We start from the raw sequence: 112,109 nt of genomic DNA on the forward strand, positions 1-112,109 counted from the left end.
AGGACGTGCTGCAGGAGGTGTGGCTGCGCTGGCAGAAGGCCGACCGCTCGGTGGTCGAGAACCCGGCCGCCTACCTCGCGACCACGACCACGCGCCAGGCGATCAACGCCACGCGCACCGCGTACGCGCGGCGCGAGACCTACATCGGGCCCTGGCTGCCCGAGCCCGTCGACACGACGGCCGACCCGCAGCTCGGCGCCGAGCGCGCCGCCGCGCTGGAGGTCGCCGTGCTGATGCTGCTGGAGAAGCTCACGCCGACCGAGCGCGCCGCGTACGTGCTGCGGGAGGCGTTCGACTACCCGTACTCGCAGATCGCCGAGATCATCCAGACCACCGAGGTCACGGCACGCCAGTACGTGAGCCGCGCCCGCAAGCACCTCGCGGCGGAGAAGCGCAAGCCCGTGAGCGAGGCGGAGCGGAAGAAGCTGCTCGCCGCGTTCCTGGCCGCCGCGCAGGCCGGGGACCTGCCGGCGCTGGAGCAGCTTTTCGCCTCCGACGTGGTGAGCTACTCCGACGGCGGCGGCGTCGCCCGGGCCGCGCGCTCGGCGATCTTCGGCCCGGCCACGCTCGCGAAGGTCATCCGCGCGTACCAGCCGTTCTTCTGGACGGACGCCGACATCGTCTTCACCCAGGTCAACGGCGAGCTCGCCGCGGTGCTCAGCCGCAACGGCGCCGTGTACGGCGTCATCAGCTTCACCTCCACGGAAGACGGCATCGACAAGATCCTCTGGATGCTCAACCCCGGCAAGCTGACCGCCGCGCTGCCCACGGACTGACGCGCTGCCGTGCGGCGGGTCGTCCTCCTCGGCCGTGGTGGCGCGGGCAAGTCGACGTTCGCCACGCGCCTCGGCGCCGCCCTCGACCTGCCCGTTGTGGAGCTCGACGCGCTGTTCTGGCCGCCGGACCTCGCGCCGATGCCGGCCGAGCGGTGGGCCGAGGTCCAGGAACAGCTGGCCGGCGAGTCGCGCTGGATCCTCGACGGTGACCTCGGTCCGTACGACGTGCTGAAACCCCGCCTCGAAAAGGCCGACACCGTCGTGGTGCTCGACTTCCCGCTCTGGCGCTGCGCCTGGCGAGCGCTGCGCCGCGGAAAGGAGGACCGGGCCTTCTGGCACTGGCTCGTCACCTACCGCCGCCGCGCGCTGCCTGTCGTCGATGCCGCCCTCGCCGAGCACGCCAAGCACGCCACCGTGCACCGGCTCAGGAACCCCCGCGCTGTCGAGGGGTTCCTGAGCCGCGTGGATCAGGCGCCGACGTAGTCCGCCAGGTGCTCGCCGGTCAGTGTCGCGCGCTTCGCGACGAGGTCGGCCGGCGTGCCCTCGAACACGACGCGCCCGCCGTCGTGGCCGGCGCCGGGGCCGAGGTCGATGATCCAGTCGGCGTGGGCCATCACGGCCTGGTGGTGCTCGATGACGATCACGGACTTGCCGGCCTCGACAAGCCGGTCCAGCAGGCCCAGCAGCTGTTCGACGTCGGCCAGATGCAGGCCGGCGGTCGGCTCGTCGAGCACGTAGACGCCGCCGTCGGCGCCCATGTTCGTGGCCAGCTTGATCCGCTGGCGCTCGCCGCCCGAGAGTGTGGTGAGCGGCTGGCCGAGCGTGAGGTAGCCGAGCCCGACGTCGGCCAGGCGCTGCAGGATCTTGTGCGCCGCAGGGAGTTTCGCCTCGCCGTCGCCGAAGAACTCCTCGGCCTCGGCCACCGACATCGTGAGCACCTCGCTGATGTCGCGCCCGCCCAGGTGGTACTCCAGCACCTCGGCCTGGAACCGCTTGCCCTCGCACACCTCGCACGGCGTGGCGACGCCGGCCATCATCGCGAGGTCGGTGTAGACGACGCCCGCGCCGTTGCAGTTCGGGCACGCGCCCTCGGAGTTGGCGCTGAACAGGGCCGGCTTCACGCCGTTGGCCTTCGCGAAAGCCTTGCGGATCGGCTCCAGCAGGCCGGTGTAGGTGGCCGGGTTGCTGCGCCGCGAGCCGCGGATCGCAGCCTGGTCCACGGTCACCACGTCGTCGCCGCCGGAGACCGAGCCGTGGATGAGTGAGCTCTTGCCCGAACCCGCCACGCCCGTGACGACCACGAGCACGCCGAGCGGGATGTCGACGTCCACGTCTTGCAGGTTGTGCGTGCTCGCGCCGCGCACCTCGAGCGCGCCCGACGGCGTGCGCACCGATGGCTTGACCTTCGCGCGGTCGTCGAGGTGACGCCCGGTGCGGGTGCCGGACTTGCGCAGGCCCTCGACGCTGCCCTCGTACACGACCTCGCCGCCGCCGCCGCCCGCGTCGGGGCCGAGGTCGACGACGTGGTCGCCGATCGCGATCGTCTCCGGCTTGTGCTCCACGACGAGCACCGTGTTGCCCTTGTCCCGCAGCTGCCGCAGCAGGCCGTTCATGCGCTGGATGTCGTGCGGGTGCAGGCCGATGCTCGGCTCGTCGAACACGTAGGTCACGTCGGTCAGCGACGACCCGAGGTGGCGGATCATCTTGGTGCGCTGCGCCTCGCCGCCCGAGAGCGTGCCCGACGGCCGGTCGAGCGAGAGGTAGCCCAGCCCGATCTCGACGAACGAGTCGAGCGTGTGCCGCAGCGACGTCAGCAGGGGAGCGACCGACGGTTCCTTCAGCCCGCTCACCCACTCGGCGAGGTCGCTGATCTGCAGGGCGCACGCGTCGGCGATGGAGAGCTCGCCGATCTTCGACGAGCGCGCTTCCGCCGACAGGCGCGTGCCTTCGCACTCCGGGCAGGTGGTGAAGGTGACCGCTCGCTCCACGAACGCGCGGATGTGCGGCTGCATCGCGTCGACGTCCTTGGACAGGAACGACTTCTGGATCGCGGGCACGAGGCCCGAGTAGGTGAGGTTGATGCCCTCGACCTTGATCTTCGTCGGTTCCTTGTACACCAGGTCGTTCAGCTGTTTTTTCGTGAACTTCTTGATCGGCTTGTCCGGGTCGAAGAAGCCGCTGCCGCGGAAGATGCGGCCGTACCAGCCCTCCATGCTGTAGCCCGGGATGGTGATGGCGCCTTCGTTGAGCGACTTGTTCTCGTCGTAGAGCGCGGTGAGGTCGATGTCGTTGACCTTGCCGCGGCCCTCGCACCGCGGGCACATGCCGCCGGTGATGCTGAAACTGCGGCGCTCCTTCACCGTCCGCCCGGCGCGTTCGAAAGTCACCGCGCCGCCGCCGCTGATCGAGGCGACGTTGAAGGAAAACGCTTGCGGCGAACCGATGTACGGCTTGCCGAGGCGGCTGAAGAGGATCCGCAGCATCGCGTTGGCGTCGGTCGCCGTGCCCACAGTGGACCGCGGGTCGGCGCCCATCCGCTCCTGGTCCACGATGATCGCCGTGGTGAGGCCTTCGAGCACGTCGACGTCGGGCCGGGCGAGCGTGGGCATGAAGCCCTGCACGAAGGCGCTGTAGGTCTCGTTGATCAGCCGCTGCGACTCCGCGGCGATCGTGCCGAAAACCAGCGAGCTCTTGCCCGAGCCGGACACGCCGGTGAACACGGTCAGGCGGCGTTTCGGGAGCTCGACGCTGACGTCCTTGAGGTTGTTCACGCGCGCGCCGTGCACACGGATCATGTCGTGGCTGTCGGCGCCCTGCGGCGCGGACGAGGGCTGGGCCTTCGCCGTGGCCTTGGTCATCGGGTCTCCCTCTGCTGGGACGGGGGCCGCGCGTGCGGCGTCGACGGGGTCGGTGGAGCGGCTGGCGTCGATTCAACCAGCTCGACCGGGGTGCTCGTGGCCGGTCGGATGCCCGCTCACCCGGAGCGGGCGGCGGCTCAGCGGTCCTGGACCAGGCCCAGCACGTTGCCGTCCGGGTCGGTGAAGGTGGCGACGAGGCGCCCGCCGCCGACGTTCTTCGGCTGCTCCCGCACCACGGCGCCCGCCGCGGTCACCTCGGCCAGCTTCGCCTCGATGTCGTCGACGTGCCAGTAGGCCACGGGCGAGGGCGAGGCCTGCGGACCGCCGTTCGGCACGAGGCCGATGTGCTGGCCGGCGGTGTCGAAGCCGACGTAGTACTCGCTGTCGGCCTGTGGCGCGATCCCGAGCAGCGCGGTGTAGACCTCCTTGGCCTTGCTCAGGTCGGAGACGGAGTGCAACACGGTCTTGATGCCCTGCGTGGCGGACATGGTGGCTCCCGGGGTTCGTAGGTTCGAGCGGTTCGAGTGCGTGTCTTCGACGCTAACCGCGACGCCCGCGTGAGCGCTTCTCGATTCCTGCTCGGTTCACCCTCGCAACGGTGTGTCCCCGGGTGTGGACGGTGCGTGGACCGGCCACAGTGGACGCGCGTCAGAGGCCCTTCACGAGCACGTCGTGGGTCGTCTTGAGGTGGGCGGCGAGGCGGTCGGCCGCGAGGTCGGCGTCGCGGGCGAGCACGGCGTCGAGCAGGCCGCGGTGCTCGGCGTCGACGTCGCGCTCGCCGGCCGGCTCCGCGACGGACCAGCGGCGGTAGAGCTCGCCCTTGTCGCGCAGCCGGTAGGCCATCGCGAGGATGCGCTGGTTGCGGCAGCCTTCGAGCAGTGCGGTGTGGAACGCGCCGTGGGCCTTGCCGGCGGCGACGGAGGGCTGCGGGTCGTCCGCGCGCGGGGTGACGAGCAGCAGGTGGTGCGCGCCGACCACGTGCGCCTCCCACGCCGCGTCGCCCTCGCGCACCGAATGTTTCAACGCGAGCGTCTCGATCTCCAGCCGGGCCTCGGTGAGGTCCCGAAGGTCTGCCTCCGACAGGGCCGCGACGCGGAAGCCCTGCATCGGCCGCTCCTGCACCAGGTCGCGCTCGGCGAGGCGCAGCAGGCTCTCGCGCGCGACGCCGACGCTGCACTCGAAGCGTTTGCACAGCTCCGCCGTGCGCAGCGGCGAGCCCGGTTCGCGCGCGCCGGAGAGGATCTCCTCGCGCAGGCTCAGGTACACGCGCTCGTTGCGGGTCTCCTTGTCGGGCACCTGCCCATCCTACGAATGTTCGAGCCCGGAGCCGGGGTGGCCACGCTCGTCCGTTCAGGTCATTATTCGAACATATAATTAATATTCGAATATCTGGCGTAGCCTTGATCTTGACCGACCACGAGGAAGGAACGGATCACCCATGACCACCCAGGCTGACTCCCGGACCTACGACTTCGACGCGAACGTGGCGGGCTCCGTGCTCGGCATCCCGCCGCTGAGCGTGCCGACGTTCGGCGCGCCGGAGCTCACCCCGCTGCGCAAACCGCCGGCCGACGCGACCGTCGGGCTGCTCGTCACGTGCGGCGCCTACTACCCGGACCAGAAGCGCCTGGAGCAGCGCAGCGACCTGTCCTACCGCCTGCTGCCGCGCGAGCGGGACCTGTCGGACGTGCTGTTCGCGCACATGACGCCGATCCGCGCGTTCGCGCTGGCCGACCCGAACGTCGCGTATCCGCGCGACACGATGCTCGACCTCGAGCGCGCGGGCGTGATCGGCCGCTACGCCGACCACGCGGTGTCCATGGTCGGCTCGATCTCGCAGTACGACGAGCTCGCCACGGAGACCGCGCCGAGGATCGTCGACGAGTTCGCCGCGATGGGTGTGGACCTCGTGCCGTTCTGCCCGCAGTGCCACGTCGCCGGCGGGGTCCTCGCGCGCGCGATCGAACGTCGTGGCCTGCCGACCACCAGCCTCACCACGCTGCACCGCGCGGCTTCGGCGGTCAAAGCCCCTCGTGCGACGTTCCTCGACTTCCCGCTCGGCTGTCCGTGCGGCCGGCCCCGCGAGGCAGAGCAGCAACGCGCCATCGTCCGCGCCGCGGTGGAGACCGGCGCCGCCGTGGACCCGGCCGACGAGTGGTCGCTGCGCCGGCTGCCGTTCCAGTGGGCGGCCGACGGCGGCCGGGACTGGGAAGCGCTGGTGACCGACCTGTACCGCGTCGACAACGAGATCCGGGGGAGCGTGCGGGCGAACCTCAACGCGCACGTCATGACGCTGGAGGGGCAGGAGAAGGAGTTCACGATCCGCTGCGCCTGCTGAGGCCTGTCCTCTTAGGACGGTGTTCGGCGACCACTTCGGCCGCTGCCCGCTTGACCTGGAGCGCGCACCAGCTCCTAGCGTCGGTGCGATGGAAACGAAGGTGCTAGTGACGGGCGCGACCAGTGGCCTCGGACTCGCCATGGCGACCGCGCTCGCCGGAGCCGGGGCGCGCGTCGCGGTGAGCGGACGGTCGGGGCAGCGGGCGCGCGAGGTCGCCGCCGAGCTGCCGGGGGCGTTCGGGGTCGAGCTGGACGTGCGCGACGAGACGTCGGTGGCCCGCGCCGTCGAGGAGACGTGGTCGCGGCTCGGTGGGCTCGACCTGCTGGTGAACAACGCCGGGCTCGGCATGCGCACGGTCAACCCGCGGTTCATGACCGAGCCGCGGGGGTTCTGGGAAGTCCCGGTCGAGGGTTTCCGCCAGGTGGTCGAGACGAATCTGACGGGCTACTTCCTCGTGGCGCGGGAGGCCACGCCGCGGATGCTGGCCGCGGGTGGCGGGCGGATCGTGAACATCGCAGTGAGCGAGACGACCATGAGCAGGGCCGGGTTCGTGCCGTACGGCCCGTCGCGCGCGGGCAGCGAGTCGCTGTCGCGCGTGATGGCGGCGGACCTGCGCGGCACCGGCGTCACGGTGAACCTGCTGCTGCCCGGCGGCGCGACCGTCACGGGGATGCTGCCGGACGCGCCCGCCGGCCACCGCTTCCTGGAGCCGGAGGTGATGGGGCCGCCCATCGTGTGGCTGGCCTCGGCCGAGGCGGCCGGGGTGCACGACGAGCGCATCGTCGCCGCGGAGTTCGAGCAGTGGCTGAGCGAGCGTGTCAGGCGCGGAACTGCGCCGGAGTGAACGAGAAGACCGCGTACTCCCGGCCCGCGTGCGTGAAGTCGCCGACGTGTTTCATGCCGAGGTGCGTGTGGACGGCCAGCGACTTCTCGTTGGCGCGTTCGACGAACAGCACGCCCGCGGTGTGGTCGGCGAGGTGTTCGGCCACGGCGGCGAGCAGCAGCCGCACCACGCCCTGGCCGCGGTGGGCCGGCGCGACCGTGACGGGGCCGTAGAGGAACACGCCTTCGGTCAGGCCCGCGGCGCGCGCGACCTCGACGGTGCGCCCGGGCGGGCCGTCGCCGGCCGAGTCCGCCGGTGACGTCAGGGCGACGCCGGCCGGTTCGCCGTCGTCCTCGGCGAGGTAGACGCCGGTGGTGGTGTCGAAGCAGGAGAGCTTTTCCTCGTCGAAGCTGCCCTGCACGAAGCCCTGCGCGGCGCGTTCTTCAGGGGGCAGGTCGAGTCCGCGGGCGCCGTCGAGCAGCGCGAGGACCGCCGGTCGGTCCGCCGGTCCGGACTTGCGCACCAAGATCGTCACGGCTCCACCCTAGCGAGCGTGACCAGAGCCACGCGACAATAGTGGCGCTTGCATTGTTGACAATCCAGGCGACACGCTAGTATCCTGGGTGGCAGCACGAAGGGACGGCCATGAAGAGCGAAGAGGTCGAGCTGCACCTGCGGGAGCGGCTGTTGCGCGGGGACTTCACGCCGGGCAGCCGGCTGCCGGAAGTGAAGCTGGCCGCCGAGCTCGGCACCACCCGCAACGCCGTCCGATCGGCCCTGCTGGCGCTCGAGTCGCGCAAGCTGGTGGAGCGGATCCCCAACGTCGGCACGGTCGTGGCAAAGGTCGACTTCGGCCGCCTGGAGGAGATCTACGACGTCCTCGAGGTGATGGAAGGCCTAGCCGCGCGGCTCGCGGCACAGCAGGCCGAACAGCAGGACTGGAAGGCGCTGCAGGAGCTTTTCGCGCCCAGCCGGCTCGACGACGCGGCCGCCAGCGGCGACCTCGAGACGTTCCTCGCGGCCATCGACTCCTACCGCGACACCGTGATCCGCTTGGCGGAGCAGGATTTCCTCGCCGAGACCCTCGCCGGCATCCAGGACCAGGCGCACCTGCTGCGGCGCCGGATCCTCATGACCCCGGGCCGGATGGAGGAGAGCCTCGCCGAGCACCGCGACATCATCGAAGCCCTCGTGCGCGGTGACGCCGTCCGGGCCGAAGAGCTCAAGCGCCACAACATGAAAACCGCCCGCAAGCGGTTGCGCCGCTACCGCGATTTCCTCGTCTGACGAGAAGGAAGTTCCATGCCGAACACACCGCACGAGCGCAGGAAGGCGTTCAAAGCCCTCCTCGCCGGACCCGGGCCGCTGGTGCTGCCAGGAGCGTACGACGCCTTCAGCGCCCGCCTGGTCGAAAAGGCCGGTTACCCCGCGACCTACCTGGGCAGTTTCGCCGCCGCCGCGTCGGCGTTCGGGCTGCCCGACGTCGGGCTCCTCACCTTGAACGAGATCGCCGAGCAGGCGCGCCGCGTCGTCGACGCCGTCGGCGTCCCCGTGCTCGCCGACGCGGAGAACGGTTTCTACGACGCCCCGAACGTCTGGCGCGCCGTGAAGGTCTTCGAGGACGCGGGCGTTGCCGGCGTGCACATCGAGGACAACCTGGGTGGCAAGCACACGTCGATGCCCGCCGGGCTGCTTTCGGTGGAGCAGATGGCGAACAAGGTGCGCGCGGCGGTCGACGCCCGCACCGATCCCGACTTTCTCGTGATCGCCCGCTCCGACGCGGCGTGGGTCGAGCACGACCTCGAAGGCTGCGTGCGCCGGCTCGAGGCCTACGCCGCGGCCGGTGCGGACATGGTGTTCGCGCCCGCCATCCCGGCGACCGACCTCAAGCGCGTGCGGGACCGGATCCCGGTGCCCGTGATGGTGCCCGGGGATCTGCTCGACGTGCCGGGTTCGGACGAGCCGTCGAGCACGATCGCGCAGTACGGCGAGGCCGGTGCCGACGTGGTTCTGTTGTGGTACACGGTGATCGGGGCCGCGTCGAAGAACGTCGCGGCGGTGCTCGACGCGCTGCGGGAAGGCAACGACGTGGCAGCGGTGAAGCACCTCGTCACCGAGCAGCACGCGTTCGAAGCCGCCATGGGCTACGACGAGTACGAAAAGCGCAGTGCGCGGTACGCGAGCGGACAGGAGGCGCCGGCGTGAGCGGCGAGACCGTCTACACGGGAGCGCGCCTGATCACCGGCGAGCAGGTGCTCGACGACGCGGCGCTGGTCGTTCGCGACGGGGTGATCCGGCAGGTCGGCGCGGCGGCGGACATCGTGGCGGAAGGCACCGTGGTTTCCTTGCGCGGCAAGACGGTGATCCCCGCGATCGTGAACCCGCACGGCCACATCGGGTACATGCGCGGCACCACGTCGGACGCGAGGTTCTACTCGCGCGCCAACGTCGTCGATCACCTGCACCGGCTCGCGTACTACGGCGTCAGCACGTTCCAGTCGCTCGGCACCGACCGCGACGACACCGAGCTCGCCGTCCGCGACGACCAGCGCGCCGGCACCCTCGGCGAGCGTGACGTCGCGCAGCTGTTCACGGCGGGCGCCGGAATCGTCGCGCCGACCCCGGGCGACACCAATGGCGGGCCGTTCTTCGCCGCCGACGCTGTGCACGAGGCGACCGGCCCCGACGAGGTGCGCGCGTTCGTGCGCGGCCTGGCCGAGAAGCGGGTCGATGCCGTGAAGTTCTGGCTCGACAGCCGCCACGGCACCAAGGAGAAGCTCGGCCCGGAGATCTACGAGGCCGTGATCGACGAGGCGCACGCCCACGGCATCACCGTCGCCGCGCACATCTACACGCTCGACGAGGCGAAGGCCGTCATCCGCGCGGGCGCCGACATCATCGCGCACCTGCCGCGCACGGGCACCGACGACGAGCTCATCGCGCTGCTCAAGGACAACAACGTCGCGGTGTTCACGTCGATGGCCATCCAGCGCCCGCCGGGTGAGGACTGGCTGGACGAGCCCGCGTTCGCGGACATCCTCCCGCGCGACGCGGTGGAGACCTTGCGCGCGACGATCCGCGAGAAGGCGCCGGAACCGCTGTTCGACACCGGCGCGGCCTACCGCGGCATGGAGAAGACGCTCGTCGCCCTGGCCGACGCGGGCGTGCGGCTGGTGTTCTCCGCCGACACGGGCCTGCTCGCGCAGATCATCGGCTTCGCCGAGCACCGCGAGCTGGAGGCTCTGGTGGCGGCCGGCCTGTCGCCGCTGGCGGCGCTGCGGCTGGCCACGGAGGTGTCGGCCGAGCTGCTGGGGCTGGCCGACCGCGGTTCGCTCACGGTGGGCAAGCGGGCGGACTTCGTTGTCCTGGACGAGGATCCGCTGGAGGACATCACGGCGACCCGCCGCATTGCCGACGTGTACCTCGAAGGCACTCGCATCGACCGGGAAGGGCTGCGCAAGGGCTGGCAGAACGCCTGACCGACGCGATACGCGGAAGGCCGGTGCCCGGACGGGTACCGGCCTTCCGCCGTGGACAGTCCCGGGGGACGGTGTGGTCCGGCCATGCCGTCCACTGTGGTCAGCCGCCGACCTTGCGGGCGCTGTCCGCCCAGTACCGGTCTCGCAGGCGGCGCCGCATGATCTTGCCCGAACCGGTCTTCGGCAGCTCGTCGACGAACTCGACCGAGCGGGGCTTCTTGTAGCCGGCCAGGTGTTGCGCGCACATGGCGATCACATCGTCCGCCGTCACCGTGAACCCGGCGCGCACCACCACGATCGCCTTCAGCGCCTCGCCCCACGTCTCGTCGGGCACGCCGACCACGGCGACCTCCGAGACTCCGGCGACGGTCGACACCACGTTCTCGATCTCCGTCGGGTAGACGTTGAATCCGCCGGTGACCACCATGTCCTTCTTGCGGTCCACCAGGTACAGGTAACCCTCGTCGTCGAACCGGCCGAGATCGCCTGTGCCGGCCCACCCGTCCGGACCGAGGATCGCGGCCGTCGCGTCGGGCAGGTGCCAGTAGCCCATCATCGTCTGGTCACCGCGCACGGTGATCTCGCCGATCTCGCCGTGGCCGACTTCGGCGCCGGTGTCGTCGACGAGCTTGACCTCCACGAACGGGCTGACCCGGCCCGCCGACCCCAGCCGCGCCGGGATCCCGCCGGCCGGGTCGAACGCGTGGTCTCGCGCCGAGAGGCACGCGATCGGGATCGGCAGCTCGCTCAGCCCGTAGAACTGCACGAACACGTCGCCGAACTCCGCACGGGCGCGGGCGAGCCGGTCCGGGGCGATCGGCGAACCGGCGTACACCACGGTGTGCAGGGAGGAGTAGTCGCCGGGCCGCTGCTCGGCGGAGAGGACGAGCAGGTTCAGCATCGTCGGCACCATCGGGAGGATGGTCACGTGGTGGGATTCGATCAGTTCCAGCACCACTGCGGGGTCGAACTTGGCGCAGGTGAGGTGTGTGGCGCCGCGCACGAAGTACGCCGGCGCCACGTATCCGCTCAGGTGGCTCAGCGGCGCGACGTGCAGTACGAGATCGTCGTCGGCCGCCGGTGGCAGCTCGAGGAGTTCGTTGCGCACCATGGCCGCCCAGGCGGCGTGGCTGAGCGTGGCGCCTTTCGGCAGGCCGGTCGTGCCGCTCGTGTAGAGGATCGCCGCGGGGTCGCCGGCGTCGGGCTTCACCGGTCGAGCGGGTTCGGCCGCGCGCAGTTCGTCCAGTGTGGTGTCGCCCGGGCCGGCCGCGACCGCGACGACGTACCGGAGGTGGGGGAGTTCGGCGCGGATCCCGGCGAGCTGCCCGGCCCACGCGGCATCGGCGAACACGACGGACGCGGCGCAGTCGTTGAGGATGTGGACGACTTCGCGCACGTGCAGCCTGGTGCTGAGCGCGGTGCGCACGAGTCCGCTTGCGAACAGGGCGTGTTCGGATTCGAAGAACTCGAGTCCGTTCGCCAACAACAGCACACCGCGGTCACCTCGGCGCAAGCCCAGCGCGGTGAGCCCACCGGCGACGCGGTGCACGCGGTCGCCGAGCTCGCGGTAGGTGAGCGCGGTGTCGCCGTCGCGCACGGCGACGCGTGAGCCGAACTGGCGGTAGGCCCGTTCGTAGAGCTCCGCGATCGTGACCCGCGCGCAGACCGGCCGGTGCACCAGCCCGTCCGCGCCGGGTGTCGCCGTGGCTGTCCCGTCGAGCATCGTCGCCCAACCTCCTTCGCCGAACACGGTCGTTGGACCGATCGGTCCGAGCACTTCTCCTGGTTGGAGATTATGCTTGTACCGATCGGTATAAACAAGGGTCGCTGGTTCAGTGGCAGCGGAGAGACGCGCGACGCAGCCGTGTGATCTGGATCGATCGGTCCAAGCACCGGTACGCTCACCGCATGAGCGACCCCGATCTGCACTTCTACTTCGACCCCGTCTGCCCCTTCGCCTGGATGACGAGCAAGTGGGTGCGCACCGTCGCGCGGCTGAAGCAGTACGACGTCGAGTGGCGGTTCATCTCGTTGCGCCTGCTCAACTCGCACATCGACTACGCAGCGCACTTCCCGCCGGAGTACGAGGAGTCGCACACGTCGGGGCTGAAGCTGCTGCGCGTGGCCGCGCGGATCCGCCGCGACCACGGACCCGAGCCGATCGGCGCCTTCTACGAGAAGCTGGGGCAGGAGACGTTCGAGCAGGACGCCGTCCCCGGTGGCACGGCCGCCGCGGTGCACCGAGGCGTGCGCGACCTCGCGACCATGGCACTCGACGTCTGCGGGCTTCCGCACGAGTACGCCGACGCGCTCGAGGACGACACCTGGGACGCCGTGATCCAGGCGGAGACCGACGTCGCCCTGACGCTGACGGGCAAGGACGTCGGCACGCCGATCCTGCACTTCGAGCCGCCGCGCGGCACCGCGCTGTTCGGCCCGGTGATCAGCCGGCTGCCCTCTGACGACGAGGCGGTCGAGCTGTGGGACCACGTCGTGGCGTTGTCGCGTTTCCCGGGTTTCGCCGAGCTCAAGCGCAGCCTGCGCGAGCAGCCGCAGCTGCCGGCCTTCGGCGTCAGCGCGGGCGAAGCCGGCAAGCAGGAGGACTGGCACGGCGGGAGCCGTCGGCAGAAGAAGTGAGACTGCGCCCGCGCGGCTGGTCGACCTGCCGGGACCTCGCCCTCGCGTCGGGACGGGGCCTCCGGCGGATATCCTTGGAACGTTCGGTCCACGAGGGGTGAAGGCGGGCGTCGGCGAGATGACGGTGACGGGATTCGAGGCGAACCGGGCACGCGTGATCGGCATCGCGGCCGAGCTGTTCGCGCGGAACGGTTACCACGGCACCGGGATCGCCGAGCTCGGCACCGCCGCGGGTCTCGGGCGGGGCGCGCTGTACCACTACATCGGCAGCAAAGAGGCCGTGCTCTACTCGATCAGCAAAGAGCAGGTCGACTCCATGAACGCCTACGCCGAGCAGCTGCTCGACGAGGACCTCGCCGCCGAGGAGCTGCTGCGGCGCATGGCCCGCGGGCTGCTGCGCAACATCGCCGAGCACCGCTCGGAGTGGGCGGTGTTCTTCCGCGAGTACACGGCGCTGACCGGCGAGTGGCGCGACCACGTGATCACCGCGCGCGAGCGCTATGAGGGCTACTGGCGCCAGGCGCTGGACAACGGCGTGCGCGCCAAGGTGCTGCGCCAGACCCCGCGCCTGCTGGTGAAGGGCATCCTCGGCATGCTCAACTACACCTACCTCTGGTACGAGCCCGACGGTGAGCTGACGCCGGACGAGGTCGCCGACATGTTCCTCGACGCGTTGATCGAGGGCATCCGCGCCTGACCCGGGCGCGCTCCGCTCAAGTTCGGCTCGCGTTTTCCTGATCGAATTTCCGTCACGGTCGGTCTTGTGCCCAATTTCTTGTACCGACCGGTCCATACAGGTATTGTCCTCGGTGATTCCAGCGCCGGACACCGGGAGGACCCATGACTTCACCACGCGACGCGGTGGTCGTCGATGTGCTGCGCACCCCTGTCGGCAAGGGGAAGCGGGGCGGCGCGCTCTCGCACGTCCACCCTGTGCACCTGCTGGCCGACGTTCTCGCCGGCCTCGTCGCGCGCAACGACCTGGACCCCGCGCTCGTCGACGACGTGATCGCCGGCTGCGTGACCAAAGCGGGAGAGCAGGCCGTGAACCCGGCCCGCAGTGCCGTGCTCGCCGCCGGGTTGCCGCTGTCGGTGCCCGCGACCACGGTCGACCGGCAGTGTGGCTCGAGCCAGCAGGCCGTGCACTTCGCAGCGCACGCGATCCAGGCCGGCGCGGCCGACGTCGTGATCGCGTGCGGCGTGGAGTCGATGTCGCGCGTGCCGATGCACTCCGACACCCAGGACGCCGACCACCTCGGCTCGCGCGTGGCCGAGCGGTTTCCCGGCGGGCTCGTCGGGCAGGGGATCTCCGCCGAGCTGATCTGCGCGCGGTGGGGGCTCGGTCGCGACGATCTGGACGCGTTTTCCGCGCAATCCCACCGTCGTGCTGCCGAATCGCAGGCCTTGTTCGCGCCGGACCTGGTCACGGTCGCCGAAGCGCCGGGGCTCACGGCCGACGAGACCGTCCGCCCGTCGACCACGGTGGACGGCCTTGCCGGCCTGCGACCGTCCTTCGTGGACGAAGCCGCCGCGAGCCGCTTTCCCGAGATCGACTGGAAGATCACGCCGGGCAACTCGTCTCCGCTCTCCGACGGCGCGGCCGGCGTGCTGTTGATGAGTGCGGCCAAGGCTGACGCTTTGGGGCTCACCCCGCGTGCCCGGATCCACGCGACGGCCGTGGTCGGAGACGACCCGATCCTCATGCTCATGGGCGTGGTGCCCGCCACCCACGCGGTGCTCGCGCGGGCCGGGCTGACCGTCGGCGACATCGACCTGTTCGAGGTAAACGAGGCGTTCGCGCCGGTGCCGCTGGCCTGGCAGCGCGAGACCGAAGTGGAGCCGGAGCGCCTCAACGTCCACGGGGGAGCGATCGCGCTCGGCCACCCGCTGGGCGCGAGCGGTGCCCGGATCCTGACCACGCTCGTCGGCGCGCTCGAACACCGCGGCGCCCGGTTCGGGCTGCAGACGATGTGCGAGTGGGGCGGCATGGCCAACGCCATGATCGTCGAGCGGCTCTGACTTTCGTCACACTTATCCGTACAGACCGATCGGTACAATCATTCCATGAATGCAGAAGACACCAGAGTCGCGCTGGTCACCGGTGCTTCGCGGGGGATCGGCGAGGGCATCGCGCGGCAGCTGCTCGACCGGGGGCTCCGGGTCGCCGGCACGTATCGCTCCGGCGGGGACCGCGTCGGGAAGCTGGCCGCGGACGCGCCCGGCCGGGTGCTGCCCGTGGCTTTCGACCTCGCGGTGCCCGATACGGCCGAAGCGCTCGTCGAGCAGGTCGCCCGGCACTGGGGCCGGCTCGACTCGCTCGTGCTCAACGCCGCGGTGTGGCAGGGCGGCAAGCTCGCCCGCGTCGACCTCGGCGACTGGTGGCGCGTGATCGAGGAGAACTTGCGCAGCACGGCCGCGCTGGTGCGCGCGGCGATCCCGTGGCTGGCCGAGGGCGCGAACCCCAGCGTCGTGCTCGTCGGGTCCGCCGTCGGAACGGTCGGCTTCCCCGGTGACACCGCGTACGCGAGTGTGAAGGCCGCTGCGGTGGGCTTCGCCCGATCGCTCGCGAAAGAGCTTGCGCCCCAAGGGGTGCGCGTGAACGTGCTGGCGCCCGGGTTCGTGGAGACCGACCTGACCGCCGCGATCCCCGACGGCGCGCGGCGGAAGATCGCCGACGCCACCGTGCTCGGCCGCTTCGGCACCGTCGAGGAGATCGCCCGCGCCGCGGTGTTCCTCGCCGAAGACGCCACGTTCTGCACGGGCACGGTACTCGCCGCCGACGGCGGCTGGACGTTGTGAGATCCAGGACTGCGAAATCCAAGACTGTGAAATCCAAGACCGTGAAATCGAGGAGGAACCGATGAGCACTGGCCTGCCCGCCGACGACTACCGCAAGCTGCGCGACGCCGTCTTCGCCACGATCTGGGAGGAGCTCGACCCGCTGGAGCACCGGATCGAGGACACCGAGAAGATTCCCTACGACATCGTGCTGCCGGCGCTGCGCGCCTGCGGCGCGTTCGGCCTGATCGTCCCGCGCGAGTACGGCGGCTCCGGCCTGTCGATCGCGCAGTACCTGCCGATCCTCGCCGAATTCGCCAAGATCCAGGGCGGGATCCGCGCGATCGTGCACGTCCACAACTCGTTCGCCCACGCGTTGTCGGAGATCGGGAGCACCGCACAGAAGAACGAGATCCTGCCGGGCGCGGCGACGGGGGAGAAGTCCCTGGCGTTCGCGCTCACCGAACCCGGCAACGGGACTGGCGCCGATCTGTCCACTGTGGCGCGTCGCGAAGGTGACGAGTACGTGCTGAACGGGCGCAAGTGGCTCATCACCAACTCCGACATCGCCTCGCACTTCCTGGTGTTCGCGAAGACGTCCGATGTGGACGTTTCCGCCCTCCTCGTGCCGCGGGACGCGCCCGGGTTCACCATCGCGCCGCTGCCGGAGACCATGGGTTGCAAGGGTGCCGAGCACGGCGAGCTGACGTTCACCGACGTGCGGGTGCCCGCGTCTTCGCTGGTCGGCGCCGAAGGTGAGGGCGGTGCGCACCTGGAGCGGGCGCTGGAGGTCAGCCGGGTGTTCATCGCGGCGTCTTCGCTCGGCACGGCGACGCGGGCGCTCGAGCTTTCGGTGAAGTACTCGCAGGAACGGGTGACGTTCGGCAAGCCGATCGCGTCGCGGCAGGCGATCCAGCGCTACCTCGCGGAGATGGCGGCCGACGTGTACGCGCTGCGCGGCATGCTGGCCGACGCCGCGGCCAAGTGGGACGCCGGCAAGCGGATCCCGGCCGAGTCGTCGCTGCTGAAGCAGTTCGGGCTGGAGGCCGTCGGGCGAGTCACCGACCGGGCGCTGCTGGTGCACGGCGGCATCGGCTACACGCGCAAGTACCCGATCGAGCGGTTGTATCGCGACGCGCGCCTCAACTGGCTGGAGGAGGGCACGCCCACGATCCAGTACCTGGTGGCCGCACGGGAGCTGCTGGACGGCTACCGGTTCGACGACGCCTTCGCCGGCTAGCCACGTCGGTGTGGTGCTGCTCGCAAACAGGCCCGGTGCCGCCGTTGCGGAGCTATCTTTGACAGCAATGTCAAACATGACTCTGGAGGTCACCATGCCGAACTCGGCGGAGCTGGTCGAATCGTTCTGGAACGAAGTCTGGAACGCGCACAACCCGGAAGCGGCCGACGATTTCGTGGTCGAGGACTTTGTGATCACCAACGCGGGCGTGCGCATCGAGGGCCGCGAGAACTTCAAGGCCTGGATCGGCGCGTTCCTCGAGCAGGTGCACGACCTGGAGCTGGAGATCGTCGAAACGTTCGAGAACCACGACGGCAGCCGCGTCGCCTCGCGGTGGCACGTGCACGGGCGCAACAACGGTGTGCTCGGGTCCGAACCGGACGGTCGGCCCATCTCCTTCAGTGGCACCGCCGTGTGGGAGATCGAAGACGGCAAGCTCGTGCACAACCACGTCGAGCGGGCTTCGTACGAGCTGCACCAGCGCCTGAACGCGGCCTGACGGGTGCGCTCGGGCCCGCTGCTCCTCGCGGCCGCTCTGGCCGGCGCGGTCGCCGGGGTCGCGGCTGTTGCGTTCGGACAGACGGTGGGCGCGCTCCGGTCGCTGGTGGCCGGTGCGCCGCCCGCCGTCGTCGTGCTCGCGCCGGTCGCCGGAGCGCTGCTGTGCGTGGCGGTGGTGCGCTTCGTACCGGACGCCGGTGGCGGCGGGATTCCGCAGGTGCGCCAGGCGTTCGCGGGCCCGCCCCTGCGCGGACGGGTCGCGGGCGCCAAGGCGCTGGCGTCCGGCGCGATGCTCGGCTCCGGCGGTTCGGGTGGCGCGGAAGGCCCGGTCGTCCACATCTCGGCGGCGCTGGGGTCGGCTTTGGCCCGCGCGGTGCGGCTGCCTCCTGCTTCGGTGCGTCCCGTCGCGGCTGCCGCCGTGGCGGGCGGGGTGGCGGCTTCGTTCGGCGCGCCGCTGGCGGGCGTGGTGCTCGTGGCGGAGGTGCTCGTCGAGGGCCTCGGCGGGGCGGAGCTCGTCGCGGTGGCGATCGGCTCGGCCGCGGGTGCGCTGACGGGCTGGGTGCTGCCGGGCGAACCGCTGCGGCTGCCGGATGTCGCGGTGGGCGGGTCTCCGTTCGGTGGTGTGGTGGCGGGGCTGTTCGGTGTGGTGCTGGCGTGGTCGTTGTACGTCGGTGGGGCTTGGTCCGGGTGGGTTCGCGGGGTGGCCGGCTCGCGGCGTCTCGTTGCCGACGAGGACCGGGTGGGCGAGGCTGATGGCCCGGGCCGACCTGGAGTTGTCGCCGGTGGCTCTTGTTCTGGCGATGCTCGTGCCGCGGTGGGTGCTGCTCGGCCGGACCGGCTCGGGACTCTCGTTCACTGGGCCTGCTCTGGCTGGGTCCGCGCTGTTGTCTGCGGGGTGGCCGTCGGGCTGCTCGTGTTCGCGGTGCCCGGTGTCGCCGGCGTCGGGCAGCCGGGGGCCGCGGCGGGCGGCCTGAGTGTGTTGCTGGTGCTGGCGGTGGTGAAGGTCGTCGCGACGGGCGTGACCGTCGGGGCGGGCGGGGTGGTCGGGACGATCGGGCCCGCGTTGTTCGTCGGGGCGACGGTGGGCTCGGCACTGCCCATCGCGGGCGGCGCCGCGGCGGGGATGGCCGCGTGCCTGGCCGCGGCGTCGAGGGCACCGGCGACGGCCGTCGTGCTGGCGGTCGAGCTCAGCGGGCTCGACCTGTTGCCGCCGATTCTGCTGGCGGCGGCGATGGGCCGGCTGGCGGGGCTGCTCACGCGGCACGGCGTCTTCGATGTTCCGGAGCCGACTAGGCTGGCCGGCGGGTAGGGGAAAGGGGTTCCATGGCGGGCGTACGCCAGTTCGACGAGCGCGAGGCTCTCTCACGCGCCCTCGACGTCTTCACCGACCGCGGCTTCCGCGCCACGTCGATGCTCGACCTGGCCACCGGCACCGGCGTCCAGCGCGGCTCCCTGTACAACGCCTACGGCGGCAAGGAAGAAATCTTCCTGCGCGCCTTCGGCGAATACACGGCCGACTTCCTCGCCGGCGCCTCCGCGGCCCTCGACCGGCCGACGAAACGCGCGGCCCTCCTGTCGTTCTTCGACTACTGCATCGAGACTTTCACCGCCGGCACCCCGGCCCACGGCTGCCTCTCCACCCGCACCGCCATCGAAGCGGCCACGGAGTCGCCGCGCGCGGAGTCCGCCGTGCGGGCCTTGCTGGACGAGCTGGAAACCCTCGTGTACGCCAAACTGTCCACTCTGGACGACGGCGTCGAGTCCCCCGTGGACCTCCACGGCGCCGCCCGGCTCGTCGTGAGCACCACGCGCGGTCTCGCGGTGATGGAACGGGTGCGCTACGAGCCGGACGAGCTGCGCGAAATCGCGGAAACCCTGGTGACGTCACTGTTCGGTCGTTGAGCCTGAGTTGACGCGTTGCCCGTCACGGCGGAGCAGGGGGCCGAGAATCCCGCGGTTCAGCTCGATGGCCGCCCGCACGGCGGTCTCACCGAAGAAACACAGGCTCTTCTCGTGGTGATCGCCGACGACGCCGAACGACAGGTCTTTCGACACGAAGATCAGGTAGTCCCCGTTGGGGTAGTGGGTGTACTCCCAGCCGTCGAGGTCCGTGATGTCCGTGACGCGGTGCGGCCGGTACTGAGTCGACGGGTGCGCGGAGTCGTGTGAGAACACCGAGTCCCAGTATTCGGTGCAGGCGCGCAGGACGTCGCACACGAGTTGCGCGACTGGCTGCATCGGCGCCGGACCGAGCGCCCAGCACACCGACGACGCCGGCTCCTTGATCGCCGGCCAGGAGGCCGGATCGGGGCCGCGCCGGAAGCCGAATTCGGTGGCGAACTCGGCCCACAGTTCGCGCTGGAGCTCCCAGTCGAGTTCGACCCAAGCGAATTCCGGCACGACGGGAGCCTACCGGGCATCGCGAGGGGCATTGCCGTTTCGGCAACAAAGTACTTCGCGCTGCCGCGCCGGCCGGAGCACGAGGCGCTGCACCGGTTGCTCGCCTCGGTCGCGCCCGGGGGCACGCTGCTCGTCGCCGGGCACGATCCCGGCGACGAGGGCGTGGACTACGCCGGCTACTACCGGCCCGACGAGATCGCGCGGCTCCTCGGCGGCGAGTGGACGATCCTGGTCCACGAGTCCCGGCCCCGGAACAGGCCGGGGCCGGAGGGCACTCACCACACCCGCGACGTCGTCCTGCGCGCGGTCAATTCCGGCGGGGAGCCAGCAGCAGGGCGGTGAAAGTGATCGCGCACGCCACCACGATGTACAGCGCGATCACCCACGACCCGCCGAACCCCGCGAACAACGCGGCCGCGATGAACGGCGCCGGGCCGCTCGTGATCAAGCCGCCGACCTGGTACGCGACCGAAACGCCCGTGTAGCGGTGTTCCGCGCCGAACAGCTCGGCGAGGAAGCCGGCCATGGCGCTGTAGGTGGTGGCGTGGCCCAGGGTTGCGAGCAGGAACATCGCGAGCAGCACCGCGGCCGGCGCGCCTGAGTCGAGGAGCCAGAAGAAGGGGAACGCGACGGCGGCCGAGTACACCGCGCCGCCGAGGAGGACCTTCCGGCGGCCGATGCGGTCGGCGAGAATGGCGACCAAGGGCACGGCCGCGATGTCGACCAGTGAAGCCACGATGAGGCAGGTCAGCACCGTGCCCCGGGACACCCCCGCGGAGTTCGGCCCGTACGACAGCACGAAAACGCTCGCGATGTAGAACGGGACGTTCGTGCCCGCCTGCGCGAAAATCCCGACGAGCACCGCGCGCAGTGACCGTCGCAGGGTGTCCCGCAAAGGAAACGTGGGCACGTCGGGGCGCTTGAACTCCGGGGACTCCTCGAGCCGCGACCGCACGTACAGTCCGACGAGGATGAGCACCGCACTCGCCAGGAACGGCAGGCGCCAGCCCCAGCTCAGCAGCTGGTCCTTCGGCAGTTGCTGCACCGCGAGGAACGCCGACGCCGACAGCACGAGACCCGCGGGCACCCCGGCCTGCGGCCAGCTGCCGTAGAACGCGCGCCGGTGCGGCGGGGCGTGTTCGACGGCCATCAGCACCGCGCCGCCCCACTCGCCGCCGACGGCGAAGCCCTGCAGCAGCCGCACGAGCACCAGCAGGATCGGTGCGGCGACGCCGATCTGGCCGTACGTCGGCAACAGGCCGATGGCGACCGTGCCGCCGCCCATCAGCAGCAGCGACAGGAAGAGCATCCGCTTGCGGCCGATCCGGTCGCCGAAGTGGCCGAACACGATGCCGCCGAGCGGGCGCGCCACGAAGGCGACCCCGAACGTCGCGAAGGCCGCCAGGGTGCCGGCCAGCGGGTTGAGCGTGGGGAAGAACTGGGCGTTGAAAACGAGTGTGGCCGCCGAGCCGAAGAGGAAGAAGTCATACCACTCGACGGCGGTCCCGACGAAACTCGCGAACGCCACGCGCGCGGGTCTGACCCGCGTCGCCTGCTGCTGCTCGACAACCACAACTACCTCCAACGTCATCGGGGGAGACGGCGCGCGAACGGCGCGCCAGTGGTGGCCGCCACCGGTCCCGGACCAGCGGCGGACGGACCAGGCCGGCGATCTTCAAGCCTGTGACCTGGGATGTTGCGCGGAACTATAGCCGTACCGACCGATCGGTACAAGACCCTGTGAGCTGTGAGTCAACGCTCCTGCCCCGCCCGGCGAGGCCTGCTGCCCGCGCCGCCGCGCAACGGGTAGAACAACTGTGGTGAGCGACGAAGTGTCCTTTCGCGACTTCGAGGTTTTCCTCGCGTTCGCCCGGAACGAGCACTTCGTCCGCGCGGCGGAGGAGCTCGGCGTCAACGCGACGACGGTGCAGCGCAGCGTCCGCGCGCTGGAGCGCAAGCTGGGGGTCGACCTCGTCGAGCAGCACGGGCGCCGCGTCCGGCTGCGCGACGCCGGCCGGGTGCTCGCGCGCGAGGCGAGCTCGGTGCTGCGCAGGCGCGCCGACGCGATCGTCACCACGCGTGCCGCTTCAGGGGATCTGCGGCAGGTGCTGCGCATCGCGCACACGTTCTCCCTCGGGCTCGGCTTCGTGCCGGAGGTGCTGGCGGGCCTCCTCGAACGCCACCCCGACCTGAGGTTCCGCTGCCACCAGAGCTCCGCGACGGACGCGGTCACCCACCTGCTGCGCGGCGACGCCGACGTGGTGCTCGGCTCGGCCGCCCCGGCCGACCCCGACGTGGTGGTGCTGCCGCTGTTCACCGAACCCCTGCTGCTCGCGGTGTCGATCGGGGATCCGCTGACCAGGCACGAAGTGGTGCACCTGCGCGAAACGAAGGACCGGTCGTTCGTCGCCATGGCGCTCGGCGCGAGCAGCCGCGCGCACCTGGCCGATGCGTGCGCCCGTGCCGGGTTCGTGCCGCGCGTGACAGTGGAGGGCAGCGACCCGTTCGTCGTCGAGTCGATGGTCGGCGCGGGGCTCGGCGTTTCCGTGGTGCCGGGCCGGATGGCCGATCACCACCATCCGCGCGTCGTGCGGATCCCGATCGCCGACGAGGGCTGTCACCGTACGATTTTCCTGGCACACCACAAGAAATCCACTGTCACGCCGATTGTGCGGGCGCTCACGAGCGTCGCGGTGGCGCGGGGCAGCGGCTGACCGTTGCGATTTTCGCAACGGACCGGCGCGGGGTTGTCGTTGTTCGCGCCGGGCGGCGTTGCCGGCTACGCGGTCGCCCGCGCGGTGGCCGACGGCCTCGGCCCGGACCACGCCGCCGCGGGCTGGTGCCTCGAAACCACGGCGGGCACTGTCGCCGCGGCCGCGGCGGCGGCCCGCGTCCTCGACCTGCACGGCCCGGCCCTGCGCCACGCCATCGGAATCGCGGCGACACAGGCCTCTGGGCTGGCCGCGGTGAAGGGCACACCACTCGGCGCGGCGCAGCTCGGGCACGCCGCCGCGACGGGGGCGGAGGCGGCCTTGCTGGCGCGCAACGGGGTCACGGCGGCGGAGGATCCGTTGTCGGGTCGGCGGGGTTTGTTCGCGTTGATGCCGCCGGCGAATGAGCCGTGACCTGCGCGGCGCGAATCGGTGCGGTGTGTCGGGCCTGCTGCGGATACGAGCGTGGAAGTGGCTCTGCTGTGAACAAACGGCTTCACCACCGGTGAAAACCGGTTGTCGGGATCGCGGCGCGCCTGCCGCGCAACAGTGTCACAGCAGCCGAATACTCGCCCGTGGTGTCGGCGCCCTGACCCGACCGGCAGATGAGTACTGAGTGGACAGTGCGCGACCGGCGGGTGTACCCCTGACTCGCTGTGACCCCAGGGCGGCATTAGGGGTATTGCGGAACCCCGCCACCCGCGCCTAGCGTGGCCGCGACCGTAGCTTCGAGTCCTGGGGGGTCTCATGTCGGTGCGTCGTCGTGTTCTGGTTGCTTCGCGGGCGGTGGTCGCCGCCGCGGTGCTCGTCGGGGGAGCGGTGGTGGCGTCGCCGCCGGCGCTCGCGGCGACGGCGCCCACGAATCTGCCCACGAGTCAGTACACCCTGAGCGCGGATTACCACCAGTTCGACGCCGTGAACACCGCGCTGGTCTCGACCTTGGGCACCGCCGCCGTGCACACGGTGATGGACAACGCGAACCACGACCGCACGGCGCTGCCGTCGTCGGTGTCGGTCGCCGGGCTGTCCGACGGGTTCCGCTTCGACAGCGCGGACAACTCCGACTGCGCCAACTACCCGCAGGGCATCACCACCAGCCGCGATGCCGTCGGCACCGCGAACAGCGGCAACTACGACGGCCACCAGCTCGTGCTCGTGAGCTGGTACACCAAGGACGGCTGTGACGGCGACCAGGCGCGAAGCCGCATCACGCTCGTCGACTGGGACGCGACGTACCCGAACAAGTACCGCAAGATCCTCCTCGTCGAGCCGACCGGCACCGCGGCCGCGCCGGACTTCAAGGACATCCCGATCCACGCCGGCGGCGTGTCCTGGTACGGCGACTACCTCTACGTCGCCGACACCGGGCACGGCATGCGCGTGTTCGACCTGCGCAAGATCCTCAAGACCAACACCGGCGGCACGGCCGGGCAGATCGGGCACGAGACCGGCAGCGTGTACTACGCCCACAACTACGCCTACGTGCTGCCGCAGGTCGGCACGATCACCTCGAAGACCACGTCGGGCACCAACCTCGCGTGGTCGTCGATCTCGCTCGACCGCGTGAGCAAGTCGATCGTGATGGCGGAGTACACCTGCCAGTCCGGTTGCACCGCGTACCCGAACCGCGCCCCGCGCGCGATCCGGTTCCCGTTCGCCGCGGGCGCGACGACGTTCGCCGCCACGACCACGGCGAGCGAGGCTCTGCAGCTGCCCTGGTACAACCTCAACGGCGTCGCCTCGCACAACAGCCGCTGGTGGTTCAACTCCTCGGGCCAGAAGAAGCTCTACTACTGGACCCCGGCGACCGGCCCGGCGACGCACACGTGGATCTCCAGCGGCGAAAGCCTGTCTTACTGGGAAGACGCGGCGAACGCGGATCTACTGTGGACGCTCCAGGAAGGCGCGGGCAACCGCAACGTGTTCGCGGTGACTCAGGCGACGTACGGCGCCTGACCAGTCAGTCGCGGGCGGCTTCCTCGATCGCGGTGGCGAGCCGGTCCGGTGCGGTGAACATGACCTCGTGGCTGCCGCGCAGCTGCACGAGGCGGTACAGCCCGAGCCGGCCCGACATCCGCGGGTGCCAGCCCCATTCGCCCGGCGGCAGGGCGGTGTCCTCGGTGGCGTTGATGTAGCTCTTGGGGATGTCGCTCGCGTAGAAGCGCGTGAGGTCGAGCTTGTCCAGGAACGGCTGGTACGGCTCGGTGGACAGCTCCTTGTGCGTCGACGCGGCCAGCTCGGCGTCGGCGTCCTGGATGAACGCCTCGCGCCACAGGGGGAACGGCATCGCGACCGAGTTGTCGTCGCTCGCGGCGGCGGTCTGCGCGAACATCTCGCGGTAGTGGGGCGGGAGCTCGTCGTTGAGGCTGTTGCCCGGCGCCGGGACGAAGGCGTTCCAGAAGATCAGCCGCTTGAGCCGCTCGGGGATTTCTTCGGCGACACGGGCGATCACGGTGCCGCCGAAGCTGTGGCCGAGCAGGACCACGTCGTGCAGGTCGGCGGCGGTGATGGCGTCGACGATCGACTGCGTGCAATCGTTGTGGTCGACGTTCTTGGGCACGCCGTTGCCGTGGCCCGCGACGGTCGGGGTGTGCACTTCGTGGCCGCGGTCGCGCAGGTGCTTCGCGACAGGTTCCCAGAGCGGACCGTCGTGCCAGGATCCGTGGACGAGAACGAGAGTGGCCATGGCGTCTTCCCTTCGCAGGCGGTGATGCGCTGGCGGGGAAGGTAATCCGGGCGCCTGGCCGCGGCTGTCCGGAATCCGCGGCTTGGCCGGAACGCGCGGAGCTCAGGCGCGGCGCAGGTCGTCGGACGGGGTGGTGCCGAACGTCCGGCGGTAGTCGGCGGCGAAGCGCCCGAGGTTGCCGAAGCCCCAGCGCGTCGCGACTTCGGTCACGGACTTTCCCGTGCCGGCCAGGAGTTCCGCGTGCACGCGTTCGAGGCGGACCTGCCGCAGCCGACCCGTCGGGGACGTGCCGAGCTGTTCGCGGAAGTGGTCCTGCAGGGTGCGCGGGGCGACGTCGGCCGCGGCAGCGATGTCGAGCAGGCCGACGGCGGCGCCCGCGTGGGCTTCGATGTACTCGCAGGCCCGGCGGACGACGTCGGCTGCGCTGCTCTGCCGGCGGGTGGGGGCGGAGCCGCCGAACGAGTCGAGCGCCGCGACGGCGACGAGCTGCGCCACCGACGTGCCGAACGGTGCTTTCAGCAGACCGTGGGGGAGCACCTCGCGGACGACGAACCGGGTGACCGCGTCCCACGGCGCGGGGTCGAGCGCCGGGCCGGTACGGATGTCGGCGGCCCGGCCGGACGCGGCCGCCGCGCGGGCGAGCAGCTTGCCGGGGAGCTTCACGGTCAGGAGCCGGCAGCCGGGACCGAACGTGAGGGCGTGCGCGGACCGCGCGTCGAGAGCGACGGTCTGTCCGGCGGCGACGCGGGTGTCGTTTCCGATGGTCAGCTCGCCGGCGAGCGGACGGGAGAAGAGCACGAAGTCACCGAACGGCACGGGATCGACCTGCACGCGATCGCCGCCGTAGGACAGAGAGAAGACGCCGAGCTCGTCGCCGGACGCTTCGGCGTGGCGGGCGTGGAACGCCGGGCCGCGCGGGGTGAGGTCGTGGGGGCAGTAGGAGCCGGCCACCTGGGCGCGGGCCAGGTCGACGTCGCGGGTGTCCAGCCGGACGGTCATGCCCTCCATCGCGCCTCCTCCGCCCGGCCGCCGCGTCGGTGGGGCCGGTCGGGTGGTGGCACAGGCTACCCCGCCGGTGGGCTCGTTCGCAGCCCGCCGGCGGGGCGGTGGTCAGCCGAGGTGGGAGCTGATGACCTGGTAGTCGTTGCCCACGTTGGTGTAGACGCCGGGGAACCCTTCGCGCGCACAGCCCTGGCCCTAGGACACGATGCCGGCCAGCTTGCCGTCGACGTAGGCCGGGCCGCCCGAGTCGCCCTGGCACGAGTCCTTGCCGCCTTCCGGCACGCCCGCGCAGAACATCGACGCCTTGTCGAAGTTGTCCCCGATCTTCTCGTACGCCTCGGCGCACGTGGCGTTGTCGGCCACCGGCACGGTGACCTTCAGCAGCCCGTCCGAGACGTCGCCGTTCTCCGACGTGGTGCCCCAGCCGACCACGGTGACATCGGCGCCGGTCTGGTAGGCCGGGTCGTCGGCCGACTGCACCAGCGTGGCGGGCTTGAAGGAGAGGTCCTTGTCCAGCGTCAGCACGGAGTTGTCGTGCTGCATCCCCTGCATTGTGAAGTCGGGGTTCTGCCAGACGTCCGTGACGCCCGCCTTCTCGCCCGTGGTGTCGGAGAAATTGGTCTGCCCGCCGATGATCTCCATCTGCGAGGGTTTGACGCCGTCGGTGCAGTGCGCGGCCGTCAGCACCTTGTTCGGTGCCACCAGGCTGCCCGCGCAGTGCTGCGCGCCGTCCACGTTGAAGATCACCGTGGCGGGGAACTCGTCGATCGTGGTGGGCGTCCCGCCCACGATCAGCGGCTCCTGCCCGGCGGACGCCGCGGGCGCCCCCGCCGCGGCCACCACGCCCGCCGCCACCACCCCGGCCAGCGCGGCCACCACGCGCCTCACGTCTGCCCTCATTCGCCTTCTCCCTTCGGGGACCTGCAAGATCTTGTCCCTGAGCAGACCAGACGGCGTCGGGCGCGGGTTAGCTACGAAAGTCGTGACCTGAAAATTGGCGAAGATGGTTGGTTTTTGTCTGACTCAATCGAATGGTGACTGCCGCCGATAGGCTTCCGGGTCCTTTCGGCCCGGGTGCGCGGGTGTCCGTCCTCAAGATCAGGTCGCGAGCTGAGCCACGCCCGGAACCGGCTTGTCCTGCCCGGCACGGGGGCCGCAATTTGGGAAAATGCGGCGGATTCCGGCAGTGGCACCGGCAGGGGCCGTCGGCAGCCTTCCTTGGTGGCTGCTGGTGGCGGGCAGCGCCGCCATCGTGCTCGGGTTCGTGGGTGAGCACGGTGTCCTACCGGGCGGCCTGCCGGTGGGGTTCCCGTGGCTTCGAAACGAGCAGCCTGTTCGTGGGCTTCGCCGGAGTGGCGGGCATGGTCGCGGCCCTGTGGGGCGCGCTCGAGATCGTCTCCGAGGCGCCGGACGGGCCGCCCGCCGCGACGGGGCGTTGCTCCTGCTGCTCGCCGCGGCGCTGGTGGCCGGTGCGGTACTGGCGGGGATGATCGCGCTGGAGCGCACCGCGCGGGTTCCGGCGGAGCTGCTCTCGATCGTGCCGCTGAACCCGGTGCCGGTGGTGCCCATCGCCCTCACCGTCGTCGCCGCGGCGGGGCTGGCCGTGCTCGCGGCGCTGGGCGCGTTCGACGTCCTGCACCTGAGCATCGTCGTGGTCGTGGCGTGGGTGTACGTCGGCGTCGGGCTCTTGGTGGTCGCAGGACTCGTTGTCTTCGTTCTGGTGTGGATCGTGGCCCTGATCTTCGGCGCGTGAGCACCCGGCTCGCAGCCGCCCGCGGGAAACGCGCCGGTCACTCCGTTTCCGCGGTGAAGAGGTACCGGTTGAGGCAGTAGAAGTACTCGCCTCGATCGGCGCGCTCTCGCAGGTCGGCGAGCCACGCCTCGGCGTCGGCCTCGGTGACGCCGCCGTGGCCGGGCACGAAGTCGGCGATGATGTGCATCTGCGTCGCGCTGAACGAATCGGGCGTCAGCTCCAGGTTCAGGATCGGGTGCACGTGGTGCCCGGTCACGCGGAAGCCTGCGCGCCGCAGCAGCGCCGGCAGGATGCGTGGCAGCCGGGGGTGCGCGAGGTGCTTGTCCCAGGCGTCGAGAATCCGGCGGTGGCGTGCGCGGTCGGCGGTGTGCCAGACGAGCGAGTCGGCGTCGGTGTCGAGGATCAGCACGCGCCCACCGGGGCGAAGCACTCGGCGCAGCTCCGCCAACGCGCCTGGCACATCGGGCACGTACTCGTAGACCTGCGTGGACACAGCCGCGTCGAACGCATCGTTCGGGTAGGGCAGCGCGGTCGCTTCGCCCTCGTCGAGCCGCACCCAGGGCAGCTCGCGTGTGCGCGCGGTGGCGAGTTCATTCATCGCGCGACTCGGGTCCAGCCCGTGCGCGGCGCCTGACGCGCCCACGGCCCGTGCGATGGACTCCAGCAGGTACCCCGGCCCCGACCCGACGTCCAGCACCCGCTCGCCCGGCCGCGGCGCCAGCCGCGCCAGCACCGTGTCCCGCTGCGCCACGACGTCGGGGCTCGCGTAAAGCCGCTCGGTGAGCTTCGCGCCTTCGTCGTCGAACCGCAGCATCGCCATGGCCCGACCCTACGACGAGAGCAGGTCCAGCGAGAACCCGAAGACGAAGATGACCAGGCCGATCCATTTCAGCCGCGATTCGAGACCTTCGCTGGTCTTGAGCTGCCCGAGCGTGGTCACCACGAATCCCTCGACGAGCAGCAATCCCAGCACGTACCCGCCGCCGCCCAGCACAACGCCTCCGACCAGCGGGGAGAGGATGACGATGATCATCAGCTCCACCGGCACCGGCATGGGGTCGTTCGGCGGTGCGTACGCGTAGTGAGTTTCGACGAAGAGGAAAAAAGCCATCGCGGCGGTGCCGGCGAACCACGCCACCCGCAGCCCCTTCTCGTGCGCTTCCGGGCGGGCCGGGACCGGGACCTCGCCGGCGGGAGCCGGGCGGCGCAGAAGGGCCCACACCCACCGCGGTAGCCGGTGGCCGAGCCGCCGGCGGCGATGGCGCAACGAAGCGTGGATGGTCTCCATCCGCTGCCGTCCCAGCAGGTCGATGACCACCGTCAGCCCGCCGACGAACTCCAGCGTCTTCCCGAACCGGCCCCACCAGAGCACGGCGATGCCGAACACGCGCAGCTGCGCCGTGTCGTGGCCGGCGAACCATTCGCGCCACGCGTGCAGCAGATCCCACATCCCGGCTCCCCAGCGGTCGCTGCGATCTTCGCAGCCGAGTCAACCCCCGCGGCGCCGCACATCGGTCGAACGACCGATGCCGAGCCGAGCCGGCCCGCCTACCTTCCCCGGCACTGTCGTCGATCGGGAGGAGAGGCAGTGGACACGCTGGCGGTGGTGACCGGTGCGGCCGGAGGGCTCGGGGCCGGCTTCGCGGACCGCTTGGCCCGCATGGGGGCGACGGTCGTCCGCGCTGACCTGCGGTTCGACGGCGCCGACAAAGACCGGGTGCACCTCGACGTGACCGACCCGGTGTCGTGGGAGCGGCTGCGCGACCACGTGCACGAGCACTTCGGGACGGTCGGGCTGCTGGTGAACAACGCGGGCGTCAGCGCACGCGACGACCTGCTCTCCACCTCCGACGACGACTTCGCCCGCGTGCTGGCCGTGAACGCGTTCGGCCCGTGGCGCGGCATCAAGACCTTCGCCGACGACCTCGCCGCCACCCGGGGCGCGGTCGTGAACGTGGGCTCCATCTACGGCGTCACCACGCCGCCCGGGGGCGAGGGGACCGTGCCGTCGTCCGTGGCCTACCAGATGAGCAAGGCCGCGGTGCACCAGCTGACCAAGGTCGCCGCGGTGGAGCTCGCGCCGCGGGGGATCCGCGTGAACGCGGTGCTGCCCGGGGTGTTCCGCACGGCGCTGCTCGAACACCTGCCGCCCGACGCGTTGCGCGCCCGCGTCGACGGCGCCCCGATGGCGCGTGCGGGTGAGATCGGCGAGCTCGCCGACGTGCTCGCCTTCCTCGCCGGCCCGGAGTCCTCGTTCGTCACGGGCGCGCTGGTGCCCGTCGACGGCGGGTACCTGGCGGCGTCCTGACCCTTCCCGAGGAGGAACCATGACCGTGCACCCCGCGCACGCCGCCACCGAGACGGACGCCCCGAGACTCCAGCTCAGAGCCGTTGTCTCGAGCAGCATCGGCAATCTCCTGGAGCAGTACGACAACCTCGTCTACGCGTACTCGGCCGTCTACCTGTCCGCGCAGTTCTTCGCCGGCGACTCGTTCTCGTCGCTGCTCTCGACCTTCGCCGTGTTCGCGGTCGGCTTCCTGGCCCGACCGGTGGGCACGGTGGTGTTCGGCCACATCGGCGACAAGGTCGGCCGCCGGCCCGCGCTGATCCTGAGCGTGATCCTCATGGGCGCCGCGACCGTGCTGGTCGGCCTGCTGCCCGGGTACGCGACGATCGGCCTCGCCGCCCCGATCCTGCTCGTGGTGCTGCGGCTGTTCCAGGGCTTCGCGGTGGCGGGCGAGTGGGCGGGGTCGGCGACGATGCTCGTCGAGTACGCCCCGCCGAAGGCCCGCGGTCGCTACGGCAGCCTCAACCAGGTCAGCACCGCCGCCGGCTTCCTCGTGGCCGCCGGGGTCGTCGCCCTCAACTCGCTGTTCTGGACCGAGCAGAGCATGAAGGACTTCGGCTGGCGCATCCCGTTCCTGGTCGGCGCGCTGACCGCCGTCGTGGCGCTCGTGCTTCGCTTCGGCCTCGAAGACACGCCGCTCTACCGCGCGGAGAAGGCCGCGGGTGAGGTGAGCGCGAGCCCGCTGCGGCTGGCCTTGCGCACGCAGAAGTCCGCCATGGCGCTGGGGTTCTTCTTCACCGTGAGCTGGACCGTCGCGTACTTCTTCTTCCTCACCTACCTGCCGACGCATCTGAAAACGCAGGTGAAGCTCGACTCCGGCACCGTCGAGGCGTCGAACCTCATCGCGCTCGTGGTGCTGACGGTCGCCATCTACTTCTTCGGCGTGCTGTCCGACCGGATCGGGCGCAAACCGTTGCTGCTCATCGGGTCCGGCGGGTTCATCGTGCTGACGTTCCCGGTGATGTGGCTGTTCCAGACCGGCAGCACGGCCGGCGCCTACCTCGGCCAGATCCTCATCGCGCTCGTCCTCGCCGCGTTCTCCGGGCCCGGGCCCGCGGCGCTGGCCGAGCTGTTCCCCACCAACGTCCGCTACTCGGCGCTGGGCATCGGCTACAACTTCTCCGTGATGGCCTTCGGCGGTACCGCCGGCTTCATCGCCACCGCGCTGATCGACGCCACCGGCAACGCCCTCGTGGTGGCCGCGCTGCCCACCGCCGCGGCGATCATCACCTTCGTGGCCGTCTGCCGGATGCCCGAGACCTACCGGACCGAGCTGAAATGAGCACCCCCATGACCACCCCGCGCCTGATCGTCGTGCAGGGCAACTACCGCCAGATGGGCGAGCAGCTCGGCGCGCAGACCGCCGAGCTCATCGAACGCAGCCTCGCCACCTACGTCGGCCGCTTCCACGACGACGCCGGCCTGTCGGACGCCGACATCGACCGCTGGGGCCGGATCTACCTCGACGTCGCCGAGTCCTACGTCCCCGAGATCGCCGCGATGCTCCACGGCATGGCCGACGGTTCCGGCCACCCGGCGCACCGCCTCGCTGCTCTCAACGCGCGCACCGAAATGCTCTACGGCACCGGCTACCGCGACGAAGGCTGCACGTCGGTGTCCGTACTCGGGCGCTACACCGCCGACGGCCACACGTTGCTCGCGCAGAACTGGGACTGGCACCCGGAGCAGGCCGAGGTCACGTTCCTGCTGGCCACCCGCGACGAGTCCGGGTTCTCCGTGCTGTCGCTGACCGAGGCGGGCATGTTCGCCAAGAGCGGCCTCAACTCGGCGGGCCTGGGCGTGTGCGCGAATCTGCTGATCTCCGACCTCGACCGCGGCGGGCGTGGCGTGCCGTACCACTATCTGCTGCGCGGGGTGCTGCAGTCGCCGACGATGTCCGTGGCGCACAGGCGGTTGCTGCCCGTCGAGCGCATTTCCTCGGGCAACGTGCTGCTCGCCGACGCGGGCGGCGAGTCCATCGATTTCGAGCTGGCGCCCGGCGTCTTCGGCACACTCCTGCCTGAGCAAGGGTTGATCACGCACTCCAACCACTTTCAGGCGAGCCTTCCGTTGCAGGACAAGAAAGCCGCCACGAGCGCGTTGACGCAGCTGCGACCGGCCCGGGCCCGCCACCTGCTGGAGCCCGCGCTGGACGAGCGGCGCGTGCGGGTGGCCGACGTCGTCGCGACGCTGCGCGACGAGTGGTCGTTTCCGGACGGTATCTGCCGCCACCCCGACCCGGACGTGCCCGCGTCCGAGAAGTTCTGCACGGTGTACTCGCTGGTCATGGACCTGACCGATCGGGTGCTGTGGATCGCGCCCGGTCCGCCGAGCCGCCACGCCTACACCCGCTGGGACCTCGACCGGCTCTTCGACGGGAACCCCGCCGACGCCGGTGTCCGCACCGAGTTCGAGCCCGAGGAGGCCGCCGTCGCATGAGCCCGACTGTCTGTTTGACGTTCGACTTCGATGCCATCTCCCTGTGGATCGCGCGCGGTCAGGTGACGCCCGGGCCGGTGTCGCGCGGGGAGTTCGGCGCGTACGCGATCGGCCGTATCCTGGACCTGCTGGACCGCCACTCGGTGCCGTCGACGTTCTTCATTCCCGGGCATACTCTGGAGACGTATCCGGCGCAGTGCTCGGCGATCGCCGGGGCGGGGCACGAGATCGCGTTGCACGGCTACGCGCACGAACCGGTGTCCACTTTGGATCGGGCGGCCGAGCTGGCCGTGAACCGGCGCTCGGCGGCGTTGATCGAGAAGCTCACCGGCGCGCCGCCCGCCGGGCACCGGACGCCGAGCTGGGACTTCACCGACAGCACGATCGAGATCCTCGGTGAGCTCGGCCTGGAGTACGACTCTTCCTTGATGGGCACGGATTTCGAACCGTACTTCGCGCGCTCGGGGGACGTCTGCGACCCCGGCGGTCCCTATCGATTCGGGGCCGCTTCTTCCATCGTCGAGCTGCCCGTGTCGTGGACGCTCGACGACTACCCGCACCTGGAGTACCTGCGCCTGCCGCAGGGCGTGATGCCGGGGCTGCAGGACGCCGACGCGATGTTCGAGCGGTTCCTGCGCGACGTGCGCTATATGACGGAGACCGTGCCCGGTGGCGTGACCACGGTGACGCTGCACCCGCAGGTCGTCGGGCGCGGTGCGCGGATGGCGGCGCTGGAGCGGTTCGTCGTCGGCTGCCGGGAGCTCGGCGTGGGGTTCGAGCGCTGCGTGGACGTCGCCCGGCGGTTCCGGCCGGTCCTCGAAGGACGGTGACCCGTGCCGAAATCGTTGCTGCTGCTGGGTTCTCGCGGTGGGCTCGGCCGGGCCATTGGCTCGCGGCTGACCGCGGACGGGTGGACGGTCGTCGGCGCGGACCTGCCTGAGCTGGATCTCGCGCGGCCGGGTGTCGCTTCGGAGGTGGCACGGCTGCAGGAGTCGCACGGCGGGTTCGACGCGCTCGTGCACGCGGCGGGGCTGTATCCGGCTGCGCCCGTGTCGAACGGCGACGAGGAGCTTTTCGACCGGGTCCTGACGGTGAACGCGCGCTCGGCGTTCGCGGCGGGTGCGCAGTTCGTGCGGGGCTGCGTGGCCGCGGGCCGGCCCGGGGCGATGGTGTTCGTCAGCAGTGGCGCGGCGACGCGGGCGCGGCCGGGCACCGCCGTGTACGCCGCGTCGAAGGCCGCGTTGGACGCGCTGGTGCGGGCTTTCGCGCTGGAACACGGGCGCGACGGCATCCGCTGCAACGCCGTCGCACCCGGGTTCATCGACGTCGGCTCGCGGGTGAATCCCGTGCCGCGCTCGTACGTCGAGGGCGTCGCGGCGGCCAGTGTGAGCGGGCGACTGGGCCGTCCCGACGAGATCGCGGCGGCCGTCGCGTGGCTGCTGAGCGAGGACGCGTCGTGGGTCAACGGGCGTTCGGTGCCCGTGGACGGCGGGGACGGCATCGGGTCGGTGACCGCGCCGTCGTGGCTCAGCTGAGCGGCGCCGGGGCCAGGCGGCGGTGGGTGCCGCCTTCGATGCGGTAGACGAGGTGGGGGTGGCCGCGGGTCGGGTCGCCGGTGTCGTCGGGGTAGCTGAGGCCGCGCTGGCCGCGGCCGAGGAACTGGTGCGCGCCGGTGACGCCGAACGACGCCACCGACCGCAGCTGCCGCCGCACCGCCGCGAAGTCCCACGGCCGGCTGACCTGGCTCCACACCTGGGCCAGCACGTTGACCATGTCGAAGTGCACCGCCGCGGCACCCAGGCCGGGTTCGCCGCCGTAGGCCGCGCGATAGCGCTGTTCGAAGGCGTGGCAGGCGGGGCTGTCGACGTGACCGATGACCGTCGACCACAGCAGCCCGTCGGACAGCGAGCGGAACCGGTCCGTGAAGCCGGGGGAGGCGGGCGACCAGGCGACGTGCACGAGCGTGCGGTCCCGTAGCGGTTCGGCGGCGGTGAGGAACGCGCGCAGCGTCGGCTCCGGGAAGCTCGACAACGAGACGGCGTCGGCTTTCGCGTGCGCCAGCTGCCGCACGACTGCGCTGAAATCGCGGGCGTGGTCGGGCACCGGCTCGGCGAACACCAGCTCCCAGCCCGCCGCCGCGGCGTGGCGCTCGACCTGCTCCGGGATCGACGCGTCGAACGTGCTTTCGCGCGGCAGCACGGCCAGCCGGCGGCGCCGTCCGTGGCCGAGGTGGGGGAGCGTGCGCAGAAGCCCTGGCACGTAAGCGGATTCGGTGGAACAGACCTGGAACACGGCGCCGAGGCCGCGCGGATCGGCGTGCACGTCGTCGGACAACGCGGGCCCGGTCATGCTGTGCAACACGGGCGCCCCGGCCGCGGCGGCCGTCGCGATGGCTTTGCGCGCGTAGCTCAGCGGGAAGTTGCCGAACACGACGGCGTCCACGCCGCGCGCCGTCAGCTCCTCGACGGCGTCCAGCAGGCCTTCCGGCGTCGCCCCGAGCGCGACGTGCTCCACCTGCCGCCCCGCGACACCGCCCCGCGCGTTCAGCTCGGTGACGGCCAGCTTGTCACCGCGGCGCATCGCCACGACCTCGGGTCCGGCGGCCGCCGCGTAGACCGCGCCGATCAGCGCGGGGCGGGGTTTGGTGGTGCGTGGTCTTGCCGGGGGGTTTGTTCGCAGGAGGGACAGCAGTGTCGCCGGCAGCACCAGCTCCACGGCGGGCAACGGTGCCGCGTACGCGTCGTGCTCGGCCAGCAGCGTCGCCACGGTGACGCGGGAATTCGTGCCGGTCTTGGTGAAGATGTGCTCGAGGTGGGTCGCCACGGTCCGCCGTGAGCATTGGAGCGCCTCGGCGATCTCCTGGTTCCCCAGCCCACCGGCGACGCCCGTGGCCACTTGCAGTTCGCGCACGGTCAGCCCGAACGGCGCGGTGGTATCGACCACGTCCAGCCGCGCCAGCCGCTCGTCGCCGTCGGTGACGTCCACGGTCACCCGGCGCACCACGTTGTCCGCCACGTCGAGGTACTGGACCACCTGCCCCCGCAACGAGCGCGCGGCCCGCTCGGCCACGGTGACCAGGTCGCGCCGCCTCCGGAAGAATGCCTGGTCACTGCCCGTTCCGGCCCCGGCTTCCGGCTGCAGCCACCGCCGCGCCGTGACGTCGTGCTCCCGAGTCACCACCAGCCGTCTCCCTTCACCGGGCAGAGCAGGAGTATCCCAAACGCGGGACACTTCGGCGCAGCCGATCGCGGCGGCTGGGTCGGATGCTTCCGGACGAATCGGACGTATGTGGTGGTGGGCCGCCGTGAACGCCGGGACTTCGGCGCTGAGCCGTTCCCGTCGCCGCTGGTGTGTGCTGCCCGAATCGGGCAGAGTCGGCGGTATGCGCAGATTCCTGACCGCCGGCCTGCTCGTCGGCTCGTTCGCCCTGGTGGCCCTCGCCGTCCCGGCCACCGCCTCCGCGGCTGTCCCGCCTGGCTGGTGCCTCGGCCCGGGCCCGTGCACCCAGACCACCGACGGCTGGTGCCTCGGCGACACCCCTTGCAACCGCGCCACGCCCGACGGCTGGTGCCACACCCCGTCCGACGACATCTGCCGGCGCTATTGACCCGGACCGTGCAACCTCCGCGGCCGCCCCGCTCAGTGCCGCCTGTCGATGGTCGACATCGTGCGGGTGACGCCGCACTGAGCCAATCCGCCGCGGCCATGGGCCTGCCCGTCGCGGACCTGAGCCGATGACCGACCCCGCCTGGCTCCGGGCCCAATGGGACAAGTACGCCCCGCGGTACGACCGCAGCATCGGCTTCCTCGAACGCGTCCAGTTCGGCGGCGGCCGTGAATGGGTGTGCGAGCAGGCACGCGGCGAGGTGCTGGAGGTCGCCGTGGGCACCGGGCTGAACCTCGGCCTCTACTCGCCCGATGCCCGCGTGACCGGTCTTGACCTCAGCCCCGCCATGCTGGAGCTGGCGAAGAGCCGCGCCGACGGCCTCGGCCGGCCCGTGACGCTGCGGCAGGGGAACGCCGAAACACTCCCGTTCCCCGACGCGAGCTTCGACACCGTCGTGTGCACCCTCGGCCTGTGCGGCTTCCCCGACGACCGCGCCGCCATCGCCGAGATGCACCGCGTCCTGCGCCCCGGCGGTGCGCTGCTGCTGCTCGACCACATCGGCAGTGACCACCGCCCGCTGCGCTGGGCCCAGCGCCTCCTGGAACGCTTCACCCTCCGCCAGATCGGCGACCACCAGACCCGCCGTCCCCTGCCGCTCGTCACCGAGGCCGGCTTCGAGATCACGCGGGCGGAACGGCTCAAATTCGGGACGGTGGAACGCCTCGCGGCCCGGAAGCCGGTCTGAACACGACGATGGTCCCGGCCGAGCCACGGCCGGGACCACCAACACCACGAGCTCAGCAGCTGATGCTGCCCTTCCTCAACGCGTGCCCGCCGTCGTTGCTGTCGTCGGACCAGTAGACCGGCTTCGAGCCGCCCGAGCACTCGGTCGCGGGGGCGACGGAGAAGCCCTCGTTGTTGTAGTTCGACATCCCGCTCGGGCGCTGGTACACCGCCGCCGTCGTGAAGGAGCCCGACGACACCTGGAACGTGCGGTGCTGCCCGTCGCACGTGTCGTCGCAGACGGCCCACAAGCGGGAGGCCTGCGGTTCCCACTGGAGCTCCATCACGCCGTCCATGCCGCTGCTGAAGGACGCCACACGGGTGAACGCGCCGGAATCCTGCAGGACGTAGCCGTAGATCATGCCCGTGCCCTCGACGCCGACGAAGAACACGCCGCCGGTGTGCGAGCCGTAGTGGCTGGGGGAGTAGGCCGCGCCGGTGGAAGAGTCCTTGAAGCCCGCCGCGGTCAGCGACGCGTCCGGCACCCAGGTGACGCCCTCGAAGCCCGAGTTGGAGTCGACGGACGGCAGGTCCGACGTCAGGTTCCACTCCTTCGCCGCGTTCAGCGTGGTCGCCGAGCCGCTGACGTCGTAGCGCAGCACCGAAAGGCGGCTGGTGCCGGACTTGTCGTCGTCGCGCTCGGTGGCCACGAACACGCCGGCCGAGGAGCCCGACCCGGTGACCGTGACGCCCTCGTCGTCGGGCGTGCCGGAGCCGTTCGAGAAGTGCAGCTTCTTGCCCGAGGACCAGCCGGACGCGGTGTCCGGCTTCCACCCGCCCGAGCCGTTGGACACCAGGCGCCACAGCTTCCCGGAGTTCTGGGCCGCCCACAGCACGCTGCCCTCTTGGTACAGACCGGAAAGGTCTTCGCCGAAGACGTTGGACGCGTCGGCCGTGGACACCGAACCGCTGCCCGGCCACGCGACCGGCGACGTGCCCTGGCCCGAGCCACCGCAGGCGTTCGGCCCGCCCAGCGTCAGCGCGGACGCCTGGCGGAACGAGCCCGTGCCGTCGGGGCAGCGCGACCACGACGGGTCGGAGTGGTCGTCCCAGCTGAAGCTGTCGACGAGCGTGCTGCCGTTGGCGAGGTACAGGCGGGCCTCGTCCTCGGAGCCGAGGCCGAACTCGTCGTGCACGTCGAACGCGCGGAACGCGCCCGGCGCCAGCGTCGTGCCCGAGGCGATCTTGTACTTCGAGCCGTTGTCGTCGTCCTTGAGGATCCACCCCGAGACGTCGACGGCCGCGGTGCCCTTGTTGTAGAGCTCGATCGAGTCGTTGACGTCGCCGGTCGTCACCACCTCGTTGATCCGGACATCGTCGGCGGGCGCCGCACTGGCCGCGGGCGCGGTGAGCGCACCGAGGACCAGCACGGGGCCGGCAACGGCGAGGAGGGGACGACGGAGGCTGCGGTGCCACCGGCGAACGCGTGAATCGGTCACGGAATCCGTCCTGAGGTCGGGGAACAGGGCCACCCGACAGTTCCGACCCGGACCGAACACGCGCCCTCCCGCAGATGATCACGGTGTGAACGCTGGACGAACGCGCGAACTCGGTGGCTCGTCGTTCCACTGTGTGGTTACCTCGGCGCGTGAACGTGCTCCGTCTGGTCCCCTCGGTACGCCCGGGTGAGGTATTCCCCACCGGCGGCATTCGGACGCACCGTGAGTACCTCGACTTCGAGATCGACGGCGCCCGGCTCGGTGAGTCGCTGCGTTCTCTCGGCGACGATGTCATCGCGGTCGCGCCCGCCGATCTCGGCGCCGACGCGCTGCCCGACGGCCGGGTGCCGCTGTTCGTCTGCCCGGAATGCGGTGATCTCGGCTGCGGCGGCGTGACGGTGGTCCTCGAACGGACCGCCGACGAGGTGGTGTGGCGCGACTTCGGCTGGCAGACGGACTACGACCCCGAGGTGTTCCGCGAGCGTTACGCCGCGCTGGGGCCGTTTCGCTTCTCGCGTGCGCAGTACGACGCGGTGCTTTCCTGACCTTTCGGGGAAACACCGAAGGGACCCCGGGGTTTCCGGGATCCCTTCGGTGGCGCTGTTGTCTGTGGCTGTCTGTGCTTGGGCGGTGTGCTCGCCGCGTCAGCCGGCGAGGCGGATCGAGGCGGCCTGGCGGTCGAAGCCGATCTTCTCGAGGTCGGGCGCGTCGCCCGTGATCAGCATCGACTTGCCGGTGCAGCCGGCGCCGGTCCAGATCTTGTACGTGCCGTCGGCGTCGATGGAGCGGACGAGGTCGGGGTTGCGGACTTCGTTGCAGCCCTTGTCGCTGGCGACCTGGGAGCCGTCGGGCTCGGAGAAGTTCTTGCCGCTGTCGAGGAGGGCGAAGGTGGAGGTGAGGTTGGCGTTGTCGTTGCCGCCGGCGTTCCCGCCGTTGTCGCCCCCGTTGTTGTTGCCGCCGTTGTCGTCGCCGGCCAGCTTCACCGACACGGTCTTGTTGTCGAAGCCGAGCTTCGCGAGGTTGCTCACGTTGCCGGTGACCGCGATCGACTTGCCGGTGCAGTTCGCGCCGCTCCACAGCTTCAGCGTGCCGGTCGTGGTCAGCGACGAGGTGACCTTCGGGCGGGCCAGCGTCTGGCAGCCCTTGCCGGAGATGCCCTGGGAGGCGCCGTTGTCGGAGAACGCGGCGTCGTCGAAGAGGATCGCGCTGGTCGCGGTCAGCGTGGCAGCCGGCGCGGCCGCGGCGGCGCGCAGGTTGTCGGCCCCCGCCGGTGCGGTCGTCGCGCTGTCGCTGCCCGCGCCACACGCGGACAGCACCGCGGCACCCGCCGCGACGAAAGCGGCCAGGAACATCGCCTGCTTGCGGAACATGAGAACACTCCCCGTTGTCCTTGTCACCCGGTTCGTCCGGGCGACTCGACGAGGACACGGCTGCCGGATCCCGTGCGGTTCACCGGTTCCGGAAGTTTTTTCAGACCGAAGTGGACGGCCCCGTGCTCAGCGCGGCGGCCGGTCCGCGCGCTCGGGCTCGTGGCACTCGTGCCCGAAGTCCGCCGGGCGGGTCGAATGGTGCCGCCGGTTGTGCGGCTGGAACTCGCGCCGGGGATCCGGACGTGTACCCGGTGGCCGCGGTCCCGCGCTGAAGGACGACGTCGTCCAGGGCCGCTTCGAAAGGCGTGGCCGGTGTGGTGATCTCCTGCTGCGACGGTGAGACCGTCCTCGTGTCGCGCTGGGTCAGGCCTCCAGCAGCCGCCACGCGGTGAGGGCCAGTTGGGCGCGCACGGGGCCGGTGGGGGAGACCAGGCTGTAGCCGAGCGTCTTGCCGAGCTGGTCGAGGCGGCGGGCGACGCTGCTGTGGTGCAGGTGCAGCACGTCGGCGGCGCGGCGGACGGAACCCGTGGCGCAGTAGGCGTCGAGGGTGTCCAGGTCGTCCGCGGCCAAGGAGGCCAGGGCGGCCACGTCGGTGTTGTCGCGGGCGGCATCGCCGGGCACGTGCGCGAGCAGCGCCAAGGCGCCGAGCGAGCAGTAGTCCACGACGGGCCGGCGCGACGTCGTGAAGCGCAGCGCCGTTCGCGCCGACAGCCACGAGCCCGGCAACGGCCCCACGGTCCCGATCCCTGCCCGCACGTCCGCCGGGAACCGCGAGACGTCGACGGCGGTGAGCAGCAGGACGCCCACCTCACCCAGCGGCGTCGCCTTCACCGGGCGCGCAGGGCAGACCAAAGCGCCGAGCTGGTCGAGTGGCAGCGGCGAGCGCACGGCCACGACGCGCACCGCCGCGTCGGCCGCGAAGCCGAGCAGCCGCAGGGCCCGCGCGCGTGCGGCGGCGTCGGTGCCGGGGCTGATGGCGAGCTCGACGAGCGCCGGGTCGGCCATCGTGGTGCGGGCGGGGCCGTAGCGTTCCACGACGGCGGCCGCGGCGATGGCCAGGCGGTCGAGGAGCAGGCGGTCGAGGGGGAGTGGTGACGGGCGTTCGAGCCAGACCGCGCCGATCTGCTCGTCGTCCAGCGTGATCGCGACCGTGGTCGACGCGCGGCCGGCGGAGGGCGCGGGGCCGTCCGGGGCGACGCGGAACGTCTGCTCGGTGCCGTCGAGCCGGATGCCGGCCACGCACTCGGCCAGACCCGCCGAAGCCCGGACCAGCGCGGCCAGGTCGACGCGCCGGCGGATCAGCGTGTCGTAGAACATCACGACACGGATCGCGCCCTCGGCCTCCGAGTCCAGCTGCGAGAGCCGGACGACCAACGCCTCCATACCCGGCAGCGTACGCGGCGAGCGTCGCGTCATCGGGCGATTTCGCGCGACGGCCGGCGGGCGACGCGGCGCCCGGGCAGCGGCAGGATCGTCGGCATGAACCCGGAACTCGAAGCCTTCCTCCCGCTGTTCCCGCCCGCCGACCTCGACGATCCGGTCACCGCCCGCGAGAAGCTCGCCGGCCTGTCCGCCTCCGCGCCGCCGCCCGACACCTCGGGCCTCACGATCGAGGACCACACCGCCGACGGCGACGTTCCCGTGCGCATCTACCGGCCGCGGCAGGCCCACGGTGCGATCATCTGGCTGCACGGCGGCGGCTTCGTCATGGGCGACCTCGACACGGAGCACCCGTGGGCCGCGCGAGTCGCGGACGTCGCCGGCGCCGTGGTGATCTCCGTCGGCTACCGGCGAGCGCCGGAACACCCGTTCCCGGCCGCGGTGGACGACGCGTACGCGGCGCTGACCTGGGCCGCGAAGAACGCCGCGGAGCTCGGCCTCGACCCGGCCCGCATCGCCGTCGGCGGGCACAGTGCGGGCGCCGGGATCGCCGCAGCGATCGCGCTGCGGGCCCGCGACGAGCACGGGCCCGCGATCCGCTTCCAGCTGCTCAACCAGCCCGAGCTCGACGACCGCCAGGACACCTGGTCGGCGCGCACCTTCACCGGCACGCCGTGGATGACGCGCGACAAGCTCGCCGCGACCTGGCGCCACTACCTCGGCGACACCCCCGGCACGCCCTACGCCGCCCCGGCGCGCGCGGCGGACCTGTCCGGCCTGCCGCCCGCGTACGTCGCCACCGCCGAGTTCGATCCGCTTCGTGACGAGGGCATCACGTACGCCCTGCGCCTGCTGCAATCGGGCGTGTCCGCCGAGCTGCACCAGTGGCCCGGCACCTTCCACGGCTCGCAGGCGATCCTGTCCGCCGAGGTGTCGCAGCGCCAGATCGCCGAACTCGCCGCCGCCCTCCGCCGCGGCCTGGCCGACTGACCCCTGAAAGGAAACCCATGACCCCGATCGACGCGGCCGCGGTACCCCGCACGGTCGACGGCGAGCCCGACGACTGGCACCTGATGACCTTCCACGCCAGCACCGACGCCGACGTCCACTCCGACCACTGGGAAATCCACGCCGCCGCCGACGAAATCGTGTGCTGCCTCACCGGCGGCTTCCGCCTGTACCTCCGCGACGACGACACCCCGGCCACGCTCACCCCGGGCACCGCGGCGATCGTCCCGTGTGGACGGTGGCACCGCCTCGAACTCGACGCCCCCGGCGACCTCCTGTCGGTCACCGTCCCGCGCGGGACGCGGATCGAACCCCGGGCCGCATAGGCCCTTCAGTTTCTTCGTGGCGTTCGCCGGGCGCCTTGTGCGCGATTGAGGCGTTTCGAGGAACCCGACGTCCTTCTGGGCGAATACGCCGGCTGAGCCGGACTCAGCCGACCCCGATCGGTGGGACTCAAGGCGTTTTCGTGCGGAGGCGAACCGTGCCCTGGCACGATGCCGGGACAGTGCGAAGGGGAGGACATGACGTACCAGCAGTATCGCGGGCAGCAGTTTCCGGCCGGTCCGGTCCACCACAACAATCCGGCAGGCGGGGTCGCGGTCGCGACCGCCGTGCTGGCGATCGTCTGCAGCATCGCCGCCTTCATCGGGGCGGTGTGCGGGATCATCGCCGTCGTCCATGGGGAGATCGTCTCGGGTGGGGCGACCGTCGTGCTCAATCTGGGCGTGGCGGCGGTCTTGCCGACGGGCGCGATCGGGGCCATGCAGAGCCGGCCGGCCGCGAGGATGTGCTTGATCGTCGGCAGTGCGCTGGCCATCGTGGAGCTGTTCGCGGCGACGGTCTTGCCCGAGGTCGACGTCTATCTGCTGTATGAAGCCGGCCCGGACACCTTGCGGGCGTTCTCGCTGCGAGGACTGCCCTGGCTGCCAGTGGCGATCGGAATCCTCGTGCTCGCCGTCTCGCTGCGCCGCGGTGTGCAACAGAGCGGGCCGGCGCCACAGTGGTGATCGCTGCGGTATCGGCTTTCACCGGGTCGGCAGAGCGGAGCCGGCGATGCCCGTGACCGACCGGCCGCCGACCGGGCTGCTGCGGTGGTTCCTTCGTGCGCCGATCCCGTGGTACCGCTGGGGCTTCGGGAAGATCTTCGGGCACCGGCTGCTCTACCTCGTCCACCGCGGGCGCAAGTCGGGCGCGCGTCGCGAGGTGGTGGTCGAGGTGGTGCGGCACCGGCCGGATGTGCCGGAGCTGCTGGTGATCGCGGCGTGGGGCGGGGTGCCGCAGTGGTACCGGAACCTCCGGGCCGCGCCCGCGATCGAGGTGAGATGCGGGGGCTACCTGTGGCGGGAGCCGCGTCGGCGCTTCCTCGACGGCGATGAGCTGGACGAGGTCCTGCGCGAGTACCGGCGCGCACATCCCCGGGCGTGGGCGAAGATCGGTCCCCGGCTGGGGTTTCCGGCCGACCCGGAGGATCCCTTGTGGACGCGGGCCGTGGATCGGGTGCACGGCGTGGCGTTTCTGCCCGCGTCACGCTGAGGCCGGCCGCCTGCTGTCCGGCGGGGAACGCCAGCGCGTCGCCATCGCCCGGACGCTGCTGAAGGACACCCCGATCGTGCTCTTGGACGAGACCACGTCCGCCCTCGACGCCGAGAACGAGGCCGCCATCCACGCCGCCTTGTGGGCCGAACAGGAACGCGCCCAGAGGTGGCGCATCACGGCCCGTTAGCCGGAACCGTCCGGGGAACCTGTCACAGATCCGCCTGCCGTCTTGTCCTGCCTCGCGAACCCGAACCCGAACCCCGAACTCGCGACCCGCCGAGACGAGAGGCAATGATGGACACCAGTGCCGCCCCCGCCCCCGCCATCGACAGCGTGGAGGAGCTCCGCCGCCACCTGCAGTGGGCGATCGAGCTCGAGCACGCGACGATCCCGCCGTACCTCTGCGCGCTGTATTCGCTCGACCCGGGCCGCAACGCCGAGGCCGCGCAGGTCGTCGGCAGCGTGCTCGCCGAGGAGATGCTGCACCTGGCGCTCGCGGCGAACCTGCTCAACGCCGTGGGCGGCGAGCCGAAGCTCGACGCGCCGGAGCTGCTGCCCGCGTACCCGCACCCGCTGCCCCACGGGGACGCGTCGGTGCAGGTCAACCTTGTGCCGTTCGGTGCGGAGGCGCTGGAGCTGTTCCTGCGGATCGAGCAGCCCGAGTCGGCCGACGCGCCGCCGCAGGCCGACGGGTACCGGACGATCGGGCAGTTCTACGCCGCCGTGCAGGCGGGGCTGAAAGAATTGTGCGAGGAGCTGGGTGAGGAGACCGTGTTCTCCGGTGACCCGAGGCGCCAGATCGGCGAGATGCACCTCCGCAGCGGTGGCGGCAGCGTGATTCCGGTGCACGACCTGGATTCCGCGCTGGCCGCGCTCGCGGAGATCGTCGAGCAGGGCGAGGGCGCCGCGCGCACGGAGGTGTGGGACGGCGACCGCGACGTCTTCCACCCCGAACGCGACGAGGTCGCCCACTTCTACCGGTTCCAGGAGCTCAAGAACGGCCGCCGCTACGCCGAGGGCGACACCCCGCGCAGCGGTCCGACGGGCAAGGAGATCAAGGTCGACCTCGACGGCGTGCTCCCGATGCGCCGCAACCCCAGCGCGGCCGACTACCCCGAGGACAGCCCGATCCGCCGGGCGCAGGTGGAGTTCGACAACACCTACTGCCTGTTGCTCTACCTGCTGGAAGACGCGTTCACGGGCAACCCGGGCGGGCTGGGCGCTACCGTCGGCGTGATGTTCCAGCTGAAGGCGCAGGCCCAGGCGCTCATGAAGATGCCCTCCGGCGACGGGAAAACGACGGCGGGGCCGACGTTCGAGTACGTGCCGCCGGAGCAGCGGTCGTAAGGCGGACGGCGTGAGTGCCGGCGGCGAACCGGCACTCACGCGTCTTTACAACGCCTTCCGCGCGTCGCCGATGGCTTCGTCCAGAATGGACAGCCCGAGCGAGAGCTCCTCCTCGGTCGCGGTCAGCGGCGGCGCGATCCGGAAGACGCCGCCCATGCCCGGGAGCTGCACGATGTTCATGTGCAGCCCCAGTTCCAGGCAGCGCCGCGTGACCAGCGCGCCCAGCGCGTCGGAGCTTTCCTTGGTGGAGCGATCCACCACGAGCTCCAGCCCGGCCAGCAGGCCACGGCCGCGGATGTCACCGACGACCTCATGGCGCTCGGCGATCTCCTCCAGCCCGCTTCGGAGAAACGCGCCGAGCGTGCGGGCGCGTTCGTCGAGCCGCTCGCGCATCAGCACGTCGAGCACGGTGTTGCCGACGGCGGCCACCAGCGGGTCCGAGACGTGCGTGGTGAAGAACAGGAACCCGCGCTCGTGCGCCTCCTGCTCGATCTCCGCACTGGTCAGCACGGCCGCGAGCGGCAGGCCGGCGCCGAGCGTCTTGGACACCGTCAGGATGTCGGGCACCACGCCGTCGCGCTCGAACGCGTACCACGTGCCGGTGCGGCACAGGCCGGTCTGGGCTTCGTCGAGGATCAGCAGCATCCCGCGTTCGCGGCACTTTTCGCGCAGTGCGGCGAAATATCCCGGTGGCGGCTCGATGATCCCGCCGGAGCTGAGGATCGGTTCCACGAGGCAGGCGGCGAGGCTGCCGACGGACTGCGCGTCGATCAGGTCGAACGAGAAGCCGAGCTGCCGGCGCCAGTCGAGCGTGCCGTCGGCGTGCGTGAAGTCGGGGCGGTAGGTGTTGGGCGCGGGGATGGCGAAGTTGCCGGGGGTCGCGGGGCCGTAGCCCTTGCGGCCGGCGCTGTAGGTCGCGGACGCGGCGGCCTGCGTCATGCCGTGCCACGAACGCGCGAACGACACGATCTCGTGCCGGCCCGTCACGAGCTTCGCCATGCGGATCGCGGCCTCGTTCGACTCGGCCCCGGTGGTCAGCAGCAGCGCCTTCTCCAGCGGTGCCGGCAGCGTCTCGGCCAGCCGCCGGGCCAGGTCGACGACCGGGCGGCTCAGCATGCCGCTGAACAGGTGGTCGAGCGTGCCGATCTGGCGGCGCACGGTCTCGACGATCTCGGGGTGCGAGTGGCCGAGGATCGCGCTCATCTGGCCGGAGGTGAAATCGAGGATCTTCCGGCCGTCGGCGGTGTAGAGGAAGCTCCCGGCGGCGCGTTCGATGATCTCGCGGGTGAACGCGCCGCCGTAGCGCACGAGGTGGGCTTCGGCGTCGGTCCAGAACGTGTCGGCGGACAGCGGGACAGTGGTCGGAGCAGCCATGTCCCCGACGGTAAGTCCGCGCCGAGCGACACGTCCAGCTCACAATTCCGGACGTTCTGTTCGGCTGAGCCGCACAATGACCGTGCACAATAAAGCGGTGCTGAACCCGTGGCGCCTGCGCCTGCTGAGCCGGCTCGACACCCTGGGCACCATCCGCGCGGTGGCGAGCGCGTCGAACCTGAGCGCGTCGAGCGTGTCGCAGCAGCTCGCCGTGCTGGAGACCGAAACGCGCACCAAGCTGCTGGAACGCACCGGCCGCCACGTCCGCCTCACCCCGGCCGGGCTGATCCTCGCGCGCCGCGCCCGGGCGATCCTCGACCACATGGACACCGTCGAGGCGGAGCTGCGCGGCCTCGGCGACGAACCCGCCGGCCTGGTGCGGCTGGGCGCGTTCCAGAGCGCCGTCCACACCCTCGCCGTGCCCGCGGTGACGCGGCTGGCCGCGGCGCACCCGGACCTGCAGGTCGAGGTGCTGCAGCTGGAACCCCACGAGAGCATGCCCGCCCTGCGCGTGGGCGACGCCGACCTCATCATCACGACCACGGACTTCGTCGAGCAGCCGCTGGACCCCGACGTGGACCTCGTGCCACTCGCGACCGACCCGATCGTGCTGGTCATGCCCCCGGACCACCCCGCGACCCGCCGCGGCGCCGTCGACCTGGCGGCCTTCGCGGACGAAGCGTGGTCGCTGGACCTGCCGCAGTCCTACATGGCCAACCTGACGCTGCGGCTGTGCCGGCAGTCGGGCTTCGAACCGCGCGCGGTGTGCCGCTTCAGCAACTACATGCTGGCCCTGCAGCACGTCGAGGCCGGCTTGTCGATCACGCTGCTCCCCGGCCTGGCCGTCGATCCCCGCTACCGCGTGACGACGCGCGAGCTCGCGTCGCCGGTGACGCGGACGATCACCGCCGCCGTCCGCCGGGGCTCACCGCAGCGCGCGGCGGTGCAGGTCGTGCTGGACGCGGTGCGGCGGACTCCGCCGGTTTCGGCCGGTGCGCCGGGTGAGAATGTGTGACGCTGGGTCAGCAGGCGCGCCCACCTGGACAACCTGCGAGCGGTGGACTCGTCCGGGCAGCGCCACGATCCTCGACCACGGCTGGTGCCAGACGGGTCCGGATCCTCAACCGGGCGCCACGGTCGCCGCCGGTGCGGCTGACCGGGACCCGCGCGCCCGTTCCCTCCCCGGTCGGGCGCGCGGGAGTCGTTCCCCCGAAGGGCTCAGTGGCTAGCGTTGAACTCGAGCACCTCGTCGAGGCGGGTCGACCACGCCGGGGACGTGCGGCGGAGGCCGACGACGAACGGCGCCGCTCGCCGGGTCCGGCGCGGCGGCAAAACGACCGGTTTGGTGCGCCACCACCGGTTCGCCGTGTCGCGGTGGTCGCTCATGCCGTTCAGCCCCTCTCGTCCGGACAAGATCCACTCTGGCAGCGCGGGCGCGATCCCGCACGCGTGTCGGCGGTGGGCCGGGTGGTCCGGGAATCAGGTGTGCACGACGGTCACAATCTCGTCGACAATCTTGTCAACAAGGCGCTCGCCCGCCGGGGAAAGATCACCGGCTCACGGTGAGTCCGTCGATTTCGGACCACAGCGCGTCCGGGATCGCGGTGGCGAGGTGGGCGGCGTTCTGCTCGACCTCCGCCGGCGTGCGGGCGCCGATGACCATGGCCGTCACGGCCTTGTGCCGCAACGGGAACTGCAGGGCGGCCGCGGGCAGGGCGACCCCGTGCCGGGCGCACGCGGCGGCCAGCGCCTCGACCCTGGCGCGCACGTCGGGCGGTACCGGCAGGTAGTCGAAGCGCGCGTCCGGGCCGGGGTCGGCCAGCACGCCACTGTTGAAGACGCCGCCCGCGATCACTTCCACCCCACGGGTTTCGCACAACGGCAGCAGTTCGTCGGCCGCGGAGCGGTCGAGGAGGGTGTAACGACCGGCGATGAGCACGCAGTCGACATCCGTCTCGGCGACGAACCGGGCCGGCATCTTCGGCTCGTTCATGCCGACGCCGATCCGCCGCACCGCGCCTTCGTCGCGCAACCGGGCGAGGGCCGGGTACGCCGCGCCGACCGCGGTCTCCCAGAAGTCGTCGGGGTCGTGGATGAACAGGGTGTCGAACCGGTCCAGCCCCGTGCGATCGAGACTGTCCGCGAGCGAGGCGTAGACGCCGTCGGCCGAGTAGTCGCGCACGCGTACGAGCCCGTCTTCTCCGGGGCGCAGCAGCCGGCCGACCTTGGACGACACCGTGAACTCGGCGCGTGGCTTGTCGCGCAGGAACTTGCCGAGCCGCCGTTCCGCCACCCCGGTGCCGTAGTGCGGGGCGGTGTCGAAGAACCGCGTGCCGGCGGCCCACGCCGCTTCGAGCGTGGCCCGGGCCGTGGCGTCACCGAGGTCTTCGTAGAGGCCGCCGATCGCCGACGTGCCCAGACCGACGATCTTGCCGGGCGCGGTCGGGGGTGTCACTCGGCCTCCTCGGCCCGGGCGCCGTGCACGCGGCGCAACCAGCGTTCGGTGGTGCTGATGTGCACGAGGGCGGCGGCTTGCGCGAGCGTGGCGTCGCGTTCGGCGAGTGCTTCGTAGATCACTTCGTGCTCGGACAGGGTGCGGTCGGCCGAGCCGGCTTCGACCATCCCGCGCCACACCCGCGCGCGCAGGGTGCCGCCGGAGATGCCGTCGAGCAATGTGGCGAGCGCTTCGTTTCCGGTCGCGGCGGCCACGGCGCGGTGGAAGGCGGCGTCGTGCTGGTTGAGCAGCTCGACGTCGCCGGCCGCGGCGCGCATCGCCTCGAGGTGGCTGTGGATCTGCGCGAGGTGCTCTTCTGTCGCCCGGGTGGCGGCGAGCCCGGTGGCGATCGGTTCGAAGAGCCGGCGCACCTCGGTCAGCTCCAGCAAAGTGTTGCCGTGCATGAGTTCCACGGCGAGGCCGAGTCCTTCGAGCAGGACGGTGGGGGCGAGGCTCGTGACGTACGTGCCGTCGCCGCGGCGCACGTCGAGCACGCGGGCGACAGCGAGCGCCTTGACGGCTTCGCGCATGGGGGAGCGGGAGATGCCCAGCTCGGTGGCGAGCTGGTGCTCCGGCGGCAGCTTCGAGCCCGGCGGCAACTTCCCGGACTGGATCAGCTCGCGGATGCGGGCGATCGCCTCGTCGGTGAGTGACACGCGGGCGACGGTAGCGCCAGACATGTGATGTCTGCAAGAGCTCCGCACGAGAATGCGCTGACCGGCCGAGGGAATACCAGCTGTTTTACGGCGTGGTCTGGACACGTGCGCACGGCTCGCCTACACATACATATGTTCTTTGCGGCCCGTGAGCCGATGCTGTTTCCCACTTCCTCCCCATTCTTCTCCCCACCGGACGAAGGAGTCCCCTCATGTCCTCACCCGGTTTCTCCCGCCGGAGCCTGCTCGGCGCGGCGATGGCGGGCGGCGCGCTCGCCCTGACCACCGCGGCGCTGGGCCGCGTCACGGCCGCCGCCGCACCGGGCGCGCGGCCCGTCCCGGATTCCGTGCTGTGGTTCGACGAGCCCGCCACGATCTGGCAGGAACAGGCGTTCCCCGTCGGCAACGGCGCGGCCGGCGCGATGATCTACGGCACCGTCGAGAGCGAGCAGATCCAGTTCAACCACGACACGCTGTGGAACGGCGGTCCCGGCTCCCACGACGAGGGCCACGAGTACAACTTCGGCAACTGGTACGAGGCGCGCCCGACCGCGCTCGCCGGCGTGCGCGCGACCATCGCGGCCACCGGCAGCGCCGACACCGGCCCGGCGACGGCGGCGCTCGGACAGACGAAGTGGGGCTACGGCGCGTACCAGACCTTCGGGGATCTCTTCCTCGACCGCGCGACTCCGGCCGGTGCCGTGACCGGCTACCGGCGGCAGCTGGACCTGGCGACGGGGCTCGCGACCGTCGGGTTCACGACCGCAGACGGCGTCACGCACACCCGCGAGCTCTTCGCGAGCTTCCCGGACCACGTGATCGTCACGCGCCTGTCCGCGAGCCGGAGCGGGCAGGTGTCCTTCACCGCGCGGTTGTCGACGGCCGACAACCGAACCGTCACGTATTCGGCGAAGGACGGCCGCATCACGATGCGCGGCGCGCTGACCGACAACGGCCTGGTGTTCGAGGCGCAGGTCCAGGTCATCGCCGAGGGCGGACGCGTGACCACCGACCCCGCCGGCCGCGTGACGGTGACCGGTGCGGACGCGGCGACGCTCGTGCTCGCGCCCGGCACGGACTACGCGCCCGTGTACCCGCACTACCGCGGGGTCGATCCGCACCGAGCGGCAACGTCCACTGTGGACGCCGCCATGCACCGTGGCCACCGGGCGTTGCGCGAGCGGCACCTGGCCGACCACCGGGAGCTGTTCGACCGGGTGCGCATCGACCTCGGACAGCAGCCGACGACGGTGCCGACCGACGAGGCGCTGCAGGAGTTCAAACAGGCCCGCAACCAGGCGCAGATCAGCGCCGACCCGCAGCTGGAGATGCTGCACTTCCAGATCGGCCGGTACCTGCTGATCGGCTCGTCGCGCGAGGGGTCGCGCCCGGCGAACCTGCAGGGCGTGTGGAACGACTCGACCAGCCCCGACTGGCAGTCGGACTACACGACGAACATCAACCTGGAGATGAACTACTGGCCCTCCGACGTCACCAACCTGGCCGAGACCGTGCCGCCGCTGGTGGACTTCATCGACGGCCTCCGCGCGCCGGGCCGGGTCACCGCGCGTGACCTGTGCGGGGTGCCGCAGGGCTTCGCCGCGATGAGCCACGTCAACGTCTTCGGCTACACCGGCGTGTCCACGAACGCCGCGACGTGGGCGCCGGAATCGACCGCGTGGCTGATCCGCCAGCTGTGGGAGCACTACCAGTTCACGATGGACGAGGACTTCCTGCGGCGCCGCGCCTATCCGATTCTCAAGGAGCACACGCAGTTCTGGCTCGGCTACCTCGTCACCGACGCCGACGGGACGCTCGTGGTCAGCCCGAGCTTCTCACCCGAGCTCGGCCCGTTCACCGCCGGCGCCACGTACTCGCAGACGATCGTGTGGGACCTGTTCACCAACACCCTCGCCGCGGCGAAGGTCGTCGGCGACCACGCCTACCGGCCAAGCCTGGAGAAGACGCTCGCGAAGCTCGACCCCGGCCTGCGGATCGGCTCGTGGGGCCAGCTGCAGGAGTGGAAGACGGACCTGGACGAACCGGACAGCGGCCACCGGCACATGTCCTTCAGCTACCCGCTGTTCCCCGGCCACCAGATCACGGCCGAGGCCACCCCGGAGTTCTACGAGGCCGCCCGCGTCGCCGTCGAGGCCCGCACCGCGCACACGGCGCAGAACGACATCGGATGGAACCGCGCGCAGAAGATCAACGCCTTCGCCCGCCTGCACAACGGCGACCAGGCCCGCGAACAGCTCGACCACCTCCTGTGGCGCAACACGTTCGCCAACTTCCTCAACGACTGGCCCTTCCAGATCGACGGCAACTTCGGTGTCGCGTCCGGCGTCGCCGAGATGCTGCTGCAAAGCCACGCCGGCTTCGTCGAGGTGCTGCCCGCGCTGCCCACCGGCTGGGCCTCCGGGTCTTTCCGCGGCCTGCGGGCTCGGGGCGCGTTCACGGTCAACGCGTGGTGGACGGCCGGGCAGGTCACGAAGGTCGAGGTAACGTCGGATGTGGGTGGCGACCTGAAGCTGCGCACCGCGTCTCTGGGCGGCGGGGCACGCGTCCACGCTGTCGGCGGCCCGACGCCGCACTACACGACGCACGCCGGCGAGCTCTTGATGCCGACCCGCCGGGGCGCCACCTACACAGTCACCCCGGCGTGAGCCCGACTCCCCTCAGCTCAGGCTCGCCCGGCCGCGGGCGTGGGCGGCGAACAGGCGGGCGGCCTCGTCAGGGTCGCCGGCGGCCAGGGCGGTGACGAGGTCGGCGTGGCGTTCGGCCATGGCGGACCAGTCGCCGTCGTAGAGGGGGTTGCTGACGACGTGCAGGCCCCAAAGGTTGGGCTCCATCGTGCGCCACAGGCGGGCCAGGAAGGAGTTGCCGCTGGCGGCGCACACGTCGCGGTGGAAGGTGATGTCGGCTTCGCGGAAGGCGCCGATGTCGCCGGCGGTCGCGGCGGTGCGCATGCGGTCCACGGACTCTTCGAGCAGCCGCAGGGTCCGCGGCTGCACGCGCACTGTCGCCTCGCGGGCGGCGAACTCCTCCAGCACCACGCGCACGGCACGGACCTCGCGGGCCTGCTCGGCGGAGATCTCGGCGACGTAGTTGCCGCGGTGGGGCAGCGAGCTGACGAGACCCTCGTGCACGAGCCGTTTGATGGCCTCGCGTGCCGGGGCCTGGCTGGTGCCGAGCTGGCGCGCGATGGCCGACTCGACGAGCCGTACACCGGGCCGCAGTTCGCCGTCGATGATCTGCTGGCGCAGCACCTGGTGCACCTGGTCGGACAGCAGGCCCTGGCCGCCGCGGTCCGGAGTGGACAGTCGCGTCGGCGCGGGTTCCGGGGTGCGGTGCTCGCGCCAGATGCGCGACACCGTGGACTGCGAGAGGCCGACCGTGCGGGCCAGCGACCGCGTGGTCGGCACCTCGCCGCCGCGGCGGGCCTCGGCGATCGCGGACAGCACGAGCCGCTCGGCTTCCGCGCGATCCGGGCTGCGGGGCCGGCCAGGCCGGGGTGCGTCCGCGAGCCCGTCGGGGCCGCGGCGCAGGAACCGGCCGCGCCACTTCGTGGCCGTCGCCTCGCTCACGCCGAGGCGCCGCGCGACCTCGGGCACGTCCAGGCCGTCCGCGCAGCTCAGCACGATCCGGCTGCGCAGCCCGAGCGGGCCCGCGTCCTGGCTCGCCCACCCCAGCAGTGTCGATCTCTCCGCGTCGGTCAGTCGCACCGTGGCGTCCTCCGTCATGGCGCGAAGGATACACACTTATGACTCGCCAGTCGGACTTCTGGTTGATTCTGCGCGTTGACAAGGTGATTTGCCGAGAAGTACAAATCACTCAGCAGTCGTTAGCTGAACCAAAATCCCAACCCCAACCTTCCACGCGGTTTCTCAATGAGGAGGAGCGATGCGTCCAGCACGTACCCGCGGGGGCATCGCCGTTCTCGGCGCCCTGCTCACGCTCACGCTCGCCGGTTGCGGCGGCGGCGGGTTCGCGGACTCCGGCGCCGCGGGCGGCGGCACCGGCTCGATCCGGATGCTCGTCAACGTCACCCCGAACCTCACTCAGGACTTCTGGGACCGCCTGGTCGCGCCGTTCGAGAAGGCGAACCCGGGCGTCGACGTCGTGATCGAAGCCCCGTCCGGCAAGGGCGTCTCCGACACCCTGCAGCAGCAGCTCGCCGCCGGCGACCCGCCCGACGTCGTCGAGACGCTGATGGCCGACCCCACGCTCGCGCCCCAGCTCGTGGACCTGACCGGCGAAGACTGGGTGAAGAACACCCCGCTCGCCCAGGAGGCCTCGCTCGGCGGCAAGATCTACAACGTCGGCGTCGGCGAGCAGGCGCAGTCCCTGGTGTTCTACAACAAGACCGCGTTCACCAAGGCCGGCATCACCACACCACCGTCCACACTGGACGAGATGACGCAGGACCTCGGCAAGCTCAAGACCGCGGGCTACCTGCCGCTGCAGACCTCCGGCGACTTCGCCACCGGCTTGCAGCTGCTGCAGCTCACGGACCCGGCCCTGGCCGCGGCCACCCCGCAGTTCTACCAGGACGTGCGCGCCGGCAAGACCACCGTCGGCAAGGCGATGCTGCCGTACCTGAAGCTCTACCAGTCGTGGCTCGACCAGGGCTATGTCGACAAGAACGCGCTGGGCCTGAAATACCCTGACGCGGAAACGGCGTTCCTGCAAGGCAAAGCGGGCATGTTCGTGATGGGCAGCTGGTTCACCGCGTCGGAAGCCAAGGCCAAGAAGGACTTCGAGGTCGGCGTCTTCGCCGCTCCCGTGTCGAGCGGTCAGAAGAGCCCGGGCGCACAGGGCGCCACGATGGCCGCGCCGTACCTGATCATGAAGTCGACCCAGCACCGCGACCTCGCGACGAAGCTGGTGCGCTGGCTCGTCACCGACCAGCAGGCCGTGGTCGCGCAGCTCAAGCAGGACGGCAACTTCCGCACCGGTGTGCAGCGCGAGTTCACGCCGCTGGAGCAGCAGGTGCAGAAGATCCTCGACGCCGCACCGGCCAAGGTCGCCCAGGGCGAGGGCTACGGCGACTCGACCCTGCCGCGCGGGTTCAACTCCGCGTGGAACACCGAGGTCCAGGGCCTCTACATCGGACACTCCCCGGAGACGGTCGCCGACGCCGTCGACCGCTGGCTGTCGGCGCACGCGAAATGAGGCCGCCGGGAAGACGCCGGGACGGCGGCGTCGCCACCGCGGTGATGGTGCTGCCCGCGACCGTGCTCTACACGGTGATGCTGATCGTCCCGGTGGGGCTCGCGATCTACCTGAGCCTCACCGACTGGGACGGCTACAGCGCGGCCCCGGCGTTCGTCGGCGGCAGCAACTACGGCGAGGTGCTGAGCGACCCGGAGTTCCGGCGGGCCGCGTTCGTCACCCTGCTCGCGGCGGTGGTCGGCACGGTCGGCATGAACGTGCTGGGCCTCGGCTTCGGGATGCTCGTGAGCCGCACGACGAGGGTGAGCTCGATCCTGCGGACGATCCTGTTCTACCCGCACGTGCTCTCCGCGCTCGTCGTCGGCTTCCTGTGGAGCGCGATCCTCGGCACCAACGGCGCGGTCAACAGCTTCCTCACCAGCCACGGCGCGAAGCTGCTGCCGTTCCTCTCCGATCCGGACTGGGCCACGGCCACGCTCATCGCCGTGCTCGTGTGGGCCCAGTTCGGCGTCTCCACCGTGCTCTACGTCGCCGGCCTGCAGACCGTGCCGCAGAACCTCCTGGAGGCGGCGCGGATCGACGGCGCGACGAAGTGGCAGACCTTCCGCCACGTCACGCTGCCGGCCATCGCGCCGGTGGTGACGGTGAACCTGGTGCTGAGCCTGATCACGCTGCTCAAGACCTACGACCTGGTCGTGTCGCTCACCTCGGGCGGCCCGGCCGGCCAGACGCAGACGCTGGCCTACCTCATCCTGTGGAACTCCTTCCACGACGGCCGCCTCGGGTTCGGCTCCGCGCAGTCGGTGGTCCTCATGATCGTGACCGCCGGGCTCGCGCTCGCGGTCACCCGGCTGCGCCGCCGCGCCGACCAGGGAGCGCACGCATGACCACCGCCACCCGCACCGTCGCGTCGGCGGACCTGGACTCGCCCCCGCCGCCGGCCGCGCCGACCCCGCCGAAACGCGCCGGGCGCGACCCGCTGCGGCTCGTCCTGCGGGCGCTGGTCCTGCTGGTCGTCGCCGTCGTGATGCTGGTGCCGCTGTACCTGTTGCTGGTCAACGCGTTCAAGGACCAGCAGGACATCCTGGCCGACCCGTTCGGCCTGTCCGGCGGCCTCACACTCGACCACCTCGGTGCGGCACTGCAGAACCCGAGGTTCTCGATCGTCAAGGGCTACGCGATCACCGTACTGTTCGTGGTGCTGGTGAACGTGTTCTCGGTGCTGCTCGCCGGCCCCGCCGCGTACGTGATCGCCCGCAGCACCAAACGCCTGTTCCGCGTGCTGATGGTCTTCTTCCTGGCCGGCACGTTCATCCCCAGCCAGGTGCTGGTGATCCCGGTCGTCTACGTGCTCAAGACGCTCGGTCTCATGGGGACGATCCCCGGTTACGTGCTGTTCGAGACCACGCTGACGCTGCCGTTCTCGATCTTCCTCTACGCCGGGTTCATCCGCACCGTGCCGCGCGACCTCGACCAGGCCGCGGCGCTCGACGGGTGCGGGCGGATCCGCACGTTCTGGCGGATCATCTTCCCGCTGATGCGCCCGGCCGTGGCCACCATGGTCATCCTCAACACGTTCTCGGTGTGGAACGACTTCGTGAACCCGCAGACGATCCTCGGTCCCAGCAGCGGTCTCTACACCGTGACCACCGGGATCTACGCGGCGGTCGGGCAGTACCAGACCGACTACACCGTGGTTTTCCCGACGCTGCTGCTCGCCATCGCCCCGCTGCTCGTGTTCTTCGTGATCATGCAGCGCCACATCATCTCGGGCCTCACGGCCGGGTCCACCAAGGGCTGACCCAAAGCCCGCTCAGAAAGGCAGTCATGACCACCACCCCGACGGTGGCGGCGACCGTTCCGCTCGGCGCGCCACCGAGCTGGGCCGTGCTCGAACGCCGCCTGTTCGACGTGCTCGACACGGCGTGGCGCACGTTCGCCGCCCGCTACTGCGAACCCGACGGCCGCCTGATCTTCCGCGGCACCGGCGAAAGCCGTGACGGCGCCGACGACTTCTACGAGGCGTTCTTCAACTGGCCCGTGCTCTACCAGCTCGGCGGCGCCGACGACCTGCTGGCGGCCGCCAAGCACCACTGGACCGGCGTCACGGAGCAGCTCACCGAGGCCGGGTACCTCGTCGACGAGTTCGAACGTGGCTACGACTGGTTCCACCAGGGCGAATCGCTGCTGCTGTTGTATGGCATCTGCGCCGCGGACCCGAAGGACGCGGCGTTCCGCGACCGCGCCTACCGCTTCGCCGACCTCTACCTGCCGGGTTCGCCGGCGGGCAACTACGACCCGGCCACGCGCACGATCCACGCGCCGCACAACGGTGCCGGCGGCCCCCGCTACGGCATCAGCGACGAGTGGCAGTCCTACCACGCGGACCTGAAGTCGATGCGGCCCTTCGGTTTGCCGCTGCCGGACGTGGCGGGCGTGCGGGAGTGGGCCGACCTCGCCGACCCGGCCAAGGCCCGCGCGATGGGCTCCGCGATGGACGAGCGGATCGGCCGCGGCGACACGGCCGTGAACCTCGCGGCGACCGGGCTCGCGGCCAATGCGTGGCTCTACGGCCACGAGGACCGCTACCGCGACTGGGTGCTCGAATACGTCGACGCGTGGCGCGAGCGCGCCGCGGCGAACGACGGTGTGCTGCCGGACAACGTCGGCCCTCACGGCGTGGTCGGCGAGCTGCACGGCGGGCGCTGGTACGGCGGAAACTACGGCTGGGCCTGGCCCCACGGCGTCTACAGCGTCGGCGCGGCCGCGGTCATCGCCGCCCTCCACACGGTGCTGGTCACCGGGTCCGCCGACCGGCTCGACCTCGCCCGCGGACCGCTCGACGCCGTCGAGGCGCACGGGATCCGCGGCACGGTCGCGGGTTCCGACGCGAGCATCCGCGACCGCTGGGAAGCCGAGCTCGACGTCGAAGCCGAGACGCTGCTCGTGCCCAACCGGTACAGCGACGGAGGCTGGTTCGACTTCCAGCCACCGCAGCTCGGGCTGTCGGCATGGCTGTGGCAGGCCGCGGGGCAGCCCGCCGACCGCGACCGGCTCGACCGGCTGCGCAAGGCGAGCGGCTACGACTGGGCCGACGTCCGGGAGTTCCGCAACAAGGAAGAGGCCGGGCACGAGGCACCGTGGCTGGAGTTCCTGCGCGGCGCCAACCCCGGCTACCCGGAGGCGATGCTGCGAACCGCGCTCGGCCAGGTCGCCCGGCGCCTCGCGCTCATCGAAGCGGACACCTCAGACCCCGCGGCCGTGCACGTGCACCACTGGCAGCGGCACAACCCGGTGCTCACCGAAGCGTTGCTGCAACTGGCCACCGGCACGCCACAGGTGCTCTACAACGGTGGCCTGCTACCGAGCCGGCTCGCGTACTTCGACGCCGGCAAGCAGCGGCCGGGACTTCCGCCCGATGTCGCCGCTCTGGTGGACCTCGCGACCGACGACCACGTGCGCGTCGAAATGGTCCACATCGGACTATCGGACGAGCGCCGCGTGGTCGTGCAGGCGGGCGGGTTCGGCGAGCACCGCATCGACCGCGTCGCCTACACCGCCGCGGCGCAGGGCTACCCGGGTGACCCGCGCGCTTACACCGCACCGGGTTCGCCGGCCTCGACGCGGACGGCCGACGTCGGCGGACCCCGCCTGGAGGTCGTGCTGCCGCCGGGGCACGGCGTCCGGCTGGACCTGTTCCTGACCCCGCGCGCCTATCCGGCCGCGCACCACAGTTTCGACGAGTGAGGAGCCGACCAGTGGAACGCAACGGCGACACAGCGCCGGCACCGGTGTGGGAGCTCCCGGTCCGCGGCGCGGACCCGGGCCCGGCCGATCCCGCGCTGGTGCGCGGGCTCGAGGCCGTCAGCTCCGCCACCGCGTGCGCCAAGCTGCACCAGCAGGGCATCCGCCGCACGTTCGTGGAAGGGCCGCGGCCGCTCACGACCGGGCAGAAGGTGGTCGGCCGGGCCGTGACCCTGCAGTTCATGCCGCAGCGCGAAGACGTCGCTTCCGGCGTCGCGCAGGAGTACGTGGAGCGCAGCACCGCGCTGTGGGCCGTGCTGGAGGAAATCCAGCCCGGTGACGTGCTCGTGGTGCAGGCGTACGGCAGCGCGTTCACCGGCTGCTTCGGCGACATGCTCGTGCGCTACTTCAAGCGCAAGGGCGGGGCCGGGATCGTCGTCGACGGCCGGATCCGCGACTCGCCCCGCGTGGAGCAGCTCGGCGTGCCGATCTGGTGCACTGGCACGACCCCGCACTACGCGTCGCAGGCCGAGCTCTTCCCGTGGGCCTACCACGTGCCCGTCGCGTGCGGCGGCGTGCTCGTGCTGCCCGGTGACCTCGTCGTCGCCGACGACGACGGCGCCGTGGTCGTGCCCAAGCTCAAGGCCCCGCACGTGATGGAGGCGGCCCGTGACCACGAGGAGTGGGAACGCTTCAGCCGGTCCCGGCTGGAAGAAGGCGCCCGCCTCTCCGACTACTACCCGCTGACCCCGGACTCGCGCGCCGAGTTCGAGGCCTGGCGGGACCGCCGCCACCAGTAGAGAGATCCGTTGCCCACCCCCCGCGAAGGAGATCGCATGTTCGGTGGAACGCGCAAGAAACTGATGAGAGTCTCGGTGGGGGTGGTGTTGCTGGCGGCGTTCGTCTCCGTCCAGTCCGCCTCCGCCGACGTCCAGGGACACGGTCCGTGCACGCCGAAGGAGCTCTACGTCTCGACGCAGGGCAACGACAAGGCGGACGGCTCGGCCAAGCACCCGTGGAAGACCGTGCAGCACGCGCGTGACGAGATCAGCGGCCACGGCTGGAACTCGGACAAGCAGATGCGCTGCGACATCCACGTCAACCTGGCCGCCGGCGACTATCCGGTGACGCAGACGATTTCGTTCGACGAAGGCGATTCCGGCACAGGAGGCCACCAGGTCGTGTACCGCAGCGCCGACGGCCCGGGCAAGGCGCGCCTGCTGGGCGGCGCGCCGATCACGGGCTGGCAGCCCTACCAGGGCAACGTCTACAAGGCCGCCTTCGACAAGACGAAGCCGTTCTACACGATGTTCGAGAACGGCGAGCGCGCCACCGTGGCCCGCTACCCGAACCGGGCGACGCCGGACACGTGGGCGCCGTACCTCACTTCGGCGCTGCCGGACATCTCCAAGGAGGCCGTGCACAACTGGCTCTGGTCCAACCCCGGCGACTGGGACCCGAGCTGGGACCTCTCGCAGGCCTCGCTGACGATCTGGTCGGGCGGCAGCTGGAGCTGGTTCACCGACACCGTGCCGATCCTCGACGTCAACTTCACCAAGAACCAGCTGACGATGAAGTACAACACGCGCTACGCCCTGCACAACAGCGGCGGCGGGTCGCGGTACTTCCTGCAGAACTCGCTCGACTTCCTCGACCAGCCCGGCGAGTTCTACGTGGACTACAAGAACGGCGAGGTCTACTACTGGCCGAAGAACGGCGAGAAGCCCACCGACAGCTCGGTGATCCGCCCGACCGTGCAGACCGTGGTGAACGTGGCCGGCAGCTCACCCGAGCACCGCGCGCACGACCTCACCTTCGACGGGCTCGGCGTGCAGTACTCCGACTACGTCGACTGGTACCGCAACGGCTGGATCAACGACGGCGACTCGGGTGACATCCACCAGTACCCGCAGTACGACCGCCAGGTCGAGATGCCGCGCGATCGCTTCGGCGCGGTGCGGGTGACCAACACGTCGCACGTCACGCTGAAGAACGCGCACATCTCCGAGACCGGGTTCACGGCCGTCTACGCGCTCTTCGCCAACGACCACTTCTCGGTGACCGACAGCCTCATCGACCACATCGGCGCCGACGGGATCAAGGTGGAAGGCGGTTATCCCGGCGAAGGCGACATTTCCAACTACCACCTGTTCACCGACAACTACATCCACCACTTCGGCGAGCTGGTGCCCGGCGACGCGTCCGGCGTCGAGCTCATGGACACCGGCCACAACGAGGTCAGCTACAGCGTGATCGACCACAGCGCGCGGTACGCGGTGAGCCTCGAGGCGCGCCCGGAGGTGCAGGCGGCCGACGACTACGCGCAGAACAACACGTTCAAGTACCTCAACCTGCAGGAAGCCGGGCTCGACAGCGGCGACATGGGTGCGTTCTACACCTACGGCGTCGACAACTTCGAGCCGCACACGCTGGACAACTACGTATCCCAGGTGGTGATCGGCGACGTCCTCCCCGACGCGTCGATGCCGGACAGCGGCACCCGCGGCGTGCACATGGACGCGGGCGGCTGCGGGTTCTCGTTCACCGACATCGAGGTCGGCAAGGTCACCGACGACAAGTACCAGAGCTACCAGTGCAACACGGTGACCAACGCCAACTGGGCCGATGGGTTCGACGCCTCACGCATGCAGTACGACAAGATCGGCGTGACCGCGGCGTTCCCGTACCCGCGGCCGCCGGCCACGGTGTCGCCCACGAAGTGACCCCGCTGGGGGCCGGGCGATCCCGGCCCCCACTCCGCTCACCGGGCTTCGAGCAGCTTCGCCACTTCGTCCTTTCCGGACACCACGGTGCTCGTCAGGGTGCCGATCTCGCCGACGGTGATCGCGACCCGGTCGCCGGCGGCGAGGGTGAACGGCAGGTCCGGCACCAGCGCGGTGCCGGTGGCGAGCACCACGCCGTCGGGGAACACGTCGGCGCGGAAGAGGTACTCCACCAGCTCGTCGAACGTGCGGCGCAGCAACGAGGTGCTGGTGTCGCCGGACCACACGAGGGCGCCGGCGCGGTGGATCTCCAGCTCGATCGGGAGGTTCGTCGCGTCGGCCACCTCCCAGGCCGGCCGGATGCCGGGGCCGACGGCGCACCCGCCAAGGTAGATCTTGGCCTGGGGGAGGTAGAGCGGGTTGACTCCTTCGATGCTGCGCGAGCTCATGTCGTTGACGACCGTGTACCCGACGACCTCGGCGCGGGAGTTGACCACGAGCCCGAGCTCCGGCTCCGGCACGTCGATGCCGGAGTCCGTGCGGATGGCCACGGACTCGCCGTCGCCGGTCACGCGCCAGGCGGCGGACTTGAAGAACAGCTCGGGCCGCGGTGCCTCGTACACGAGGTCGTAGACGTCGGCGGCGCGCTCGCTTTCGGTGATCCGCGCCTCGCGTGAGCGCTGGTAGGTCACGCCCGCCGCCCAGACCTCGGTGCGCCGGTCGACGGGCGGCAGGAACCGGAGGTCGGCGGCGTCGTGCGCCGGGCCGTCCGCGCCGGCGCACAGGTCCTGCAGCTCGGGCAGCGGCACGCCGAGCAGCTCGCCGATGGACGTCACCGGCAGCTCGAGGACGGTGTCCGCGGTGCGGACGCCGACGGCCGGGTGGGTTCCGCCCGGGGAAAGGAAACGAACGATGAGCACGGCTGACCTCGATCCTCGTGGGGATTCTGCGGCCCGTTCCGGGGCCGAAGGCGAACCTAGACACGGCAGCGGGTCCGGCGCAAGTGTGTCCGAAGTGGACTGTGTGGTCACGGGCCGGGTCGCGGTGCTGACGCTGAACCGGCCGGCGAAGCGCAACGCGATCACGCCGGAGATGGCGGCAGCCCTGCGCACCCACGCCGCCGCGCTGGACGCGGACCCGGGCGTGCGGGCGATCGTGCTGACCGGCGCGGGCGACAAGGCGTTCTGCGCGGGCAGCGACGTCGGTGAGCTGGACCGCTACGCCACGCCGTGGGAGTTCCGCAACCGCGACGACTACGGCGACGCGATCCGCGCTTTGCGCACGCCGGTGATCGCGGCCGTCAACGGGTTCGCTTTCGGGGGTGGGCTGGAGCTGGCCTTGGCGTGTGACATCCGGCTCGCCGCCTCGACCGCGACCTTCGCCGCACCCGAGATCAAGCTCGGCTGGATCGGCGGGAGCGGTCAGTCGGCACTGCTCGCGCACAGCATCGGGCCGGGCAACGCGGCGACGATGCTGCTCACGGGTGACCCGATCTCCGCGGCGCAGGCGCTGGCGTGGGGCCTCGTCACCGAGGTGACCGAGCCCGCCGATCTGCCGGCGAAAGCGTTTGCGCTCGCCGAGCGGATCGCGGCCCGGGCCCCGATCGCCGCGCAGACGGCCAAGGCCAATCTGCGCGCGGCGTACTCGATGCCGTTGGAGCAGGCCATCCGCTACGAGCGGGACCTGCAGACGGTCTGTCTGTCCACAGCGGACGCCGCCGAGGGCCGGGCGGCCTTCGCGCAGCGCCGCGAACCGCGGTTCACAGGGGAGTGACGATGGGAGTGCTGGACGGTTACCGCGTGGTCGACGTGTCGATCGCGATGGCCGGGCCGCTGGCCGCGATGCGGCTGGGCGACCTCGGCGCGGACGTGGTGAAGGTCGAGCCGCCGGGCGGCGAGTGGCAGCGCCACGCCCCGGCGGGCGGGGCGACCGGGGCGGCGGTGAACCCGTCGTTCCTGTCGCTGAACCGCAACAAGCGCAGCCTCGCGGTGGACCTCAAGGCACCGGCCGGGCGCCGGGCCGCGCACGACCTGATCGCGACCGCGGACGTCGTGCTGCAGAACTACCGGCCGGGCGTGGCCCAGCGGCTCGGGCTGGACTACGAGACGGTGCGCGAGATCAACCCCGGTGTCGTGTACGTGTCGATCTCCGGCTACGGCGAGAGCGGGCCGTATGCGCGGCGGCCGGGGCAGGACCTGTTGCTGCAGGCCATGAGCGGCGCGATGTACAGCGTCGGACGCGCTGTCGATCCGCCGCTGCCGGCGGGTACGTACGCGATCGACGCGATCACGGCCTACAGCGCGTTCGAGGGCGCGCTGGCCGCGCTGCTGCACCGTGAGCGGACCGGTGAGGGCCAGCTGGTGACGGTGAACATGCTGGACGCGGCGATCGCGGTGCAGATGCAGGAGCTGTCGGTGTTCACCGTCGGCGGCGTGCCGCAGCGGCGGGGGAGCGAGGCGCACGGGCACACCTACATCAGGGCGCCGTACGGGGTTTTCGAGACGGCCGACGGGCACCTCGCGTTGGCGATGCCGCCGCTGCCCGCGCTGGCCGTCGCGCTGGACCTGCCAGAACTGTCCACGATGGACACCGAGGTGGACGGGCACGCGAAGCGCGACGAGATCACGGCGCTGGTGCGGGCGCGGCTGCCGCAGCGCTCGACCGACGACTGGCTCGCGCGGCTGCACGAGGCCGGGATCTGGGCCGGGCCGGTGTACTCCTACGCCGATCTGCTCGAAGATCCGCAGGTCGTCCACAACGGCTCGTTCGTGCGCTACGAGCACGCCACCGAGGGGCCGGTGACCACGCCGGGCTTTCCGTACGGGTTCAGCGCGACGCCGCCGTCGGTGCGCCGGGGCGCGCCGGTGACGGGCGAGCACAGCGGCGAGATCCTGCGCGAACTGGGGTACGCGCCGGAGCGGATCGCCGGGCTGGTGGACGACAAGGTGGTGCTCGCGCCGTGAAGGGGCTGACGTGGGACCACCCCCGCGGGTACGGCCCGCTGGACGAGCTGGCCCGTCGAGAGGGCGGTGTCGAGTGGGATCGCCAGCCGTTGGAGGGGTTCGAGTCCACGCCGATCGCGGCGCTGGCGGCGAAGTACGACCTGCTCGTGGTCGACCACCCGGGGCTCGGCGCGGCGGCCGGCCACCTCGTGCCGATGGAGGAGCTGCTGGACGCGGCCGAGCTGGCCGCGTGGCGGGCGGGGACGATCGGGGCGAGCTACGACTCCTACGTGCTCGACGGGCGGACGTGGGCGTTGCCGATCGACGCCGCCGCGCAGGTGTCGGTGGCGACGTTCGCCGACCAGCCGAAGACCTGGGACGACGTGCTTTCGCTGGCGCGCGAAGGCGGGGTCACGCCGTGCCTCGGCGGGCCGCACGCGTTGCTGATGTTCTTCGCGCTGTGTGTGGCCTACGGTGCGGAGCCGTTCACTGACGCGTCGGTGGGGGAGCGGGCCGTCGAGGTGATGGCCGAGCTGGTGGCGTCGGCGGATTCTTCATTGTGGGGGCGGAACCCGATCGGAGTGCTCGCGGCGATGACCGACGGCCCTGTCCGGTACTGCCCTCTGGTGTACGGCTACACCGGCTATCCGCTGTTGTCCTTTCACGACGCCCCGGCCGGTCCGGCGGGGATCGGCAGCGTGCTCGGTGGCACCGGGATCGCCGTGTCCCGTCAGGCGCCTCCGGATGAGGCACGGGCGGTGGTGCGGCGGCTCATCGCGCCGGACGTGCAGACCGAAGTGTTTCCCGCACAGGGTGGTCAGCCGGCCGACCGTCGCGTGTGGACTCGTCCCGGGTTCCACCACGACACGGCCGAGACTGTGGCGCGGGCGTGGGTGCGGCCCCGGGAACCGGGCTACGTCCGGTTCCAGACCGAGGCATCACGGATTCTGCGCGACGGAATCGCCGCGCGTGAAGCACGGGTCCACGACCGCCTCGTAGCCCGTTACCAGGAATGGAGGGACGCATGACCACCGCAGTCGTCACCGGCGCCGGCGGTGCGCTCGGCCGCGCCACCGTGCTGCGGCTGGCTTCCCGGGGCGAGTCCGTCGCCGCGCTCGACCGGGACGCCGGCGCGCTGGCCGAGACGGCGCGCCTGGCCGGGTCGAAGGTGCTGCCGCTCGTCGTGGACTTGCGCGACGCCGACGCGCTGCGGGCCGCCGTCGAGCGGACGGCGGTCGAGCTCGGACCCGTGGGGGTGCTGGTCAACAACGCGGCCGTGTACCCGAGCCGGCCGTTCGTCGAGGTGGAGCTCGCCGAGTACGACGAGGTCCACGCCGTGAACCAGCGGGCGTACTGGGTCGCCGCGCAGGCCGTGGTGCCCGCAATGGTGGCCGCGGGTGGCGGCGCGATCGTGAACATCGCGTCGATCACGATGCACGGCGGCTGGCCCGACCTCGCCGCGTACGTGGCGACGAAGGGCGCCGCGGCCGCGTTGACGAAGGCGCTCGCGCGGGAGCTGGGGCCGCACGAGATCCGCGTGAACTGCGTGTCGCCAGGCGCGTTTCCCACTGCGGCGGAGGAGATCCACGAAAACCCGGAGGCGTACCGGGCGTTCGTGCTGGAGCGGCAAGCGCTCAAACGGCGGGGCCGGCCCGAGGAGCTGGCCGCGGTGGTGGCGTTCCTGACGGGCCCGGACGCGTCGTTCGTGACCGGGCAGACGATCGAGGTCAACGGTGGCTGGGTGATGACATGACCGACCTTTACGGACAAATGCACGACCGGCGCGAGCTGGCGGCTCGCGGTGGTGCGGGCGGAGTGCGGCTGGTGACGCTCGCGGACGGCGCCGAGCGCGACGTGCGGGCGCTGGAGTTCCGCACGGGCAGCGGGCTGGCGTTCGAGGTGCTCGTCGACCGGGCGATGGACCTCGGTGCGGCCGAGCACGCGGGGCGCGCGTTCGGCTGGAACTCGCCCACCGGCGTGCGCCACCCCGGCCTGCACGAGCACGCCGACGAGGACGGCTTGTCGTGGCTGCGGTCGTTCACCGGATTGCTGGTCACGGGCGGCCTCGACCACACGCTGTTCGGCGGCTCGGTCGATTCGGCGGGCTACCGCTACCCGCCGCGCGAGACCGTGCGGCACGGGTTGCACGGCCGCGTCGCCAACATTCCAGCCCGCCTGCACGGCTACGGCTCGACGTGGGAGGGCGACCGCTGCGTGCTGTGGGCCGAGGGGGAGGTGCGGCAGGCGGCGGTGTTCGGCGAGAACCTCACGCTGACGCGGCGGATCGAGGCCGACCTGGGCGGCAACGAGATCCGGCTGGTCGACACGGTGCACAACCCGGCGTTCGAGCCGATGCCGCACATGTTCCTCTACCACATCAACCTCGGCTGGCCGCTGCTCGACGAGGGCGCGCGGTTCGTCGCGCCGGTCGAGCGCACGGTGTGGCAGTCGGACACCGCGGCTTCGCAGGGGGTCGACCACCTGGTGTTCCCCGCGCCGATCCCGCGGTTCGTGGAGCAGGTGTACGAACACGAGCTGACGAGCGGCACCGCGGCGATCGTCAACGAGCGGCTGGGTCTCGCCGTGAGCGTGCACTGGTCTCAAGACGAATTCCCGTGCTTCTTCGAGTGGCTCAACCTGCGGGCCGGCAACTACGCGGTGGGGCTGGAACCGTCGACGCACCACGTGGGCGGCGACGCGGCCGCGCGGGCAGACGGCAGCATGACGTGGCTGCAGCCGGGGGAGTCGCGCACCTACCGCACGGCGTTCCGCGTGGAGGAGCTCTGAACCACGTCGACGCCCACCACCACCTGTGGCACCCGGCGGCGCACCCGCAGCCGTGGCTCGACCAGCCCGCGCTCGCGCCGATCCGCCGCCCGTTCACCGTGCGCGACCTGCGCCTGGCGACGCTCGGCACCCGGGTCACGCGCACGGTGCTCGTGCAGGCCCTCGGCTCGGCGATGGAGACGGAGCAGCTGCTGGCGCTGTCGGATCCGCTGGTGGCCGGCGTCGTCGGGTGGGCCGACCTGACGACGCCGGAGCTCGACCTGACCCGCTTCCGCGGCACGCGGCTGGTCGGCTTCCGCCACGGCGTGCAGTCCGAACCGGACCCGCGGTGGCTGTGCCGGCCGGACGTCCGCGCCGGCCTGCGCGCCGTCGCCGCCGCGGGCCTGACGTTCGACCTGCTGATCCGTCCGGTCCAGTTCACCGCGGCGCTCGAAACCGTGCGGGCCGTGCCGGAGCTGACCTTCGTGCTCGACCACCTGGGCAAGCCGCCGATCGCGTCGGGGGAGGTGGAGCCGTGGGCTTCCCGCTTGCGTTTGCTGGCGCGTGAGCCGAACGTCGTGGCCAAACTCTCAGGCCTGGTCACGGAAGGCTCGTGGCCACAGTGGACAGTCGCGGACCTGCGCCCGTACGCCGACGTCGCACTGGCCTCGTTCGGCCCGTCGCGGCTGATGTACGGCTCGGACTGGCCGGTGTGCCTGCTCGCGGGCACCTACGGCCAGGTCCACTCCGCCGCCGACGCCCTCACCGCGCACCTGACGGCGGCCGAACGCTCTTGGGTGTTCGGTGGCACGGCGGAACGGGTCTACGGCCTGTCGCGTGTTGCAGAATCACCGCCATGACCTCCCCGGACGAGGGCTACCTCCTCGACAACGCCCAACCGGAAGCGGGCTCGCGCTTCGACGCGCTCAGCTCGCTCTTCGACGCGTCGACGTTCCGGCACTTCGACGATCTCGGCGTCGCCCCGGGCTGGCGGTGCTGGGAAGTCGGTGCCGGTGGCCCCTCGGTGGTGACCTGGCTCGCCGACCGCGTCGGCCCCGGCGGCCACGTGCTCGCCACCGACCTCGACACCTCCTGGGCCGCCACCACCGCGAGCGACGTCGTGGAGATCCGCCGCCACGACATCGGCCTCGACGCACCCCCGCCCGGCGGCTTCGACCTCGTCCACGCCCGCCTGGTCCTGGTCCACGTGCCCGACCGCGAACGCGCCCTGCGCACCATGGTCGACGCCCTGCGCCCCGGCGGCCGCCTGCTGCTCGAAGACGCCGACCCGACCCTGCAACCCCTGATCTGCCTCGACGAACACGGCCCGGACGAGGCGCTGGCCAACCGCCTCCGCCGGGCCTTCCGCGAGCTGCTCGCCTCGCGCGGCGCCGACCTCGCCTACGGCCGCACCCTCCCGCGCGTCCTGCGCGAAGCCGGCCTCGCCGACGTCACCGCCGACGCGTACTTCCCGATCACCTCCCCGGCCTGCACCGCCCTGGAAGCCGCGACGGTCCGCCAGATCCGTGCCAGCCTGCTCACCGCCGGCCTGGCCACGGCCGCCGACATCGACCGCCACCTCGCCAACGTCACCTCGGGGCGCCTCGACCTGGCGACTTCCCCGATGATCTCGGCGTGGGGCCGGCTTCCGTAGTCAGCCCACTTCGGAGCCGACTGCGGTGGTCAACGCGCGGAGGGCCGCGTCGTAGTCCTGGCGGGTGAAGGTGAACGGACCGAAGCCGGTGTAGTCGCGGGTGGTGCGGTGCGCCTGTTCGAAGTCGCGCCAAGTCACCAAGTCGTCGGTCACCGTGATGTCGGCCATGAGGGGCCAGCAGCCCCATTCGCCGCATTCGCAGCCGAGCACCGGCGTCTTCGGTCCCATCGCACGGGTGGACCGACCGTGGAAGTGCTCGTCCATCGGACCGAAGCGGAAGAACTCCGGGATCAGGCCTCCGTAGGCGTCGCCCGCCGGATGCATTCCGGCGCTGATCTCGAACGCGTCGATCAGCTCGGTGAGCAGCACGCCGTCGATGCGCGGAACTATCTCGACGACGTCCTCGCGGTTGTGGAGAAACCGGCGGGTGAACTCGATGTGCACCGGTCCATCCCAGCACACCTCAGCGCGGCGCGAGGCACGGTTTTTCGGATCGAACGGCCATCCCGACCGCAGGTACCGCATCGCCACCGCGTCGTCGCGCAGGCCGAGGCCGTGTTCCAGATACAGCTCGTGCGCGAGCTCCACCTGCGCCGGATCCGGCTCCACGCCCAAGCCCGGCCGCCGAGGCACGTCGATCGAGCCGCCTTCGATCTCGAACGGGGCGGTGGTCAAGCGCTGGCCGTCCTGCCAGGTCCAGTGAGTGTCGATGGCCGTGATGGCGACGGGAGCTGGGCAGGGCCGCAAGTGCGGTGACCGTCGTGGTTCCTTGATCGGTGTTTCCTTGTGCCGTGACGACTTTCCCGCTCGTCAGAAGGGTGCGTCGAACCCCGCCTCGAGGCGCGCGATGCGCCAGAGCCCGCGCTCGGTCCGGCGCATCGTGAAGCGGTACGGACCGGCGGAAACCGGGGTGGTCGTGCTGTCGTGGCTGCTCAGCAGAAGGAGGTACGCGTGCGCCACCACCTCGCCGCCGGTGGGTTCGCCGGACACGACGTTGGTGAAGAGGTGCCGGCGCTGGTCGGTCTGGGCGGGCCAGAAGCCGGCGAGCCAGGTGGCGATCGCGTCGGCGCCGTGGATCGGGTCGACGTGGTCGCGGCCCATGATCACGCCCTGCCACAAGCCGTCGGGGGTGAAGCAGGCCGCCAGGGCGGCGCGGTCGCGTTCGTCGTAGGCCCAGCCGTAGCGGGCGATCATCTCGCCGATCAGCAGGCGGTCGGCGATCGCGCCGGCGGCGGCTGCGGGCAGCGCGACCTGGCCCGCCGCGGTGGCCCAGGCCGGTTGCGGCAGCAGCTCGCTCATCCGGCGCCGCCCGCGGCGACCTCGGCCAGCCAGGCCTCGTAGTCCAGCACCGTTTCGAGCTCGCCGCGCTGGCGTGTGGTCAGCGCTCGTTTCAAGGCCGACGACCCCGCAGGGTCGGCCGCGAGCCGCTGCGCCAGCGCTCGCGCCGCCTCGGCGTCACCCGGGCTCACCAGGCCACGCCGGAAACCTTCTTCCGCCGACAGCGTCTCGCCGGTCCAAGCGAGCTGGGCGAACGTTCCCGTGCCCGACGCGCGGCCGAGCAGCCACCCCGTGCCCCCGAGCAGTGCGGCGGCGTTGAGGTCACCGACCGCCAGGGTCGTACGCCCGGTGGCGACGCGGACGTCGGCGGCGAGCGCGAGCGCCAGCCCGAACCCGCTCACCCGGCCGTCGAGCGCGACGACGACCGGGCACGCCAGGCCGAACAGATCCTTGACGAGCGACTGGTACCCGGCGTCGACCCGGTCGCGGTCGAGCCGGGCCGACGCCACCTCCGGGGCGTGGTGCCACGCGTCGGCGTGCACTCGCAGCAGGACCGCGCCGGGCGTCGCCCGGCGCCAGCCCCGGATCTCGTGGGCCAGCGCGGTGCGGACTTCGTCGCCCAGCCGTCCGCCCGTACCCGGGTCCTCGAACACGAACTCGCTCATCGGTGCCGGCCTCCTCATCGTCCGGTGAAGCGCGCCGAGCGCCTCTCCAGAAAGGCGTCGATTCCCTCGAAATGGTCCTCTGTGGACAGAAGGGTGCCGAGCAGCGCCCGTTCGTGGTCCAGTCCGCCGGCCAGCGGCAGCTCCTCCGACGCGCGCACGGCCGCCTTCGACAGGCGCGTGGCGATCGGGCCGAACGCCGCGACCTCGCCGGCCAGCGCGACACCGGCCGCGACGACCCGCTCCGCGGGCACGACCCGGGCCACCATCCCGTAGTCGCGAGCAGTCCAGGCATCGACCGTGCGCGCCGTGAGCACGAGCTCCGCCGCGCGGAAGCGGCCGGCCACGCGGGCCCACCGCTGGGTGCCGCCCGCGCCGGGCAGGATGCCGAGCCGGATCTCCGGCTGGCCGAACGTCGCCGAGTCGGCAGCGACGATGAAATCGCACGACATCGCCAGTTCGCAGCCGCCGCCGAGCGCGTACCCGGCGACGGCCGCGACCGAAGGCTTGGGGAAACGCCCGAACCGCGCCCACGCGGCGAGGCGTTGCGATTGCAGGTAGCCGGCGGGAGAGGTGGTGCGCAGCTCGCGGATGTCGGCGCCGGAGGCGAAGATCTTCTCTCCGCCGGTGAGCACGACGGCGCGGATCTCGTCGTCCGCTTCCGCGCGGTCGAGCCCGGCGCACAGCCCGAGCAGGACGTCGGTGCTCAGTGCGTTGCGCGCGGACGGACGGTCGATCGTGATCACCGCGACGTGGTCGCCCACGTCGTAGCGCACCGCCTGGTCGTCGTCGGCCACCTGGGGCTCCTCACTGGGGGAACGCAGTCGGGAACAGGGGTGCCGAGGGACCTACCCCGGCGTATGTCCGAGGCAAAACATACGCGAGCGTATGTCGCTCGGTCAACCGCCGAACATGATCACTTTTCCTTGTGTAGAGCCATAAACTCCGACTGGATGGCTCTTGACGTCAGATCATCCACCACATACCTTCTGCTCGACATACGCTGAAGTATGGCGACAACGAGGTCGAAGCTGGAGGCTGGCGTGAAACGGACAAGGTTGTTCCCCGTTCTGGGCCTGGCGGTCCTGCTGGCCGGCTGCGCGAACACGGGCGCGAGCTCGTCCTCACCCAGCGCGGGCGACAGCGGGTCCGGTCCGATCAAGATCGGCGTCATCGTGCCGCTGAGCGGCCCCGCCGGCCCCAACGGCAAGGACGTGCTCGACGCGATCACCACCAAGGCGGACCTGATCAACAAGGCCGGGGGCGTGAGCGGCAGGCAGCTGGAGATCGTTTCGAAGGACGACAAGAGCGACCCGGCCACAGGGGTCAGCGCCGCCACCTCGATGGTCAACGACGGGGCCGCGGTCGTCATGGGCGGCTGGAACAGCCCCGTCACGCTCGCCATCCAGCCGGTACTGGTGCGCGGCGGCGTCCTCAACATCACCTCGATCCCGCAGAACGCGTCGATCATCGGCCACGCGGATCCCGACGCGGTGCGGATGAACGCGGGCAACGCGGCCGGTGCCTACGCCGCGGCCCAGTACCTCGCGAAGGATCTCAAGGCCAAGCGCGTGGCGATGCTGCTGGAGAACGACGCCTACGGCAACGACGCCGGCTCGTTCCTCGGCAAGCAGCTGCAGGCCGAAGGTATCCAGGTGGTCAGCCAGCAGAAGTTCGACTACGCGGGAACCGATTTCCGCGTGCCGCTGTCCCAGCTGGCCGGCGCCGGCCCCGACGTGGTCTTCTCCGCCAACGCCGCCGAGTCCTCCGGCATGCCAGCGCTCGCGGACCAGTACGCGGAATCCGGCATGAAGGCACCCCATTTCGCCGCGCTGGGCACGGTGTCGCCGAAGGTCGTCGGCCTGGCCGGTGGCGCGAAGGTCGACGGGCTGCTGTCGGCGGACCTGTACTTCCCCGATGTGGCGCCCTTCAACGCCAACCAGGTCAACACCGAGTTCGTGAAGGCCTTCTCCGCGAAGACCGGGCAGCTGCCCGACAAATACGCCGCGCTCGGGGCCGAAAGCGTGGACGTGTGGGCGAAAGCGGTCGAGAAGGCCGGCGGCACCGACCGCGAAAAGGTCGCGGCCGCCATCCACGGCCAGAGCTTCACCGGGACCGTCCTCGGCGACGTCTCCTTCACCGCCAAGGGCCAGCTCAAGACGAAGGTGTACGCCTTCACCGTCAAGGGCGGCAAGGTGGCTGTGCTCGACGAGATCCCGATCCCCGACGCCATCTGGGAGCAGTGAGGCCGATGTCCTCACCGGACTCGGAAGTCCCCGCACTGCGGGTGGCGGACCTCTGCGTGCACTACGGCAGCCTGCGGGCGCTGAGCGACGTGTCCTGGACGGTGTCCGACGGCGAGATCCTCGGCATCATCGGGCCCAACGGCGCGGGCAAGAGCTCGAGCTTCGCGGCGGTGACCAACACCGTGCGCCGCACCGGCACCGTCGAGCTGTACGGCTCGAACGTCGATTCCGTGCCCACGCACCGGCTCTCGCGGCGCGGTCTGCGCCGCACTTTCCAGCAGAACTCCTTCTACAGTGGACTGTCCGTGCTGGACAACGCGGCCGCCACGTTCGCGGTGGAGAACGGGGTGCCGCTCGCCGGCAGCGTCTTCACGCCGTGGCGCGAGGCGAAGCAGCGGTCCCGCACCCGCAAGGCGGCCGCGGACCTGCTCACGGACTTCGGGATCCCGGCGCGCTACCACGGGATGTTCCCCGACAACATCCCGTACGGGCTGCAGCGGTGCCTGTCGATCGTGTTCGCCTACGGCGCGGGAGCCCGGGTGCTGCTCGTCGACGAACCGGCGGCCGGCGTCGGCGGCGAGGACATGCACAACCTCGCGGAACTGCTGCTGCAGCTGCGTGACCGCGGGCTCGCCGTGGTGCTCATCGAGCACCACATGGACCTGGTGATGGAGATCGTCGACCGGCTCCTGGTGATCGACCGCGGTGAGCCGATCGCCTACGGCGAGCCGGAAGCCGTGCAGCGCGACCCCGCTGTGCTCGAAGCGTACCTGGGCAGGCCGGCATGACGGCGCTGCTGGAAGTCGACGACCTGCGCGTGCGCTACGGGCGCAGCACCGCACTGGCCGGGGTGGACCTGACCGTCGCCGACGGGGAGCTCGTCGCCGTGGCCGGTGCCAACGGCGCGGGCAAGAGCACCCTGGTCAACGCCGTCGCCGGGTGGTCGCGGGGCAAGGCGAGCGCCACGGGCGCGATCCGCCTCGGCGGCCGCGACATCGCCACGCTGCCGGCGCACAAGCGCACCAAGCTCGGTGTGGTGCTCGTGCCCGAGGGCAAGAGCGTGTTCGAACGCATGACGGTGGAGGAGAACCTGCGGATGGTCCGGCCGCCGCGCGACGCTTCCGGCCGGCGATACGAGGTCTCGGACGTCTACGACGTGTTCCCGCAGCTGCCCGCCCGGGCGCACGCACGCTGTTCGACGTTGAGCGGCGGCGAGCGGCAGATGGTGGCCATCGGGCGGGCGCTGCGCGCGGCGCCGCGGCTGCTCATCCTCGACGAGCCGTCCGTCGGGCTCGCCCCGCGGCTCGTCGTCGAGGTGCTCGAACACATCCGGGAGCTCGTCACGAGCGGGTTGTCGGTGCTACTGGTCGAACAGAACGTGCGCGCGACGCTTGAGGTCGCGGACCGGTTGTACCTGCTGGAACAGGGGCAGGTCGTCGGCACGGGGCCGTGCACCGAGATGCGGGACGACGAGCGCATCGTCTCCGCCTACCTGGGAAGGCTGGGCCGGTCGTGATCCTCGCGCAACTCGTCAACGGCCTCGCCCTGGGCGCCGGCTACGCCCTGCTCGCGGTCGGCTGGACCGTGCTGCTCGGCGCCGCTCGCCTGGTGAACTTCGCCCACGGCCAGCTGTACATGATCGGCGCGTTCCTCACCTTCCTGGTGATCACGAAGGCCGGGCTGCCCTACCTGGCGGCGATCCCGGTCGCCGTGGTCGCGGTCGCGGTGCTCGGCGGGATCATGCAGCTGCTGATGCGGCGGCTCACGCTCGACCAGAACATCGTCAGCCTGATGCTGGTGACGCTCGCGTTCGGCTACCTGCTCGAAGGCGGCGGTTCGCTGCTGTTCGGCGGCAACCCGCAGGTCATCGACAGCCCGTTCCAGAACGCGGGGATGTCGATCGGCTCGGCGCGCTTCACCGGGCAGGACCTGCTGATCGTGATCCTGGCCTTCGCGCTCTACGGCGTCACGTGGTTCGTGCTCGGGCGCACCAACATCGGGCGCCTCGTGCGTGGTGTCGCGGAAGACCCGAAGCTGGCGCAGCTGTACGGCATCGACGCGGCCAAGGTGTACCTGGGTGTGTTCGTGTTCTCCGCCGCGTGCGCCGCGCTCGCCGGCGCGGTGGTGGCGCCGCGCAGCCCGATCCTCACCTCGATCGGCTTCGACCAACTGGTGATCACGTTCCTCGTGGTGGTGCTCGCCGGCATCGGCAACCTGACCGGCGGCCTGTTCGTGGGCTTGGGGCTCGGGGTGTTCACCGCGTTCTTCGGCGCCTACGTCTCGCCGGCCTTCTCCACGGCTGCGGCCTTCGCCGTGCTGCTCGTGGTCCTGATCGTCCGACCTCAGGGGTTGACCGCCCGATGACGAACACAGTGCACGCCGGGCGGGCCCCGGCGGGGACCACGAACCCCGGTGGTGCCGCGGGAAGTCCGCGGCGGCTGGGTCCGAGCGCCCGCGTCGCCGGCTGGCTGGTGCTGGCCGTGGCGGGGTTCCTGCTGCCCACCCTGCTCGGCGGCTCCACCCGCATCTACACGACGTGTGTGCTCGTGGCGATCTTCGCCATGATGTCCTACGGCGCCGACGTGGTGCTGTCCTACCTCGGCGAGGTGAGCCTCGGGCACACGCTCTTCTGGGCGGCAGGCGCCTACGCCACGGCGTACTTCACGGTGAAGTCCGGCTGGGGGCCGCTGCCGTCGCTGCTGGTGTCCCTGGCGATCGCGGCGCTGCTGGCCCTGCTCGTGGGCCTGGCGACGTTGCGCACGCGGGAGTTCGTGTTCTCGCTCGTGACGTACGCGACCGCGATCATCGGGCTCACCGTGGTGTCCAATGTGGGTGGTCTCGGCGGGTCCGACGGCATCGTCGGCGTCCCGTTGCTCACGCTGCCGGCGATCGGCGGCAGCTACGTCGCCCGGACCGACGTGGACATCTGGCCGATCGCCTACGTCCTGCTCGTGCTCGTGATCTTCTTCATCGCGCGGTTCCGCCGGTCCCGGCTCGGGGCCAACGCCCTCATGACCCAGATGAACCCGGGCCTGGCGACCACGATGGGTGTCGACGTGCGCCGCACGCGCGTGCTGGTGTTCGTCGTGTCGGCGCCGATCAGCGCGCTCGCCGGCTGGCTGTATGCGTTCCAGCGCAGCTACGTCAGCCCCGACCTGCTGTCGGCGTCGTTCCTGCTGTTCATGCTCACCGCCGTGATCCTGCCGGGCCGCCGTCAGCTGCTCGGCCCGCTCGTCGGGGCCGCGCTGATCACCGCGCAGCAGCAGCTCGCCTCGTTCGGCGGTGATGTCGACAAGATCGTCCTCGGCGGCGTCCTCGCTCTCGTGCTGTTGGTGTCGCCCAACGGTTTCGCGGGGCTGGGGCGCCTGCTGGTGCGCCGCCGCCACCCGGCGGCCGAAGCCTCTCCGGCAGCCACCGCTGCCGCCGACGAATGATGGGAGCCCGACCGTGTCCGTGATCTGGGAGCCGCCGCTGAGCCCGGAAGGTCAGCAGTGGCGGGAACTCGCCCGCAAGCTGTCCGCGGAGCACTTCGCGCCGCTGGCCGAGGAGCTCGACCGCGAGCAGCGCTACCCGTGGGAGAGCGTGCAGGTCCTCGTCGAGTCCGGCCTCGCCGGCCTCTTCATCGGCACCGAGTACGGCGGCCAGGGCGCGAGCTTCGACGTGGTCTGCGCCGTGATCGAAGAGGTGTCGCGGACCTGCGCGTCGACCGGCGCCATCCTCACCGCTTACGCGCTCGGCGGCACCCCGGTGGTGTTGGCCGGCACCGACGAGCAGCGCCGCCGCTACCTGGGTGGCCTCGCGAGCGGCCAGGCGGTCAGCTTCGCGCTCACCGAGGAGGGTGCGGGCAGCGACGCCGCGCGCATCAGGACGACAGCCGTCCGCGAGAGGGACGGCTGGCGGATCCGCGGCGAGAAGATCTTCATCGGCAACGGCGGCGCGTCGCAGCACTACGTCGTGTTCGCGCTGACCGACCCCGAAGCCGGAACCCGCGGCATGACGGCGTTCATGGTGGACAAGGACTCCGACGGAGTGGTCATCGACCACCTTGAAGACAAGATGGGCATCCGCGGCACGCAGACGAGCAACCTGAAGCTCGACACGGTCGTCGGCGACGACGCGATGCTCGGCGAGCTCAACAAGGGCATGAAGCTCGCGATGCTCACGCTCAACGCCGGCCGTATCACCGTGGCGGCGCAGTCGATCGGCGTCGGCCTCGCCGGCTACGACGTCGGGTCGCGCGAAGCGGCCCGGCGGCAGACATTCGGCACGCCGATCATCGACAACCAGGGCATCTCGTTCCCGCTCGCCGACGTCGCCACCCGCCTCACCGCGGCCCGGATGATCACCCATCGCGCCGCCTGCACCTACCAGGAAGGAGGCGACGTCTCGATCCTGGGCGCGATGGCCAAGCTCGATGCGAGCGAAGCCGCCCACCGCGCGGTCGACACCGCCGTGCAGGTCTTCGGCGGCGCCGGCTACTGCAAGCCTTGCCCGGCCGAGCGGCTCTACCGGGACCAGCGGATCCTCGAGATCTACGAGGGCACCTCGGAGATCCAGCGGCTGGTGCTCGGCCGTGCCATCAAGGCGGAGGCGCTCAAGGCCGGGGCACTCGGGGCCGCGAAGTGAGCGCTTCCTGGGAACAGCGGGTCGACTTCCCGCCGGCGGGCCGGTTCAAGGTCTACGACCTGGCGCAGCAGCTCTACACCGGGGTGCCGCACCACCCGAACCACCCGCCGTACAGCTTCTCGCTGACCAAGCGCCACGGCGAGGTGATGTACCCGGACGACGTCTCCGCGGCGGCCGAGATGATCACCACCGGTGGGCACGTCGGCACGCACGTCGACGGGCTGGCGCACGTCTCGAAGCTCGGCAAGGTCTACGGCGGCGTCGACATCGTCTCCAACCAGACCTACCCCGAGGGCATGCTCGAAGTCTCCGTGCACGAGCTCGCGCCGATGGCCGGCCGCGGTCACCTGGTCGACGCCACGCGTGCGCTCGGGCGGCCGCTCACGCCCGAGGACGGCGTGGACGCGGACCTGTTCGAGCGGTGGTTCGCCGACAAGCCGGTGCCACAGCCGGGTTCGGTCGTGCTCGTGCGCACCGGTTGGGACGGTCTGTGGGAGGACAACGCGGCCTTCCTCGGCACCAGCACCGGCGCTCCCGGCGTGGTGCTCTCGGGTGCGCAGTGGCTCACCGACCACGGCGTCGTGGCCAGTGGCTGCGACACCGTGGCCTACGAGCGGATGCCGAATCCGACGCTTCAGGTGCACTGCCATCTGCTCCTCGACCACGGGGTGCCGATCATGGAGGCCATGAACCTTTCGACAATCGCCGAAGACGAGGTCTGGGACTTCTTCTTCACCGCCTCGCCCTTGTCCATCCGCGGTGGCACCGGATCACCGATCCGCCCGCTGGCCTTCGTGCCCGCCGGGGCCGCCGCATGACCGGCAGGACGTCCCGATCCGGGACCGGGCCGGGGCCCCGGGAGATCCTCGAGGCCGCGGCGCTCGCCTTCACCCGGACCGGGTACGAGGCGACCACGATCGACGGCATCGCCGAGCTGCTCGGCGCGACCAAGGGCCGCGTCTACCACTACTACCGCACCAAAGCGGACATCTTCCTCGACGTGGTCCAGACCGGCATGGAGGAGATGATCGCCGGGGTGGCGCCCATCGCGGCGACCACGGACATCTCGAGCGCCGACCGGCTGTGGCGCATGGTGCACCACCACGCCGGGCTGATGATGACCCGCAACTCGTTCCAGCGGGTGGCCGTGCAGGCGGTGGAGATGCACCGCCTGCAGGAGAACCAGGCTCACCGCGAGGCGTACCAGAAGGTGATCGCCCTGCGGGACGAGTACGAGCAGATGTTCGCCGACGTGATCGACGAGGGCAAGCGCGAAGGCCTGTTCCGCGACGTCGATCCCCGGCTGGCCACGAAGCCGGCGCTGGGTGCCCTCAACTGGATCAGCCTCTGGTACGACCCCGAGCGCGGGGACTACGCATCCGTGCAGCGGGTGGCCAACGAGTACGCCGACTTCATCGTCAACGGCCTGCGCAGGAGCAGAACATGACTTCTCCGACCACCGTCCGCCCGTACTCCGACCGCTACTGGAGCGAGGTCGAGACCTGGCCCCTGGAGCAGCTCCGCGAACTGCAGCTGGCCGCGCTGCGCAAGCAGCTCGAGTACGTGGGGGCGCACAGCGACTTCTACCGCGCGAAGTGGCGCGAGCTCGGGTTCGAACCGGGCGACGTGCGCACGCTCGAGGACCTGCGGCGGTTGCCGGTGGTCACGAAGGCGGACTACGTCGCCGACCTCGACTCCGCGGCGCCGTGGGGCACCAACGTGACGGCCGATCCGCGCGACGTGCGCCGGGTGCACTTCTCCTCCGGCACCACCGGCAGGCCGACCCCGGTGTGCTGGTCGGCGGCGGACCTCACGAGGTGGGCCGACCTCTACGCGCGCACCGGGTACGCGCAGGGCGTGCGCGACCACGACGTGTACCAGTGCCTGTTCGGCTATGCGTGGTTCGTCGGCGGTCTGGGCGCGACGGCAGGCTACGAGCGGCTCGGGGCGACGGTGCTGCCTGGCGGGTCGAGCGAGACCGAGCGGCAGATCGAGACGATGTTTCGCTACGGCACCACGGCGATCAGCGGCACACCGTCGTTCATCCTGCACCTGGCGGAGGCCGCGGAGGCCAAGGGCACACCGCTGACGGGCTCGGCCGTGAGCCGCATCCAGGTCGGTGGCGAGCCCGGCGCCTGCGTGCCCGCGACCCGTGCGCACATCGAACGCAGGTGGGGCGCCAAGTGCTTCGACGGCTACGGCAGCCTCGAGTTCCAGCCGATCGCGTGGGAGTGCGAGGAACAGGCGGGCGGGCATCTCGTCGAGGACTTCGCGTACGCGGAGATCGTGGACCCCGAGACGCACGAGCCGGTGCCGGACGGCACGCCCGGCGCGCTCGTGCTCACGCACCTCGACAAGCAGGCCACGCCGCTGGTGCGGTGGTGGACGGGCGACATCGTGGTGCGCGACAACGCGCGCTGCGGCTGCGGGCGCACCCACGGGCGGCTGGCCGGCGGAGTGGTCGGCCGGGCCGACGACATGCTCGTGGTACGCGGCGTGAACCTCTTCCCGAGTGCCGTCGAGCAGGTGGTGCGGCGGACCGCGGGCACCACGGGGGAGTACCTGATCGTGCTCGACGAGGACGTCACCGACCCCGCCACCGGGTACCTGACCGGCATCAAGCTGCGGGTCGAGGTCGAGCAGGGCGTGCCCGAGGACTTCGGCTCCCGGCTCGCCGCGGCGGTGCGTGCGGAGCTGACCGTGCGCTGCGTCGCCGAGCCGGTGCCCGAAGGCACCTTGCCGCGCAGCACGCACAAGACCAAGCGGGTGGTGCGCGCCGGCTGACGAACCCGACTTTTCCGGACCCACGCGACGAGAGGCGGAAGATGAGCAGGGAAGTGTTTCTGGTGGGGGGCGTCCGCACACCGAACGGGCGCTACGGCGGTGCGTTGCGCGACGTGCGCACGGTCGAGCTCGGCGGTATCGCGGGCGCGGCGGCGCTGGAGCGGGCCGGGGTGCCGGCCGACGCCGTCGACGAAGCGGTGGTGAGCAACTGCCGGCAGGCGGGCAACGGTCCCAACCCGGGCCGCCAGGTCGCGCTGCGCGCCGGGGTGGCGCAGCGGGTGCCGGCGCAGACCATCAACATGGCGTGCGCTTCGGGCCTGAAGACCGTGCAGCTGGCCCACCAGTCGGTGCTCGGGGGTAGCGCCGACGTGGCGCTCGCGATCGCGGTCGAGAGCATGAGCACGATGCCGTTCATCGCGCCGTACACGCTGCGCTGGGAGGGCACTCGCCGCGGCGACATCACGCTCGCCGACGGCTGGCGCGACGGCGGCACCGACCCGATCTGCGGCATGAACATGGGGCAGACGGCGGAAAAGGTGTCGCGCGAGTTCGGGATCTCGCGGGCCGCGCAGGACGAATGGTCGGCCCGCAGCCACGAACGTGTGATGCGGGCGTGGGACGAGGGCCGGTTCGAAGGTCAGGTCGTGGCGGTCGAGAGCGAGAACGGTTCGCTCGCCACGGACGAGACCTACCGGCGCGACACCAGCCTCGAGCGGCTCGCGAAACTGCGCGCTTCTTTCGAGCAGGACGGCACGGTGACCGCCGGCAACTCCAGCCAGATGGCCGACGGCGCCGCCGGCATCGTCGTGGCCAGTGGCGACGCAGTCGAACGGCACGGCCTGAAGCCGCGGGCGCGGATCCTGTCCTTCGCGGCCGTCGGGGTCGACCCGAGCATGATGGGCGTCGGCCCCACGGCGGCGATCCCGGCGGCGCTCGCCTCGGCCGGACTGTCCACAAGCGACATCGACCTGTTCGAGATCAACGAGGCTTTCGCCGCGCAGATCGTGCAGAACGTCCGCGAGCTCAAGCTCGACGAGGACCGGGTGAACGTCAACGGCGGTGGCATCGCGCTGGGCCACCCGACCGGGCAGAGCGGGCTGCGGCTCGTGGTGACGCTGCTGTCCGAGCTGGAGCGCCGCGGCGCGCGGCTCGGCGTGGCCAGCCTGTGCGTCGGTGGCGGGATGGGCGTCGCCGCGGTGATCGAGGCGGTGGCGGCGTGAGTGATCTCGCCGGGCTGAAGGTCGTCGTCGCGGGCCTCGGGCCGATGGGCCGCGACATCAGCCGCGTCTTCGACCGCGCCGGGGCGGACGTGCGCGTGGTCGACGTCTCGCCGGAGCTGACCGAGGCAGGGCTGGCGAAGATCCGGGCCGAAGCCGAGTCCGCGGGCGAAACCGTGTCGTCGATCTCGGGCGCCACGCTCGCCGAGGCGGTGCCGGACGCGGACGTGTTCCTCGAGGCGGTCGTGGAGGACATGGGCGTGAAGCGGGTGCTGCTCGCCGAAGTCGCCACGCTCGGGCGCGCCGACCTGCTGGTCGCGTCGAACACGTCCTCGCTGTCCGTGGGGGAGATGGGCAAGGCGTTCGGTGACCCGGCTCGGGTCGTCGGCATGCACTTCTTCAACCCCGCCACCAAGATGCGGCTCGTCGAGGTGATCGTGGGCGGCGGGACGAGCGAGGCCGTGGCCGAGCAGGCCCGCGGGCTGGCCGAAGCGCTCGGCAAGACCGCGGTGGTGTGCCGGGACTCGCCGAACTTCATCGTCAACCGCGTGTGCCGGCCCCTGTACTACGAAGCGCAGCTGCTCGTCACGCAAGGCGTGCCGGCGGGTGTGGTGGACGCCGCCGCGTCCGGAGGTCTCGGCCACCCGATGGGACCGTTGACGCTGCTGGACTTCACCGGCCTGCACACGCACCTCGGCTCGTCCGAGACGGCGCTGCGCGAGTTCGGCGACCCCCGCTACCGGCCGATCCCGCTGGCCCGGTCCTTGGTGCGCAGCGGCTTCACCGGCCGAGCGGCCGGCCGCGGCTTCTACGACTACGCAACGGAAAAACCGCGGGCCGCGATCGCTCACCTGCGGCGCGAGGCCGGCTCCGAGGGTGCGGACGTGCGGCTCGTCAGCGCGGGCCCGGACGCCGGCGGCCTGCCGGCGACGGCGGGCTCCCGGACGATCACGGTGTACCACTGCCACAGCCGGCCGGGTGAGGGCGACGTCGCCGCCGTGCGGGAGCTGGCCGCGGCGGGCGAGGTGGTGGTGGACAGCTCCGACGGACACTGGCTCGACGTGCTGCCCGCCGGCGTCGGCTGGCTGCGCCTGCACCGCGCACCCGCCGGTGACGTGTTCGCCGAGGTGGTGCGCGACGACGTCGCGAAGGTGGCGCCGACCCCGGCGGTCACCGCCGTTGTGGACGCCGTCGGCGCGGCCTCGGTCGAAGTCCCGGCCCTGCCGGGGCTCGTGGTCGACCGGCTGGCCTGCTCCATGGTCAACGAGGCGGCCGGGCTGGTCGAGGAAGGAACCGCGTCGGCCGGAGACGTCGACGTGGCCCTGACCCTCGGCATGAACCACCCGCGCGGCCCGTTCGAGACACTGCAGCTCGCCGGCGCGCCCGCGGTGTACGAGGCGCTGCGGTCGATGGCCGACCTCACGGGCGATCCGCGCTACCGGCCGGCGCAGTTGCTGCGGCGGCAGGCGGCGGGAGCGCGGCAGTGAGTACGCCGCAGCCCTTGCGTGGCCGTCGGGTGATCGACCTGAGCCAGTACATCGCCGGCGCGGTGTGCGGGCAGGTGCTCGCCGACTACGGCGCCGACGTCGTCAAGGTCGAGCCACCCGGCGGCGACCCGTCGCGGGAGCTGGCGGGCAGCCGCTTCGGCAGCAGCTACTTCCGCGCCTACAACACGGGGAAGTCGTCCGTCGCGCTCGACCTGCGCGACCCGGCGGACCGGCTTCGCCTCGACGAACTGCTCGCCGGTGCCGACGCCGTGGTGCTCAACTTCGGCCGCCGCACCCGGGAACGGCTGCGGCTCGACGCCGCGTCGCTGCACGCGCAGCACCCCGGTCTCGTCGTGACCGTGGTCAGTGCCTACGGCGCCGACGACCCGCGCACGTGCTTCGACTCGATCGCCCAGGCGGTGAGCGGGTTCGCCGTGCTGAACGCCGATGAGGACGGCCGCCCGAGCATCGCGGCCGGCTACCCGACCGACGTGTTCAGCGGCCTGCACGCCGCCACGGCGACCGCGATGGCCCTCCTCGACCAGCAACGCGCACCGGCGCTGGAGATCGATGTGCCGATGATCGAGGTCGCGATGGCCTCGCTCGCCGGCCCGGCATCGCTGCTCGCCGCCGACGACGCCGCTTTCACCGCGGGGCAGGGCAACCGCGACGCCGCCACGGCACCGTCGAATGTGTACTCCTGCCGCGACGGCTTCTGCTACGTCTACGCCGGGCTGGACAAACACTGGGCGCTGCTGCGGCCGCTTCTCGGCACAGCGGCCGGCCCGGACGCCACCGCGCGGCAGCGGCTGGCCGACCGCGCCCGGTTTGACGCCGCCGTCGAAGACTGGACCCTTCGGCACACCGTCGCCGAGGTCTGCGAACGGATGCAGGAGCTCGGCATCCCGGCCGGGCCCGTGCGCGACCCCGTCGGGGCGCTGACCGCGACCACGGCCGAGCGGCCGGGCGCGGTCGTCGCCCGCGAAGCCGGCGGTGAGGCCGTGCCGCAGTACCCCGTCTCGTTCTCCGGGCACCGGCCGCGCCGCCGGCCCGCCCCCGCGCGTCCCGAGCACGCCACCGCGAATCCCAAGGAGACAGCGCGATGACAGCAGCCACCACCGAACCCCGGGTCCTGGCGAGCGGCACGCTCGACGGCCTGTCCGCGCTGGTCACCGGGGCCGGCAGCGGGATCGGCCGGGCCGTCACGCAGCGGCTCGTGCAGCTCGGCGCCCACGTCACCGGGCTCGGGCGCCACGAGGACTCGCTCAAGGAGACCGGCGATCTGCTCGACGGCCCGGGCGGCTACGACCACCGCGTGTGCGACGTCCGCGACACGGAAGCCGCCGCGGCGGCGCTCGTCGAGGTCGGCGAGAGCCGCGGGCTCGGCCTGCTGGTGAACAACGCCGGCGGCCAGTTCTTCGCCAAGGCGCTGGACATCTCGGTCAACGGGTGGAACTCCGTGCTGGACCTCAACCTCACGAGCATCTTCCACCTGACCAAGGCGGCGCACCCGTATCTGGCGCGCACGCGGGGCAGCGTCGTGAACCTCTCACTGTCCGGTGTGGAGCGTGGCGGGATGGGCATGGCGCATTCGATCGCCGCCCGCGCGGGCGTGCTCGGCCTGACCCGCACCCTCGCGCTGGAGTGGGCCACCGACGGCATCCGCATCAACTGCGTCGGCCCGGGCACCGTCCTGACCCACGCGTTGAACGACGAGGCCAGCGAGCACGTGCTGGGCAACCTCGTGCACAAGGCCACGCCCATGCAGCAGCCGACGCCGACGGCCGACGTCGCGGAGCTCGTCGCGTTCCTCGCCAGCCCCGCCGGTGCGTTGATGACCGGCCAGCTGCTGCAGATCGACGGCGGCGCGCACCTCGGGGCGGGCCTGCACATGCTGCCGGAGGCGTACCGGTGACGGAACCGACCTCATTGGCCGAGGCCGTGCGGACCCACGTCCGTCCGGGCACGCGCGTGTATCTCGGCAACTTCGGCGCGCAGCTGTTCAGCGTCGGCCACGAGCTGATCCGCCAAGGGCTACGCGACCTCGACGCGGTGATCGCCTCGGGTGGCTTGCTGCTCGACCAGCTCCTCGGCGCGGGTGTGCTGCGCTCGGCGACGTTCGGGCATTGCTGGAGCCCCGTCGGCCCGGCCCCGGCCTGGAACTTCCGCCGGCTGGCCGAGTCGGGCGCCGGCACGGTCGAGCTGCACGAGCTGAGCCTCGGCCTGTTCAGCAGCGCGCTGACCGCCGGCGCGCACGGGGTGCCGTTCCTGCCCGTCACGGGACTGCCCGGGACCGGGTACACCGACGAGGACTGGACCGGTGGGCTGCTGGCCACTGTGGACAGTCCGTTCGGCAGCACCACGGTGGTGCGCGCCGAGCGGCCGGACGTCGCGTTCATCCACGTCGACGTGGTCGACGCCGAGGGCAACGGCCACATCCGCGGACCGCTGGGCGAGGTGCTGCTGGCCGCGCAGGCGGCACAGCGCGTGGTGCTCGTCGCCGAGGACGTCGTTCCCGCCGGGGAGGTGCGTGCGCTGGGCGTGACCATCCCGGGTCTGCTCGTGGACGCGTTCGCGCGAGTGCCCGGCGCGGTTGCGCCCGACGGCGCGGTCGGCCGCTACGAGCGGGACGTCGAGGCGTACGAGCGTTACGCCGCGCAGTCGCGGACTCCGGAGGGGTTCCAGGAGTGGCTGGCGGACGAGGTTCTCGTCGTCGAGGAGGTGGTTTCGTGACCACGCCCACCGTCGACTTCCTCGTCCGCGCCGCCCGGGAGTTCCGCCGGGGTGGCTGGGTGTTCACCGGCTTCCACTGGCCGGTGCTGGCCGGTCAGCTCGCCCACGCGCTCGACGGCGAATCCTTCGTCCAGGTCTTCGAAGCCGGTGCCGGGTGCTGGGAGGCCGGGACGGCGGTACCGACGAGCACCACCGACTACCCGGCTTATGCCAACGCGCTGGGCTGGCGGGCCACCACGTCGGACGTGCTGCTGGGGATGGCCCGCCGGTTCGACCGCGTCGTGCTGGACGCGAGCAACATCGACGTCCTCGGCCGCGTCAACTCCTCGTTGCTCGGTCCGCGGGAGAAGCCGTCCGTGCGGCTGCCGGGCGGCGGCGGGGCGCCGGACGTCGCCGCGGCGGCCCGGGAGCTGGTGTGGCTGCACGGCGGCAGCGACCTGCGCCGGATCCAGGACCGCGTCGAGCACGTGACCGCCGCGCCCGGGCCGCACTCGCTGGTCCGGATGCACACGCGCTGGGGCAGCGTCCGGCTCGGCGCGCAGCCGCGGCTCGAGGAGCTGGCCGCGCAGGTGCCCGGCGCCGACGACTTCGTCACCCACCTGCGAGGAATGGGCGTCGACGTCTCCTCGCCGGAACCGCGTACCGAAGTCTCGCCGGAGGAACGCCGTGCGGCAGCGGGAGTTCTGGCCGAAGCTGCTGGGCGTGGGTACGCGGTGGCTCGCCGGGCCCACGCTGAACTGGAGGTGCTGCGTTGACCGAAGACCTGACGACGGATTTGACGACACTGCGGGCGCAGGTCCGCGCGTTTGCCCGGGAATGGCAGGAACAGGGTCGGTTCGTCCCGAAGTGCGACGCCTGGCTGCGCGGGCACGACCCGGAGTTCAGCCGGGAGCTGGCCGCGCGCGGCTGGGTCGGCATGACGTGGCCGGCCGAGTTCGGCGGTGGCGACCGGTCGAACCTCGCGCGGCTGGTGGTGACCGAAGAGCTGCTGCGCGCCGGCGCGCCCGTGGCCGCGCACTGGATGGGCGACCGGCAGATCGGCCCGGCCATCCTCCGTTACGGCTCACCCGAGCTGCAGAAGACCTACCTGCCGCTGATCATCCGCGGTGACGTGTCGTTCTGCCTGGGCATGAGCGAGACCGAGTCCGGCTCGGACCTCGCGTCCGTGCACACCGTGGCCGGGCCGGTGCTCGGCGGCTGGCGGGTGCGCGGCCGCAAGATCTGGACCAGCCACGCCCATCGCGCGACTCACGCGTACGTGCTCGCGCGCACCGATGCGAGCGGTTCGAAGCACGAAGGGCTCAGCGAGTTCATCGTCGACCTCTCGTCCGCGGGCGTGGACATCCGGCCGATCTTCGACCTGCGCGGCGACCACCACTTCAACGAGGTCGTGTTCGACGACGTCTTCGTGCCCGCCGACCACGTGCTCGGCGAGCCTGGGAACGGGTGGCAGCAGGTCACGGAGCAGCTCGCGTTCGAGCGCGGCGGCATGGAACGCGTGCTGAGCACCTACCCGCTGCTCGCCGCCGTCGTCGCCCACACCACGACGCCGGCCCCGGACGCGGCGGTGCGCATCGGCGAAGCACTCGCCCGGTTGGCGACGTTGCGGCAGCTCGTGTGGCGGGTGGCGATCGCCATCGACGGCGGCGCCGCGCCCGTGCAGCAGGCGGCGGTGCTGAAGGATCTCGGCACCCTCTTCGAGGGCGACGTCAACGAACTGGCCCGCGCGGTCCTCGAAGTCGAACCGGACCCCTTCGCCGAGGGTGAAGCGGGTCTGCTCGCGCAGGGCGTGCTCGCCGCACCCGGGTTCACGATCCGCGGCGGCACCACGGAAGTGCTGCGCACGATCATCGCCCGCTCAGCCGCTGCTGCGGGCCGCCCGGCCGACGAGTCGGGACTACGCGCCGTCGCCGACGACGTGCTGAGCGGCCACGGTGGTGACCCCGACGGCAGCCTGCCACCGGTGTGGGCCACCGTCAGCGACCTCGGCTGGCCCGGTGTCGGGACGCCGGAAGAACTCGGCGGGTCCGGCGGCGGCCTGGCGGAGCTGGCCGAGTTCGTCGAGGCGGCCGGCCGGCACACGGTCGCGCTGCCCCTGCTGGAAACGGCGTGGGCCGGCCTGGTGCTCGCGGCAGCCGGCCACACGGTGCCGGCAGGCCCCGCGGCCGTCGTGCTGCCCCCTTCCGGCGACGGCCTGAAGCTGGCCGGCACCGAGCTGTCGGGCACCGCGAGCCGGGTGCATTGGGCCCGCGCGGCCGAGCGGTTCGTCGCGCCGGCCCGCGACGCGGACGGGAAACAGGTGCTGGTCGTCGTCGCGGCCGGCGCACCCGGGGTGACCGTCGTACCGGGCGCGAACCTCGCCGGCGAGCCGCGTGATTCCGTGCGGTTCGAGAACGCCGCGGTCGAGCGGATCGGCGAGGTGCCGGAGTCGCTCGCCGCGACCGGCGCGCTGCTGCAGGCCGCGGCGACGGTGGGAGCGCTGGAAACGGCGGTCGCCCACACCGTGGCGCACGTGACGGTGCGCGAGCAGTTCGGCCGGCCGCTCATCAAGTTCCAGGCCGTCGGCGCGACGCTCGCGCGGATGGAGTCGCAGCTGACGCTCGCGCGCACTGCGGTCGCCTCGGCCGTCGCGGAGAGCGGCGACCTCGACCGGGTGGCGGCGGCCGTGGTGATCACGGCGGCCGCGGCCACCGAGGTCGCCCGCGGTGCGCACCAGCTGCACGGTGCCATGGGCGTGACGCGGGAGCACCCGCTGCACCTCGCCACCCGCCGGCTCTGGTCGTGGCGCGACGAGTTCGGCGGCGAGCGGTACTGGGCGCGCCTGCTCGGCGAGCGGCTCACCCGGCTCGGCCCGGACGCGGTGTGGGACTGGGTGACCGAGGACCTTTCCGAAGCGGAGGACCGATGACGAGCAAGGTCGACCTCGAGAACAAGGACGGGCGCTGGACGCTCACGCTCGCCGACCCCGACCGGCGCAACTGCCTCGACGGGCAGATGTGCCAGGACCTCACCGACGCGATCGCCACCGTGGCCGCCGACGCCGACGCCCGCGCGCTCGTCGTCACCGGTGCGGGCAAGGCGTTCTGCGCCGGCGCGGACCTGCCCGCGGTGTTCGGTGAGACGGACCGCGCGATCCCGGACATCCGGCGCGACCTGCACGCGGTCTACGACAGCTTCCTGCGCCTGCGCGACCTCGCGATCCCGACGGTCGCCGCGGTGCAGGGCGCCGCCGTCGGCGCCGGGCTGAACCTCGCGCTGGCGTGCGACGTCCGGATCGCCGGGCCGCGCGCGTCGTTCGCGGCGACGTTCTCCCGGATCGGCCTGCATCCGGGTGGCGGCTGCACGTGGTTCCTGGTCGACGTGCTCGGGGCGCAGCGGGCGTTGGCCTTGCTGCTCGACGGGGGAGCGCTCAGCGGTGAGGCGGCGGTGGGAGCCGGGCTCGCGCTGGAGCTGGCCGACGATCCGGTGGCCGTCGCGATCGCCTACGCGGACCGGTGGGCGGCCGCGGATCCGGCGCTGGTGCGGGACATCAAGAAGGCCGTCGGGCTCGCGTCCACGGGTGGTTTCGAGGCCACGCTGGAGTTCGAGTCCTGGGCGCAGGCTTCCTCGGCGACGGGGCCGACGGTGCAGGCGGCCGTCGCGCGGTTCCGATGAGCGCGCTGCTGTGCGTCGGCGATCTCGACACCCACGGCGAATGGCTCGGACTCGACGTCGGCGCCGAACTGCTGCCGGCCTACTGCGCGGTCACCGGGTGGTCCGGCGACGACCCCCCGGCCGGGCTCGCTTCCGTGGTGGGACGGCTCGCGTACACGCGCGGCCGGGACATGCCACCGGGCGGCGTGCTGCGTGAGATCTCGCAGACGACCCAGGGCGCGGTGCCGGCCGACGGCCGCTGGCAGGCGCGAATTTCGTCCACTGTGCTCGGTGAACGCTCCGGCCGCCGCCGTCTGGCGATCGTGACCGACCTGCGTTCCGCGATCGGCGAGCCGGTGGCGTCAGTGCGGTTCGTGGTGGACTGGCCGGCGGGCGCCGCATGAGCGAATTCCCGCTCGGCCCCGTGCAGATCTGCGCGTGGGCCGACGTCGTCGACGACCACAACCCACTCCACCTCGACCCCGCCTACGCCGCGACGACCCGCTTCGGCGTCCCGATCGTGCACGGCTCCCTGCTGTTCGCGCTCGCCTGCGACACCCTGCAGACGAGCGGCAGCACGGGTGCGGTGACCCTGCGCTTCCGGGCACCGGTGCCGGTCGGCTCGACGGTCTCCATCACCGTCGACGGCCCGGACCTGCGGCTGCGCTGCGGCGACGGGGAACCGGTCGAGGCGCACGTCGAACCGGAGGCCACGCCGTGACCGAACCCTGGTCCTACACCCTCACCGACCTCGTCCGATACTCCGGCGCGGCCTTGGACTTCAACACCATCCACCACGACGCGCCCGCAGCCCGCGACGCCGGATTCGCCGGCATCGTGGCCCACGGCATGCTGACGCTCGGCCGCGTTCTCGCCCACCTCGCCGACGACGCCGGACCGGCCGGTCTCAGCGCCTGCCGCGCCCGCTTCCGCGCCCCGGTCTACCTCGACACGCCCCTCGCCGCGACGACGACGCGCCGCCCCGGCATCGCCGCGGCAGCGGATCGTGGCGGCGAGGTCGGCGCGCTTGCCTCCACGGCGGTTCCCGCCGACAGTTCCGGTGCTCCCGCCTCGGCGAGAACGGCGACCCGGGCCTCCGGTGCCGCTGCCACGGCGGCCCGTCCCGGCGGCGTCGACATCACCGTCACCTGCGGCGACATCGTCGCCCTGACCGTCGAAGCGGACCTCGGGTCCCGACCGCCGTCGCCTGCCATTCCCGCCGACGCGCCCGTCGCCGACCACCGGCTGCACGTCGAGCGCGGCGTCCTCACCCGGCTCGCCGGCGCGGTCGGGGCGCGGGCGCCGTTCTGGTACGACGCCTTCGCCGCCGACCAGGCCGGGCTGGCGGGGGTGCCCGGCATCCCGACGCTCGCCTTCGCACTGCCGGCTCTCGGCTGGTATCCCGACGAGCAATCGGGCCCGGGCTCCGCGCGCCCGGACCCCGTGGCCGACTCGGCGCGCTGGGCCCGCAGCAGCGGACCCGTCGTCCACGGTGGACAGACGTTCGCCTACCACCGTCCGCTCGTCGCCGGTGAAACCGTGCGTTCCCGGCACTGGATCACCGGCCGCACCGCCAAAACGGGCCGCGCCGGGGAGCTGCGCTTCACCGACGTCACCCAGCTGATCACGGGCTCCGGCGGTGAACCCGTCGTCTCGGCCACCGCCACCCTCCTCGCGACGGGGCCGGCATGAGGAGCCCGGCGCTGCAGTACCTCCTGGAGCGGCTCGACCTGGAACCCGTGGCGCCGGGCGTGTTCCGCGACCCCGGCGGGGCCGATCCGTTGCACCGGCTCTTCGGCGGTGAAGTAGCGGCGCAGGCGCTCGCGGCGATGGGCCGGACCGTCGCGCCGGACCGCCCGGTGCACAGCCTCCACGCCCGCTTCATCCGGCCCGGCCGGACCGGCGTCCCGATCGAGCTGCACGTGACCACGGTCAAGGAAGGCCGCAGCTTCGACCTCCGCGGCGTCGAGCTGAGGCAGGACGACGCCCTCGTCCTCACCGCGACCGCGTCGTTCCAGGTCCCCGAGCCCGGCCCGCGCCATCCCGGCCCGACGCCGGCGGCGATCGACCCGGAAACCCTGCCCCGCTGGGAAGAGCGCTTCAGTGACCGGCGCTACCGGCTCAGCCCACTGTGGACTTTTTCCCGTCCGATCGACCTGCGCTACGTCGACCCGCCACCACCGCTGGACCCGACCTTGCGCGACCGGCCGCGCCGCGCGCAGACCACCCTCGTCCGCGCCGACGGGTCATTGCCGGACGATCCGCTGCTGCACGCCTGCGCCGTGGTCTACGCCTCCGACATGACGCTGCTCGAAACCGCGCTCCTGCCGCTCGGCGTGGTCTACGCCGACGGCGAGTTCGACGGCGTGAGTCTCGACCACACGATGTGGTTCCACCGCCCGCCGCGCGCCGATCGCTGGCTGCGCTACGAGCAGGGTGCCGAGGTCATGGCCGGCGCGCGCGGCCTGGCCTCGGGCCGGATGTACGACGAGAACGGAGAACTCGTGGTGACCGTGATGCAGGAAGGGCTACTCCGTCCCACCGGCGGCAGCGGCAGCTGGCTCGCCGGCACCGCCGCGGACCGCACGATGCCGGGGCAGCGGCCGTGACCGTCCTCGTCGCCGGTGCGAGCGGGCTGGTCGGCGCGGCGTGCGTCTCGGCGTTCGCCCAGGCGGGCTGGGACGTCGTCGCCGTGTCACGGCGCGCGCCGGAGACCGAACCGGGGGTCCCTTTCGCGCACGTGCCCCTCGACCTCACCGACGCGGCCGCCGTGGCGGACGCGGCCAGGCGCTTCGGGGACGTGACGCACCTCGTGTACACCGCCGTGTTCGAAAAGCCGGGCCTGGTCCGCGGCTGGCGCGACCGGGACCAGATGCGGACCAACGAGCGCATGCTGCAAGCCCTCACCGGCGCCCTGTCCGGTGCGCGTCTGGAGCACGTGACCCTGTTGCAGGGCACCAAGGCGTACGGCGTGCACCGCCACCCCATCCGGATCCCGGCCCGCGAACGTCACCCGCGTGATCAGCACGAGAACTTCTACTGGCTGCAGGAAGACCACCTGCGCGCGCTGGCCGCCGAACGCGGTTTCGACTGGACCATCCTGCGCCCGCAGCTGGTGGTCGGCCCGACCCACGGCGTCGCCATGAACCTGCCGCCCGTGATCGGTGCCTACGCGGCGATCTGCCGGGCCGAAGGACTTCCGTTCGGCTTCCCCGGCGGGCCACCGTATGTCACCGAAGCAGTCGACGTCCGCCTCGTCGCGAACGCCGCCGTGTGGGCGGCCACCGCGCGCGCGGCCCGCGACGAGCACTTCAACCTCACCAACGGCGAGGTGTTCGCCTGGCGTGACCTGTGGCCCGCGCTGGCCGAGGAACTGGGCGTCGAACCGGGCCCGGACAGCCCGCGGCGGCTGGCGCAGTTCCTGCGCGCGCACGCGGGAACCTGGGACCGGATCGTCGCCGCCCACGGCCTGCGGCCCGTCCCGCTCGCCGCCCTGCTCGGCGAATCCCACCACTACGCCGACTTCCACTTCGCCGCCGGCGCCGAGATCGCGCCGCCTCCGGCGTTCGTCAGCACCGTCAAGATCCACCAGGCGGGCTTCACCGAAACCCGCGATACGGAGGCGTCCTTCCGTCACTGGCTGCGCGTGCTCGCCGAGCGCGGAATCCTTCCCGGCCACTGAGGACGGCGGCGTGGCCCCCGGCCGGATGGCCGGGGACCACCGGCTCAGCCGACGATCGGCTGCGCCGACAGCACCGTCCGGGTCCAGCCGCTCGCGTCGACCGGGTCGTTCGTGAAGTACTCCAGGTCCGAGCCGTCAAGGTCGTACGGGTTGTGGTCGAGGTAGTGGTACAGGCCACCGTCGCGGGTCTGACCGTAGTAGAGACCGAGACGGGGCGAGACCAGGCGGTCGAAGCCGCGCCGGGATGATGCTCGCCGACGCCGTGCGGGAGCTGCGGGACGAACGCCGGAGGCTGACCGTGCTCGACGCCGGCGGTGCCGACCGGACGGCGCTGCGAACCGTCTTCTCGTGGTCCTACCGGGCGTTGCCCGCCGGGGCGGCTCGGCTCTTCCGGCTCCTGGGCACCCACCCGGGCCCGGATTTCGACCTCCACGCCGCCGCGGCGATGACGGGCACGGACCTCACCGCCACGGCCGCGCTGCTCGACGAACTCATCCGCGCGCACCTGGTGACGTCCGTCGGGCTCCGGACACCACGGCATACTCACCGACATCCACAACAGCCTGGGCGCAACCCTTTTCGAAGCCGGTCTGGCCCTCGAATCGCGCAGGCACCACGAATCGGCGCGCGTGCTCGCGGCCGACGCCGGGGACCGTTTCGAACACGCGCGCGCCTTGGCCGGAATCGCCGAAACACTGGCCGGTGAAGACCCCGAAACCGCGCACCGCCTGTGGCAGGCCGCGCTGTCGTTGTACGAGGACCTGAACCACCCGGCGGCCGAGACCATCCGGGCCCGCATGGCAGCCACCGTGTACCGCCGCTGACGACCGCATCGGTGGCTCGCGCCCCCGAACTCTCCTGAACGGCGCGAAAATCGGCCCGGCCGACTTGACATCCGCTCCGGCTCTTCCCAAACTGTTCTGGAAATCGAACAGCGTTCAGCATTTCGAACACGTCAAGGGAGACGAGCCGGTGAAACTGCCTCCGTTCGGCTATCACCGCGCCGCATCGCTGGGCGACGCGGTCGCGGTGCTGGGCGAGTACGGGCCCGACGCGCGGGTGCTCGGCGGCGGGCAGAGCCTGCTCCCGGTCATGGCGCTGCGCATGTCGAACCCGAGCGTGCTCGTGGACATCACCACGGCGAAAGACCTGCAAGGACACGCCTTCCGTGACACCGACGGCCTCGTCGTCTCGGCCGCGGTCACCACTCGCGCGCTCGAGACCGACCCCGAGACGCGCCGCCGACACCCGCTGGTCGCCGAAAGCCTCGCGCAGGTCGGGCACCCCGAGATCCGCAACCGCGGCACGGTGTGCGGCTCGCTCGCACACGCCGATCCCGCGGCCGAGCTGCCCGCGCTGCTGCTCGCGCTCGGCGGGTCCGTGCGCGTCGCCGGTGCCGAGCGGCGGCGCCGGATCGCGGCGCGCGACTTCTTCCTCGGCCCGTACCTGACCGCGTTGAACGACGGTGAGGTCGTCGCCGGCGCCGAGCTGCCGCTCGTGCCCGCGACGGCCGGCTGGTCGATCCGCGAGATCACCCGCCGCAGCGGGGACTTCGCCCTCGTCGGCGTGATCTGCGTGCTGGACACCGATTCCGCCGGGCGCTGCACCGACGCGCGGATCGCGCTGTTCGGCATCGCCGGCACCCCTCGCCGCGCCACAGCCGCCGAAGCGATCCTCGCCGGTCAGGTCCTCGACGACGCCGTGCTCGCCGAAGCCGCGGCGCGGGCGTTCGACGAGATCGACGTCGTCGGCGACATCCACGGTTCCGTGACCTACCGTCGCCGTGCGGGCACCCGGCTCGTCGCCCGCTCGCTCGCCGAAGCCGCCGCCCGCAGCCAGTCCGAAGTGGAGAGTGCCCGTGCTTGACGCCCACGAGCCGACGCAGGTTTCCCTCACGGTGAACGGGAAACCCGAGTCGGCGCGCACCACGCCGCGGACCACGCTCGCCGATTTCCTGCGCCACGACCTGGGCCTCACCGGCACGCACCTCGGCTGCGAGCACGGCGTCTGCGGCGCCTGCACCGTCCGGCTCGACGGCGCGGCCGTGCGCAGCTGCCTCACCCTCGCCGTGCAGGCGCACGGATCCACAGTGGACACCGTCGAAGGCCTGGGCGAGACGGCCGGTGCCGAGGACGTGCTGCACCCGCTGCAGCAGAAGTTCTGGGAGCACCAGGCGCTGCAGTGCGGCTTCTGCACGCCGGGTTTCCTGATGGCCGCCGTCGCCGCCGTCGAGGAGAACCCGGACCTCTCCCGCGACGAGATCCGCGAGCGGCTGTCCGGAAACCTCTGCCGCTGCACCGGGTACGCGCCGATCGTGACCGCGATCGCCGAATACGCCGAGCAGGTGCGGGAGGCGCGGGCGTGAGCATCACCGAAGGCTGGGTCGGCCGCCGCGTCAAGCGCGTCGAGGACCCGAAGATCCTGCTCGGCCGTGGCCGCTACGCCGACGACGTCACCCCGGCCCGCTGCCTGCACGCCGCGTTCGTCCGCGCCCCGGTCGCGCACGCGCTGATCACGGCGATCGACGTCGAGGCCGCCAAGCAGGCGCCGGGCGTGGTCGCCGTGTTCACCGCGGACGACTTCAACCCGATGTGCCGCTCGTGGAAGGGCCTGCTCGACTGGCCGGGCCTGGTCGGTGGCGACCAGCGGCCCCTGGCCACCGGCAAGATGCACTACGTCGGCGAGCCCGTGGTGATGGTCGTGGCCGAAAGCCGCGCCGTCGCGGAGGACGCGCTGGAACTGGTCACCCTCGACTACGAGGAGCTCGACCCGGTCGTCGACTCCATCGCCGCCCTCGACGCGTCGGCGGCGAAGGTGCACGACGAGCTGCCGTCCAACCTCGCCTTCGAAGGCACCTTCGGCACCGGTGACGTCGAAGCGGCCTTCGCCGAGGCCGCCGTGATCGTGGAGACCGGCATCAGCACCGCGCGCCACACAGCCGTCGCGCTGGAGCCCCGCGGCGTCGTCGCCGAGTTCGACCCGTCGGCGAAGTCGCTCACCGTGCGGCTGTCCACGCAGGCGCCGCACATGCTGCAGTCGGTGTTCGCCGAGCTGCTCGGCCTGCGCGAGAGCAACATCCGCGTACTCACCGACGAGGTCGGCGGCGCGTTCGGCATGAAGGCGCACGTGTACTCCGACGAGGTCGCCACGTGCGCGGCCAGCATCCTGCTGCGCCGTCCGGTGAAGTGGATCCAGGACCGCGTCGAATCGCTGCAGTCGGACACGCAGGCGCGCGACGAACGGGTGTCCGCCGCGCTGGCCGTCGCGGCCGACGGCCGGATCCTCGGCCTGCGTTCGGAGGTCGTGAGCGACGGCGGCGCCTACTCCGTCTACCCGCGCAGCATGGTCACCGAAGGCATCCAGGTCGCCACGATCATGCCCGGCCCCTACCGGATACCCGTCTACTCGGGACACTTGCGCGTCGCCATCACCAACAAAGCTCCGCTCGCGGTGTACCGCGGCGTCGGGCACCCCGTCGCCATCCTCGCGATGGAGACGCTGCTCGACGAGACCGCGCGCCGGCTCGGGCTCGACCCGGCGGAACTGCGCCGCCGCAACCTGATCGCGCCCGAGGAACTGCCCTACACCTCCGTGACCGGCCAGGTCTACGACAGCGGCTCGCACCAGGAGTCGCTGGAGAAGCTGCTCGCCATGCTCCCCTCCGGGCCGGACCTCGACAAGCGCAAGGCCGAAGCGCGCGAACGCGGGCGGCTGCTCGGTGTCGGGCTCGCGTGTTTCGTCGAGGTCACCGCGCCCGGCGTGATGTTCTACGGCAAGCGCGGCGCCCCGATCACCGCGCACGACCAGGTCGAGGTGCGGGTGGAGGCCGACGGCTCGGTCACCGTGCTGCTCGGCACGCCCGGCCAGGGCCAGGGCCTGCAGACGACGGCCGCGCAGGTCGTGGCCGACCACCTCGGGGTCTCGTTCGATCGCATCAGCGTGGTCAGCGGCGACACGGCGGTAGTGCCGCACGGCACGGGGGTGTGGGCCAGCCGTTCGGCCGTGGTCAGCAGTGGTGCTGCGGCTTCGGCCGCCCGCGAGGTGAAGGAACGGCTGCTCGCGATCGCCGGGCACCTGCTCGAGGTCGACCCGGCCGACCTCGAGATCGGCAACGGCGTGGTCCAGGTCGCGGGCGCGCCGAACGTCCACTTGGGAGTGGAGGAGCTCGCCGAGGTCGCGCACTTCCGCACCCACCGCCTGCCGCCGGAGCTGAGGATCGGGCTGTCGGTGGTGGGGGAGTACAGCGGCCCCAACGTCACCTTCAACAACGGCGCCCACGCCGCCGTCGTCGAGATCGAAGAGGACAGCGGGCTCGTCCACATCGTCGACTACGCGTGCGTCGAGGACTGCGGGGTGCTCATCAACCCCGAGATCGTGGACGGGCAGATCCGCGGCGGCGTCGCGCAGGGCATCGGCGGGGCGTTGTTCGAGCGGCTGTACTACGACGAGAACGGCCAGCTGCTCACCTCGACCCTGCTCGACTACCTCATGCCGACCGGCCCGGAGCTGCCGGACGTGCGCATCACCCACATCGAAACCCCGAGCCCGGTCACCATGCTGGGCGTCAAAGGCGCCGGCGAAGCCGGTGCCGCCGGCGCGCCCGCGGCCGTGCACAACGCGGTCAACGACGCGCTTTCCCCCTTCGGCGCACGGGTGTGGCATCAGCCGATCACACCCGAACGCGTCGTCCGGGCCCTGGACGAGGCCGCCGGGCACAGCTGGCCCGAACCGCCTGACACCCCGGGGCTGCCCCTGCTCGAGGAGGACAACGATGTCCGGTAGCGAGTTGGCGCTGACGACCTTCAACGGCCTGAGTTTCGCGGGCCTGCTCTTCCTGGTCGCCAGCGGGTTCACCCTGATCTTCAGCCTGATGGGCGTGCTCAACCTCGCCCACGGTTCCTTCTACCTGTGGGGCGGCTACCTCGGTCTGGTGACCCTGGGCGCCACCGGGAGCTGGCTGCTCGCGCTCACCGCCGGGGCGTTCGGCGTGGCCGTCGGCGGCGGTGTGCTGGAGCGCCTGGTCTACCGCCGGGTGCGCGGCAAGGAGCTTTCCGAGGTCCTGCTCAGTGTTGGGATCTCCCTGGTGCTCGCCGATCTCGCGCTCGCGCAGTTCGGCGGAGACTCCCTCACGATCGCGCCGCCGACGTGGCTCGCGGGCAGCGTCGGGCTCGGCGATCTCGTGGTGCCCCGGTTCCGCCTGGCCGTGATCGTCGCCGCGCTGGTCGTGCTGGCCGGGCTGTGGCTGCTGCTGAAGCGCACGAAGGTCGGCGCGATCATCCGCGCGGGCGTGGACGACGAGGAGATGCTCGGCGCGCTCGGCGTCAACGTCCGGCGGGTCGCGGCGGGCGTGTTCGTCCTCGGCGCGCTGCTCGCCGGCGCGAGCGGCGTGGTCGGGGGAGTGTTCTTCGGGACCTACCCGGGCGCGGACGCGGAGATGCTGCTGTTCGCCCTCGTGGTGGTCGTGGTCGGCGGCCTGGGCAGCCTGCCCGGAGCGGTCGTCGGCAGCCTCGTCGTCGGCCTGCTCTACAGCTTCGGTGTCGCGCTGGTGCCGGACCTGCTCTACTTCGTCCTCTTCGGACCGATGCTGCTCGTGCTGGTGCTGCGCCCGCGCGGGATTCTCGGGGGGCGGTTGGGATGACGGCGCTCACCTCCACCACCACGCGCACTCTGCTGCTCGTCGCGGCAGCCGCCGTGGGTGTGGTCCTGCCTTACCTCACCGGCCAGTACTGGATCGGGATCGCGACCGAGGCCGTGATCTTCGCGATCGCCTCGCTCGGCCTGAACGTGCTGATCGGCCAGGGCGGTCTCGTGTCCGTGGGGCATGCGGGCCTGTTCGCCACCGGTGCCTACACCGCGGCGCTCACGCAAACCCAGTACGGGCTCGGGTTTTTCACCTCCGCCCTGGTCGCGATCGTGGTCACCCTCGTGCTCACCGCCGCCTTCGCGATCGCCGCGGTCCGCACGACCGGGATGTACTTCCTGATGATCACCCTCGCCGAGGGCATGCTGATCTGGGGACTCGCCCACCGCTGGTCGGCCCTGACCGGCGGCGAGAACGGCGCCGTCAGCGGCCTGCGCCCGGGCGGGTTCACCCGCTACTACCAGTACTACTGGCTCGCGTTGACGATGCTGGTCGTCGTGGCGGTGCTGCTCTACCTGTTCACCCGGTCGAAGGCCGGGCTGCGCATCCGCGCGACTCGTGACAGCGCGGTCCGGATGACCAGCATCGGATACTCCGCCCCGGCCCAGCGCTTCGGCGCGTTCCTCGTCTCCGGTGCGGTCATGGCGGTCGCGGGGGTGCTCTACGCCGGGTACTACCCGGTGGTGAGCCCGTCCACCGCTCACCTGTCCACCTCGATCCTCTTCATGCTCATGGTCCTCACGGGCGGGTCCGGCGTCTTCGTCGGGCCGATCGTCGGCGCGGTCCTGCTCACCGTGCTGCGCGCGGCCGTCTCGGCCGAGACACCGCGCTGGCCGACCGTGATGGGCGTCGTGCTCATCGTCGTCGTGCTCTTCGCCCGCGAAGGCATCACCGGGACCTTGCGGGACCGCCTGCGCATCCGCCGCCCAGCCACGAGTTAGCCGAGGAGACCCGATGCGAATCCTGCGCACCCGCGTCCTCTGCGGCGCACTCTGCCTCCTGCCGGCGCTCGCCTCGTGCGCGCCGCCGGCCGCCGATCACACCGCCGCGCAACGCACCACCGGCCCGCTCACGGTCGGGTTCGTCGACAGCCTCTCCGGCTCGCTCGCCGGAGCCGGGCAGGACATGCGCGACGGCCTGACCCTGTGGCTGGACCAGAACCAGGGCCGCATGGCCGGCCGCGATGTCAAGCTCCTGGTCGAGGACGACCAGGGCTCCACCGAGACGGGCGTCCAGGTCACCAAGCGCCTCGTCGAGCAGGCCGAATCCGACCTCGTCATCGGGCCGCTCGCCGGCAACGTCGGCGTCGCGCTCGGCCAGTACGTGAAGACCACCGAGGTGCCGCTGGTCTACCCCATCCCCACCAGCGACATCTTCGTGCACAAGGACTATCCGACCGTTTTCCCGGTCACGGGCACCGCACCCCAGTTCAACGCGCCGCTGGGCCGGTGGGCGATGGACCGCGGGCACCACCGGGTCGCCACGATCTGCTCCGACTACGCCTTCGGGCAACAGGTGTGCGGCGGCTTCGCGGGCACCTACCGCGCAGCGGGCGGCCAGTTGGCCGGCCAGCTGTGGCCACCGCTGGGCAGCTCCGACTTCGCGCCGTTCATCTCGCAGCTGCGCCAGATCGGGGCGGACGCAGTGTTCGTCGGCCTGATCGGTGCCGACAGCGTGAAGTTCCTCAAGGCCTGGAACGACTTCGGCATGACCGGGCACGCGACGTTGCTCGGCTCCGACCCGTCCTTCGACCAGGCCGTGCTGCGCGGCGTGGGCAAGCAGTCCCTCGGCCTGGTCTCGATCGGGCACTTCGCCGAGGGCCGGGAAAGCCCGGCGACGCGGCAGTTCACCGACGCGTACCGGCAGAAGTACCACAAGCTGCCCAGCTACTACTCGGCGAGCGGTTACCTCGCCGCGGACTGGACGGCCCGCGCGCTCGTCGCGAACGGCGGCAAGGTCGGCGATGCGAGCGCGTTCGTCCGGACCATGCGCACGATCTCCTACCCCGACAGCGTCTTCGGCCCGATCCGGGTCGACGAACGCGGCCAGCCCGTCTACAGCGTCTACCTGCGTGAAGTGACTCCAGGTCCGGACGGAAAACCGTGGAACACCGTCACCTCGACCATCCCCGACGTCGGCGCCACCGGCGGCCTGACCTACGCGGAATACCTGTCCCACCCCGTGCTCTCCCGCGAATACCAAGGAGGCGTCTGATGGCGCTCGCACTGGACGACATCGGCCGTGAGTACGGCGGGCTGCGCGCCCTCGACGCGGTGACCTTCACCGCCGGCGAGGGCGAGCGGGTCGGGGTGATCGGGCCCAACGGCGCCGGCAAGAGCACGTTGTTCCGGGTGATCGCGGGCAGTGAACGGGCCAGCCATGGCCGGGTCACGTTCGACGGCAAGGACCTGTCGGGGATCTCCGCCCGGCGCCGGGCGCGCCTCGGCATCGGCCGCACGTTCCAGATCACCGAGCTCTTCGGCACGCTCACCGTCGAGCAGAACGTGCTGCTGGCGGCCCGGGACGACGACCGGATCACCGACGTGCTGAAGCGGTTCGACCTGCAGGCGTGGCGCTCGTCCCGCGTCGACGAGCTCGGATACGGGCGGCAGCGCCTGGTGGAGCTGGCCGTCACCTTCGCCACCGGTGCGCGGGTGCTGCTGCTCGACGAACCGGCTGCCGGCCTGGGCGCGGCGGAGCGGGTGCTGATCGGCGAGGCCATCCGGCAGCTGCCGGAGAACGTCACCGTGCTGCTGATCGAGCACGACATGGACCTGGTCCTCGGCCTCGTCGACCGGGTGCTGTGCCTGTCCAACGGACGGCTGGTCGCCGATGCCGGCGCGAGCGAGATCCGGGACCACCCCGCCGTGCGCGAGGTCTACCTCGGCGACCACGACGACGAAAGCGAGATCGCGTCATGAGCACTTTCACCGTGACCGGGCTCGCGGCCGGTTACCAGGGACATCCGGTGATCGACGGCCTCACCCTCACGGTCTCCGGCGGCGAAGCCGTCGCCCTCGCCGGGCGCAACGGCATGGGCAAGACGACCGCGCTCAAGGCCGTGATGGCACTTTCCGTGCCGAGGGTGTCGGCGGGCAGTGTCCGCTTCGATGACACCGAACTGACGCGGCGCAAGCCCCACCAGATCGCCCGGGCCGGAATCGGCTACGTGCCGCAGGGCCGGCGGATCTTCCCCAGTCTCACCGTCGACGAGCACCTCGACATCGTCGCCCGGCCCGCCCCGGCCGGGTACGAGCCGTGGACCTGGCAGCGGGTCTTCGACCTGTTTCCGCGGCTCGCCGAGCGCCGCCACCACCGCGCGGGCACCCTCTCCGGCGGCGAGCAGCAGATGCTCGCGATCGCCCGCGCGCTGATGACGAACCCCCGGCTGATGCTGCTCGACGAACCCAGCGAGGGGCTGGCGCCCCGGGTGGTGCGCCAGGTCGCCGACATCATCCGAACTCTTCCCGAGTCCGGGGTCAGCGTCCTGCTCGCCGAGCAGGACCTCGGCATGGTCCGCCGCGTTGCGGACCGCGTCTACTTCCTCGATCGCGGCAGCGTCGCCGCCGAGGTCACGTCCCGCGAACTCAGCGAGCGGGACGATCTGCTCGACCGCCACCTCGGCGTCTGAACTTCCGTGGAGGAAAGGAAACCTGTGAAAACCATCCAGCATTTCGTCGGCGGCGCCTTCGTCCAGGACGAACCGGCCGCGTGGGCCGACGTGCACGACCCCGCCCGCGGCAGCGTCGCGGGCCGAGTCGCCCTCGGCGACGCCGGTGCCGTGGACCAGGCCGTGAAGGTGGCGCTCGACGCGCAGGCCGCCTGGGCCGAGGAGTCGCTCGGCGTACGCCAGCAAGTAATGCTGGAGTTCATCCGGCTGGTCGAGCGCTCGCGTGACGAGCTGGCCGAGCTCGTGACCGGCGAACACGGCAAGACGCTCGCCGACGCCCGCGCGGAGGTCAACGCGGGTCTGGACGTCGCGAAGTTCGCCGCCGGGATCCCCCACCTGCTCAAGGGGGACTTCAGCGAGAACGTCTCCCGCGGTGTCGACACGTACTCGATCCGCCAGCCGCTCGGGGTCGTCGCCGGTATCACGCCGTTCAACTTCCCCGTGATGGTTCCCATGTGGATGTTCCCGATCGCCATCGCATGTGGGAACGCCTTCGTGCTCAAGCCGAGCGAGAAGGACCCCTCGGCGTCGAACCGCCTGGCCGAGCTGGCGCTCGAGGCCGGGCTGCCCGCCGGCGTGCTCAACGTCGTGCACGGCAGCGCCCCGGCCGTCGACGCGCTGCTGGCGCACCCGGACGTCGCCGCGGTGAGCTTCGTCGGGTCGACGCCGGTGGCCCGGCACGTCTACGAGACCGCGGCCAAGCACGGCAAGCGGGTGCAGGCCCTCGGCGGCGCGAAGAACCACCTTGTGGTGCTGCCGGACGCCGACCTCGACGCGGCCGCCGACGCCCTCGTCTCCGCCGCCTACGGTTCGGCGGGCGAGCGGTGCATGGCGATCTCGGTCGCGGTGGCCGTCGGCGGGGTCGGCGACGCGCTGCGCGATCGTCTGGTGGAGCGCATCGGCCGGCTGTCCACCGCGGACGGTCACGACGAGGGCGCCGACATGGGCCCGCTCGTCACCGCCGACCACCTGCGCCGCGTGACCGGATACGTGCAGGCCGGCGCCGACGCGGGCGCGGACCTCGTGGTCGACGGCCGCGACGTGCGTGTTCCGGGGCGGGAGAACGGGTTCTTCCTCGCGCCGACGCTGCTCGACCACGTGCGCCCGGACATGACCGTGTACACCGACGAGATTTTCGGCCCGGTGCTGTCGATGCTGCGCGTCGACACTCTGGAGGAGGCCGTCGGGCTGATCAACGGCGGCGAGTACGGCAACGGCGTCTCCCTGTTCACCCGCGACGGCGTCGCCGCGCGGAAGTTCCAGCACACCGTGCAGGCCGGCATGGTCGGGCTCAACGTGCCCATCCCCGTGCCGATCCCGTACTTCCCGTTCGGCGGCTGGAAGCACTCGCTCTTCGGCGACTCGGGCCAGTACGGCGAGGACGGCATCCGGTTCTTCACGCGCCGCAAGGTCGTCACGAGCCGGTGGGCGCCTTCGGCGGGTTCCCGTGTCGACATGCGGTTCCCGGCCTAGGGGGCGTTCGTGCGACTGGAGAACAGCTTCACCGTCGGCCTGCCGCCCGCGCAGGCGTGGGCTGTGCTCACCGATCCGGAACGGGTCGCGCCGTGCATGCCCGGCGTGCACCTGGACGAGGTCGAGGGCGACGACGTTCGCGGCGGCCTGCGCGTGAAGGTCGGGCCGATCACCGCCGAGTACTCCGGCTTGGCGCAGTTCCGCGAACGCGACGAGGACGCGGGGGTCGTGGTCGTGGCGGCGTCGGGGCGTGAGGTGCGCGGCCGCGGTTCGGCTGCGGCGACGGTGACGCTGCGGCTGGTGCCGGCCCCGGAAGGCACGCGGGTCGACCTGGCCACGGAGCTCGCGCTGACGGGACGGCTGGCGCAGTTCGGGCGTGGTGTGCTGGGCGAGGTCACGGGGCGGCTGGTCGACGAGTTCGCGCGGGCGCTGGCGGACGAGGTGGCCGGATCGCGGGCTCAGGCTGCGGAAGTGCCTCAGGCCGCGGTGTCGGGCGTGGCAGCGGTGGCCGCGGCTGAGCCGGTGGTGGAGGTCGTCGATCTGGCGGCCCAGGAGTGGCCGGACGACGAACCCGTGGGTGCTGCTCGGTCGGCAGAGCCCGCCGGTGAGGCTCCGGTCGTGAGTGTCGGCGGTGGCCGGCCGAGCCCGGAGGACCGGTCGCACACTCGCAACGCGGAGACCGTCGTTCTGCGGGCCATCGCCATTCCGGTCGCCAAGCGCGTGGTCCCGGCCGTGGCCGCCGTCGTCGCGGCGATCGTGCTCGCCCGCCGGCGGCGCCGATGACAGAATCTCCCGCAATGACCAGTTCCCCTTCCTCGGCGGGCCTGCCGGTTCCTTCGGTCGCCCGCGCCGCGTACGTGCTCGACGCGCTCGCCGCCGCCCCCGACGGGCTGCCGCTCAGCGAGCTCGCGCGGGCCATCGGCGCGCCCAAGAGCAGCTGCCTCGCCGTGTGCACGACGCTGGTCACCACCGGGCTGCTCACGCGCACCCCGGGTGGGCACTACCGGCTCGGCTGGAAGGTCGTCCCGCTCGGGCGGGCCTACCTCGCGAAGTCCGGGTTCGTACTGGAGTTCCGGCGCGTCGACCAGGAGCTGGGCCTGCTGCCCGAGGACACGATCGTGCTGTCGCTGTTGGACGGACGCCACGTCGTCTACGTCGAGACGCGGCCGGGATTGCGGACGCTCGCGATGTCCTACGAGATCGGCCTGCGGCTGCCCGCCCACTGCACGGCGAGCGGCAAGTCGCTGCTCGCGTCGCTGGCCGACGACGAGATCGCCGGCCGCTACGCCGACGGCCGCTTCGAAACCCTGACCCCGCACAGCATTTCGCGGATGCCGCAGCTGATGGCGGAGATCGGGAGCACCCGCGCGCACGGTTACGCCGTCGACGACGAGGAGACCGCGCCGGGCATGATGTGCGTCGGCGCAGCCGTCGCCGGGCGCGGCGGGCAGCCCGTCGGTGCGCTGTCGGTGAGCATGGTCAAGTCCACTGTCGACGATGAGCGGCTGAAGCAGTCGGCGTCGGCGATCCTTCGCCTGAGCACCGCCATCACCGAGCGTCTCGGCGGGCTGTAATGATTGCCCCGGCTCCGCCGGGGCGTGCGAGATCGCCTTTGAGCCGGCTTCTGGAGTGAGCGGTCGGATCGGCCTGGCGGCCGATCGCACCGCTCACTCCAGAAACCGGCGCGATCTCGCCCTCGGGTGGCACGATGGCGCCGGAGAGGGGGGACGATGACGACGGAAGAAGAACTGGACGCGCTCGCCGCCGGCGACTCGCGCGAGTGGCTGGCGTTCGACGAGTCCGAGCGGCGCTGGTCCTGGTACTACGGCGAGGACCACCGGCGGGCCTTGCCGTGGCGTCAGCTGAGTCGTGTCCAGCTCGCCGAGGCGGTCTGCCACGCCGTCGGGTACATCCGGGAGCCGGGTGTGCGCCGGCTGCGGAGCAGCCGCGACCCGGAAGCGTTGCCCCTGCTGGTGGTGCGCTGCGTCGACTGGGTACCCCAGGTGCGGGAGATCGCCCGCGCGGCGGTGCTCGCCCGGTTCGCGCAGGCGGATCGGGCCGGCCTGCTGCCGCTGGTCGTCGCACTGAGCCGGCGGGCCGTGGATGGCTGGGTGGACGAGCACCTGCTGCAGCCGATGCTGCGCTCGCCCGAGCTCCTCGACCTCGCGCTGGCGTCGCCGGACCTGCGGACCCGCCGGACGGTCCACGAGTCGGCCCTGCACGCCGGGCTGCTCTCCGACGAGCAGCTGGCTTCGATCGCAATGCACGACCACGACGACGTGATCCGCACGCGCGTCGGCCACCTCCTGCTCGACCGCGGCGACCCCCGCTTCGTGCTGCCCCTGCTCGACGGCGGCGCACCCAAGGTGCGGGCGCGGGCGTTGCAGCTCCTGGGCGTCGAGACGGCCCGGGAACGGCTGGCGGAGAGCTCGTCGCTGGTGCGGTCCATGGCGCAGGCCTTGGTGCTGCGCTCGGGCGGCGACCCGGCGGCGTACTACCGGGAAGCGCTGCGGTCGGGTGCCGTGACGCGCGCGACCGTCGCCGGACTCGGCGAAACGGGGACGCTCGACGACGTCGACCTCGTGCGGGCGCAGTTCGCCGACGACCGGCCCCGGGTGCGTGTCGCCGCGGTTCGTGGCCTGCGCCGGCTGCTGGCGAACCCCTCGGACCCGCGGGCGGCCGAGTACGGCCGCGAGCTGCTCACCGACCCTTCGCCCGGCGTGGTCCGAGAGGCAGTCGCCCTGCTCGACCGCCGCCTAGGCCCGGCGGACCGCTCGCTCCTGCTCGACTTGGCGGCGCCCGCCCGCTGCACGTCCGCCGCGGGGCGCTCACTTTGCTGCGCGGGTTGAGCCGGTGGTCCCGGCTCGCGACCGACCTGTGGCTGCTCAGCGTCCCCGGCGAGCTGTTGGCCGACGAAGCCCGCCGCGACCTGGACGAGTGGCGCCAGGACGGCTCCAGCGCGTTCACCCGGCCGTCGCCCGACCTGGCGGCGCGGGATCGGCGAGCTGCTGGCCGAGCTGGAGCCCCAGCTCGGCCCTGCGGTGACCGGGGAACTGCGGAACCGCGCCCAGGTGTGACGGCTGTCCGTCCGAAGTGGACAGCCGTCACGTCCGGCCACACAAGCCCGTCACGACTGAGGCGCGTCGCCTACCCGTCACGCCCAGCCGTCACACCCACCCGGGCAGGTCGCTCACGGCCGTGATCGTCTCGACGGCGTCCACGTCCACCGCCTGCATTGCTTCTTCCGGCACTCGCGCGCGAGCCGGGAAGACGACCGGCGGGGCGGGTTTGGTGGCGTCGACGATCACGGCGGAGGAGCGTTGCGGGGTGCGCCCGCCCGCTTCGTCGTAGGACCAGTTGGTGGGCAGCAGGCCGCCGGGGCCGTTCCAGCGGGGGATGATCTGCAGGTCCTGCGACGCGTCGAAGCGGGTGCCGATGGCCCAGGCGACTTCGCGTTCGTCGTAGACGTCGATGTCGTCGTCGACGATGACGATGGCGCGCAGGTTCTCCGGCTCGGTGTTGAGGGCGGCGAAGGCGGCGCGCGTCGGGTCGGTGTCGGAGTTCTTGCGGATCGACAGGTAGCAGTGCATGCGGGCGTGCAGCGGGATGTTGACCGCGCGCAGGCCCGGCACCTTCTGCTGCACGGCCTCGTGGATGCTGGCGATGCGCGGCAGTGCGCCCATGAGCCGGTGTTCGCGGCCGGAGGCCTGGATGTCCTGGAAGATCGCGTCGCGGCGCATGGTGATGGCGTCGACCTCGATGACGGGCTTGCGGCCGCCGCCGACGTAGTGGCCGGGCCATTCGGCGAACGGGCCTTCCTCCTCGAGCTCGTCGGGCAGGATGTGGCCCTCGATGACGATCTCGGCGTGCGCGGGCACGGGGATGCCGGACGTCACGGTGGGGACGGTGGCGACCGATTCGCCCAGGTAGGCGCCGGCGGCGTCGTACTCGCCGCCGATGCCCGGGACCCGCGACACCGCGCCCATGAGGAACGCCGGGTGGTGCCCGATCACCAGCGCGATCGGGGTGGGCTCGCCGCGTTCGGCGTAGCGGCGGTGGATGGTGCCGCCGTCGTGGGAGCCGAAGAACCACACCCCGAGGCGCCGGGGGCCGTAGATGTGATGGCGGTAGATGCCGGCGTTGATCGCGCCCGACTCCGGGTCGCGCGTCACGCCGACGGCGGCGGTGAGGAACGGGCCGCCGTCCAGCTCGTTGTGGGTGGGGATCGGCAGGCGGGTGAGGTCGGCGTCCGCGCCGCGCCACACCACCTCCTGCACCGGCGCCGCGCCCTCGAACTCCACCGGCGGGTGCGCGGCCCGGCCCTGGCCCGCGACCGACGAACGCACGAGCGTCTCGGCCTCGACCCCGAGGGCCAATGCCATCCGCTCGTGCGTCGCGACGAGGTTGGTCAGGCACCGCAGCTCGCTGCCGGCGACGTCGCTGAACAGCAACGCCGGGTAGTCGCCGCGCTTGTCGTACCACGCTCCGTAGGCGGTGACACCGAACCGCGGGTCCACCTGCTTCGACACGTGCTTGACCTCGCCCGCACCGGTCGAGACCACCTCCGCGAGAAACGACCGCAGATCCTTCGTCACCGTGAGCCTCCCAAAAGACGTCAGACGTCTGACGCACTATAGGAAGACAGCTCCGGCCTCGACAAGGTGTCCCACCACCTGGTCAGCAGATGCTGTCGCTCGGCCGCGGGTTGACCAGCCCGAACAACGGCCGCAGCCGCAGGCCGACCCAGGTGCCGAAGAGGGCGAACAGGCCCCACAGCCAGCCGTGCAGGCTGCCGGTGGAGATGCCGGCGAGGTACGCGCCGATGTTGCACCCGCCGGCGAGCCGAGCGCCGATGCCCATCAGGATGCCGCCGAGCACGGCCGCCACCGCGGTGCGCCACGGGATTTCCGCCCGGATCTTCCACGTCCCGGCCGCCGAGGCCGCGACGGCCGCACCGAGGATGATGCCGAGGTCGGTGAGGCTGGTCTTGTCCGTCCAGATCGGGCCGGCGAGCGCCTTGGCGTTGGTGCTCGTCTGCCAGAACTCCCAGGTCTCGGGGTGCAGGCCGACGAGCTGCAGCAGCTTCGCGCCCCACAGCGTGAACGCGAACGTGACACCCCACGTCGAGCCCGACACGAAGACGACCGCCGCCGCGAGCACGCCGAGCACGAGGGCGCCGACGAGCAGCGGCCACGAACCCCGCAGCACGCGCGCGAAGCCGTGCGCGGTCGGGACGGGTTCGACCGGGGGCGGCGTGCGCCGCGCCTGCACGAGCCGGGTCACCACTACGACCACGGCGAGCGCGGCCAGCGTGATCGCCCAGGAACCGGCCCAGCCGACGTGGTCGGCGAGCAGGAACCCGGAGACCTGCGGCCAGCCGGTGAACACGGGGTAGGCCCAGCTGTAGAGCACCGAGCCCGCGATGAACCCGCCGAGCGTGAGCACGATCGTCGACTGGCCCGCGCCGACGGCGAACAGCGTGCCGGACGCGCACGCGCCGCCCAGCTGCATGCCGATGGCGAACACCGCCGCGCCGACGAACAGCGGCAGGCCGATCGGCCCCGCGGTGAGCTTCGGCGTGGCGCCGAACAACCCGGCGCCGGTGCCCGCGATGAGGGCGATGAGCGTGGTGGCCGTGCCGAGCAGCAGCGCGTGGGCCCGCAGGCCGGAACCGTTGCCGACGGCGATCAGCTGCCGCCACGCGGAGGTGAACCCGAAACGGGAGTGGAACAACGCGACGCCGAGGGCGAGGCCCAGCGCGAGCAAAATGCCGTACTTGCCGCCGTAGGTCGCCCAGACGTACCAGCTCAGCGCGACGCCGAGCACGGCGGCGACGGCCAGCGGCACCATGCGTACGGGCTCTTCCGGCGCGGGCCGGGGCGCCTCGCACGACGTCGGCGACGACAGCAGGAACTGGCTCGCCGGCAGGGGTTTCTTCACGGACATGGGAACTCCAGGGTCGAGGGGGACCGGCCACGGCGGCGGGCGGGCCGCCGTGGCCGCGGGGATCAGCCCCAGGAGGGCAGCAGCTTGCCCGGCACGCCGCCGAGCGACTGGAGGAGGCCGAGCGGCGGGACGCCGAGCGGGGCGAACGTCCAGATGTTGTTCAGGTCGCTCGTGTCGGGCTCGTCGACGACGACCACACCGGGCGTGTCACTGGTGGACGCCAGGGCGGGACCGGACGCGACGAGCGTGGCGGCGCCGGCGAACGCGGCGATCGCGGTGGCGCGGACGAGGGTCTTCTTCATCGGGATTCCTTTCGGCAGAAGGTTTTCAGGACACGGTGGTGATGAGGCCGAACACCGGGGCGAGCAGGTCGACCGGCTGCCCCAGCGGTCCGAGCACGCCACCGAGGTCGACGCCGGGCATCGCCCAGACGGCGGGTTCCGCGTCGGCGACGCCGGCGCCGAGGCCGGTGAACACCGCGGCCGCGGCGAGGGTGAGCAGGATCCTGCGTTTCATGCGGTTTCTCCTTGTATCGGGGATTTCTGACGGGTTCAGCGAAGGACCGCGGAGATCGGCACGACGGTCCCGTCGGGGACCCACTGGCCGGCGTAGTCGCGGTCCATCACCATGCCGGGGGCGTGGGGCTCCCCGGGGTCCATCGGCATCGCGTTGACCTGCGCCGACGCGTAGATCTGCACCTCGCCCGTCGCCGCCGCGGGGCCGAGCCACCGCGCGAACCCGCCGACGGTCGGGCTCTCGCCGCCGAACTCGTCGCCGACCGCGATGGCGTAGGACAGCGCCGTGGGGTCTCGCGGGTCGAAGCGCAGGGGCAGTGACGAGCTGGCGACCGCGTTCACGAGCGGGGCGTTGAGCAGCCACGGCGCCAGGTACAGGCCGTACTGGTAGGTCGGGCGGCTCTGCTGGGCTTGCTTGGCCTGCGTCAACGCGGGGTAACCACCGGCCCAGCCGGCCACGACGACCAGCGCGGTGTCCGGTCCTGGTTCGGCCTGGACGCCCAAGCCGTGACGGGCGGCGGTGTCCCGCACGAGCCGGGACGCTGCCCGGCCGCGGGGCGACGTGTCGTCGACGAGCGTGAGCGCGGCGGGTTTGCGGGCAGCCAGGAAGTCCACCAGTTTCACCAGCGCGCCACTGTCCTCGGGGGACAGTGCGTCGGCCGGGCACGAGGTGAGCACGTCACGACGGCCCGCGACGAGCCCGCCGAGCGCCGCGGACGCGCATTCCGGTGAGTCGGCCGTGACACCCGGGCCGGGCTCGGTGCCGGCGTCCACCTCGACGGCGGTGGTGGCGTCACCGCGGCGGATCCGCAGGTCGCTGCGCCCGGGTGGCAGGACGACGTCGGCCCACGTGCCCTCGGCGCCGGGCCGCGCGACGGACTGGACAACGGAGCCGTCCGAGGCGGTCACCGCGAGGTCGGCCCCGGCGCCGGCCGGGAAGTGGACCAGGTTGTGGCCCGGGCGCTGCGGGCTGACCAGGACCGGGTAGCCACCGGCGTCGGCGAGCAGCGGCACACCGGGCACGGGCAGCGGGCGAGGGGCCGGGATCGCCGCGAGCGCGGCCCACGCCAGGAACGCGAGCGCCACGCCGACCGCGCCGAAGCGGTACGTGCGGCCGGTGTCGCGCCGCAGCACCACGGCCAGCACCGTCACGACCAGGGGCAGCACCACGGCGAGCAGGACCGTGAGGCCGAACAGCGTGGTGTAGAGCCGCCGGTCGAACCCGGGGCCGGACAGCGCGAGCTCGACCCCGCCGGCCAGCACCAGGAGTCCGCCGAGTGTGAGGGACAGCGGTCCAGGCCTGATGGCGGTGGCCTGCCACTGCCCGTCCGACGAGGCGCTGAGCAGGGCGAACCCGAACCAGACGGTGGCGCCCGCCACGTACACGAGGTCCGCGGCGAACCCGAGACCCGAGCAGCCGGCCGACGTCTCGAGCACGACCAGTCCGACGAGCGCGACCGACGCCCACCGTCCGAACCGCGGCCGGCTCACCAGCAGCGGCACGGCGAGTGCGAGCAGGACGTGCACGGCGAGCGCGATCGGGTTGATCGGCACGGCGAAGAACGAACCGACGGCCAGCAGCGCCGACGCACCGCCGAGTCCGAAAAGGACAATACGCGTCCGTCGGCCGGGTGAGCCGGCCAGCGGAGCGAGCAGGCCCGCGCCGGCGAGGAAGGCGGTGGTGAGCAGCAACGCGAGCCGCAGCACGAGCGCCAGCGCGTCCACTCCGGACGAACCGGTGGCGGCCGTGAGG

At 71.6% G+C, this 112,109-nt stretch carries 114 protein-coding genes and 1 pseudogene (2 of these 115 running past the window's edge); 84 read left to right on the forward strand and 31 right to left on the reverse strand.

Annotated elements, in window-relative coordinates; translation table 11 throughout:
- Together K1T34_RS37290 and K1T34_RS37295 are read left to right on the forward strand one after the other, a co-directional pair.
- On the forward strand, positions 1-776 hold the 3' portion of the coding sequence (locus K1T34_RS37290) for an RNA polymerase sigma-70 factor (protein ID WP_220239422.1). It extends 112 nt beyond the left edge of the window; the window shows 776 of its 888 coding nt (coding positions 113-888); its start codon lies beyond the left edge, outside the window; its stop codon occupies positions 774-776.
- 9 nt (positions 777-785) lie between these two features.
- A complete protein-coding gene (locus K1T34_RS37295; RefSeq protein WP_220239423.1) occupies positions 786-1,259 on the forward strand; it encodes a DNA topology modulation protein FlaR in 474 nt (157 codons plus the stop codon).
- Here K1T34_RS37295 and K1T34_RS37300 read toward each other — a convergent pair.
- From K1T34_RS37300 to K1T34_RS37310, 3 genes are all read right to left on the reverse strand, one after another.
- On the reverse strand, positions 1,244-3,634 hold the full coding sequence (locus tag K1T34_RS37300; RefSeq protein ID WP_220239424.1) for an excinuclease ABC subunit UvrA: 2,391 nt from the start codon (positions 3,632-3,634) through the stop codon (positions 1,244-1,246). The genes K1T34_RS37295 and K1T34_RS37300 overlap by 16 nt on opposite strands.
- Positions 3,635-3,771: 137 nt before the next feature.
- Positions 3,772-4,122, reverse strand: a complete 351-nt coding sequence (locus K1T34_RS37305) for a VOC family protein (RefSeq protein ID WP_220239425.1) — start codon at positions 4,120-4,122, stop codon at positions 3,772-3,774.
- A 160-nt stretch (positions 4,123-4,282) separates the two neighbouring features.
- Positions 4,283-4,930 (reverse strand): GntR family transcriptional regulator, encoded by a 648-nt coding sequence (locus K1T34_RS37310; protein WP_220239426.1) that lies wholly within the window; start codon positions 4,928-4,930, stop codon positions 4,283-4,285.
- Between the two features lie 142 nt (positions 4,931-5,072).
- Between K1T34_RS37310 and K1T34_RS37315 the strand changes: the two genes are divergently transcribed.
- Positions 5,073-5,972, forward strand: a complete 900-nt coding sequence (locus K1T34_RS37315) for a glycine/betaine/sarcosine/D-proline family reductase selenoprotein B (RefSeq protein ID WP_220239427.1) — start codon at positions 5,073-5,075, stop codon at positions 5,970-5,972.
- Positions 5,973-6,060: 88 nt separating this feature from the next.
- Positions 6,061-6,816 carry an SDR family NAD(P)-dependent oxidoreductase gene (locus K1T34_RS37320; RefSeq protein WP_220239428.1) on the forward strand — a complete coding sequence of 252 codons (756 nt, stop codon included), beginning with the start codon at positions 6,061-6,063 and terminating at the stop codon, positions 6,814-6,816.
- On the opposite strand, the gene K1T34_RS37325 is transcribed toward K1T34_RS37320, so the two are convergent.
- Positions 6,791-7,330, reverse strand: a complete 540-nt coding sequence (locus tag K1T34_RS37325; RefSeq protein ID WP_220239429.1) for a GNAT family N-acetyltransferase — start codon at positions 7,328-7,330, stop codon at positions 6,791-6,793. The two genes, K1T34_RS37320 and K1T34_RS37325, sit on opposite strands and share 26 nt — an antisense overlap.
- Before the next feature lie 110 nt (positions 7,331-7,440).
- On the opposite strand from K1T34_RS37325, the gene K1T34_RS37330 reads away from it, so the two are divergent.
- From K1T34_RS37330 to K1T34_RS37340, 3 genes are read left to right on the forward strand one after another with little or no spacing between them, the layout of a single operon-like run.
- Entirely contained in the window at positions 7,441-8,082 is a 642-nt protein-coding gene (locus tag K1T34_RS37330) for a GntR family transcriptional regulator (protein ID WP_220239430.1), read from the forward strand.
- 15 nt (positions 8,083-8,097) lie between these two features.
- The gene (locus tag K1T34_RS37335; protein WP_220239431.1) at positions 8,098-9,000 is read left to right on the forward strand and encodes an oxaloacetate decarboxylase; all 903 of its coding nucleotides are present in this window, start codon (positions 8,098-8,100) and stop codon (positions 8,998-9,000) included.
- Entirely contained in the window at positions 8,997-10,274 is a 1,278-nt protein-coding gene (locus tag K1T34_RS37340) for an amidohydrolase family protein (RefSeq protein ID WP_220239432.1), read from the forward strand. Before K1T34_RS37335 ends, K1T34_RS37340 begins: the two co-directional genes overlap by 4 nt.
- A 100-nt stretch (positions 10,275-10,374) precedes the next feature.
- Here the strand turns inward: K1T34_RS37340 and K1T34_RS37345 are convergent, their stop codons facing one another.
- Complete coding sequence (locus K1T34_RS37345) at positions 10,375-11,997, reverse strand: class I adenylate-forming enzyme family protein (RefSeq protein WP_220239433.1); 1,623 nt, start codon at positions 11,995-11,997, stop codon at positions 10,375-10,377.
- 185 nt (positions 11,998-12,182) lie between these two features.
- Here K1T34_RS37345 and K1T34_RS37350 point away from each other — a divergent pair, with 185 nt between their 5' ends.
- From K1T34_RS37350 to K1T34_RS37385, 8 genes are all read left to right on the forward strand, one after another.
- Positions 12,183-12,911 (forward strand): DsbA family protein, encoded by a 729-nt coding sequence (locus K1T34_RS37350; RefSeq protein ID WP_220239434.1) that lies wholly within the window; start codon positions 12,183-12,185, stop codon positions 12,909-12,911.
- Positions 12,912-13,029: 118 nt separating this feature from the next.
- Positions 13,030-13,608 carry a TetR/AcrR family transcriptional regulator gene (locus K1T34_RS37355; protein WP_220239435.1) on the forward strand — a complete coding sequence of 193 codons (579 nt, stop codon included), beginning with the start codon at positions 13,030-13,032 and terminating at the stop codon, positions 13,606-13,608.
- Positions 13,609-13,751: 143 nt separating this feature from the next.
- Entirely contained in the window at positions 13,752-14,930 is a 1,179-nt protein-coding gene (locus tag K1T34_RS37360; RefSeq protein ID WP_220239436.1) for a thiolase family protein, read from the forward strand.
- A 45-nt stretch (positions 14,931-14,975) separates the two neighbouring features.
- Complete coding sequence (locus tag K1T34_RS37365; protein WP_220239437.1) at positions 14,976-15,710, forward strand: SDR family NAD(P)-dependent oxidoreductase; 735 nt, start codon at positions 14,976-14,978, stop codon at positions 15,708-15,710.
- A 61-nt stretch (positions 15,711-15,771) separates the two neighbouring features.
- A complete protein-coding gene (locus K1T34_RS37370; RefSeq protein WP_220239438.1) occupies positions 15,772-16,929 on the forward strand; it encodes an acyl-CoA dehydrogenase family protein in 1,158 nt (385 codons plus the stop codon).
- A 67-nt stretch (positions 16,930-16,996) separates the two neighbouring features.
- Positions 16,997-17,428: an ester cyclase gene (locus tag K1T34_RS37375; protein WP_255637827.1), complete on the forward strand. Its 432-nt coding sequence runs from the start codon at positions 16,997-16,999 to the stop codon at positions 17,426-17,428.
- Between the two features lie 3 nt (positions 17,429-17,431).
- Positions 17,432-18,736, forward strand: a complete 1,305-nt coding sequence (locus tag K1T34_RS37380; protein WP_220239439.1) for a chloride channel protein — start codon at positions 17,432-17,434, stop codon at positions 18,734-18,736.
- A 14-nt stretch (positions 18,737-18,750) separates the two neighbouring features.
- The gene (locus K1T34_RS37385; protein WP_220239440.1) at positions 18,751-19,329 is read left to right on the forward strand and encodes a TetR/AcrR family transcriptional regulator; all 579 of its coding nucleotides are present in this window, start codon (positions 18,751-18,753) and stop codon (positions 19,327-19,329) included.
- Here K1T34_RS37385 and K1T34_RS37390 read toward each other — a convergent pair.
- Positions 19,312-19,827, reverse strand: a complete 516-nt coding sequence (locus K1T34_RS37390) for a DUF2716 domain-containing protein (RefSeq protein ID WP_220239441.1) — start codon at positions 19,825-19,827, stop codon at positions 19,312-19,314. The two genes, K1T34_RS37385 and K1T34_RS37390, sit on opposite strands and share 18 nt — an antisense overlap.
- Before the next feature lie 96 nt (positions 19,828-19,923).
- On the opposite strand from K1T34_RS37390, the gene K1T34_RS37395 reads away from it, so the two are divergent.
- Complete coding sequence (locus tag K1T34_RS37395; protein WP_220239442.1) at positions 19,924-20,169, forward strand: hypothetical protein; 246 nt, start codon at positions 19,924-19,926, stop codon at positions 20,167-20,169.
- Here K1T34_RS37395 and K1T34_RS37400 read toward each other — a convergent pair.
- A complete protein-coding gene (locus tag K1T34_RS37400) occupies positions 20,135-21,418 on the reverse strand; it encodes an MFS transporter (protein WP_255637828.1) in 1,284 nt (427 codons plus the stop codon). The genes K1T34_RS37395 and K1T34_RS37400 overlap by 35 nt on opposite strands.
- A gap of 229 nt (positions 21,419-21,647) precedes the next feature.
- On the opposite strand from K1T34_RS37400, the gene K1T34_RS37405 reads away from it, so the two are divergent.
- The 3 genes from K1T34_RS37405 to K1T34_RS37415 all read left to right on the forward strand — a co-directional run bounded on the left by K1T34_RS37405 (position 21,648) and on the right by K1T34_RS37415 (position 24,494).
- Positions 21,648-22,541 carry a LysR substrate-binding domain-containing protein gene (locus K1T34_RS37405; protein ID WP_220239443.1) on the forward strand — a complete coding sequence of 298 codons (894 nt, stop codon included), beginning with the start codon at positions 21,648-21,650 and terminating at the stop codon, positions 22,539-22,541.
- A 3-nt stretch (positions 22,542-22,544) separates the two neighbouring features.
- Positions 22,545-22,952 (forward strand): MmgE/PrpD family protein, encoded by a 408-nt coding sequence (locus K1T34_RS37410; protein ID WP_220239444.1) that lies wholly within the window; start codon positions 22,545-22,547, stop codon positions 22,950-22,952.
- Between the two features lie 339 nt (positions 22,953-23,291).
- Positions 23,292-24,494 (forward strand): hypothetical protein, encoded by a 1,203-nt coding sequence (locus K1T34_RS37415; RefSeq protein ID WP_370643463.1) that lies wholly within the window; start codon positions 23,292-23,294, stop codon positions 24,492-24,494.
- A 4-nt stretch (positions 24,495-24,498) separates the two neighbouring features.
- Here the strand turns inward: K1T34_RS37415 and K1T34_RS37420 are convergent, their stop codons facing one another.
- The 3 genes from K1T34_RS37420 to K1T34_RS37430 form a co-directional block, all read right to left on the reverse strand.
- Positions 24,499-25,224 carry an alpha/beta fold hydrolase gene (locus K1T34_RS37420; protein ID WP_220239446.1) on the reverse strand — a complete coding sequence of 242 codons (726 nt, stop codon included), beginning with the start codon at positions 25,222-25,224 and terminating at the stop codon, positions 24,499-24,501.
- 102 nt (positions 25,225-25,326) lie between these two features.
- On the reverse strand, positions 25,327-26,232 hold the full coding sequence (locus K1T34_RS37425; RefSeq protein WP_220239447.1) for an AraC family transcriptional regulator: 906 nt from the start codon (positions 26,230-26,232) through the stop codon (positions 25,327-25,329).
- A 189-nt stretch (positions 26,233-26,421) separates the two neighbouring features.
- Positions 26,422-27,126 (reverse strand): trypsin-like serine protease, encoded by a 705-nt coding sequence (locus tag K1T34_RS37430; RefSeq protein WP_220239448.1) that lies wholly within the window; start codon positions 27,124-27,126, stop codon positions 26,422-26,424.
- 475 nt (positions 27,127-27,601) lie between these two features.
- Here K1T34_RS37430 and K1T34_RS37435 point away from each other — a divergent pair, with 475 nt between their 5' ends.
- Entirely contained in the window at positions 27,602-27,979 is a 378-nt protein-coding gene (locus K1T34_RS37435) for a hypothetical protein (protein WP_220239449.1), read from the forward strand.
- 37 nt (positions 27,980-28,016) lie between these two features.
- Here the strand turns inward: K1T34_RS37435 and K1T34_RS37440 are convergent, their stop codons facing one another.
- Together K1T34_RS37440 and K1T34_RS37445 are read right to left on the reverse strand one after the other, a co-directional pair.
- Positions 28,017-28,799: a methyltransferase domain-containing protein gene (locus K1T34_RS37440; protein WP_220239450.1), complete on the reverse strand. Its 783-nt coding sequence runs from the start codon at positions 28,797-28,799 to the stop codon at positions 28,017-28,019.
- Positions 28,800-28,808: 9 nt separating this feature from the next.
- A complete protein-coding gene (locus K1T34_RS37445) occupies positions 28,809-29,429 on the reverse strand; it encodes a hypothetical protein (protein ID WP_255637829.1) in 621 nt (206 codons plus the stop codon).
- Between the two features lie 138 nt (positions 29,430-29,567).
- Here K1T34_RS37445 and K1T34_RS37450 point away from each other — a divergent pair, with 138 nt between their 5' ends.
- The 5 genes from K1T34_RS37450 to K1T34_RS37470 are packed head-to-tail and all read left to right on the forward strand — an operon-like array spanning position 29,568 to position 34,300.
- Positions 29,568-30,287 (forward strand): SDR family NAD(P)-dependent oxidoreductase, encoded by a 720-nt coding sequence (locus tag K1T34_RS37450; protein ID WP_255637830.1) that lies wholly within the window; start codon positions 29,568-29,570, stop codon positions 30,285-30,287.
- Between the two features lie 19 nt (positions 30,288-30,306).
- Positions 30,307-31,608: an MFS transporter gene (locus tag K1T34_RS37455; RefSeq protein WP_220239453.1), complete on the forward strand. Its 1,302-nt coding sequence runs from the start codon at positions 30,307-30,309 to the stop codon at positions 31,606-31,608.
- Between the two features lie 8 nt (positions 31,609-31,616).
- Complete coding sequence (locus tag K1T34_RS37460; protein ID WP_255637831.1) at positions 31,617-32,765, forward strand: C45 family peptidase; 1,149 nt, start codon at positions 31,617-31,619, stop codon at positions 32,763-32,765.
- Positions 32,762-33,595 (forward strand): polysaccharide deacetylase, encoded by an 834-nt coding sequence (locus K1T34_RS37465; protein ID WP_220239455.1) that lies wholly within the window; start codon positions 32,762-32,764, stop codon positions 33,593-33,595. The genes K1T34_RS37460 and K1T34_RS37465 overlap by 4 nt, the downstream gene beginning before the upstream one ends.
- A gap of 3 nt (positions 33,596-33,598) precedes the next feature.
- Entirely contained in the window at positions 33,599-34,300 is a 702-nt protein-coding gene (locus tag K1T34_RS37470) for an SDR family NAD(P)-dependent oxidoreductase (protein ID WP_220239456.1), read from the forward strand.
- Here K1T34_RS37470 and K1T34_RS37475 read toward each other — a convergent pair.
- Positions 34,293-35,945, reverse strand: a complete 1,653-nt coding sequence (locus tag K1T34_RS37475) for an ABC transporter substrate-binding protein (RefSeq protein WP_220239457.1) — start codon at positions 35,943-35,945, stop codon at positions 34,293-34,295. The two genes, K1T34_RS37470 and K1T34_RS37475, sit on opposite strands and share 8 nt — an antisense overlap.
- Before the next feature lie 202 nt (positions 35,946-36,147).
- On the opposite strand from K1T34_RS37475, the gene K1T34_RS37480 reads away from it, so the two are divergent.
- Both K1T34_RS37480 and K1T34_RS37485 read left to right on the forward strand, forming a co-directional pair.
- Positions 36,148-36,372 carry a hypothetical protein gene (locus K1T34_RS37480; RefSeq protein ID WP_220239458.1) on the forward strand — a complete coding sequence of 75 codons (225 nt, stop codon included), beginning with the start codon at positions 36,148-36,150 and terminating at the stop codon, positions 36,370-36,372.
- Between the two features lie 127 nt (positions 36,373-36,499).
- Positions 36,500-37,117 carry a class I SAM-dependent methyltransferase gene (locus K1T34_RS37485; protein WP_220239459.1) on the forward strand — a complete coding sequence of 206 codons (618 nt, stop codon included), beginning with the start codon at positions 36,500-36,502 and terminating at the stop codon, positions 37,115-37,117.
- A 52-nt stretch (positions 37,118-37,169) separates the two neighbouring features.
- Here the strand turns inward: K1T34_RS37485 and K1T34_RS37490 are convergent, their stop codons facing one another.
- The gene (locus K1T34_RS37490) at positions 37,170-38,594 is read right to left on the reverse strand and encodes a lamin tail domain-containing protein (RefSeq protein ID WP_220239460.1); all 1,425 of its coding nucleotides are present in this window, start codon (positions 38,592-38,594) and stop codon (positions 37,170-37,172) included.
- A gap of 149 nt (positions 38,595-38,743) precedes the next feature.
- Here K1T34_RS37490 and K1T34_RS37495 point away from each other — a divergent pair, with 149 nt between their 5' ends.
- Positions 38,744-39,139 carry a hypothetical protein gene (locus K1T34_RS37495; protein ID WP_220239461.1) on the forward strand — a complete coding sequence of 132 codons (396 nt, stop codon included), beginning with the start codon at positions 38,744-38,746 and terminating at the stop codon, positions 39,137-39,139.
- Positions 39,140-39,238: 99 nt separating this feature from the next.
- Here K1T34_RS37495 and K1T34_RS37500 read toward each other — a convergent pair whose 3' ends face one another.
- Both K1T34_RS37500 and K1T34_RS37505 read right to left on the reverse strand, forming a co-directional pair.
- Positions 39,239-39,964 carry a beta/gamma crystallin family protein gene (locus K1T34_RS37500; protein WP_220239462.1) on the reverse strand — a complete coding sequence of 242 codons (726 nt, stop codon included), beginning with the start codon at positions 39,962-39,964 and terminating at the stop codon, positions 39,239-39,241.
- Positions 39,965-40,327: 363 nt separating this feature from the next.
- Positions 40,328-41,347, reverse strand: coding sequence for a helix-turn-helix domain-containing protein (locus K1T34_RS37505; protein WP_220239463.1), 1,020 nt, complete (start codon positions 41,345-41,347; stop codon positions 40,328-40,330).
- Positions 41,348-41,443: 96 nt separating this feature from the next.
- Here K1T34_RS37505 and K1T34_RS37510 point away from each other — a divergent pair, with 96 nt between their 5' ends.
- From K1T34_RS37510 to K1T34_RS37535, 6 genes and pseudogenes are all read left to right on the forward strand, one after another.
- Positions 41,444-42,334, forward strand: a complete 891-nt coding sequence (locus K1T34_RS37510) for an alpha/beta hydrolase (RefSeq protein ID WP_220239464.1) — start codon at positions 41,444-41,446, stop codon at positions 42,332-42,334.
- A 17-nt stretch (positions 42,335-42,351) separates the two neighbouring features.
- The gene (locus K1T34_RS37515) at positions 42,352-42,678 is read left to right on the forward strand and encodes a cupin domain-containing protein (protein ID WP_220239465.1); all 327 of its coding nucleotides are present in this window, start codon (positions 42,352-42,354) and stop codon (positions 42,676-42,678) included.
- Positions 42,679-42,873: 195 nt separating this feature from the next.
- Positions 42,874-43,359 (forward strand): hypothetical protein, encoded by a 486-nt coding sequence (locus K1T34_RS37520; RefSeq protein ID WP_220239466.1) that lies wholly within the window; start codon positions 42,874-42,876, stop codon positions 43,357-43,359.
- A 46-nt stretch (positions 43,360-43,405) separates the two neighbouring features.
- A complete protein-coding gene (locus tag K1T34_RS37525) occupies positions 43,406-43,885 on the forward strand; it encodes a nitroreductase family deazaflavin-dependent oxidoreductase (RefSeq protein ID WP_220239467.1) in 480 nt (159 codons plus the stop codon).
- Between the two features lie 4 nt (positions 43,886-43,889).
- Positions 43,890-44,027, forward strand: a pseudogene (locus K1T34_RS37530) (ATP-binding cassette domain-containing protein); the annotation flags it as partial.
- Between the two features lie 155 nt (positions 44,028-44,182).
- The gene (locus K1T34_RS37535) at positions 44,183-45,235 is read left to right on the forward strand and encodes a ferritin-like protein (protein ID WP_220239468.1); all 1,053 of its coding nucleotides are present in this window, start codon (positions 44,183-44,185) and stop codon (positions 45,233-45,235) included.
- Positions 45,236-45,280: 45 nt separating this feature from the next.
- On the opposite strand, the gene K1T34_RS37540 is transcribed toward K1T34_RS37535, so the two are convergent.
- Positions 45,281-46,609 (reverse strand): aspartate aminotransferase family protein, encoded by a 1,329-nt coding sequence (locus tag K1T34_RS37540; protein WP_220239469.1) that lies wholly within the window; start codon positions 46,607-46,609, stop codon positions 45,281-45,283.
- A gap of 97 nt (positions 46,610-46,706) precedes the next feature.
- Here K1T34_RS37540 and K1T34_RS37545 point away from each other — a divergent pair, with 97 nt between their 5' ends.
- Positions 46,707-47,624 (forward strand): LysR family transcriptional regulator, encoded by a 918-nt coding sequence (locus K1T34_RS37545; protein WP_220247599.1) that lies wholly within the window; start codon positions 46,707-46,709, stop codon positions 47,622-47,624.
- Between the two features lie 203 nt (positions 47,625-47,827).
- On the opposite strand, the gene K1T34_RS37550 is transcribed toward K1T34_RS37545, so the two are convergent.
- The 3 genes from K1T34_RS37550 to K1T34_RS37560 form a co-directional block, all read right to left on the reverse strand.
- On the reverse strand, positions 47,828-47,995 hold the full coding sequence (locus K1T34_RS37550; RefSeq protein WP_220239470.1) for a hypothetical protein: 168 nt from the start codon (positions 47,993-47,995) through the stop codon (positions 47,828-47,830).
- Positions 47,996-48,158: 163 nt separating this feature from the next.
- Positions 48,159-49,064: an aldo/keto reductase gene (locus tag K1T34_RS37555; RefSeq protein ID WP_220239471.1), complete on the reverse strand. Its 906-nt coding sequence runs from the start codon at positions 49,062-49,064 to the stop codon at positions 48,159-48,161.
- Positions 49,061-49,759 (reverse strand): FadR/GntR family transcriptional regulator, encoded by a 699-nt coding sequence (locus K1T34_RS37560; RefSeq protein ID WP_255637833.1) that lies wholly within the window; start codon positions 49,757-49,759, stop codon positions 49,061-49,063. The genes K1T34_RS37555 and K1T34_RS37560 overlap by 4 nt, the downstream gene beginning before the upstream one ends.
- Positions 49,760-49,971: 212 nt before the next feature.
- Between K1T34_RS37560 and K1T34_RS37565 the strand changes: the two genes are divergently transcribed.
- Positions 49,972-52,425: a glycoside hydrolase N-terminal domain-containing protein gene (locus K1T34_RS37565; protein WP_220239473.1), complete on the forward strand. Its 2,454-nt coding sequence runs from the start codon at positions 49,972-49,974 to the stop codon at positions 52,423-52,425.
- 12 nt (positions 52,426-52,437) lie between these two features.
- Here the strand turns inward: K1T34_RS37565 and K1T34_RS37570 are convergent, their stop codons facing one another.
- A complete protein-coding gene (locus K1T34_RS37570; protein ID WP_220239474.1) occupies positions 52,438-53,502 on the reverse strand; it encodes an FCD domain-containing protein in 1,065 nt (354 codons plus the stop codon).
- Positions 53,503-53,662: 160 nt separating this feature from the next.
- Between K1T34_RS37570 and K1T34_RS37575 the strand changes: the two genes are divergently transcribed.
- Genes K1T34_RS37575 through K1T34_RS37600 form a run of 6 tightly spaced genes read left to right on the forward strand, consistent with a single transcriptional unit; the run spans position 53,663 to position 61,401 of the window.
- The gene (locus K1T34_RS37575; protein ID WP_220239475.1) at positions 53,663-54,934 is read left to right on the forward strand and encodes an ABC transporter substrate-binding protein; all 1,272 of its coding nucleotides are present in this window, start codon (positions 53,663-53,665) and stop codon (positions 54,932-54,934) included.
- Entirely contained in the window at positions 54,931-55,821 is an 891-nt protein-coding gene (locus K1T34_RS37580) for a carbohydrate ABC transporter permease (RefSeq protein WP_220239476.1), read from the forward strand. Before K1T34_RS37575 ends, K1T34_RS37580 begins: the two co-directional genes overlap by 4 nt.
- Complete coding sequence (locus tag K1T34_RS37585) at positions 55,818-56,735, forward strand: carbohydrate ABC transporter permease (protein WP_220239477.1); 918 nt, start codon at positions 55,818-55,820, stop codon at positions 56,733-56,735. The genes K1T34_RS37580 and K1T34_RS37585 overlap by 4 nt, the downstream gene beginning before the upstream one ends.
- Positions 56,736-56,761: 26 nt before the next feature.
- Positions 56,762-58,681 carry a hypothetical protein gene (locus K1T34_RS37590; RefSeq protein WP_220239478.1) on the forward strand — a complete coding sequence of 640 codons (1,920 nt, stop codon included), beginning with the start codon at positions 56,762-56,764 and terminating at the stop codon, positions 58,679-58,681.
- An 11-nt stretch (positions 58,682-58,692) separates the two neighbouring features.
- Positions 58,693-59,478, forward strand: coding sequence for a ribonuclease activity regulator RraA (locus tag K1T34_RS37595; RefSeq protein ID WP_255637834.1), 786 nt, complete (start codon positions 58,693-58,695; stop codon positions 59,476-59,478).
- A gap of 36 nt (positions 59,479-59,514) precedes the next feature.
- Positions 59,515-61,401, forward strand: coding sequence for a right-handed parallel beta-helix repeat-containing protein (locus K1T34_RS37600; protein WP_220239479.1), 1,887 nt, complete (start codon positions 59,515-59,517; stop codon positions 61,399-61,401).
- A 38-nt stretch (positions 61,402-61,439) separates the two neighbouring features.
- On the opposite strand, the gene K1T34_RS37605 is transcribed toward K1T34_RS37600, so the two are convergent.
- Positions 61,440-62,321, reverse strand: a complete 882-nt coding sequence (locus K1T34_RS37605; RefSeq protein WP_220239480.1) for a fumarylacetoacetate hydrolase family protein — start codon at positions 62,319-62,321, stop codon at positions 61,440-61,442.
- 94 nt (positions 62,322-62,415) lie between these two features.
- Here K1T34_RS37605 and K1T34_RS37610 point away from each other — a divergent pair, with 94 nt between their 5' ends.
- The 7 genes from K1T34_RS37610 to K1T34_RS37640 are packed head-to-tail and all read left to right on the forward strand — an operon-like array spanning position 62,416 to position 68,763.
- The gene (locus K1T34_RS37610) at positions 62,416-63,174 is read left to right on the forward strand and encodes an enoyl-CoA hydratase/isomerase family protein (protein ID WP_220239481.1); all 759 of its coding nucleotides are present in this window, start codon (positions 62,416-62,418) and stop codon (positions 63,172-63,174) included.
- A 2-nt stretch (positions 63,175-63,176) separates the two neighbouring features.
- Positions 63,177-64,364 carry a CaiB/BaiF CoA-transferase family protein gene (locus K1T34_RS37615; RefSeq protein WP_220239482.1) on the forward strand — a complete coding sequence of 396 codons (1,188 nt, stop codon included), beginning with the start codon at positions 63,177-63,179 and terminating at the stop codon, positions 64,362-64,364.
- Complete coding sequence (locus tag K1T34_RS37620; RefSeq protein ID WP_220239483.1) at positions 64,361-65,371, forward strand: hypothetical protein; 1,011 nt, start codon at positions 64,361-64,363, stop codon at positions 65,369-65,371. The genes K1T34_RS37615 and K1T34_RS37620 overlap by 4 nt, the downstream gene beginning before the upstream one ends.
- Complete coding sequence (locus K1T34_RS37625) at positions 65,368-66,096, forward strand: SDR family NAD(P)-dependent oxidoreductase (RefSeq protein WP_220239484.1); 729 nt, start codon at positions 65,368-65,370, stop codon at positions 66,094-66,096. Before K1T34_RS37620 ends, K1T34_RS37625 begins: the two co-directional genes overlap by 4 nt.
- Positions 66,093-67,130: an aldose 1-epimerase family protein gene (locus tag K1T34_RS37630; protein ID WP_220239485.1), complete on the forward strand. Its 1,038-nt coding sequence runs from the start codon at positions 66,093-66,095 to the stop codon at positions 67,128-67,130. The genes K1T34_RS37625 and K1T34_RS37630 overlap by 4 nt, the downstream gene beginning before the upstream one ends.
- Complete coding sequence (locus K1T34_RS37635) at positions 67,127-67,969, forward strand: amidohydrolase (protein ID WP_220247601.1); 843 nt, start codon at positions 67,127-67,129, stop codon at positions 67,967-67,969. The genes K1T34_RS37630 and K1T34_RS37635 overlap by 4 nt, the downstream gene beginning before the upstream one ends.
- A complete protein-coding gene (locus K1T34_RS37640) occupies positions 67,966-68,763 on the forward strand; it encodes a methyltransferase domain-containing protein (RefSeq protein ID WP_220239486.1) in 798 nt (265 codons plus the stop codon). Before K1T34_RS37635 ends, K1T34_RS37640 begins: the two co-directional genes overlap by 4 nt.
- Here K1T34_RS37640 and K1T34_RS37645 read toward each other — a convergent pair whose 3' ends face one another.
- The 4 genes from K1T34_RS37645 to K1T34_RS37660 form a co-directional block, all read right to left on the reverse strand.
- Positions 68,764-69,438: a hypothetical protein gene (locus K1T34_RS37645; RefSeq protein ID WP_255637835.1), complete on the reverse strand. Its 675-nt coding sequence runs from the start codon at positions 69,436-69,438 to the stop codon at positions 68,764-68,766.
- Between the two features lie 135 nt (positions 69,439-69,573).
- The gene (locus tag K1T34_RS37650; protein WP_220239487.1) at positions 69,574-70,062 is read right to left on the reverse strand and encodes a nuclear transport factor 2 family protein; all 489 of its coding nucleotides are present in this window, start codon (positions 70,060-70,062) and stop codon (positions 69,574-69,576) included.
- The gene (locus K1T34_RS37655; RefSeq protein WP_220239488.1) at positions 70,059-70,706 is read right to left on the reverse strand and encodes an enoyl-CoA hydratase-related protein; all 648 of its coding nucleotides are present in this window, start codon (positions 70,704-70,706) and stop codon (positions 70,059-70,061) included. Before K1T34_RS37655 ends, K1T34_RS37650 begins: the two co-directional genes overlap by 4 nt.
- A 14-nt stretch (positions 70,707-70,720) precedes the next feature.
- A complete protein-coding gene (locus K1T34_RS37660) occupies positions 70,721-71,500 on the reverse strand; it encodes an enoyl-CoA hydratase/isomerase family protein (protein ID WP_220239489.1) in 780 nt (259 codons plus the stop codon).
- A 246-nt stretch (positions 71,501-71,746) separates the two neighbouring features.
- Between K1T34_RS37660 and K1T34_RS37665 the strand changes: the two genes are divergently transcribed.
- From K1T34_RS37665 to K1T34_RS37830, 35 genes are all read left to right on the forward strand, one after another.
- Complete coding sequence (locus tag K1T34_RS37665) at positions 71,747-72,949, forward strand: ABC transporter substrate-binding protein (RefSeq protein ID WP_220239490.1); 1,203 nt, start codon at positions 71,747-71,749, stop codon at positions 72,947-72,949.
- 5 nt (positions 72,950-72,954) lie between these two features.
- Complete coding sequence (locus K1T34_RS37670; RefSeq protein WP_220247603.1) at positions 72,955-73,737, forward strand: ABC transporter ATP-binding protein; 783 nt, start codon at positions 72,955-72,957, stop codon at positions 73,735-73,737.
- On the forward strand, positions 73,734-74,465 hold the full coding sequence (locus K1T34_RS37675; RefSeq protein ID WP_220239491.1) for an ABC transporter ATP-binding protein: 732 nt from the start codon (positions 73,734-73,736) through the stop codon (positions 74,463-74,465). Before K1T34_RS37670 ends, K1T34_RS37675 begins: the two co-directional genes overlap by 4 nt.
- Entirely contained in the window at positions 74,462-75,313 is an 852-nt protein-coding gene (locus tag K1T34_RS37680) for a branched-chain amino acid ABC transporter permease (protein WP_220239492.1), read from the forward strand. Before K1T34_RS37675 ends, K1T34_RS37680 begins: the two co-directional genes overlap by 4 nt.
- A complete protein-coding gene (locus tag K1T34_RS37685; RefSeq protein WP_220239493.1) occupies positions 75,310-76,383 on the forward strand; it encodes a branched-chain amino acid ABC transporter permease in 1,074 nt (357 codons plus the stop codon). The genes K1T34_RS37680 and K1T34_RS37685 overlap by 4 nt, the downstream gene beginning before the upstream one ends.
- Before the next feature lie 13 nt (positions 76,384-76,396).
- Complete coding sequence (locus tag K1T34_RS37690) at positions 76,397-77,575, forward strand: acyl-CoA dehydrogenase family protein (protein ID WP_220239494.1); 1,179 nt, start codon at positions 76,397-76,399, stop codon at positions 77,573-77,575.
- On the forward strand, positions 77,572-78,393 hold the full coding sequence (locus K1T34_RS37695; RefSeq protein WP_220239495.1) for a cyclase family protein: 822 nt from the start codon (positions 77,572-77,574) through the stop codon (positions 78,391-78,393). Before K1T34_RS37690 ends, K1T34_RS37695 begins: the two co-directional genes overlap by 4 nt.
- Entirely contained in the window at positions 78,390-79,022 is a 633-nt protein-coding gene (locus K1T34_RS37700; RefSeq protein WP_220239496.1) for a TetR/AcrR family transcriptional regulator, read from the forward strand. The genes K1T34_RS37695 and K1T34_RS37700 overlap by 4 nt, the downstream gene beginning before the upstream one ends.
- Complete coding sequence (locus K1T34_RS37705; protein ID WP_220239497.1) at positions 79,019-80,359, forward strand: phenylacetate--CoA ligase family protein; 1,341 nt, start codon at positions 79,019-79,021, stop codon at positions 80,357-80,359. The genes K1T34_RS37700 and K1T34_RS37705 overlap by 4 nt, the downstream gene beginning before the upstream one ends.
- Positions 80,360-80,400: 41 nt before the next feature.
- Positions 80,401-81,579 (forward strand): thiolase family protein, encoded by a 1,179-nt coding sequence (locus K1T34_RS37710; RefSeq protein WP_220239498.1) that lies wholly within the window; start codon positions 80,401-80,403, stop codon positions 81,577-81,579.
- The gene (locus K1T34_RS37715) at positions 81,576-83,063 is read left to right on the forward strand and encodes a 3-hydroxyacyl-CoA dehydrogenase NAD-binding domain-containing protein (RefSeq protein ID WP_220239499.1); all 1,488 of its coding nucleotides are present in this window, start codon (positions 81,576-81,578) and stop codon (positions 83,061-83,063) included. The genes K1T34_RS37710 and K1T34_RS37715 overlap by 4 nt, the downstream gene beginning before the upstream one ends.
- The gene (locus tag K1T34_RS37720) at positions 83,060-84,169 is read left to right on the forward strand and encodes a CaiB/BaiF CoA-transferase family protein (RefSeq protein WP_220239500.1); all 1,110 of its coding nucleotides are present in this window, start codon (positions 83,060-83,062) and stop codon (positions 84,167-84,169) included. The genes K1T34_RS37715 and K1T34_RS37720 overlap by 4 nt, the downstream gene beginning before the upstream one ends.
- Complete coding sequence (locus K1T34_RS37725) at positions 84,166-84,978, forward strand: SDR family NAD(P)-dependent oxidoreductase (protein ID WP_220239501.1); 813 nt, start codon at positions 84,166-84,168, stop codon at positions 84,976-84,978. The genes K1T34_RS37720 and K1T34_RS37725 overlap by 4 nt, the downstream gene beginning before the upstream one ends.
- Positions 84,975-85,796, forward strand: a complete 822-nt coding sequence (locus K1T34_RS37730; RefSeq protein ID WP_220239502.1) for a CoA-transferase — start codon at positions 84,975-84,977, stop codon at positions 85,794-85,796. Before K1T34_RS37725 ends, K1T34_RS37730 begins: the two co-directional genes overlap by 4 nt.
- Positions 85,793-86,551: a hypothetical protein gene (locus tag K1T34_RS37735; protein ID WP_220239503.1), complete on the forward strand. Its 759-nt coding sequence runs from the start codon at positions 85,793-85,795 to the stop codon at positions 86,549-86,551. The genes K1T34_RS37730 and K1T34_RS37735 overlap by 4 nt, the downstream gene beginning before the upstream one ends.
- Positions 86,548-88,704: an acyl-CoA dehydrogenase family protein gene (locus K1T34_RS37740; protein WP_220239504.1), complete on the forward strand. Its 2,157-nt coding sequence runs from the start codon at positions 86,548-86,550 to the stop codon at positions 88,702-88,704. The genes K1T34_RS37735 and K1T34_RS37740 overlap by 4 nt, the downstream gene beginning before the upstream one ends.
- On the forward strand, positions 88,701-89,450 hold the full coding sequence (locus K1T34_RS37745) for an enoyl-CoA hydratase (protein WP_220239505.1): 750 nt from the start codon (positions 88,701-88,703) through the stop codon (positions 89,448-89,450). Before K1T34_RS37740 ends, K1T34_RS37745 begins: the two co-directional genes overlap by 4 nt.
- Positions 89,447-89,833, forward strand: coding sequence for a hypothetical protein (locus K1T34_RS37750; protein ID WP_220239506.1), 387 nt, complete (start codon positions 89,447-89,449; stop codon positions 89,831-89,833). Before K1T34_RS37745 ends, K1T34_RS37750 begins: the two co-directional genes overlap by 4 nt.
- Entirely contained in the window at positions 89,830-90,150 is a 321-nt protein-coding gene (locus K1T34_RS53745) for a MaoC family dehydratase (RefSeq protein WP_255637836.1), read from the forward strand. Before K1T34_RS37750 ends, K1T34_RS53745 begins: the two co-directional genes overlap by 4 nt.
- Positions 90,147-91,121: a MaoC/PaaZ C-terminal domain-containing protein gene (locus tag K1T34_RS37755; protein ID WP_255637837.1), complete on the forward strand. Its 975-nt coding sequence runs from the start codon at positions 90,147-90,149 to the stop codon at positions 91,119-91,121. The genes K1T34_RS53745 and K1T34_RS37755 overlap by 4 nt, the downstream gene beginning before the upstream one ends.
- Positions 91,118-92,038, forward strand: a complete 921-nt coding sequence (locus K1T34_RS37760) for an acyl-CoA thioesterase II (protein ID WP_220239508.1) — start codon at positions 91,118-91,120, stop codon at positions 92,036-92,038. The genes K1T34_RS37755 and K1T34_RS37760 overlap by 4 nt, the downstream gene beginning before the upstream one ends.
- Entirely contained in the window at positions 92,035-93,111 is a 1,077-nt protein-coding gene (locus K1T34_RS37765) for an NAD-dependent epimerase/dehydratase family protein (protein ID WP_220239509.1), read from the forward strand. Before K1T34_RS37760 ends, K1T34_RS37765 begins: the two co-directional genes overlap by 4 nt.
- Positions 93,112-93,740: 629 nt before the next feature.
- Positions 93,741-93,935 carry a hypothetical protein gene (locus K1T34_RS37770; RefSeq protein WP_220239510.1) on the forward strand — a complete coding sequence of 65 codons (195 nt, stop codon included), beginning with the start codon at positions 93,741-93,743 and terminating at the stop codon, positions 93,933-93,935.
- 148 nt (positions 93,936-94,083) lie between these two features.
- Positions 94,084-94,977, forward strand: coding sequence for a xanthine dehydrogenase family protein subunit M (locus K1T34_RS37775; protein ID WP_220239511.1), 894 nt, complete (start codon positions 94,084-94,086; stop codon positions 94,975-94,977).
- Positions 94,970-95,476, forward strand: coding sequence for a (2Fe-2S)-binding protein (locus K1T34_RS37780; RefSeq protein ID WP_220239512.1), 507 nt, complete (start codon positions 94,970-94,972; stop codon positions 95,474-95,476). The genes K1T34_RS37775 and K1T34_RS37780 overlap by 8 nt, the downstream gene beginning before the upstream one ends.
- On the forward strand, positions 95,473-97,893 hold the full coding sequence (locus K1T34_RS37785) for a xanthine dehydrogenase family protein molybdopterin-binding subunit (protein ID WP_220239513.1): 2,421 nt from the start codon (positions 95,473-95,475) through the stop codon (positions 97,891-97,893). The genes K1T34_RS37780 and K1T34_RS37785 overlap by 4 nt, the downstream gene beginning before the upstream one ends.
- Positions 97,883-98,749 carry a branched-chain amino acid ABC transporter permease gene (locus K1T34_RS37790; protein WP_220239514.1) on the forward strand — a complete coding sequence of 289 codons (867 nt, stop codon included), beginning with the start codon at positions 97,883-97,885 and terminating at the stop codon, positions 98,747-98,749. The genes K1T34_RS37785 and K1T34_RS37790 overlap by 11 nt, the downstream gene beginning before the upstream one ends.
- Positions 98,746-99,693, forward strand: coding sequence for a branched-chain amino acid ABC transporter permease (locus tag K1T34_RS37795; protein ID WP_220239515.1), 948 nt, complete (start codon positions 98,746-98,748; stop codon positions 99,691-99,693). The genes K1T34_RS37790 and K1T34_RS37795 overlap by 4 nt, the downstream gene beginning before the upstream one ends.
- Positions 99,694-99,706: 13 nt before the next feature.
- Positions 99,707-100,966 carry an ABC transporter substrate-binding protein gene (locus K1T34_RS37800; protein WP_220239516.1) on the forward strand — a complete coding sequence of 420 codons (1,260 nt, stop codon included), beginning with the start codon at positions 99,707-99,709 and terminating at the stop codon, positions 100,964-100,966.
- The gene (locus K1T34_RS37805; RefSeq protein WP_220239517.1) at positions 100,966-101,673 is read left to right on the forward strand and encodes an ABC transporter ATP-binding protein; all 708 of its coding nucleotides are present in this window, start codon (positions 100,966-100,968) and stop codon (positions 101,671-101,673) included. Before K1T34_RS37800 ends, K1T34_RS37805 begins: the two co-directional genes overlap by 1 nt.
- Complete coding sequence (locus K1T34_RS37810; RefSeq protein WP_220239518.1) at positions 101,670-102,383, forward strand: ABC transporter ATP-binding protein; 714 nt, start codon at positions 101,670-101,672, stop codon at positions 102,381-102,383. The genes K1T34_RS37805 and K1T34_RS37810 overlap by 4 nt, the downstream gene beginning before the upstream one ends.
- A gap of 24 nt (positions 102,384-102,407) precedes the next feature.
- Positions 102,408-103,895: a CoA-acylating methylmalonate-semialdehyde dehydrogenase gene (locus tag K1T34_RS37815; protein WP_220239519.1), complete on the forward strand. Its 1,488-nt coding sequence runs from the start codon at positions 102,408-102,410 to the stop codon at positions 103,893-103,895.
- 9 nt (positions 103,896-103,904) lie between these two features.
- A complete protein-coding gene (locus K1T34_RS37820; protein WP_220239520.1) occupies positions 103,905-104,678 on the forward strand; it encodes an SRPBCC family protein in 774 nt (257 codons plus the stop codon).
- Between the two features lie 14 nt (positions 104,679-104,692).
- On the forward strand, positions 104,693-105,469 hold the full coding sequence (locus K1T34_RS37825) for an IclR family transcriptional regulator (protein WP_220239521.1): 777 nt from the start codon (positions 104,693-104,695) through the stop codon (positions 105,467-105,469).
- 156 nt (positions 105,470-105,625) lie between these two features.
- Entirely contained in the window at positions 105,626-106,744 is a 1,119-nt protein-coding gene (locus K1T34_RS37830; RefSeq protein ID WP_220239522.1) for a hypothetical protein, read from the forward strand.
- Between the two features lie 318 nt (positions 106,745-107,062).
- On the opposite strand, the gene K1T34_RS37835 is transcribed toward K1T34_RS37830, so the two are convergent.
- The 5 genes from K1T34_RS37835 to K1T34_RS37855 all read right to left on the reverse strand — a co-directional run.
- Positions 107,063-108,490: a UbiD family decarboxylase gene (locus tag K1T34_RS37835; protein WP_220239523.1), complete on the reverse strand. Its 1,428-nt coding sequence runs from the start codon at positions 108,488-108,490 to the stop codon at positions 107,063-107,065.
- 82 nt (positions 108,491-108,572) lie between these two features.
- Positions 108,573-109,841: a YeeE/YedE family protein gene (locus tag K1T34_RS37840; RefSeq protein WP_220239524.1), complete on the reverse strand. Its 1,269-nt coding sequence runs from the start codon at positions 109,839-109,841 to the stop codon at positions 108,573-108,575.
- A 62-nt stretch (positions 109,842-109,903) separates the two neighbouring features.
- Positions 109,904-110,143 (reverse strand): hypothetical protein, encoded by a 240-nt coding sequence (locus K1T34_RS37845; RefSeq protein WP_220239525.1) that lies wholly within the window; start codon positions 110,141-110,143, stop codon positions 109,904-109,906.
- A gap of 25 nt (positions 110,144-110,168) precedes the next feature.
- A complete protein-coding gene (locus K1T34_RS37850; protein ID WP_220239526.1) occupies positions 110,169-110,357 on the reverse strand; it encodes a hypothetical protein in 189 nt (62 codons plus the stop codon).
- 35 nt (positions 110,358-110,392) lie between these two features.
- Positions 110,393-112,109, reverse strand: partial view of a hypothetical protein gene (locus tag K1T34_RS37855; RefSeq protein ID WP_220239527.1) — the 3' portion only. The gene runs 14 nt beyond the window's last position; only the last 1,717 of its 1,731 coding nucleotides appear in the window; its start codon lies off the right edge, out of view; it ends in the stop codon at positions 110,393-110,395.

It is taken from the genome of Amycolatopsis sp. DSM 110486 (genome assembly GCF_019468465.1).
GTDB lineage: Bacteria > Actinomycetota > Actinomycetes > Mycobacteriales > Pseudonocardiaceae > Amycolatopsis.

Coding starts and splice junctions, on each gene's coding strand:
- K1T34_RS37300 (WP_220239424.1), bottom strand. CDS start 3,634: ATGACCAAGGCCACGGCGAAGGCCCAGCCCTCGTCCGCGCCGCAGGGC.
- K1T34_RS37305 (WP_220239425.1), bottom strand. CDS start 4,122: ATGTCCGCCACGCAGGGCATCAAGACCGTGTTGCACTCCGTCTCCGAC.
- K1T34_RS37315 (WP_220239427.1), top strand. CDS start 5,073: ATGACCACCCAGGCTGACTCCCGGACCTACGACTTCGACGCGAACGTG.
- K1T34_RS37320 (WP_220239428.1), top strand. CDS start 6,061: ATGGAAACGAAGGTGCTAGTGACGGGCGCGACCAGTGGCCTCGGACTC.
- K1T34_RS37330 (WP_220239430.1), top strand. CDS start 7,441: ATGAAGAGCGAAGAGGTCGAGCTGCACCTGCGGGAGCGGCTGTTGCGC.
- K1T34_RS37335 (WP_220239431.1), top strand. CDS start 8,098: ATGCCGAACACACCGCACGAGCGCAGGAAGGCGTTCAAAGCCCTCCTC.
- K1T34_RS37345 (WP_220239433.1), bottom strand. CDS start 11,997: ATGCTCGACGGGACAGCCACGGCGACACCCGGCGCGGACGGGCTGGTG.
- K1T34_RS37350 (WP_220239434.1), top strand. CDS start 12,183: ATGAGCGACCCCGATCTGCACTTCTACTTCGACCCCGTCTGCCCCTTC.
- K1T34_RS37355 (WP_220239435.1), top strand. CDS start 13,030: ATGACGGTGACGGGATTCGAGGCGAACCGGGCACGCGTGATCGGCATC.
- K1T34_RS37360 (WP_220239436.1), top strand. CDS start 13,752: ATGACTTCACCACGCGACGCGGTGGTCGTCGATGTGCTGCGCACCCCT.
- K1T34_RS37365 (WP_220239437.1), top strand. CDS start 14,976: ATGAATGCAGAAGACACCAGAGTCGCGCTGGTCACCGGTGCTTCGCGG.
- K1T34_RS37370 (WP_220239438.1), top strand. CDS start 15,772: ATGAGCACTGGCCTGCCCGCCGACGACTACCGCAAGCTGCGCGACGCC.
- K1T34_RS37375 (WP_255637827.1), top strand. CDS start 16,997: ATGTCAAACATGACTCTGGAGGTCACCATGCCGAACTCGGCGGAGCTG.
- K1T34_RS37385 (WP_220239440.1), top strand. CDS start 18,751: ATGGCGGGCGTACGCCAGTTCGACGAGCGCGAGGCTCTCTCACGCGCC.
- K1T34_RS37400 (WP_255637828.1), bottom strand. CDS start 21,418: ATGACGTTGGAGGTAGTTGTGGTTGTCGAGCAGCAGCAGGCGACGCGG.
- K1T34_RS37420 (WP_220239446.1), bottom strand. CDS start 25,224: ATGGCCACTCTCGTTCTCGTCCACGGATCCTGGCACGACGGTCCGCTC.
- K1T34_RS37425 (WP_220239447.1), bottom strand. CDS start 26,232: ATGGAGGGCATGACCGTCCGGCTGGACACCCGCGACGTCGACCTGGCC.
- K1T34_RS37430 (WP_220239448.1), bottom strand. CDS start 27,126: ATGAGGGCAGACGTGAGGCGCGTGGTGGCCGCGCTGGCCGGGGTGGTG.
- K1T34_RS37440 (WP_220239450.1), bottom strand. CDS start 28,799: ATGGCGATGCTGCGGTTCGACGACGAAGGCGCGAAGCTCACCGAGCGG.
- K1T34_RS37445 (WP_255637829.1), bottom strand. CDS start 29,429: ATGTGGGATCTGCTGCACGCGTGGCGCGAATGGTTCGCCGGCCACGAC.
- K1T34_RS37455 (WP_220239453.1), top strand. CDS start 30,307: ATGACCGTGCACCCCGCGCACGCCGCCACCGAGACGGACGCCCCGAGA.
- K1T34_RS37460 (WP_255637831.1), top strand. CDS start 31,617: ATGACCACCCCGCGCCTGATCGTCGTGCAGGGCAACTACCGCCAGATG.
- K1T34_RS37465 (WP_220239455.1), top strand. CDS start 32,762: ATGAGCCCGACTGTCTGTTTGACGTTCGACTTCGATGCCATCTCCCTG.
- K1T34_RS37480 (WP_220239458.1), top strand. CDS start 36,148: ATGCGCAGATTCCTGACCGCCGGCCTGCTCGTCGGCTCGTTCGCCCTG.
- K1T34_RS37485 (WP_220239459.1), top strand. CDS start 36,500: ATGACCGACCCCGCCTGGCTCCGGGCCCAATGGGACAAGTACGCCCCG.
- K1T34_RS37500 (WP_220239462.1), bottom strand. CDS start 39,964: ATGTTCCGCAAGCAGGCGATGTTCCTGGCCGCTTTCGTCGCGGCGGGT.
- K1T34_RS37505 (WP_220239463.1), bottom strand. CDS start 41,347: ATGGAGGCGTTGGTCGTCCGGCTCTCGCAGCTGGACTCGGAGGCCGAG.
- K1T34_RS37510 (WP_220239464.1), top strand. CDS start 41,444: ATGAACCCGGAACTCGAAGCCTTCCTCCCGCTGTTCCCGCCCGCCGAC.
- K1T34_RS37515 (WP_220239465.1), top strand. CDS start 42,352: ATGACCCCGATCGACGCGGCCGCGGTACCCCGCACGGTCGACGGCGAG.
- K1T34_RS37520 (WP_220239466.1), top strand. CDS start 42,874: ATGACGTACCAGCAGTATCGCGGGCAGCAGTTTCCGGCCGGTCCGGTC.
- K1T34_RS37525 (WP_220239467.1), top strand. CDS start 43,406: ATGCCCGTGACCGACCGGCCGCCGACCGGGCTGCTGCGGTGGTTCCTT.
- K1T34_RS37535 (WP_220239468.1), top strand. CDS start 44,183: ATGGACACCAGTGCCGCCCCCGCCCCCGCCATCGACAGCGTGGAGGAG.
- K1T34_RS37540 (WP_220239469.1), bottom strand. CDS start 46,609: ATGGCTGCTCCGACCACTGTCCCGCTGTCCGCCGACACGTTCTGGACC.
- K1T34_RS37550 (WP_220239470.1), bottom strand. CDS start 47,995: ATGAGCGACCACCGCGACACGGCGAACCGGTGGTGGCGCACCAAACCG.
- K1T34_RS37565 (WP_220239473.1), top strand. CDS start 49,972: ATGTCCTCACCCGGTTTCTCCCGCCGGAGCCTGCTCGGCGCGGCGATG.
- K1T34_RS37570 (WP_220239474.1), bottom strand. CDS start 53,502: ATGACGGAGGACGCCACGGTGCGACTGACCGACGCGGAGAGATCGACA.
- K1T34_RS37575 (WP_220239475.1), top strand. CDS start 53,663: ATGCGTCCAGCACGTACCCGCGGGGGCATCGCCGTTCTCGGCGCCCTG.
- K1T34_RS37580 (WP_220239476.1), top strand. CDS start 54,931: ATGAGGCCGCCGGGAAGACGCCGGGACGGCGGCGTCGCCACCGCGGTG.
- K1T34_RS37585 (WP_220239477.1), top strand. CDS start 55,818: ATGACCACCGCCACCCGCACCGTCGCGTCGGCGGACCTGGACTCGCCC.
- K1T34_RS37590 (WP_220239478.1), top strand. CDS start 56,762: ATGACCACCACCCCGACGGTGGCGGCGACCGTTCCGCTCGGCGCGCCA.
- K1T34_RS37600 (WP_220239479.1), top strand. CDS start 59,515: ATGTTCGGTGGAACGCGCAAGAAACTGATGAGAGTCTCGGTGGGGGTG.
- K1T34_RS37615 (WP_220239482.1), top strand. CDS start 63,177: ATGGGAGTGCTGGACGGTTACCGCGTGGTCGACGTGTCGATCGCGATG.
- K1T34_RS37625 (WP_220239484.1), top strand. CDS start 65,368: ATGACCACCGCAGTCGTCACCGGCGCCGGCGGTGCGCTCGGCCGCGCC.
- K1T34_RS37630 (WP_220239485.1), top strand. CDS start 66,093: ATGACCGACCTTTACGGACAAATGCACGACCGGCGCGAGCTGGCGGCT.
- K1T34_RS37640 (WP_220239486.1), top strand. CDS start 67,966: ATGACCTCCCCGGACGAGGGCTACCTCCTCGACAACGCCCAACCGGAA.
- K1T34_RS37650 (WP_220239487.1), bottom strand. CDS start 70,062: ATGAGCGAGCTGCTGCCGCAACCGGCCTGGGCCACCGCGGCGGGCCAG.
- K1T34_RS37655 (WP_220239488.1), bottom strand. CDS start 70,706: ATGAGCGAGTTCGTGTTCGAGGACCCGGGTACGGGCGGACGGCTGGGC.
- K1T34_RS37670 (WP_220247603.1), top strand. CDS start 72,955: ATGTCCTCACCGGACTCGGAAGTCCCCGCACTGCGGGTGGCGGACCTC.
- K1T34_RS37675 (WP_220239491.1), top strand. CDS start 73,734: ATGACGGCGCTGCTGGAAGTCGACGACCTGCGCGTGCGCTACGGGCGC.
- K1T34_RS37685 (WP_220239493.1), top strand. CDS start 75,310: ATGACGAACACAGTGCACGCCGGGCGGGCCCCGGCGGGGACCACGAAC.
- K1T34_RS37700 (WP_220239496.1), top strand. CDS start 78,390: ATGACCGGCAGGACGTCCCGATCCGGGACCGGGCCGGGGCCCCGGGAG.
- K1T34_RS37705 (WP_220239497.1), top strand. CDS start 79,019: ATGACTTCTCCGACCACCGTCCGCCCGTACTCCGACCGCTACTGGAGC.
- K1T34_RS37710 (WP_220239498.1), top strand. CDS start 80,401: ATGAGCAGGGAAGTGTTTCTGGTGGGGGGCGTCCGCACACCGAACGGG.
- K1T34_RS37725 (WP_220239501.1), top strand. CDS start 84,166: ATGACAGCAGCCACCACCGAACCCCGGGTCCTGGCGAGCGGCACGCTC.
- K1T34_RS37745 (WP_220239505.1), top strand. CDS start 88,701: ATGACGAGCAAGGTCGACCTCGAGAACAAGGACGGGCGCTGGACGCTC.
- K1T34_RS37750 (WP_220239506.1), top strand. CDS start 89,447: ATGAGCGCGCTGCTGTGCGTCGGCGATCTCGACACCCACGGCGAATGG.
- K1T34_RS53745 (WP_255637836.1), top strand. CDS start 89,830: ATGAGCGAATTCCCGCTCGGCCCCGTGCAGATCTGCGCGTGGGCCGAC.
- K1T34_RS37760 (WP_220239508.1), top strand. CDS start 91,118: ATGAGGAGCCCGGCGCTGCAGTACCTCCTGGAGCGGCTCGACCTGGAA.
- K1T34_RS37790 (WP_220239514.1), top strand. CDS start 97,883: ATGTCCGGTAGCGAGTTGGCGCTGACGACCTTCAACGGCCTGAGTTTC.
- K1T34_RS37795 (WP_220239515.1), top strand. CDS start 98,746: ATGACGGCGCTCACCTCCACCACCACGCGCACTCTGCTGCTCGTCGCG.
- K1T34_RS37800 (WP_220239516.1), top strand. CDS start 99,707: ATGCGAATCCTGCGCACCCGCGTCCTCTGCGGCGCACTCTGCCTCCTG.
- K1T34_RS37805 (WP_220239517.1), top strand. CDS start 100,966: ATGGCGCTCGCACTGGACGACATCGGCCGTGAGTACGGCGGGCTGCGC.
- K1T34_RS37810 (WP_220239518.1), top strand. CDS start 101,670: ATGAGCACTTTCACCGTGACCGGGCTCGCGGCCGGTTACCAGGGACAT.
- K1T34_RS37825 (WP_220239521.1), top strand. CDS start 104,693: ATGACCAGTTCCCCTTCCTCGGCGGGCCTGCCGGTTCCTTCGGTCGCC.
- K1T34_RS37830 (WP_220239522.1), top strand. CDS start 105,626: ATGACGACGGAAGAAGAACTGGACGCGCTCGCCGCCGGCGACTCGCGC.
- K1T34_RS37840 (WP_220239524.1), bottom strand. CDS start 109,841: ATGTCCGTGAAGAAACCCCTGCCGGCGAGCCAGTTCCTGCTGTCGTCG.
- K1T34_RS37845 (WP_220239525.1), bottom strand. CDS start 110,143: ATGAAGAAGACCCTCGTCCGCGCCACCGCGATCGCCGCGTTCGCCGGC.
- K1T34_RS37850 (WP_220239526.1), bottom strand. CDS start 110,357: ATGAAACGCAGGATCCTGCTCACCCTCGCCGCGGCCGCGGTGTTCACC.